We start from the raw sequence: 115,343 nt of genomic DNA on the forward strand, positions 1-115,343 counted from the left end.
TCAGAGCACCATAAGCGGTGCCTGTGCGTCCGCGGCCACTCTTTATATAGGCCACCTCGGACATATAGGACGCAATTCCGAGGCCTCCGTTCGCATCAGACGGCACACAACCGTCCGTGGCAGCCCAGTAGCCGCACAGATCCACTTACCGCAGACGAGCCATCAGCGCGTGCTCCACGAGAGTGATCAGCGCGGACTTGGCGTCGGAACGGTGCCGCGCGTCCGTCGTGATGATCGGGGTGTCGGGGCCGATCTGCAGCGCCTCGCGGACCTCGTCCGGGTTGTACGGCTGGTTGCCGTCGAAGCCGTTGAGGGCGATCACGAAGGGAAGGCCCGAGTTCTCGAAGTAGTCGACCGCGGGGAAGCAGTCGGCGAGACGGCGGGTGTCCACGAGGACGATCGCACCGATGGCGCCGCGCACCAGGTCGTCCCACATGAACCAGAAGCGGTCCTGGCCCGGCGTACCGAAGAGGTACAGGATCAGGTCCTGGTCGAGCGTGATGCGGCCGAAGTCCATGGCGACCGTGGTGGTCGTCTTGTCCCCGGTGTGGGTGAGGTCGTCGATGCCCGCGCTGGCGGACGTCATGACGGCCTCGGTGCGCAGCGGGTTGATCTCCGAGACGGCGCCGACGAACGTGGTCTTGCCCACGCCGAAGCCGCCCGCCACCACGATCTTCGCGGACGTGGTGGAGCGGGAAGGCCCTCCGCTAGAGCTTGCGAAGTCCACTGAGCACCCTTTCGAGCAGTGTCACGTCTGGCTGGCCGCCGGCGTTCTCGTCGCCGCCGGGCTGATGGATGGCGACCAGGCCCGCCTCCGCCAAGTCGGCGACGAGGATCCTGGCCACGCCGAGAGGGATCGTCAGGAGGGCCGAGATCTCGGCCACCGACTTGATCTCACGGCAGAGGTTGCAGATCCGCTGATGCTCGGGCAACTGGCCCTGCATCTGGTGCGGCTGCGCGGTGGTGTGCACCAGTGCCTCGATGGCGAGCTGGTAGCGCGGGCGAGTCCGGCCGCCGGTCATGGCGTACGGACGCACCAGGGGGTTGTTCGACGAGCCGGCGGGCGCGGGCTCAGGGGTGCGTCGATGCGGCTGCACGGGCTGGATGCGCGGGGCCGCCGGCTGGTCGTACGGCGACGGCCCGGGGCCCTGGGGGCTCTGGGGTGCGTACGGCTGCTGACGCCGGTGGCTCGGAGTGGAGGGGAAGTTGTAACGGTTGGGGTTCTGGGAACCGTCGCCCTGACCCTGACCCTGGCCAGGACCGTACGACCAATTGCCCGAAGGTGAACCGCCTGGGGGTGTTGCCACTTTCTCTCCTCCTCCGACTGTGCCGGGCACCCATCACTGTGGAGCCGCGTCCCGAAACCTTATGGCCTCAGGACGCCAAAACGCACCGTCTGTCTGTTAGTTGAGCAGGCTCCCCTGGAGCTCTGCGCGCAGATCGGGCGTCAGGACCGTTCCGGCACGGTCTACCAGGAGCGCCATCTCGTAGCCGATGAGACCGATGTCCGCGTCCGGATGCGCGAGAACTGCGAGCGAGGAACCGTCGGATACGGACATGATGAAGAGGAATCCCCGCTCCATCTCCACAACCGTCTGGTTCACGTGCCCGCCCTCGAAGATGCGGGAGGCGCCTGCCGTCAGGGACGTCAGACCGGACGCGACGGCCGCGAGCTGGTCGGCTCGGTCGCGGGGAAAGCCTTCGGACATCGCCAGAAGGAGTCCGTCGGCGGAGACCACCACCGTGTGAGACACACCGGGGGTGTTGTCCACGAAGTTGGTGATCAACCAGTTCAGGTTCTGTGCCGCCTGGCTCATCGGGCTCACACTAACGCTCCTGGTTGTAGGTGCTGTCAGGACCACTGTGTTCATTCCTAGTGGCCTGGCCGTTCGTTTCGCTGTTTGCGTTGCGTCCGCGCTCGACCCCGCGGCGCAGGTTGCTCAGCCTGCCCCGGACGTCCTCGGGGGCGCGGGAGACCTGTGGGCCCCCCTGCGGGGTGGTTTCGGCGGCTCCCTCGACCAGGTTGGCCTTGGGTACCCGCCGCGGCAGACCGGAGGAGGTCACCCCGCCCGCCTTGGGCTTCCGGAGTTGCGAGGCCTGCTGCCAGCGCGCGTCGTTGGCCGAGCGCCAGGATTCGGTGCCGTTGCTCTCCGGTGTGGGAGTCGCCGGCTCCTTGGGCGCGTGCCGCGCACCGCCCGAGCCGTTCGCGCCACTCGTGGTGGATCCACGGCGGGGAAGCCCGGCATCGGTCATGTCGTGGGCGACGGAAGAGGTCGGTCCCGGACGGTCGAAGCCTACGCGGTCCCGCTCACTCACGTCACCGGCCTGCGTAGATTCCGCTTCCGGAGCGTACTGGTCAGGGTAGCCGTTGCGGTAGCCGTTCGGCTGCGGCCAATCATCCTGGTAGGACGGCTGGTCGAAGGCCGAGAACGTCTCAGGCGCGGCGGCGCGGGAGGGCGCGGGGTCCTCCTGGACCGGCTCCGGATACGAGGGCTCCGGGTAGCCACCGTTCGCGGAGAAGGCGTCGGGCTGCGGCAGACCGCCGTTCGGCGCGTAGTACGACTCGTCGTACGTCGGCTGCTGCTGCTCCTCGTACGGGCGCTGCTGCTCCTCGTACGTCGGCTGCTGCCGCTCGTCGTACGACGGCTGCCGCTGCTCTTCGTACGGGCGCTGCTGCTCCTCGAACGTCGGCTGACGGTCGTACGCGGCAGGCTGCTCGGGGAAGTTACCCGGGGCGTTGTCGTAGCCGGGCGGGGCGTCGAACGCCTCCGGGTACGACGGTGCATCGGGGGCGTCGTCCGGTGACCGGGGCTCCAGGGCCGCGCGGCGCTCCTCACGCATGAGGGAACGGCCCACCGGGTCCAGTTCCCGGATGTCGTCCGGGACCTCGGTGTAGCGGCTGTCGTCGAAGCCGAGCTCCGCGGCCGTGCGCATCGGCAGGCCGTTGTTGAAGTCCTCACCCTGGTAGCCCTGCTCCGGGATGATCTGCGAGACCGTGAACTCGTCGCGCGACTGCTGCTCGCCGCCGCCACCACCGTGGGTGATCGCGTCGGGCAGCATGACCAGCGAGGTCGTGCCGGCCTGCTCGCCGGAGGGGCGCAGCTGGACGCGGATGCCGTGCCGGTCGGACAGCCGGCCGACCACGAACAGGCCCATGCGCTGCGAGATCGCGGCGTCCACGGTCGGCGGGTTGGCCAGCTTGTGGTTGATGTCCGCGAAGTCCTCGGCGGTGAGGCCGATGCCCTTGTCGTGGATCTCGATCATGACGCGGCCGTCGGGGAGACGGGTCGCGGTGACGCGGACCTTGGTCTGCGGCGAGGAGAACGTGGTGGCGTTCTCCAGCAGCTCGGCGAGCAGGTGCACGAGGTCGGTGACCGCGCGGCCGTGGATCTCGGCCTCCGGGACACCGGAGAGCTCGACGCGCTCGTACTGCTCCACCTCGGAGGAGGCGGCACGCAGCACGTCGACCAGCGGGACCGGCTGGTCCCAGCGGCGGCCGGGCTCCTCGCCCGCGAGGACCAGGAGGTTCTCGCCGTTGCGGCGCATACGGGTCGCGAGGTGGTCCAGCTTGAAGAGGTTCTCCAGCTGGTCCGGGTCGGCCTCGTTGTTCTCCAGGTCGGTGATGAGGGTCAACTGGCCCTCGATCAGCGACTGGTTGCGGCGCGAGAGGTTGGTGAAGATCGCGTTGATGTTGCCCCGCAGCAGGGCCTGTTCGGCGGCGAGCCGGACCGCCTCGCGGTGGACCTGGTCGAAGGCCCGGGCGACCTCGCCGATCTCGTCCCTGGTGGTGATCGGGATCGGCTGCACACGGGTGTCGACGCGGCCGGGATCGGTGCGCGAGAGCTGGTCGACCAGCATCGGCAGCCGCTGCTCGGCGATACCGAAGGCGGCGTTGCGCAGCTGGCGCATCGCGCGGCTCATCTGGCGGGCCACCATGCCGGCCAGGATGAACGCGGCGAGCAGGGCGACCACGACCGCGGCACCGGTGATGAAGGCGTCTTGGCGGGCGTCGTCGGAGATGTCGGCGGCCTCGCTCACCGCCGTGTCCGCCAGGTCCGCCTCGATCTGGCGGTAGGCGTTGAACTTGAGGGTGGTGACCGCCCACCAGTTGGGCGCGCTGATGCCCTGTGTGGCGAGCGTCTGACGCGCGACGGGGTCCGTGGTCTGCAGCGCGGACATGGCCGCGACCATGGTGGTCGGGTTTGACGGCGGCGGCACGTAGTCCGGGTTCTTGGCCTTGGCCTCCTTGGCCATCGCCGCGCCGTCGACCTGGATCTGCTTCGAGGCCGCGTCCAGCTTGGCGATGTCCTGCGCGGTACCGCCGCCCTGGTACTCCTGGACGGCGATGCCCTCCAGGTAGGCGTACGAGGTAAGGGCGACGCGCTGCTTGGCCAGGCTGCTGTCGCTGGTACCGGGCTTGATCAGCAGGTGCATGCCGATGGAGCGCTGAAGGGAGAGCGCGCCCTTGGTGAGCGAGATGGCGTAGACCGTACGGCCGTAGCTGGTGATGTTGCCGGTGCCCAGACCGAGCTCGTTGGAGAACTCGAGCAGCTTGTGCTCGACCTCGACGTAGCCCTCTTCGGTCTGCACGCCGGTGAGCTTGCTGGTGTACGCCGCCGCACGGATCTTCTGCAGATCCGGCTCCACCTCGCGGAAGCGCGCCAGGCGACGCTCCAGGTTCGGCCGATTCGGCATGTTCTTGGCCGCCTCGTCGAAGGCGTCCGCGGACTCGTCGGTCTTCTTGCGGGCCGCTACGACCGTCTTGTCGTCCTGGCCCTTGCCCTGGAGCAGGGGCGCCGCGGTGACGTCACGCTCGACGAGCAGCTCGTTGCTGTACGTCAGCGCGGCCCGCACCAGACGCGCGGTGTTCTCCGCGTCCTCGGCCTCCTGCCAGGTGTCGATCGAGCTCTTCACCTGGAAGCCGCCCATGACGAGGCCGACCACCACGGGTATGAGCAGGATCGCGTTCAGCCTGGTCGGCACCCGCCAGTTGCGCGGGGAGAAACGGCCGCCGCTCGACGCGGGAGGCGCCGTTGGTTCCGATCCGGGCACGGGCGCCGCTCCGCGCGGCGGCGGGGTGAAGTTGCCCCGGGCCGACGGCTCGGGACCGTTCTTGCTTCGCCTCACTCGACCAACAACCTTCCGGCGGTCGGCACCAACGCTGTGCCGCAGAGTCTCAGAGCCCGGTACGCCTCGACGGTGAGTACGTCTTTGACTATTGGGCAGTTCAGGCATTCCAGCACGTCGCCCTGCGCACCACCAAACAGTGGAAGGGATCGAATCGACGTGATGTAAGCCCCAGATAAAACGGTCATAAAGAGCGAGCCCCGCCAAAAGACGGGGCCTTCGTGCGCGCAGCGAGACCAGGCGACCGCGACGCGTGGCCGTACCACCCGATTCCTCTGCCGAAACGTTATGAACACCGAGGCCGACCGTGTCAAAGGACACAGTCGGCTCGGTGAACACCTACGGCAACTGCCGTACGGAACTGACGTTTTGGGTGCTACCCGGTGCGCCGCCCCGGTGGCCGGCTCGGCCCGCTACCGCAGACGGGCCATCAGAGCGTGCTCCACCAGCGTGATCAGGGCACCCTTGGCGTCGGAGCGGTGCCTGGCGTCGGTGGTGATGATCGGGGTGTCGGGGCCGATCTGCAGGGCCTCGCGCACCTCCTCGGGCTGGTACGGCTGGTGCCCCTCGAAGCCGTTGAGCGCGACGACGAACGGCAGACCGCTGTTCTCGAAGTAGTCGACCGCGGGGAAGCAGTCGGCGAGACGGCGGGTGTCCACCAGGACGATCGCGCCGATGGCGCCGCGCACCAGGTCGTCCCACATGAACCAGAAGCGGTCCTGGCCCGGCGTACCGAACAGGTACAGGATCAGGTCCTGGTCCAGCGTGATGCGGCCGAAGTCCATGGCCACCGTGGTGGTGGTCTTGCCCCCGGTGTGCGTGAGGTCGTCGATGCCCGCGCTGGCGGACGTCATGACGGCCTCGGTGCGCAGCGGGTTGATCTCGGAGACGGCGCCCACGAACGTGGTCTTCCCCACGCCGAAGCCACCTGCCACCACGATCTTCGCGGAGGTGGTCGCCCGGCCTCCGTCAGAGCTTGCGAAGTCCACTGAGCACCCTTTCGAGCAGTGTCACGTCCGGAGCGCCGGTGGACTCGTCGCCGCCCGGCTGGTGAATGGCGACAAGTCCGGCCTCCGCGAGGTCCGCGACAAGAATCCGAGCCACGCCCAGGGGCATGGCCAGCAGCGCCGAAACCTCGGCTACCGACTTCACCTCTCGGCACAGGTGGCAGATGCGCTGGTGCTCAGGGAGCAGTCCCATGAGCGCCGCCGGGTCGGCCGTCGTGCTGATCAGGGCCTCGATGGCGAGCTGGTAACGCGGCCGGGTCCGGCCGCCGGTCATCGCGTACGGACGTACCAGCGGCTGGTCGCCCTCATCCTCGTACGGCTCCGCGTACGGATCATGAGAGGCGGTGGGCGGGGTCATGAATCCTCCGGGCGGGACAGCAAGTCGGTCAGCAAGCCGTCTGACGTGGCCGTGGGGGGATTGTGGCGGCCGGACGGTGATTTGGTGAGACGGGTGGATCCGGGGTGGGTCAGTGGAGCAGACTGCCTTGAAGCTCGGCGCGCAGGTCGGGCGTGAGTACTGCTCCCGCGCGGTCGACCAGGAGCGCCATCTCGTAGCCGACGAGGCCGATGTCGCAGTCGGGGTGTGCGAGAACGGCCAGCGACGAGCCGTCGGAGACGGACATGAGGAACAGGAACCCCCGCTCCATCTCCACGACCGTCTGTGCCACGTCGCCGCCCTCGAAGATCCGGGAGGCGCCGGCCGTCAGCGACGTGAGTCCGGACGCGACGGCCGCCAGTTGGTCGGCACGGTCGCGCGGGAAGCCCTCGGACATCGCGAGCAGGAGGCCGTCGGCGGACACGACGACGGTGTGGGACACCCCAGGGGTGTTGTCCACGAAGTTGGTGATCAACCAGTTCAGGTTCTGTGCCGCCTGGCTCATCGGGCTCAACTAACGCTCCTGCTGGTGAGTGGGGCTCGGGAAGCTGCCGGTCTGGCCGGTACCGGCCTGTCGACCTTGCGCGATGCCCCGACGGAGATTGGTCAGCCGGCCGCGTACGTCATCAGGCGCACGCGAGACCTGCGGACCGGATTGGTGCTGTGGCTGCTGCTGAGCCGTGCCCGGGACAAGGTTCGCCCGAGGGACCCGGCGCGGCAGGCCGGAGGTGGTGACGCCGCCCGCGGCCGGCTGCCGTATGCGCTCTGCCTGCCGGACGAGATCGTCGTTCGGCGAGCTGCGCCAGGAGCTGGCGACGGGACGTTGGGGGGCTGCCGGGGCCTGCGGCTGCTGCTGCGGGGCCGTCGGGACGGGATCCGCCGAGCCGTTGACCTGCTGGCCGTTCTGTTGGCCGTTCTGCTGCCCGTGGAACCAGTTGGTCTCGAGCGTGTCGTACAGCGGTGTACGGCCGTCACCGGGGCCCGCGGGCGGCAGCGCCTCGGGATCCTGGCGGGCGGGCCGCTGCTGCGGACGCTGCGGGGCCGGCGGGCGCTGAGCACCGAAGTCGACGCCGCGGCCGTTGGTCTGGGGCCGCTCGAACTGGCCCGTCGACGACGAGGTGTTCGACGGGTTCTGGCCGCCCGGCAGGGAGTGCTGCCCCGTGGAGCCGCCCTCGTAGCCGGGCCGCGGGAACTGGCCGCTCGTGCCGTTGTCGTAGCCCTGCGGGGCCGTGAACTGGCCCGTGGCCGACGGGGCCGACGGTGCCGCCGGGGTGTTCCGGCCGCTCGGGTCGCTCGCGGCGCTGAAGATGTCCGAGCGGACGAACGGCCCGTCCGTGATCTGCTCGGGCCGGCTGTTCTGGCCGTTCTGCCCGCCGCCGCTCGTACCCGGTCGGAGGAACTGCCCGGTGCTCTGCGGGGCACCGGGCGGCGGTGCGTCGTAGTCCGGGCGGGCGAACTCGGAGGTGGAGCCGGGACCCTGACGGCCCTCGAGCCGCGGGATCGCCGGCATCTCCGTGGTCGCGCCCGGGCCCTGCCGGTCGTCGATCCGCGGCATCCGGGAGGTCTGCGACGAGTCCTGCTCGTCGTGGCCGCGCGGCACGTCCAGCGAGGCACGCGGCACCGGCGGCTGGGCGTTCTCGTCGCTCCAGCTGGGCGTGCGGGGCTGCTGGTCGCCGCCGGGCAGCTCGGCCCGAGGACCACCACGCCCCGGCAGCTGCGGCCGACGGCGCCGGCCCTGCTGCTCGGAACCCTTGTTCGAGGACGGCGACTGCGGGGGTACGGCACCCCGTGCACCGCCGAACGAGTCCTGGCTGCTTCCGAAGGCATCCTGGCCGCCACCGAAGGCGTCCTGGCCGCCGAAGGGAGACTGGCCCTGCGGTCCACCGGTGCCCGCGGCCTGCAGGCCCTGCGGAGCCCCCGGAGCCTGACCGCCGAAGCCGGAGCCCGCACCGGCCGGAGCCGGCCGGCCCTGCTGGGGCGCGCCCGGACCCTGCGGTCCGCGCGCTCCGCCCGGCGCACCGGGACGGCCGCCCGCGTCACGCCCGGGCAGCGCGGCCCGCGGTCCCTGACCGGCACCGAGCAGACCGCCGCTGGGCGAGCCGGCGCCGAGAGCGCCGCCACCCGGACCGCCGAAGGCGCCGCCAGGCTGGCCGCCACGGCGGGCCGCGGCCACACCGGCGGCCGCCGCGGCGACACCGCCACCCGCACCGGCACCCTGACCGGGCTTCGGCTGGGGCTTCTTGCCGCCCTGGGCGACATCGACGGGGAGCATGACCAGCGCGGTCGTACCACCGGAGTCGGACGGGCGCAGCTGGATGCGGATGCCATGGCGCTGCGACAGCCGGCCGACCACGAACAGACCCATGCGGCGGGAGACGGAGACGTCCACTGTGGGCGGCGAGGCGAGCCGCTCGTTGATCGCGGCGAGGTCCTCGGGGGAGAGGCCGATGCCGGTGTCGTGGATCTCGATCAGGACGCGGCCGTCGGGCAGCGCGTGACCGGTGACCTTGACCTTGGTCTGCGGGGAGGAGAACGAGGTGGCGTTCTCCAGCAGCTCGGCGAGCAGGTGCACGAGGTCGTTGACGACCCGGCCGGCCACTTCGGTGGTCGGCACGGAGGCCAGCTCGATGCGCTCGTACTGCTCCACCTCGGAGGCCGCGGCACGCAGCACGTCGACCAGCGGGACCGGGCGGGTCCAGCGGCGGCCGGGCTCCTCACCCGCGAGGACGAGGAGGTTCTCACCGTTACGCCGCATGCGGGTCGCGAGGTGGTCGAGCTTGAACAGCGAGGACAGCTGGTCCGGGTCGGCCTCGCGGGACTCCAGCTCGGAGATCAGCGAGAGCTGGCGCTGGATCAGACCCTGGGAGCGGCGCGAGAGGTTGGTGAACATCGCGTTGACGTTGCCCCGCAGCAGGGCCTGTTCGGCGGCGAGCCGGACGGCCTCGCGGTGCACGTCGTCGAAGGCCGCGGCCACCTGGCCGATCTCGTCCCGGGAGTGCACACCGACCGACTCCACGGACGTGTCGACGTCCTGCGGGTCGGACTCGGACAGCTGCTTGACCAGCTCGGGCAGCCGGTCCTGGGCGACCTTGGTGGCGGTCTCCTGGAGCCGGCGCAGCGAGCGGATCATGGAGCGGGCGACGACGAAGGCGCCGACCAGCGAGATACCGAGGACGAGCAGGATCAGGACACCGGAGATGATCGCGTCGCGCTCGGACTCGTTGCGCAGCTCGCGAGCCTTCTGCTCCATGTCCTCGAGCAGCGTGTGCTCGATGTTGCCCATCTGCTCGATCTTGATCGAGCTGTCGTCGACCCAGTCCTTGTAGGAGCGCTTGTCCAGGTCGGAGAGACCCGACCGCATGGCGCGGATGCCGTACTGGTCGGTGGCCTGGATGGTCGGGTTGCCCTCTTCGACCGGCTTGAGGAGCTCTACGGCGCTGTCCGTGCCGTAGATGCTGCGGAAGCTGGAGAGGTCGGACGTCTCACTCTCCAGGGCGCCCTCGCCGTACAGGCGGTCGCTCTCGGAGAGCTTGCCGAGCGTGGTGTTGCTGGTGGGCAGCGCCGCCGCGAGGATCGCGCGCTGGACCGACGCGTACTCCTTGGCCGAGGAGAAGGCCGCCAGGGCACGCGTGCGCTGGATCATCTCGGGGTTGCTGGTGGCCTCCGCCATGTCCTGCGAGAGGTCGAGCAGGTGCGTGATGAGGCGGTGGTACCCCTCGACCGTCTGCGAGGCGTTGTTCTCGGTCCCATAGGCCGAGCTGCGGATCTTCCCGAGGCCGCCCAGGTCGCGGACGAGGCCGACGAGGCTCTCGCGGACGCCCGGGAGTCCGGCGGCGTCGATGTCCTCCGCGGCGCCCTTGAAGGTCTCCACGGACCGGTCGGTCTTGGTGCGGAAGCCCTTGACGGTGAAGTCGTTCGACGCCGAGCCGTGGGCCAGCGGGCCGGCCGACTGGTCGCGCTCCTCCTGGAGCGCGGCCGCGAGCTCGGTGGCCTGCTTGGTCATCTCGGTCAGCAGCTTCATGTTGTCCAGCTGCTGGATGTCGTCCATCGAGTCGTTGATGCGCAGCGCGCCCAGCGAGGTGGCCGCGACCACCGGGAGGGTGAGCAGCGCCACCAGACGCGTGGAGATGCGCCAGTTGCGCAGGGCTACTCGCGGGCCCGGGCCGGCCGCGCCGCGTGGCGGCTTCACCGGTGGTGTGGTCGGGGCGGCCGGTCCCGACGACGTGGACGAGCCGAGGCGCCCGGAGCGCTCACCGCCATCGCCGGACAGGCCCGGGTTCTGGGCGTGCTGGGGCGAGGAGCTGCCGGCCGTCGGGCCAGTCCCGCCGCGCGGCTCCGGCTCCGCCGAAGCACTGCCATCCCTCTTGAAACGTCCCTGCACTAGCGTCGCAACCTCTGGACCAGGCGCCCTTCCGCGTGAACGGAGGACGGTGTCGGCGTCGTAGGGGGCGTCCTGAATACGCACCCTGATGGTCGTGAGTGACCGGCGCTGGCTCCCCCATTCCCGCCGCCACTCGGCGCTTCTCTGCGCCCCCTGTGCGCCGGATCGATCCTGCGGCGGTCCGTGGAATTCCAGCACAGTGCCGGATCTCCAACAAGGCCCATGGGTCAGGCCGTGACCTACGTGACAGCACGTGAGTGCGAAGTCACCAGCTGTGTCACATGATCTCCTCCATAACGGACTTATACCCGCGAGTCTCCGGGGGGTCGGAGGTGTCCCAGTCGCCATGATCAGGAGCGGAATGATGCCTTCAGTGACGCAATGTCCGTTTCGCTGGAATGGATTACGGGCCCGCTATGACCGGTTTGCCGGTAGAGCCGTGAGGAAACTCACACGCGGATCCAGGGGTGTTCGCGGCTTCGGCTGGGAATCGCGTGTTTAGCCTGGCGCTTTACATTGATGGCAAATCCGACAACCCGCGCCGATGGCTGAGCCCCTGGGATCGCCTGGCGCACGCACAGAACAGGGCCTCGTAAGAACCGTGAAGACGACGATGATGTTCCACAAGATCGCCAACCCGCGGCGCACAACGCTGGCACACCTGAACGACGCGGACGAACTGCGGACCCTGGAGCAGCCGGACCACTCCGTCGATCTCCCGGAGCAGACCGCGAACCCCAAGCGTACGGTCCTGATGGAGGTCCCCGTGGCCGCCCAGGCTTCCCCTGCCGAGTAGCCGGTGCCGGGTGGCGGGTGAGGCTCTCCGGGTGAACGGGGAGCCTCGTTCGGTTGTCCACTCGTACCGCGTACGGCGCCGGTGTATCTCGGCGAGCTTCCCCGGCGACCGCCGACCCGATGATCACGCCCCCCGACCGGTTAGCCTGGAGCGTCCAGCGTCGGCTCGCGGGCAAGCCGGTCGGCCGACACGCACACCAGTTCAGTGAGGGGCGCAAGGAACCCGTGCGCATCGCCAGATTCTCCATCGACGGGAACGTCGCCTTCGGCGCGGTAGAGGGCGACAAGCCGGACGAGCTCGTCCTCGACATCATCAAGGGCATCCCGTTCGCGGACTTCGAGCTCTCCGGTACGAAGGTCCCGCTGGCACCTTCCGCTTCAAGGACAAGGGTGCGGCTGCTGCCCCCGGTGCTCCCCAACAAGGTCGTGGCCTTCGGCCGCAACTACGCGGACCACGCGAAGGAACTCGGCAACGAGGTCCCCGACACTCCGTTCGCCTTCTTCAAGCCCTCCACCTCGGTGATCGGCCCCGGCGACGAGATCCAGTACCCCTCCTTCTCCGAGGACCTGCACCACGAGGCCGAACTGGCTGTCGTCATCGGCCGGATGTGCCGCGAGGTCCCGCGCGAGCGCGTCAAGGACGTCATCCTCGGCTACACCTGCGCCAACGACATCACCGCCCGCGACGTCCAGAAGCGCGAGAAGCAGTGGGCCAGGGCCAAGGGCTTCGACACCTCCTGCCCGCTCGGCCCCTGGGTGGAGACGGACCTCGACCCGTCCGACCTCACGATCCAGCTCACGGTCAACGGGCATCAACGCCAGCTCGGCCGCACCAGCGAGATGATCAACTCCATCGAGGATCTGATCGTCAACATCACCGAGGCCATGACGCTGCTCCCCGGCGACGTGATCCTCACGGGCACCCCGGCAGGCGTCGGGCCGCTCACCGTCGGCGACGAGGTCGCCGTCACCATCGAAGGCATCGGCACTCTCACCAACAAGGTTGTCAAGCGTGGCTAGCGCACCCGCCCCCGCCGTCCGAGTACGGTTCTGCCCCTCGCCCACCGGTAACCCCCACGTGGGCCTGGTTCGCACCGCCCTGTTCAACTGGGCGTTCGCCAAGCACCACCAGGGCACCCTGGTCTTCCGCATCGAGGACACCGACGCGGCCCGCGACTCCGAGGAGTCGTACGACCAGCTGCTCGACTCGATGCGCTGGCTGGGCTTCGACTGGGACGAGGGCCCCGAAATCGGTGGCCCGCACGCGCCCTACCGCCAGTCGCAGCGCATGGACCTCTACAAGGAGGTCGCGGGCAAGCTCCTTGACGCCGGCCACGCCTACCACTGCTACTGCTCCCAGGAGGAGCTGGACACCCGCCGCGAGGCCGCCCGCGCCGCCGGCAAGCCGTCCGGCTACGACGGCCACTGCCGCGACCTGACCACCGAGCAGGTCGCCGACTACCAGGCCCAGGGCCGTACGCCCATCGTCCGCTTCCGCATGCCCGACGAGACGATCACGTTCACGGACCTGGTCCGCGGCGAGCTGACGTTCACGCCGGAGAACGTGCCCGACTACGGGATCGTACGAGCGAACGGCGCCCCGCTGTACACGCTGGTGAACCCGGTCGACGACGCGCTGATGGAGATCACCCACGTCCTGCGCGGCGAGGACCTGCTCTCCTCGACACCCCGCCAGATCGCCCTGTACAAGGCGCTGATCGAGCTGGGCGTCGCGCAGCGGATCCCGTCCTTCGGGCACCTGCCCTATGTGATGGGCGAGGGCAACAAGAAGCTGTCCAAGCGCGATCCGGAGGCGTCGCTCAACCTGTACCGCGAGCGTGGCTTCCTCCCGGAGGGCCTGCTCAACTACCTTTCCCTGCTGGGCTGGTCGCTCTCCGCGGACCGGGACATCTTCACGACCGACGAGTTGATCGCGGCCTTCGAGATCTCGGACGTGAACCCCAACCCGGCGCGCTTCGACCTCAAGAAGTGCGAGGCGATCAACGCCGACCACATCCGTCTGCTGGATGTGAAGGACTTCACGGAGCGCTGCGCCCCGTGGCTGAAGGCCCCGTTCGCCCCCTGGGCCCCGGAGGACTTCGACGAGGCCAAGTGGCACGCGATCGCCCCGCACGCCCAGACCCGCCTCAAGGTCCTCTCCGAGATCACCGACAACGTCGACTTCCTGTTCCTACCGGAGCCGGTGTCCGACGAGGCGAGCTGGACGAAGGCGATGAAGGAGGGCAGCGACGCCCTGCTCCGCACCGCCCGCGAGAAGCTGGAGTCCGCGGACTGGACGTCCCCGGAGTCCTTGAAGGAGGCCGTCCTGGCCGCCGGCGAGGCCCACGGCCTCAAGCTCGGCAAGGCCCAGGCCCCGGTCCGGGTGGCCGTCACCGGCCGCACGATCGGCCTGCCCCTCTTCGAGTCCCTGGAAATCCTGGGCAAGGAGCGGACGCTGGCCCGCGTCGACGCGGCACTGGCGAAGCTGACGGCGTAGCCCATACGTCCGTGAGGTGCGGCGCCCCGGTGTGGGGTGCCGCACCTTCGTCGTTCCGCCGGACGGGCCGCGGATCCCCGCGTTACCGTCGGACCATGAGCATTCGGGCCGTGGTCTGGGACGTCGACGACACCCTCTTCGACTACACCACCGCCGACCGGGTCGGCATGAGCGGGCATCTCGCGGTTGAGGGCCTGCTCGACGGGTACGACAGCGTCGATCAGGCCATCGGGCGGTGGCGGGAGATCACGGACCGGCAGTGGGCGCGCTTCGCGGCGGGGGAGGCGACCTTCCAGGGGCAGCGCCGGGACCGCGTACGGGTCTTCCTGGACGACTCCACCATGAGCGACGCTGACGCCGACGCGTGGTTCGAGCGGTACATCGGCCACTACGAGACCGCGTGGACCCTCTTCCCGGACGTCCTGCCCGCCCTGGACACGCTCGCCGCCAGTCACCGACACGCCGTGCTCTCCAACTCCAGCATCCATGTCCAGGACCGCAAGCTGCGCGTCCTCGGTGTGCACGACCGCTTCGAGGTCATCCTGTGCGCGGCGGAACTCGGCGTCTCCAAGCCGGCCGCCGGCGCCTTCCTGGCGGCCTGCGACGCCCTGGAACTGGCCCCGCGCCAAGTGGCGTACGTCGGCGACCATCCGGAGATCGACGGACGGGGCGCGGCCGACGCCGGACTGCTGTCGGTCTGGATCGATCGCGGGGGTGTGTACGCGACCGTCGCCCCGCCCGTCGGTCCTCGCCGGATCGCCTCCCTGGCCGAACTCCCCGCGATCCTCGGCGCGGATACCCGTTTTGGAGCCCCGTCCACCTTCGGGTAATGTTCTTCCTGCGCCGCCGGGAGCGGACCGAAAGGTTCGGAGCCGGAGGCGCAAGCTAAACAAGATTCCCGCTGGGGATTGCGTTTCAGTGGCCTATGGTGTAATTGGCAGCACGACGGTTTCTGGTTCCGTTAGTCTAGGTTCGAGTCCTGGTAGGCCAGCTCGCAGAGCTCATCTGCAACCGCGGAGATCAACTCCGCAAAGCCCCCGTTGTGTAGCGGCCTAGCACGCTGCCCTCTCAAGGCAGTAGCGCCGGTTCGAATCCGGTCGGGGGTACAGATCCTTCCCGCGGGAACAATCCGGGTCGCACCCGTTGTTTCTGACGCAGGATCGCTAGGGCCCCCGTTGTGTAGCGGCCTAGCACGCCGCCCTCTCAAGGCGGTAGCGCCGGTTCGAATCCGGTCGGGGGTACGAACTGGTTTGAACCACATTGGTCTATGGTGTAATTGGCAACACTACGGTTTCTGGTACCGTCATTCTAGGTTCGAGTCCTGGTAGACCAGCTCGGGTTCTGCGGAAACGCAGGATCGCTAGGGCCCCCGTTGTGTAGCGGCCTAGCACGCCGCCCTCTCAAGGCGGTAGCGCCGGTTCGAATCCGGTCGGGGGTACGCAAGAAGAAGGCCCTCCACTTCGGTGGAGGGCCTTCGGCGTTCCGGGGTCCGGGTGTCGGACGGCTCACTCGAAGCCGTATCTCCGCGCCGACTCCTCCTCCTGCGCAAGCCGGCGCAACGCCTGGAGCATCGGCTCGGCGAGGACCGCGCCGATCACCGCGACCTCCGCCTTCTCGGCCTCCGAGGGCTGCGTCTCCACGAAGTCCAGGTCGAGAACCGCCGCCCGGTGCATCAACTCCGCGTAGGGCAGCATCCGTTCGGACGTCCAGTCGTAGCCGAGCCGTCGAAACGCCGCCACCGCGACGACCAGTGAGCGGTGCGCGGGCGAAATGGTCACCAGGGCCTGCGCGTTGCCCCAGCCCAGCTTGTCCAGCAGCTCGCCCACCTCGCGGTGCGCGGCCCGCACGTACTCGTCGTCCTCGTCCGGCTCCGGTACGTGCGGCAGCGCCCACAGGGCCGCGCCCATCCGCATCGTCCGGCCCAGCGACTCGTCGTCGACATGTCCCATGACCTCGCGGACCTTCGCCACGGGGAGTCCGCCGACCTGGATCATCGCGCGCACCAGCCGCAGCCGCCGTAGATGCTCCTCGTCGTACTCGGCGGTCGTCGTGTTGACCTGGCGGCCCGCCGCCAACAGGCCCGCGCGCAGGTAGTACTTGATCGTCGCGGTGGACACCCCGCTGCGCTCGCTGAGTTCGGCCAGCCGCATCTCTTGCGTCCCTTCTCGGATAACGGCACTATCCAAGCATGCCGCACTCGGATAGTGCCGCTCACCAACAGGGGGTTCCATGTTCGGGAAGCCAGTCGCCGCGGGCCGTACCACCGCGTCCGCGGAGGGGGACGTGGTCGTTCTGCTGATCGGTATGCGCATCAACCACTTCTGGGCCGTCCATCACTGGATGCCGGTGCTGACCGCGATGCCGCGGATGCTGCGCGAGCTGGGGAAGGCACCGGAGCGGGGGTTGCTCTCGCATGTGCTGCTGACGGCTTCGCCGCGGACGTACTACGTCGTGCAGTACTGGGAGTCGAAGGAGAAGCTGTACGCGTACGCGCACTCCCCGGAGATGCTCCATCGCAAGGCGTGGGCGATCCTCAATAGCAAGGAGAAGGCGGGGAAGGTCCGGCAGCACGTGGGGTTGTGGCACGAGGCGTATGTCGTGCCGGAGGGGGCGTACGAGTCGATCTACGCCGACATGCCCGCGTTCGGGTTGGCGGCCGCGCACGGGCAGGTACCGGTCGCCGCGCGCGGGCGGTACGCGAAGGAGCGGTTCGCTCATCGGTCGGGGAAGTCCGTGGACGCCTAGGGGTGATCCGAACGACAGACCCTGGGCGCCGTGGGGTCCGTCCCATGGCGTGGGCGCGGGTCCGTCGTGGTTGCTCGCGCGGTTCCCCGTGCCCCTTCGAGGTGGGGCATGTCCCCGTTGGTTCAAGATCTGCCGCGGCGTTGAGGCTGGTCCTGAAGCGGTCGGGATACGGCCTTTCCGTGCTGCTCAGCCCGTGCGGCGCAGGGCCTCGGAGAGGCGCGCGGCGGCGTCGATGACCGCCTGGGCGTGCATACGGCCCGGGTGGCGCGTCAGGCGCTCGATCGGGCCGGAGACGGAGACGGCGGCCACCACGCGGTTGGAGGGACCGCGTACGGGTGCGGAGACCGACGCGACACCCGGCTCGCGCTCGCCGATCGACTGGGCCCAGCCGCGGCGCCGTACGCCCGACAGGGCCGTGGCCGTGAACCGGGCGCCCTGCAGGCCCCGGTGCAGGCGCTCCGGCTCCTCCCAGGCCATCAGGATCTGCGCGGAGGAGCCCGCCTTCATCGTGAGCGTCGAGCCGACCGGGACCGTGTCCCGAAGGCCGGACAGGCGCTCCGCCGCGGCGACGCAGATGCGCATGTCGCCCTGGCGGCGGTAGAGCTGCGCGCTCTCGCCCGTGATGTCCCGGACGTGGGTGAGCACCGGGCCCGCGGTGGCGAGGAGGCGGTCCTCGCCGGCGGCCGCGGCCAGCTCGGCCAGCCGAGGGCCGAGAATGAAACGGCCCTGCATATCCCGCGCCACCATGCGGTGGTGTTCCAGAGCCACGGCCAGCCGGTGGGCCGTGGGTCGTGCCAGCCCGGTCGCCGCGACCAGACCCGCGAGGGTGGCCGGACCGGACTCCAGAGCGCTCAGGACAAGGGCTGCCTTGTCCAGAACGCCGACGCCGCTACTGTTGTCCATGAAACGATACTCGCGTCTCACTCTGTGAAACGCAAGTCCAATTTTGCGTGGAACACGCCACCCTGGAAGACACAGCGGCCCATAGAGCAAGGGCCCGGCGGCGGATGCCCGGACACAGGGGCGCGGGCGCCGCTTCCTCAAGATCTCTAGTTGGGCCGGCTCGCCACTTGCCGGCCGGAGGGAAAGCGATGGGTAGGACACTCGCGGAGAAGGTCTGGGACGACCACGTCGTCCGGCGCGCCGAGGGCGAGCCCGACCTCCTCTTCATCGATCTGCACCTGCTGCACGAGGTGACCAGCCCGCAGGCCTTCGACGGCCTCCGCAAGGGCGGTCGCCCGGTCCGCCGGCTCGACCTGACCATCGCCACCGAGGACCACAACACTCCGACCCTCGACATCGACAAGCCCATCGCGGACCCGGTCTCCCGGGCCCAGCTGGAGACGCTGCGCAAGAACTGCGCCGAGTTCGGGGTGCGGCTGCACCCGCTCGGCGACGTCGAGCAGGGTGTCGTGCACGTCGTCGGTCCGCAGCTGGGTCTGACCCAGCCCGGCATGACCGTGGTCTGCGGCGACTCGCACACCTCCACCCACGGCGCCTTCGGCGGTCTGGCGTTCGGCATCGGCACCTCCCAGGTCGAGCACGTACTGGCCACCCAGACGCTGCCGCTGGACCGGCCCAAGACCATGGCCATCACCGTCAACGGCGAACTGCCCGACGGCGTCACCGCCAAGGACATGATCCTCGCGATCATCGCCAGGATCGGTACCGGCGGCGGTCAGGGCTACGTCCTGGAATACCGCGGCTCCGCCATCGAGAAGCTCTCGATGGAGGCCCGGATGACCATCTGCAACATGTCGATCGAGGCCGGCGCCCGCGCGGGCATGATCGCCCCCGACCAGACCACCTTCGACTACCTCGAGGGCCGCCCGCACGCGCCCAAGGGCGAGGACTGGGACGCGGCCGTCGCGTACTGGAAGACGCTGAGGACGGACGAGGGCGCCGAGTTCGACGCCGAGGTCGTCATCGAGGCCGCCGAACTGGCGCCGTTCGTCACCTGGGGCACCAACCCCGGTCAGGGCGCGCCGCTTTCGGCCGACGTCCCCGACCCTGCTTCGTACGAAGACGCTTCGGAGCGCGTCGCCGCCGAAAAGGCCCTGGAATACATGGGGTTGGAGGCCGGACAGCCGCTGCGCACCATCAAGGTGGACACCGTCTTCGTAGGTTCGTGCACCAACGGCCGTATCGAGGACCTGCGCGCCGCCGCCGAGATCGTGAAGGACCGCAAAGTCGCCGACGGCGTACGGATGCTGGTCGTCCCCGGCTCCGCGCGGGTCGGTCTGCAGGCCGTCTCCGAGGGCCTGGACGTCGTCTTCAAGGAGTTCGGCGCCGAGTGGCGGCACGCGGGCTGCTCGATGTGTCTGGGCATGAACCCGGACCAGCTGGCCCCGGGGGAGCGTTCGGCGTCCACCTCCAACCGCAACTTCGAGGGCCGGCAGGGCAAGGGCGGTCGTACGCACCTGGTGTCGCCGCAGGTCGCGGCGGCCACCGCGGTCCTGGGCCACCTGGCCTCCCCGGCCGACCTGTCCGACGCCGAGACCCGTACGCCCGCTGGAGTCTGAGAGTCATGGAAGCATTCACCACGCACACCGGTCGGGCCGTCCCGCTGCGCCGCTCCAACGTCGACACCGACCAGATCATCCCTGCTCACTGGCTCAAGAAGGTCACCCGGGACGGGTTCGAGGACGGGCTGTTCGAGGCCTGGCGCAAGGACCCGCAGTTCATCCTCAACCGCCCCGAGCGGGCGGGCGCGAGCGTCCTGGTGGCAGGCCCCGACTTCGGCACCGGATCCTCCCGTGAGCACGCCGTCTGGGCGCTGCAGAACTACGGTTTCAAGGCCGTCGTCTCGTCCCGCTTCGCCGACATCTTCCGCGGCAATTCGCTGAAGAACGGCCTGCTCACGGTGGTTCTGGAGCAGAAGGTCGTGGACGCGCTGCAGGACCTCGCGGAGAAGGACCCCGAGGCCGAGATCACGGTGGACCTGGAGGCCCGCGAGGTGCGCGCCGAGGGCATCACCGCGGCCTTCGAACTCGACGAGAACGCCCGTTGGCGGCTGCTGAACGGCCTGGACGACATCTCCATCACCCTCCAGAACGAGCCCCACATCGCCGCGTACGAGGCCAAGCGCCCGTCGTACAAGCCGAGGACGCTCCAGATCTGACCGAAGTGGTCGACGGAAGCAACTGAACAGGTCGAGTTTCGGCCACCGTGACACCCTCGCTGTACCCCTGATCAGCCCGATCGGGGGTACAGCCATGTCTGCACCCGAACGGCCCTGCCCACGCGTGGGTGATCTCTCAACTTCCCACGTTAAACGGGTTGTTGACGGGGTACGCGTGATGTGAAGCCGCGGCTTCCCCATGCGCCGGGAAGGCCGTTTGAGGCGGCAGTTGCACCCTGAGCGGGCGACAACTCGCCCCAGATGGCACAATCTGTGCATGGAACACGACGGCCAACTCCAGCTGTATGCGGCAGTCGCGGACCGACTCAAGGAAGCGCACGCAAGGGTGCGCGCACTGCAAGTCCCGGAGGGCGTACGGATGGCGCTGACCCGGAAGCTGCTGGTCATTACGGCCGCGGCCAAGCACGATCTCGCCGATGCGGCAAGGCGTCTGGAGGGGTTCATGGCAGACCTCGACGCGGGTCGATTCCCCGAAGAGGGACGCTGAACAAGTTCAGAACAGCCGAGTTCGTTGCGGCGCACGGGTGATTAGCCCGTTTCGTGTTTGATTTGCGGTATATATCTGCCTAACGTGCGAAAACGCTTGAACATTTCGTTCTGGCAATGTCTCCGAAGGGGAAGACGTGAACAAGGCGCAGCTCGTAGAAGCGATTGCCGACAAGGTGGGCGGCCGCCAGCAGGCCGCCGACGCCGTCGACGCGGTCCTGGACGCCATCGTCCGCGCGACCGTCGCGGGTGACCGGGTCTCGGTCACCGGGTTCGGTTCGTTCGAGAAGGTCGACCGTCCGGCCCGTTACGCCCGCAACCCCCAGACGGGCGAGCGGGTTCGGGTCAAGAAGACCTCGGTGCCGCGCTTCCGCGCGGGGCAGGGCTTCAAGGACCTGGTGAGCGGCTCGAAGAAGCTCCCGAAGAACGATGTCGCCGTCAAGAAGGCGCCCAAGGGCAGCCTGACCGGCGGGGCTTCCGCGACGGTCAAGAAGGCCGCGGCCAAGAGGGCCACGACCAAGGCGGCCGCGGCGAAGAAGACCACCGCGAAGAAGACGACGGCCAGGAAGACCACGGCCGCCGCGAAGAAGACCACTGCGAAGAAGGCGCCCGCCAAGAAGACCACGGCGACCGCCAAGACCACCGCCGCGAAGAAGACGACCGCGAAGAAGGCGACGGCCAAGAAGGCTCCGGCGAAGAAGGCGACGGCCAAGAAGGCCCCCGCCAAGAAGTCGACCTCTCGCACGACCACCGCCAAGAAGGCCACCGCCCGCAAGAGGTAGGGGCACAGGGGCACTCACGCGCCGGGCCGGACTCCGCAGGGAGCCCGGCCCGCGGCGTGTTCAGGGACGCCTGGACGGGGCTTCGCAGGTGTTTTCAGAGCGTCTTCGAGGACGGCATTCAGAACGGCGTTCAGAACGGCTTGGAGGGCGGCGTTCAGAACGTCTGCAGCGTCACCAGCGTGATCCGGCGGCCCTCGCCCTCGCCTTCCGTCTCGATGCGTACCCGCTGCCCGGGCCGCAGCAGCCTCAGTCCGCCCGCGTCGAACGCCGGGGCGTCGAAGGGCACCGGGGTGCCGTCGTCGAGCAGCACCTGTCCGCTGCGGCTTTCGGAGTCGTACGTATATGCGGTGGCCTGCATGACGGCAGCCTACTGCCCGGGGATCAACAGCCGCGCGGCCTGAGCCGTGCGGGGCCCCACCCCCAAGGCCAACGCGGTGCGCAGGTCGGCGCCGGTGTCCACGTCCTGCCGTACGGAATCCACCGCGTCGAGGACGAGTTCGGCGGCTCCGGAGGTGCGATGGCGAGCTCGGGAATCCATGCCGAAGGCGGGCCGCAATTCCCAGCCCTCCCGGGCGGCCAGCAGAGTGGTGCCGATTGCGGCGGCGTCCGGGAGAAAGGCGCGAGGGAATTCCATGGCCGCCTCCAGGACTCGGGCCAATTCCAGGGGACGCAGCGCCGGCAGATCCGCGTTCAGGGCCGCCACGGCGCTTTCGGGGCGTGCGGAGCGTACGACGGCCGCAGCGTGCGCCAGAGCCGCGTTGAGGCCGCCGTGCGGCTCGTCGGAGACGATGTGCGCGCCCAGCGCGCCCAGCTCACGACCGGCCAGGGCGTCGTCCGTGACGACTGCCACATCCTTCACCGCCGGGCAGGCCAGCGCGGCCGCGACGGTGTCCTGGGCGAAGGCGAGGGCCAGCCCCGGGCGCAGCAAGTCGGCGGCGGTGTCCGAGAGCCTGCTCTTGGCCCGCGACAGGGGTTTCACGGGTATGACCAACGTCCACTGCACGAGCGTTCCGTCCCTCTCTTGTAGTGGCCATTGTTACTCAGCCGTCACCGGTCCACCCGGTCGGCGGGGAGTCGGGGCGTACGGTGTTCTCGACAGACCGGCGGCCTGGGGCGACACTTGTGCGGCCCCCAGGCACTAGAGGAAGGTGTCCGCGTGACCCGCCGCAGAATCGGGTTCTGGTACCGCTTCGCAGCGGTCCTCTGCAAACCGCCGCTGGTGGTTCTGATCAAGCGGGACTGGCGCGGAATGGAGCACATTCCGGCTGACGGTGGATTTATCACCGCGGTGAACCACAATTCGCACATCGATCCCTTCGCCTACGCGCACTTTCAGTACAACACGGGCCGTGTTCCGAGATTCCTTGCGAAGAGCGGCCTTTTCCGGAAGGGATTCATGGGGGCCGCGATGCGCGGCACCGGGCAGATCCCCGTCTATCGCGAGAGCACGGACGCGCTCAGCGCCTTCCGGGCCGCCATCGACGCCGTGGAACGCGGTGAGTGCGTCGCCTTCTACCCCGAGGGCACCCTCACCCGCGACCCGAACGGCTGGCCCATGACCGCCAAGACCGGTGCCGCCCGGGTCGCTCTGCAGACCAAGTGCCCGGTGATTCCGGTGGCCCAGTGGGGCGCCAACGAGGTGTTGCCGCCGTATGCCAGGAAACCCGATTTCCTGCCGCGCAAGACCCACCGCGTGCTCGCCGGGCCCCCGGTGGACCTGCGGCCTTTCTACGACCGGGAGATGACCCCGGAGCTCCTCAAGGAGGCGACCGAGGTCATCATGGCCGCCGTCACCCGCCAGCTGGAGGAGATCCGCGGCGAGAAGGCGCCCGCCACGCCCTACGACCCGCGCCACGAGCGGATCGAGCAGCGGCGTCGGACGCGGGCGCAGACGCAGATGCCGGCACAGCGGAAGATCGGACAGGAAGAGGGGCAGGGCACGTGAGCAAGCCGGTCAAGGCGGCCGTCTTCGGCACCGGATCGTGGGGGACCGCCTTCGGTATGGTGCTCGCCGACGCGGGGTGCGAGGTGACCCTGTGGGGTCGGCGCGCCGAAATCGCGGAAGCGGTCAACTCGACGCGTACGAACCCCGACTACCTCCCCGGTGTCGAACTCCCGCAGAATCTGCGGGCGACGTCGGACGCCGCCGAGGCCGCGCGTGACGCCGACCTCACCGTGCTCGCCATCCCCTCCCAGACACTGCGTGCCAACCTCGCCGAGTGGGCACCGCTGCTCGCGCCGGACACGGTCCTCGTGTCGCTGATGAAGGGCATCGAACTCGGTTCCGCCATGCGGATGAGCGAGGTCGTCGAGGACGTCGCCAAGGTGGGCCCGAGCCGCGTCGCGGTGGTCACCGGGCCCAACCTGGCCCGGGAGATCGCCGCCCGGATGCCCGCCGCCGCCGTGGTCGCGTGCACCGACGAGGGCGTCGCCCAGCGGCTCCAGGCCGCCTGCCACACGCCGTACTTCCGCCCGTACACCAACACCGACGTGGTGGGCTGCGAACTCGGCGGCGCGGTCAAGAACGTCATCGGCCTGGCCGTCGGCATCGCGGACGGCATGGGACTCGGTGACAACGCCAAGGGCTCGCTGATCACGCGCGGGCTGGCGGAGACGACCCGTCTGGGGCTGACGATGGGCGCCGACCCGCTGACGTTCTCCGGACTCGCCGGGCTCGGCGACCTGGTCGCGACCTGTTCCTCGCCGCTGTCGCGCAACCACACCTTCGGCACCAACCTCGGCAAGGGCATGACTCTCCAGGAGACCATCGCGGTCACCAGGCAGACCGCCGAGGGCGTCAAGTCCTGTGAGTCCGTGCTGGATCTGGCCCGCCGGCACGGTGTCGACATGCCCATCACCGAGACGGTCGTGGGAATCGTCCACGAGGGCAAGCCTCCCGTGGTCGCTCTCAAGGAGCTGATGTCGCGCAGCGCGAAGCCGGAACGACGCTGAGCCAACCCCCGGGGCGGACGCTGTCTCGGGGCCCTACCACCGGGTACCCTCAACGCGATATGAGCACCGAGAACCTCCCCCAGAACCCTGAGCAGCCGCCTCGCAAGCCGCGCGTGGCCGTCGTGTTCGGCGGGCGCAGCTCCGAACACGGGATCTCCATGGTCACTGCCGGAGCCGTCCTCAAGGCCATCGACCGGACGAAGTACGACGTCCTGCCGATCGGCATCACCCGGGACGGCCGGTGGGCGCTCACCGCCGACGATCCGGAGCGGATGGCGATCACCGAGCGCCGTACGCCCGATGTCGAGGAACTCGCCGAGTCCGGCGAGGGCGGCGTGGTGCTGCCCGTCGACCCCACGAACCGCGAAGTCGTCTACGGCGAGCCCGGATCGGTGCCCAAGGTGCTCGGCGAGATCGACGTGGTCTTCCCGGTGCTGCACGGCCCGTACGGCGAGGACGGCACCCTCCAGGGCATGCTGGAGCTCTCCGGCGTGCCGTACGTGGGCTCGGGTGTGCTCGCCTCGGCCGTCGGCCAGGACAAGGAGTACATGAAGCGGGTGTTCACCTCCTTCGGGCTCCGGGTGGGCCCGTACGTGGTGATCAGGCCGCGCGAGTGGGAGCGGGACGAGTCCGCCGCCCGCAAGAAGATCGTCGACTTCGCCGGCGAGCACGGCTGGCCGCTGTTCGTGAAGCCCGCGCGCGCGGGCTCGTCGATCGGCATCACCAAGGTCGACGACCTGGCGGGCCTCGACGAGGCGATCGCCGAGGCACAGCGGCACGACCCGAAGATTCTGGTGGAGGCGGCGCTGCGGGGCCGCGAGATCGAGTGCGGGGTGCTGGAGTTCGAGGACGGCCCGCGCGCCTCCGTCCCCGCGGAGATCCCGCCGCCGGACACGCACGCCTACTACGACTTCGAGGCGAAGTACATCGACTCGACGCCCGGCCTCGTCCCCGCGCCGCTGACGCCCGAGGAGACGGCCCGGGTGCAGCGGCTCGCGGTGGAGGCCTTCGACGCGGCCTCCTGTGAGGGCCTCGTCCGCGCGGACTTCTTCCTCACGGAGGACGGGGAGTTCGTGATCAACGAGATCAACACGATGCCCGGCTTCACGCCGATCTCGATGTACCCGAAGATGTGGCAGGCCAGTGGGATCGAGTACGGCGAGCTGGTGGACCGGCTGATCCAGGCGGCGCTGCGTCGTTCAACGGGCCTGCGCTGACGCGGTTCCGCGCCCGGTGAAGCACTACCGGAGCACCACCGGTGAGGTACCCCTAGAAGGCGATCCCCTCGGGGATCGCCTTCTTGACGGCCGACGCCAGATCGATCAGTACCCCGGAGCTGTCCGGTCCCTTCGGCACCGTCACCTCGACGTACACGCGTCGGTTGGCCGTGGTGAAGCGGTTCCCCCCGCCGTCCCGCTTCTCCATCAGCCAGTCGACGCCGTCCACACCACCGGCGACCGCGTCCGGGTCGGATCCCTCCGCCACCTTGGGGTCGATCATCTTCGGCGGCTGCAGGACACCGCAGCGCAGTATGATCGCCGGGCCTCCCCAGCCCGCGGTCAGTGCGGAGGCCGGATCGGGGTCGTGGCGGCTCTCACCGTCCACAGTCGACGGCAGTACCTTGTCCAGGTCCCGGCACAGCTTCGTGGCCTTCGCACTCGGACGGGGAACCGCCGCCGAAGCGGTGTCGTCTGCCGAGGAGCAGCCCGCGACCGTGATCAGCACGGCGATCGCGGGCGGCCCGATGAGAACGCGGCACCGGTGAGGGAAGAAGTTCACCGGTCAAGGGTAGACGGGGGCTACAGATGGACGACCGGACAGGTCAGGGTGCGGGTGATGCCGTCCACTTGCTGGACCTTCGCGACCACCATGCGGCCGAGATCGTCCACTGTGTCGGATTGGGCGCGCACGATGACGTCGTACGGTCCCGTCACGTCCTCGGCCTGGATGACTCCAGGGATCTTGCTGATCGTCTCGGCGACGGTCGACGCTTTGCCGACCTCCGTCTGGATCAGGATGTACGCCTGTACCACGGAACCTCCAGGGCGGCCACGAGGATCATGTGGGGAAAAGGAACGCCACGGTATCGCGTCGCCGCTTGTCGCGGGGAGACCTGCGGGGACCAGGACGCTCGCGCCGGGGCATGGGCACGACAGAACTTGACGGTTACCTCGACCGTATCGAGGACACTGGTGACGCGCGAGCGGGCACGGACAGGCACAGAAGGGGCGTAAGGGCAATGAAGGGCACTGTTGGTGAGCTTGGGGAGTTCGGGCTCATCAGGGAGCTCACCTCCCGTCTCACCACCACGCCGGCGGTCCGGGTCGGCCCCGGCGACGACGCCGCGGTGGTCGCCGCGCCCGACCGACGGGTCGTGGCCAGCACCGACATCCTCCTGGAGGGGCGGCACTTCCGCCGCGACTGGTCCACCGCCTACGACGTGGGCCGCAAGGCGGCCGCGCAGAACCTCGCGGACATCGCCGCCATGGGCGCCGTACCGACCGCGCTGCTGCTCGGTCTGGTCGTCCCCGGTGAACTCCCGGTGACCTGGGCGAGCGAGCTGATGGACGGCCTGCGCGACGAATGCCAGGTGGCCGGCGCCTCCGTGGTCGGCGGGGACGTCGTACGCGGCGACACGATCATGGTGTCGATCACCGCGCTCGGCGACCTGCGCAACAACGAGCCGGTCACGCGGGGAGGCGCACAGCCCGGTGACCTCGTCGCGGTGACCGGATGGCTGGGCTGGTCCGCCGCCGGGTACGCGGTGCTGTCCCGGGGGTTCCGTTCGCCGCGTGCCTTCGTGGAGGCGCACCGGCGCCCCGAGCCGCCGTACCACGCGGGTCCTGCCGCGGCCGGGCTCGGAGCGACCGCCATGTGCGACGTGAGCGACGGGCTGATCGCCGACCTCGGGCACATCGCCGAGGCCAGCAAGGTCCGTATCGACATCCGCTCCGGCGCGATCGACATCCCGTCCCAGATGAACGACATCGGGCAGGCTGTCGGCGTCGACCCCATGCAGTGGGTGCTGACCGGGGGAGAGGACCACGCGATCGTGGCCACCTTCCCGCCGGACGTGAAGCTGCCGGCCCGCTGGAAGGTGATCGGCGAGGTGCTCAACCCGTCGGCGCTGCCCCAGGTGACGGTCGACGGGGCGCCGTGGACCAAGAAGGGCGGCTGGGACCACTTCGGGGACATCGAGTCATGAGCGCGCCGCCCAGGGTACTGACCGTCGCGGGTTCCGACTCCGGGGGCGGCGCCGGGATCCAGGCCGACCTGAAGACCATGCTCGCGCTCGGCGTGCACGGCATGAGTGTCGTCACGGCGGTCACCGCGCAGAACTCCCTCGGTGTGCAGGGGGCTTGGGAGCTGCCGGTGGAGGCGGTGCGGGCGCAGTACCGCAGCGTCGTGGACGACATCGGCGTCCAGGCGGTGAAGACGGGCATGCTCGCCTCCGCCGAACTCGTGGAGGCGGTGGCCGAGTTGATCGCGGGCACGGATGCCCCCGTCGTCGTCGACCCGGTCGGGGTCTCCAAGCACGGGGACCCGCTGCTGGCCGCGTCCGCGCTGGACTCCGTACGGACGAGGCTGCTGCCGGTGGCCGCCGTGGCCACCCCGAATCTCGACGAGGTGGCCCAACTCACCGGTGTACGGGTCGAGTCGGAGGACCAGCTGCCGGAGGCGGCGGCGGCCGTGCTGGCCTACGGGCCCCAGTGGGTGCTCATCAAGGGCGGGCATCTGACCGGCGACGCCGTGGACCTGCTCACGGACGGCTCCGAGCAGTACTGGCTGCGCGCGCCGCGACACGACAACCGGCACACACACGGCACGGGCTGCACCCTCGCGTCGGCGATCGCGTCACAGCTGGCGAAGGGGCGTACCGTGCCGGAGGCGGTGGCGGCGGCCAAGGAGTACGTCACCGGGGCGATCGCGGCCGGGTACGCGCTCGGCGGGGGCATCGGGCCGGTGGACCACGGCTGGACCTTCCGGCCTCAGGAAGGGTGAGCAGGGCGGGGTCTCCGGGGCCCCGTGATGCCGTCGGCGGCGCGTACGTCCGGAGTGCCGAAGGAGGCCGAAGCGCATTCGGGGAAGTCTGGCGGGTGGCGGGACATACCGGCGTGGGAGCATGCTAAAAGCCGGTCCACACTCGGTGGACCGGCTCAGAGCAGCGAACCAGCAGTGGCCGCGCGCTTAGCTGTGCGTCAGCGCGAGACCTTGCCGGCCTTGATGCACGAGGTGCAAGCGTTCACGCGCTTCGGCGTCCCGCTCACCACGGTACGCACGCGCTGGATGTTCGGGTTCCAGCGACGGGGCGTACGGCGGTGGGAGTGCGAGATGTTGTTGCCGAAGCCCGGCCCCTTGCCGCAGACGTCGCAGTTGGCAGCCACGGGTCACTCCAAAGACTTCAGATGCACTTACGGTGGATCCCGGCATGCCGGGATCGAGATCGTAGGATCAGAGATCTGAGTGGCGCTGCCAGGGGGATGGCCCGATGTGGATCGGGCAACCGGAGCAGCATACAACGACTGCGCCAGCAGAACGAAACTACCATGGCTGATCAGGGCTCCGCTCCAGGCCCTCTTCCGGCGGACACCGCCCCGAGGTCTACGCTGCGTCCCACGTCAGGCAGCTCAAGGAGGCGTAGGTGGCGCAGGTGCCGCTGACATTCTTCGATGCTCTCGCGGTGCGCACCTGGTGCTCTCTCGCGCTGGCCGCCCTCGGACGGGCGCGCGAGGAGATCGACGCGATCAACGTCTATCCGGTGGCGGACGGGGACACCGGCACGAACCTCTATCTGACCGTGGAGTCCGCGGTCGGGGCCGTCGAGGCGGTGTTCGCGGGGCACGAGGCGGGCCGGGGAGCCGCCGGAGGGCCGACGCTCGCCGATGCCGTCCGGGCGATGGCGCACGGGGCGCTGATAGGCGCGCGGGGCAATTCGGGGACGATCCTCGCGCAGCTGCTGCGGGGTATGGCGCAGGTGCTCGCCACCGACGGTGAGACCGCTCACACCGAGGGGCGGAGCCTCGGGCTCGCCCTGCGCCACGCGGCGGACTCCGCCCGCCAGGCCGTGGCCCACCCCGTCGAGGGAACGGTCCTCACGGTCGCCTCGGCCGCCGCCGACGCCGCCGCGGCGGCCGAGGGCGACTGCGCGACGGTGGCCCGGGCCGCCTACGAGGGAGCGCGCACAGCCCTCGCCGCGACCCCGGGTCAGCTGGCCGTCCTGGAGCGCGCCGGCGTGGTCGACGCGGGCGGGCGGGGCCTGGTCGCGGTCCTCGGGGCCCTGGTGGAGACGTTCACGGGGGAGGCGCCGGTTGGGACGACGGGACCTTCCGCATATGTCGCCCACGCCACCGCGGGGCACGGCGACCCGGCGGGATCCGCTGCCACCGCGCCCGAGTCCGAGTCCGGTGCCGACGCCGTGCACGCGCGCGTGCCGCACCCTGAGCAGGCGGGACCCGGCGGTCGGACGCCTCCCGCGCGCGGGCCCGCGGACCCGGCGGGGGAGCTCGGCGACGCGGGGGAGTGCGCGGACGGGCCGCAGGTCCCCGGGCAGAGCGGGCCGGCCTTCGAGGTGATCTACCTCCTGGAGGCGCGGGACGAGGCGGTCGCGCGGCTGCGGACCCGGCTCGACGCCCTCGGGGACTCGCTCGTCGTGGTCGGCGGCGACGGGCTGTGGAACGTGCATGTGCACGTGGACGACGCGGGCGCCGCCGTGGAGGCGGGCGTCGAGGCCGGGCGGCCGTACCGGATCCGGATCACCCACTTCGGACTCGGCGACGTGCACACCACCGGTGCCGAGCGGCCGGCCAGGGAGCGGGCCCAGCGCGCGGTCGTGGCCGTCGTGCCCGGCGAGGGACTGGCGGGGCTGTACACCGAGGCGGGCGCGACCACCGTCCTCGCGCGCCCCGGGGAGCCGCCCGCGAGCGGGGAGCTGGTGGAGGCCGTACGGCGGGCCCACGCGCGTGAGGTGGTGCTGCTGCCGAACGACGCGGATCTGCGCCACACCGCCGCGGCGGCGGCCGAGCAGGCCCGCACCGAGGGCATCCGCGTGGCACTGATCCCGACCCGCTCCGCGGTCCAGGGCATCGCCGCGCTCGCCGTGCACGAGCCGGAGCGCCGCTTCGACGAGGACGTCGTGACGATGACCTCGGCGGCGGGAGCCACTCGGTACGCCGAAGTCGTCGTCGCGGAGCGGCAGTCCTGGACCATGGCAGGCATCTGCCAGGCCGGTGACGTCCTCGGGCTCATCGACGGCGACGTGGCCGTGATCGGCGCGGACGTCGGGGCGACCGCGGAGACGGTTCTCGACCGCATGCTCTCGGCCGGCGGCGAACTGGTCACCCTGGTCCTCGGCGACGAGGCCCCGGCCTCGGTCGCCGACCACCTGGAAGCCCGCGTACGGGAGTCGTACCTCGCCGTCGACACGGTCGTGTACCAGGGCGGGCGGCAAGGGGCCGTGCTGCTCATCGGCGTCGAATAGCCCCCGGCCCAGCCCAGCCCGCCCGCGTCGACTAGCCCGCCGCCTGTTCCTTCACCACGCCGAGCAGTTGCCGGGCCTCGGACCGGCGGGCCCGCGCGGTCTCGTCGGCGATGTCGTCGGCGGCGTCGGTGTTGTCGTCGGCGGCGTCGGTGTACGCCGACAGCACCGCACGCGCGCGTGCCGCCGCGTCCGCGGGGCGGCCCAGGTCGGACTCCAGCCATCCCGCGGCGAGTTCGGCGCCGGTCCGGCTGGACAGGGCGTCGGTCCCGAGGGCGGCGAAGACGACGATCGCCTCCGCCACCTCGGACAGGGCCTCCTCCAGCACCGCCCGTATCGAATCGTCCTCGGCGTCCTCGGCCACGGAACGGGCGAGCAGGTCACCGAACTGCCGGTGCGTGTGGCCGAGTTCGCCCAGCAGTCGCTGCCTGGCCTCCTCGTCGTCCGCCACCGCGCCCAGTGCCGCCTCGCACTCCCGCACCGCGACCGTCATCAACTCCCGCGCCGCCCGGGCCTCGTCCTCGGTGCGCAGCGCGAGCCACGCACGGGCCCGCAGCGAGCGGACGAGGCCGTGCACGTTGCCGAGCTCGCGCCACAGCTCACCGGCGCGCGTGTAGGCCAGGTCCGCCTCGGCGGGCAGTCCCGCGTGTCCGAGGGACTCGGCGGCGAGGTGGGCGAGCGTCGCGTGGTCGTGCTGCTCCGGCCAGTGCCGGGCGATCTCGGCCGCCTGCAACCGACGTTCGGCGGCCTGGTGGTGTTCGCCGAGTTCGCTCAGACAGTCGCCCAGCCACCACTGCGTCTGCACGATCGCGCCGTCGCCGTGCGTCTCGGCGCCGAGGTCGGTCAGCGCCGACTCCAGCACCTCCGCGGCCTCCGCCCACCGCCCCTGCCGCAGCAGGAACCCGCCGAGCTGGTGCCGGGCCAACGCGCCGAACGTCGGCCCCTCCCCGGCCTCGTCGGCCCAGTGCGCCGCCTCCAGGGCGTGCTCGGCTGCCTCCTCGGACAGTCCCCGGCCGCCGACGACCTCGGCCAGCTGGAGGTGCAGCTGCGCCCGTCCTGTCGGCTCCAGGTACGGTCCACCGTGCTCCAGGGCGCACCGCAGCGCCCGTTCCGTCTCGGCCAGGTCGCCGAGGTGGTGGGCGAGCGCGGCTAGCCTGGCCTCGTACTCCACGGCGAACCACGGCAGTCCCGCGCCGACGAAGTCCTCCGCCGCCCGCGCGAACAGTTCCCGGGCCGCCGCCACGTCCCCGGTCTGCGCGGCCAGCTCCGCGAGCATCGCCAGCGCCTCGGCGGCCCGCGAGGCGAGCCGGACGTCGTCGCCGGTGCGCCCCTCGACCAGCGCCAGCACCTCCCGGGCGGCACCCTCCGCCTCGGCGAGCACCGAGCCGAAGGAAGGGCCACCGGCCGTACTCAGGCCGCCCAGGGCCCGGTCGGCTCTGGCGGGGCCCACCGGGAGACCGTCGGTTCCGGCCGGAGCCTCCACCGGGCTGCCGGCGGCCGCGTCGGCCACCACAGGGTCCTGAAGCGGCCCGTCCGCCTCGTGCACCCGCCGCATCAGGATCCGCGCCCGCCCCATCAGCACGGACGCCGTCTGCCGTACGCCCGTACCGTCCTCGGCGTAGAGCGCGAGGACCTCGTCGTAGGGACCCTCGACCGCCGCGAGCGCCTCGGCCACCTCGCCCGTGAGGGCGTGGACGTAGGCCGCACGCGCGCGTGCCGCCAGTGCCTCGCCGGGGTCGCCCGCCTCCGTGTACAGCTCGGCGGCGCGTTCGAACAGTGCGATGCCCTCCGGGCCCCGATCCATCGCCTGGTGGTCGGCGATCTCGGCCCGGTCACGGGCCTCCAACTCGACGCCCTCCGCGGCGCGCGCGACGGCCGCCCACGCCTCGGTCGCGTGCGGCTGCAAGGTGTCCGAGAGCCGCCGTGCCTCGACGAGCAGCGCGGGCAGATCGGGTACGTCGGGCCGGCCGGGCTCCTCCGGGGAAGCGGCCACCGGCGCCGGGGCCACCACGGCCGTCCGCGCCGAACGCACCCCCAGCGGCAGCCGCTCGGCCAGCGGCCGCTGCGCCATACGCGCGCGTGCCCGCTCACTGACGTGTCGCGTGCCATTGCGTTCGTCGAAGCGGGCGGCCAGCGCGAGCGCCTCCCCGCGCGCGTGGGCGGCGAGGTCCCGCGCGGTCCACGCCCGGTCGCCCGGTCCGGGCACCCGCCGCGCGCCGAGTCCCAGTTCGGTCAGCCGGTCCATGAGCAGGGCGACCACGGCCATGAAGTCCAGCCCGCTGCGCGGATGCCCGCCCTCCGTGAAGTACGTCGGCCGCTCCGCGAGCAGCTCCAGGCCGCGTGCCTCGTTCCCGGTCAGCGCGCAGAACTCGACGTGGTCCGCGTAGGCGCCGCGCATGCTCTCCATGGCCCGCACGAGCCGGAAACCCCGCAGATGGTGGGCCCGGGCCTCGTCGACGCGGCCCAGCCGCAGCAGGGGCGCAAGGGACGACGCGAGGACCGTGTGCGGCTCGTGCGCGCAGGTGAACTCGCCCGCCAGGACCGGGCCCCACAACTCCAGCGCCTCGCCGTCCCGGCCCCGCTCCGCCTGCCACCAGCCCTGCCCGTGCAGCTCGCACGCGTGGCAGTCGGCCATGGTGTCCCGGTCGGCGGCCAGCCAGGCGGTGTACGCCCGCTCGGCCCGCGCCATGTCCCCGATGTGCGCGGCCACACTGAACTCGGCGCCGCGCACGGCCCGTTCGGAATGACCGGCGAGCCGGTAGCGGTGCTCCATCTCGCCGAGCCACTTCTCGATGGACGCCAGCGGAATGTGCGGCTGGTCGAGCATGCCGGCCGACATCCACTTGAAGACCCAGTGCAGCGAGTGCGTCTCGTACTCGTCGAAGTCCTCGGGTCGCTCGTCCCACATGCGCAACAGGCGCGCGAAGGGGACGAACATCTTGTCCTTCTCGGAGCTGTAGTTGTAGACCTTCAGCTGGTGCCCGAGCGCCTCGACCACCGCGAGCGGGATGTTCAGCCGCTCCGCCTCGGCGAGCAGCTGCTCCGCGCGCGTGTTGCGGGCCGGTCCCTCCGGCTGCTCGGAGTTCTCCGCCATCGCCTGGCGGAGGTCGTCGAAGTCCTTGATCCGACTCATGGGTGACCGTCCTCGCTGTGCGTGGCCCACTCCAGGAGGCCGATGAACGCCCGGTTCAGCAGTGCCGAGTCCGCGGGCCTGAGCGGCCGTTGCGCCATCAGCAGCGCCTGCCCGTACAGAGACTCCGTGGCGGTGCCGATCAGTTCCGGGTCGCCGAGTGAACTGATGCGCCGGATCAGCGGGTTGTGATGGTTGAGCACCAGACGCGCGCGCGGGGCGCTGCCGCGCAGCGAGCCGAGGATGCCCGCCCACAGATCGTCGGCCTGCTCCGCCGCCTCTGCCCGGGCCTGCTCGTGCCGGGCCGCCCGGTCGTCCAGGTGCAGCGCGGGCACCGAGAGCGGGTGGAAGGCCCGCAGGACGACGTCACATCCGAGCGGGTCGAGCGTGGCCCGCGCGGCCGACAGGAAGCCGGACAGCGCCAGTTCCTCGGCCGGATCGACCGAGTCCAGGTGCGCGGTCACGGTGTCGGCGTCCAGCTCGGCGACGACCGTCCCCGGCCGCACCGACGGCAGTGCCTCGACCAGTTCGCTGTCGTACGTGTAGCCGCCGTTGATCACCCCGACGCCCTGCGCGGACGCGATCGGCGCGACCTGCCGGTACTCCTCGACGGTCCGCGTGAAGTGCACGACCGGGTGTCGCCGCGCGAACTCCTCCAGGGACAGCTGTCCGTCGGTCGTCTCGAAGGGCAGCCACGGCAGCATCGTGCGCAGCATGTCGCTGTCATGCCGCGCCAGCGACTTCACGCCCAGGTGGTGCACGGCCAGGAAGTCCGCCAGCCGCTCCGGATCGCCGGCCGCCAGGCTCGTCAGCCAGGACCGGATCCGCTCACCCAGCGCCTCCCGTACCGCGGCCAGCGTCTCGTCCTCGTACAGCGACTCGCGTGAGGCCGTGGGCCGCAGGCTGTCGGTGTCCAGGACGCAGCGCACGAAGAACGCCCAGTCGGGCAGCAGCTGTTCGCCCCGCTCGGTCAGCAGCATGCCCTTCAGGTGCACGCGGTGCCCCGCCCGCTGGACCGGGCTGACCGCCGACGGCAGGACGTACGCCACCCCGCGGATCCCGGCGAGCGGCACGGCCAGGTCGATCGCGTCCAGCGGAGTGAACCCGAACAGGTCGTGACAGTGCCGCGCCAGCGCCACCCGGCGGCCCGCGGGACTCGGGTACGCCCGGTCCCAGGGCGCGGGCAGATCGGTGACCGCCTCCTCGCCCACCCGCACGTCGTACGGCAGCAGCGCCCCGAAGTCCCGCGCCAGCGCCAGGACGCGCTCCTCGGTGAGCCACTCGCCGGCACCGGCCCGTGCCGTCAGGTGCACGGTGGTGCCCGGTTCGGGCCGGGCGGCGTCCGGCAGCGTCCGCACGGTGTACGAACCGTCGTCGCTCGCCGTCCACTCCACGGGCGGGGCGCCCGGCGTACGAGCGCTGCGGCTGACCACCCGGATCCGCTCGGCGACCACGAAGCAGGCGAGCAGCCCGATGCCGAACTGCCCGAGGAAGTCGGCGCGGACCTCCTGGAGCCCCTCGGCCCGCTTGGAGCTGCGCCCGATGGTCGCCAGCAGGGTGTGCACGTCAGACTCGCTGAGCCCCACGCCCGTGTCCTCGACACGCAGGGACCCGCCCTCGGCGTACAGCCGCACCCGGGCAGGGGCGTCCGGCTCCTCGGCCCGCCGGGCGGTGATCGCGTCCACCGCGTTCTGCAGCAGTTCGCGCAGATAGACCTTGGGACTGGAGTAGAGGTGATGGGAGAGCAGGTCCACCAGGCCGCGGAGGTCGACCTGGAACGTGTGAGGTGACTGGGGTGCCTGGGATGACTGTGAGGTCTGGGAGTCCATCGTCACGGCGCCGGTGAGGGACGTGCACGGCGCGGGGTCGGGCGGTCCCGGTGAGGCGGTGACCGCGAGGGGCAGGGCCGGGAGCGCGTCATCCTACGGCTCCAACCAGCCGTCTGACCAGGGGTTTCCCGGTACGTATACGGGAATGTCAGTGGTGTGGTGTGCAATGGATCTCGTGCCCGCGCTGAAAGAACCACTGGAACAGCCACTGAAGTCAGTGCTCGGCCCCGCCACCGCGAAGGTGATGGCCGAGCATCTCGGCCTGCACACAGTCGGCGACCTCCTGCACCACTACCCGCGCAGATACGAGGAGCGCGGCCAGCTCACCCACCTCGCCGACCTCCCGATGGACGAGCACGTCACCGTGGTCGCCCAGGTCGCCGACGCCCGTCTGCACACCTTCGCCTCCGCCAAGGCCCCGCGGGGCAAGGGCCAGCGCCTCGAGGTCACGATCACGGACGGCAGTGGCCGGCTCCAACTGGTCTTCTTCGGCAACGGCGTTCACAAGCCGCACAAGGATCTCCTGCCGGGCACCCGCGCGCTGTTCGCGGGCAAGGTCTCGGTCTTCAACCGCCGCCTCCAACTGGCCCATCCGGCGTACGAGTTGCTGCGCGGCGCCGACGGGGAAGCAGCGGAGGCCGTGGACACCTGGGCCGGCGCCCTCATCCCGCTCTACCCCGCCACCGCCAAGCTGGAGTCCTGGAAGATCGGCAAGGCGATCCAGACCGTCCTGCCGAGCGCCCAGGAAGCCCTCGACCCGCTCCCGGACTCCCTGCGCGAGGGCCGCGGCCTGGTCTCCCTGCCGGAGGCCCTCCTCAAGATCCACCGTCCGCACACCAAGGCCGACATCGAGGACGCCCGCGCCCGCCTCAAGTGGGACGAGGCCTTCGTCCTCCAGGTCGCCCTCGCCCGCCGCCGCCACGCCGACGCCCAACTCCCGGCCGTCCCCCGCAGACCGGCCCCCGAGGGCCTCCTCACGGCCTTCGACGCCCGTCTGCCCTTCACCCTCACCGAGGGCCAGCAAAAGGTCTCCAGGGAGATCTTCGACGACCTGGCCACCGACCACCCGATGCACCGGCTGCTCCAGGGGGAGGTCGGTTCCGGCAAGACGCTGGTCGCGCTGCGCGCCATGCTCGCCGTCGTCGACGCCGGAGGGCAGGCCGCGATGCTCGCGCCCACCGAGGTCCTCGCCCAGCAGCATCACCGCTCGGTCGTCGAGATGATGGGGGAGCTGGCCGAGGGCGGGATGCTGGGCGGCGCCGACCAGGCCACCAAGGTGGTGCTGCTGACCGGCTCCATGGGGGTCGCGGCCCGACGGCAGGCACTGCTCGACCTGGTCACCGGCGAGGCCGGGATCGTGATCGGCACACACGCGCTGATCGAGGACAAGGTGCAGTTCCACGACCTCGGGCTGGTCGTCGTCGACGAACAGCACCGCTTCGGCGTGGAACAGCGCGACGCCCTGCGCGGCAAGGGCAAGCAGCCGCCCCACCTGCTCGTCATGACGGCCACGCCCATTCCGCGCACCGTCGCCATGACGGTCTTCGGCGACCTGGAGACGTCCGTCCTCGACCAGCTCCCGGCCGGCCGCTCACCGATCGCCAGCCATGTAGTGCCGGCCGCCGACAAGCCCCACTTCCTGGACCGGACCTGGGAACGGGTGCGCGAAGAGGTCGAGAACGGCCATCAGGGCTATGTCGTCTGCCCCCGCATCGGCGACGAGGAGGACGACCCCAAGAAGGCCGGCAAGAAGAAGTCCCCCGAGGACGAGGCCGAGAAGCGCCCGCCCCTCGCCGTCCTCGACGTCGCCGACCAGCTGGCCAGGGGCCCTCTGGGAGGCCTCAAGGTCGAGGTCCTGCACGGCCGTATGCCTCCCGACGACAAGGACGCGGTCATGCGCCGCTACGCCGCCGGGGAGACCGACGTCCTGGTCGCCACCACGGTCATCGAGGTCGGCGTCAACGTCCCCAACGCCACCGCGATGGTGATCATGGACGCCGACCGTTTCGGTGTCTCCCAGCTGCATCAGCTGCGCGGCCGGGTGGGGCGCGGCTCGGCCGCCGGTCTGTGTCTCCTGGTGACCGAGATGCCCGAGGCGAGCCCGGCCCGCCAGCGGCTGAACTCCGTCGCCGCCACCCTCGACGGCTTCGAGCTCTCCCGCATCGACCTCGAACAGCGCCGCGAGGGCGACGTCCTCGGCCAGGCCCAGTCCGGCGCGCGCACCAGCCTCAGGATGCTCGCCGTCATCGAGGACGAGGAGATCATCACGGAAGCCAGGCAGGAGGCGGCAGCCGTGGTGGCGGCGGACCCGGACCTGGAGCACCTGCCCGGCCTGCGGACGGCACTGGAGGCCCTTTTGGACGAGGAGAGGGAGCAGTACCTGGAAAAGGGGTGAGTGGACCCACTCAGGGGCGCGGGGAACTGCGCGACCAGCCACACTGAACCTACAGATGCCCACAACCAAGGACCACAGATGACCCGCGTGATCGCCGGCACAGCCGGCGGACGTCGCCTGGCCGTCCCGCCAGGGACCGGCACCCGCCCCACCTCCGACCGCGCGCGCGAGGGTCTCTTCTCCACCTGGCAGTCGCTGCTCGGCGGCCCGCTGGACGGCGAGCGGGTCCTCGACCTGTACGCGGGCTCGGGCGCCGTCGGCCTGGAGGCCCTGTCCCGGGGCGCCGGTCACACCCTGCTGGTCGAGGCCGACGCCCGGGCCGCCCGCATCGTCCGGGAGAACGTGCGGAACCTGGGCCTGCCCGGCGCCGAGGTCAGGGCGGGCAAGGCCCAGGTGATCATCCAGGTGCCACCGGAGCAGCCGTACGACCTCGTCTTCCTCGACCCGCCGTACGCTGTCTCGGACGCCGATCTTCGGGAGATTCTGATCACACTCCGCACCGGGGGCTGGCTCGCGCGCGAAGCCCTCGTCACCGTGGAGCGCAGCACCAGAGGCGGCGAATTCCACTGGCCGGACGGCATCGAAGCGCTCCGGTCCCGTCGCTACGGCGAGGGAACGTTTTGGTACGGTCGCGCCGCCTCTACGTGCGAAGACGCACGATGACCGGACCGGAGAGCGAGGGATCTCAAGTGCGCCGCGCCGTCTGTCCCGGGTCATTCGACCCGATCACCAACGGACACCTCGACATCATTTCCCGAGCCTCGCGTCTGTACGACGAGGTCTATGTGGCCGTCATGATCAACAAGTCCAAGAGAGGCCTGTTCGAGATCGACGAGCGGATCGACCTGATCCGCCAGGTCACCGCCGAGTACGGGAACGTCCGGGTGGAGGCCTTCCACGGCCTCCTCGTCGACTTCTGCAAGCAGCGCGACATCCCGGCCATCGTCAAGGGCCTGCGCGCGGTCAGCGACTTCGACTACGAGCTGCAGATGGCCCAGATGAACAACGGCCTCTCCGGCGTGGAGACCCTCTTCGTACCCACCAACCCCACCTACAGCTTCCTGTCCTCCTCTCTGGTCAAGGAGGTCGCGACCTGGGGCGGAGACGTATCCCATCTGGTGCCGCCACTGGTCCTGGAGGCACTCGCCGAGCGGCTCCGGCAGGACTGAGCCGCTGACGGGCCGTCAGCCGGTGTCCGCCGGTCGCCTCCTGGCCTTACAGTCGTTCCGTCCGTCTCCAACACAGCTGTAGAGAGTGGCGAGCACAGGTGGACGTGCAGAAGAAGCTCGACGAGATCGTGTCCGCGGTCTCCGGTGCCCGGTCGATGCCCATGTCGGCCTCGTGCGTGGTCAACCGCGCCGACCTGCTCGCGATGCTCGAAGAGGTGCGCGCGGCCCTGCCCGGCTCCCTGGCGCAGGCCCAGGAGCTGATCGGTGACCGTGAGCAGATGGTCGAGCAGGCCCGCCAGGAGGCCGAGCGGATCATCGGGCAGGCGCACGCCGAGCGCGGCTCCCTGATCTCCGACACGGAGGTCGCCCGCCGCTCCCAGGCCGAGGCCGACCGCATCCTCGCCGAGGCCCGCCAGGAGGCGGAGGAGGTCCGCGCGGAGGCCGACGAGTACGTCGACTCCAAGCTCGCCAACTTCGAGGTGGTCCTCACCAAGACCGTCGGCTCGGTCGGCCGCGGCCGGGAGAAGCTCCTCGGCACCGGCCCGGGCATCGACGAACAGGGCTACGAGGACGAGGACGCCCCCGAGCGCAGCCACGACCCGGAGACCCTGCGCCGCAGTGCCGACGAGTACGTCGACGTCAAGCTCGGCGCCTTCGAGGCGGTCCTCGCCAAGACCCTGGAGGCCGTCGGCCGCGGCCGTCAGAAGCTGCACGGCCGGATCGCCAGCGACGACCTCGGCGCCCTCGCCGACGACCTCTCCACCGTCCAGCACTCCAGCGACGCCGACTACCTCGCCGACCTCGCCGCCCTCACCCAGCGGGAGACCGCGGCGGCCCCGGTCCAGCAGCCCGTACCGCAGCAGTACGACCAGCAGGACATGCAGCCGGCCTACGGCTATCAGCAGCAGCCTGACACCTACGGCAGCGGCTACGAGCAGCAGTACACGGGCCAGCAGGACCCGTACGGCTACCAGCAGGCCGACCCGTACGCCTACCAGGGCTACGACGGCCAACAGGGCGCCTACGACCCGCACCAGGCCCAGCACGCCCACCAGGCGCAGCCGGACCACCAGGGGCAGCCGGAGCACCAGGGCTACGTCCCGCAACAGGCGCACGCCCTCGACGAGACCAGTCTCTTCGACACCGGCATGATCAGCGCGGAGCAGTTGCGGGCCTATGAGCAGGGGCGCGGAAACGGCTGAGCCTCCTCTCGGAGGAGGGGTGCCGACCAGGAGCGCACACCGGATTGGGCCATGAGCGAAAGGTCCAGTATCCTGGCTCTTCGGTCGCGTGTACGTCCGCGATCAACGCTGCCCGGGAACACCGAAGGGCAGCGCCCCCGAGCTCAGCAGATCGAAAGTTGGAATGGCTCTGAACGCCCGCCTCGACCACCGCAACCCCCTCGTGTTCGACACACACGAGCTGGGTCGGCGGCCTGGTGCGCTGCAGCGCCTGACCCGCACGATCGACGCTCCCAAGGATCTCGGTATCCAGGAGGTCATCGGAGTGCCGGAAGGCGCCCCGATGAAGCTCGAACTCCGACTCGAGTCGGTCATGGAAGGTGTGCTTGTCACAGGCACCGTCCGTGCGCAGGCCGAGGGGGAGTGCGTAAGGTGTCTGGAGCCGCTGGAGCTGAAGCTCGAAGCGGACTTCCAGGAGATGTTCTCGTACCCTGACGCCGACGACCGGGGCCGCCCCAAGGCGGAGCCGGCCGACGACGCCGAGGAATCCCCAGAAGACGAGGACAGGCTCTTTATCGAGGACGGTCTGTTCGACCTCGAATCCGTGCTGCGTGACGCGGTGGTGCTCGCACTTCCGATGCAGCCGGTGTGCCAGGAAGACTGTCCCGGCCTGTGCTCCGAGTGCGGAGCGCGGCTGGCGGACGACCCGGACCACCACCATGACGCCGTCGACATTCGTTGGGCGGCACTGCAGGGACTCGCCGGTTCACTCGGAGACGGCGAGAAGGACGACATGAGCGGCGCCGAATCGGGCGTCGACGAGAAGCAGGAGAAGTAGCCGTGGCTGTTCCGAAGCGGAAGATGTCGCGCAGCAACACGCGCCACCGCCGGTCGCAGTGGAAGGCTGCGGTCCCCACCCTGGTTGCGTGCGAGCGCTGCCACGAGCCCAAGCTGCAGCACATCGCGTGCCCGGCTTGCGGCACCTACAACAAGCGCCAGGTCCTCGAGGTCTGAGCGGCCGGTGAGAGGCACAGTGTCCACGCCCAAGAAGAACGGGTCCCGCGTGAGCGGGAGTGCCCCGGCGGACAACACGGCCTCGTCCCACACGCTGTTGGAAGGGCGGCTCGGGTACACACTCGAGTCCGCCCTTCTGGTGCGTGCGCTGACCCACCGTTCGTACGCGTACGAGAACGGCGGTCTGCCGACCAACGAACGCCTGGAGTTCCTCGGGGACTCCGTGCTCGGCCTCGTGGTCACGGACACGCTGTATCGCATCCACCCCGACCTGCCGGAAGGCCAACTGGCCAAACTGCGGGCCGCGGTGGTCAACTCGCGTGCGTTGGCGGAGGTCGGCCGCGGGCTCGACCTGGGTTCCTTCATCCGGCTCGGCCGCGGTGAAGAGGGCACGGGCGGCCGGGACAAGGCATCCATCCTCGCCGACACCCTGGAAGCGGTGATCGGCGCGGTCTATCTCGACCAGGGACTGGACTCGGCGGCGGAGTTGGTGCACCGCCTGTTCGACCCGCTGATCGAGAAGTCCTCGAACCTCGGAGCCGGCCTGGACTGGAAGACCAGTCTCCAGGAGCTCACCGCGACCGAAGGCCTCGGTGTCCCCGAGTACCTGGTCACGGAGACCGGCCCGGACCACGAGAAAACCTTCACTGCTGCCGCCCGCGTCGGAGGCGTCTCGTACGGCACCGGCACCGGCCGCAGCAAGAAGGAGGCGGAGCAGCAGGCCGCGGAATCCGCGTGGCGGTCCATCCGGGCCGCGGCGGACGAGCGCGCCGAGACGGCGGTCGAGCAGGCCGTCGAGGACGACGAAGGACCGTCGTCCGTCTCCGCCTGACCGAACAAGCGCAGCCGAGCGCCCGCCCCTGGGCTTCTGTCCCGGGGTGGGCGCTCGTCTCATACACCGGTTCGTGACGGGAGAGCCCCATGCCCGAGTTGCCCGAGGTCGAGGTCGTCCGGCGTGGCCTGGCACGGTGGGTCGCCCACCGTACGGTCGCCGAGGTCGAGGTGCTGCATCCGCGTGCGGTACGCCGTCATGTGGCCGGCGCGGACGACTTCGCGCACCGTCTCAAGGGCCACCGGATCGGCACGCCCAGCCGCCGCGGCAAGTACCTGTGGCTCCCCCTGGAGGACACCCACCAGGCGATCCTGGCCCACCTCGGCATGAGCGGCCAGCTCCTGGTCCAGCCGCACGCCGCACCCGACGAGAAGCACCTGCGCATCCGGATCCGGTTCGCGGACACGCTGACGCCGGACGCTTCGGCGGCGGAATCCACCGAACTCCGTTTCGTCGACCAACGCACCTTCGGCGGCCTGTCGTTGCACGAGACGAGCCCCGACGGCCTGCCCGACGTGATCGCGCACATCGCCCGCGACCCCCTCGACCCGCTCTTCGACGACGAGGCGTTCCACCAGGCGCTGCGCCGCAAGCGAAGCACCCTCAAACGGGCCCTGCTGGACCAGTCGTTGATCAGCGGTGTCGGCAACATCTATGCGGACGAGGCCCTTTGGCGCGCCCGACTCCACTACGAGCGCCCGACCGCGAACTTCACACGCCCGCGCACCGCCGAACTCCTGGGCCACATCCGGGACGTGATGAACGAGGCCCTCGCCGTCGGGGGCACGAGTTTCGACAGCCTCTATGTCAACGTCAACGGCGAGTCGGGCTACTTCGACCGGTCGCTAGACGCGTACGGGCGCGAGGGTCTGCCCTGCAAGCGCTGTGCCACACCGATGCGCCGACGGCCGTGGATGAACCGGTCCAGCTACTTCTGCCCGCGCTGTCAGCGCGCGCCGCGCGTCTCGTCGTAACGCTCCCGGGCCACGAGGATGTCGTCCATCCTGCCCTCCACGAAGTGGATCAGGGCCAGCAGGCGCTGGGCGACCTCATGGCCGAGGGGGGTCAGCTCGTAGTCCACCCGGGGTGGGTTCGTCGGCTGGGCCTCGCGGTACACCAGGCCGTCGCGCTCCAGGGCCTGCAGTGTCTGGGACAGCATCTTCTCGCTCACGCCGTCGACCCGGCGGCGCAGCTCGTTGAAGCGCAGCGAGCCCTGGTGCAGGGCGCCGAGCGTGAGCCCGCCCCAGCGTCCCGTGATGTGCTCCAGCGTGCCGCGCGAGGGGCAGGCCTTGGCGAACACGTCGTACGAGAGGTCCTGCGCCTCCGTGCGCTCCTGGGTGATGTCCATATTCCAAGCGTACGCGAGCACAGCGCTAACCGACAGGTTGCACTAACCATGGGTTAGTGCAACCTGGTGGTCGCTAGTACCCGAAGTCCTGCGTCCACCACGGACCGCCCGACCCGAGGTGCACACCGACCCCCAGCGTCTTGTAGTCGCAGTTGAGGATGTTGGCCTTGTGGCCGGGGCTGTTCATCCAGGCCTTCATCACCGCGGCCGCGTCGGTCTGACCCCGCGCGATGTTCTCGCCGCCGAGGTCGGTGATCCCGGCCTTCGCCGCACGGTCCCACGGCGTCGCGCCACTCGGGTCCGTGTGGTCGAAGAACCCCTCCTTGGCCATGGCGTCACTGAAGTCCTCGGCGAGCTCGGACAGTGCGCTGTTGGCGGACAACGCGCTGCAGCCCACCTTCGCCCGCTCCTGGTTGACGAGCTTGAGCACCTCGGCCGCGGCCTGGGTCTCGGCGGACACGGTCACCGGGGCGCTGGTTTCCTCCGGCGTCTTCGTGGCCGCGCGCGTAGGGGTGGTCTCCGGCTTCTTGCTGGGCGTGGTCTCCGGCTTCTTCGGTGGCGCCTTGGTGGGCGTCGCCGTCGCGGACGACGTCGAGGGGGAGGGCGTGGGGGAGACGGTGCGGTCGGCGCCGCGGCTGGTCGAGGTGGAGTCCTCGCGGCTCTCGGCGCTGCCGGAGGTGCCGCCCTGCTCGGCCGTGCTGTTGGTCGGTGAGCCGGCGGCCTGCACGTTGCCGCCGCCGTTGTTGGTGTCCCCGCCGATCCGGTAGTTGTCGAGGCCGGGCACGGCACCCGTGGCGACCGCGACCGTCCCGAGCGCGACCGCCGCGGAGACCCCTAGCAGACCGGTCTTGACCGGCGTCGACGTCCTCCTCTTGCGGCGACGGGACCCCCCGGACCGGGAACCTCCGTCAGGCCTGAAGCCGCCGCCACGGGACGACCCGGCGTCCGTGCCGAAGACCGTGGCGTAGTCCTCTTCCGTCGCGAAGAGATACGCGGCACTGCGTGCGGAGGTCTCGGACGTCTCGGACGTCTCGGTGTATGTCTCGGGGTTCAGATAGGGAGCTGTGCCCGTGGGGTGGCCGTTTTCGGCGTACCCGTTCTGCGGGTCCTGGACGTAGGGGTCCTGGACGTAGGGGTCCTGGACGTAAGGGTCCTGGACGTAGGGGTCCTGCGGGTCCTGGGCGTACGAGTGCTGCGGGTCCTGAGCGTAAGAGTTCCGCGGCTCGTAGCCGAAGCTGTACGAGTCCTGCGGGTCGTGGCTACTCCGGTACGAGCCCTGCGATGGTGCGACCCCCGTGGCGCGGCCCGTGGCGGCGCGGCCGGCGGCGGAGCGTCGGTGGCGTCCCATGTCCTTGCCTTCCTGGTCCTGGCGGTCGACGCGTCCCCCCGGTCAACCAAGGTCACAAAACTCACACGATGAAGTGAGTTTCGTATGAGATTCATTGGGTGGGGACGGTACCGCATGGCGCCCGAGGAGGAAGTGTCCGGAGAGACATTGCCCGGTTAGGTTGCACGCATGAGTGACGATGTACGGCTGGTTGCCTGGGTGCGGGGACGCGTCCAAGGTGTGGGTTTCCGCTGGTTCACGCGGGCCAAGGCGCTGGAGATCGGCGGCCTGAGTGGCTTTGCTCTCAATTTGGCCGACGGCCGGGTCCAGGTGGTCGCCGAGGGCCCGCCCACGGGGTGCCAGGGGCTCCTCGACTGGCTCCAGGGTGACGACACGCCCGGACAGGTGGATGGCGTCACAGAGATCTGGGACACACCTCGCGGGGGCTATGACGGGTTCGCCATCCGCTGAGCCGGTTCTGTGAAACAGCCCGGCGGAAGGGGAGGGGCATGCCACTGGCAACTGCCCGGAGCAGAAAGAGCCTGGTGGTCACCAAGAACCCCTTGCGGTGGCAGGCTCCGCGGGTAAGGGTGATCGCCTCACCCCGAGGGCCCCGTGGGGAGTCGCAGCGCCGCCGTTCCAGGCCGCGTGGACCTGGGTTGCCCGCCAATACGGGGCGTGATCGTGTTGACCGTCAAACTTTTTGGTGAGACGCTGAAAGCACCCCGCGCACCTTAGCTGTTTGGCATGGAAGAACGGCAGCACAACTCAACAGTGCCAAGCACCGCGGGTGCGAATCCCTCACGACCCACACCGCTTCGGTCGGTCACTCATTGTGGAGGACCATCCATCATGGCAAAGGCGCTTCTCGGTTACGTCGGCGGCTCCGACCCTCGACTCCTCGCCGAGATGCGACGGCTCCAGCAGCGCGTCCAGGACCTGGAATCCGAGCTTGTACGGATCCAGGCGGAGAACGACGCGCTCGCGGCTGCCGCTTCTCACGACAGGATCATGGAGAGCATCGACGCACACCAGGCGGAGCCCGCGCTCACCTGATCACTGCATCGCTCCACGACAGCTCACGCAGTGGTTGGGCAGCCTGTATCAACCGCTAAGTTGTCAGAGTTGCAAGGGACGCTTCGGCGTCCCTTCTTTCTTTCCCCCGCCTTCTTTGCCCCCGCATCCTTTCACCCTCTTCAACGTCTGATGTGCCCTGCACGTTCATGGGTGAAACCGCGGCTTCATGGAGTGACCGGCTTCATGGAGTGAGACACCCCCGGAAGGTAGAGTCCAGCGGCGTGCACCTCAAGGCCCTGACCCTCCGGGGGTTCAAGTCGTTCGCCTCGGCGACCACGCTCCGGTTCGAACCGGGGATCACATGTGTCGTCGGACCGAACGGCTCGGGCAAGTCCAATGTGGTGGACGCGCTCAGCTGGGTGATGGGCGAGCAGGGTGCCAAGTCACTGCGCGGCGGCAAGATGGAGGACGTCATCTTCGCCGGCACCACCGGCCGCCCCCCGCTGGGCCGCGCCGAGGTGTCCCTGACCATCGACAACTCCGACGGGGCGCTGCCCATCGAGTACGCCGAGGTCACCATCACGCGGATCATGTTCCGCAACGGCGGCAGCGAGTACCAGATCAACGGCGACACCTGCCGGCTCCTCGACATCCAGGAACTGCTGTCCGACTCCGGCATCGGCCGGGAGATGCACGTCATCGTCGGCCAGGGCCAGCTCGACTCCGTTCTGCACGCCGACCCGATGGGCCGCCGCGCCTTTATCGAGGAGGCCGCGGGCGTCCTCAAGCACCGCAAGCGCAAGGAGAAGGCGCTGCGGAAGCTGGACGCGATGAAGGCCAACCTCGCGCGCGTGCAGGACCTGACGGACGAGCTGCGGCGCCAGCTCAAGCCCCTCGGCCGGCAGGCCGCGGTCGCCCGACGGGCCGCCGTCATCCAGGCCGACCTCCGCGACGCCCGCCTCCGTCTCCTCGCCGACGATCTCGTACGACTGCGGAACGCGCTGCGGGCCGAGGTCGCCGACGAGGCCGCGCTGAAGGAGCGCAAGGAGACCGCGGAGCTGGAGCTGAAGAGGGCCCTCCAGCGCGAGGCACTCCTGGAGGACCAGGTACGGCAGCTCGCGCCCCGGCTCCAGCGCGCCCAGCAGACCTGGTACGAGCTGTCCCAGCTGGCCGAGCGGGTGCGCGGCACGATCTCTCTGGCCGACGCGCGCGTGAAGAGCGCCACCTCCGCACCCCCCGAGGAACGGCGCGGGCGCGACCCGGAGGACATGGAGCGCGAGGCCGCCCGGATCCGTGAGCAGGAGGCCGAGCTCGAGGCGGCCCTGGAGGCGGCCGAGCACGCCCTGGAGGACACGGTCGCGCACCGCTCCGAGCTGGAGCGCGAACTCGCCCAGGAAGAACGGCGTCTCAAGGACGTGGCCCGGGCCATCGCGGACCGCCGTGAGGGTCTGGCCCGGCTGAACGGCCAGGTCAACGCGGCCCGTTCGCGGGCGGGCTCCGCCCAGGCCGAGATCGACCGGCTGGCCGCCGCCCGGGACGAGGCACAGGAGCGGGCTGTCGCCGCGCGGGAGGAGTACGAGGCGCTCCAGTCCGAGGTCGACGGACTCGACGCCGGCGACGCCGAACTCGCCGAGCGGCACGAGGTGGCGAAACGTGAGCTCGCCGAGGCCGAGGCCGGGCTCACCGCGGCCCGGGAGTCGGCCACCGCGGCGGAGCGCGGACGGGCCGCGACCCAGGCCCGCCACGAGACGCTTGCCCTGGGACTGCGCCGCAAGGACGGCACCGGCGCGCTGCTCGCGGCGAAGGACCGCCTCGGCGGCCTGCTCGGCCCGGCCGCCGAACTGCTCACCGTGACCCCTGGACACGAGGTCGCCCTGGCCGCGGCCCTCGGCGCCGCCGCCGACGCCCTCGCGGTGACCACCCCGGCCGCCGCGGCCGACGCTATCCGTCTGCTGCGCAAGCAGGACGCGGGGCGGGCGGCGCTGTTGCTGAGCGGCGCCGCCGACGACGTACCGCGGGAGGACCGGACCGACGGGCCGCCGTACGCGGCCGACCTCGTCCGTGCCCCCGCCGACCTCATGCCCGCCGTACGACGCCTGCTGCGGGGGATCGTCGTCGTCGGCACCCTCGAGGACGCCGAGGACCTCGTCTACGCGCGCCCCGACCTCACCGCTGTGACCGCCGAGGGTGATCTGCTCGGCGCGCACTTCGCGCAGGGTGGGTCCGCCGGGGCGCCGAGCCTGCTCGAGGTGCAGGCGTCCGTGGACGAGGCAGCCGCCGAGCTGGAAGAGCTGGCCGTGCGGTGCGAGGAGCTGACCGGTGCGCAGCACGCGGCCGTGGAGCTGCGCCGGGAATGCGTCGCGCGGGTCGAGGAGCTGGGAGAGCGGCGCCGGGCCGCCGACCGGGAGAAGTCGACGGTGGCCCAGCAGCTGGGGCGGCTGTCCGGGCAGGCGCGCGGTGCCGCCGGAGAGGCCGAGCGGTCCGTAGCCGCCGCCGCTCGGGCACAGGAGGCACTCGACAAGGCCCTCCAGGACGTCGAGGAACTGGCCGAACGGCTCGCCGTGGCCGAGGAGATGCCGGTCGAGGAGGAACCCGACACGTCGGTACGCGACCGGCTCGCAGCCGACGGGGCCAACGCCCGGCAGACCGAGATGGAGGCCCGCCTCCAGGTCCGTACGCACGAGGAACGGGTCAAAGGGCTTGGCGGGCGGGCCGATTCGCTCGACCGGGCCGCCCGCGCGGAACGCGAGGCACGCGCGCGTGCGGAGCAACGGCGGGCGCGTCTCAGACACGAGGCCGCCGTCGCCCAGGCCGTGGCCTCCGGTGCCCGGCAGCTGCTCGCGCACGTCGAGGTCTCCCTCACGCGCGCCGATGAGGAGCGCACCGCCGCCGAGGCCGCCAAGGCCCGACGGGAGCAGGAGCTGACCGCCGCCCGTAACGCGGGACGGGACCTCAAGGCAGAGCTCGACAAGTTGACGGATTCAGTCCATCGGGGTGAGGTACTCGGCGCCGAGAAGCGGCTGCGGATCGAGCAGCTGGAGACCAAGGCGCTGGAGGAGTTCGGTGTGGAACCGGAGGGGCTCACGGCCGAGTACGGACCGCACCAGCTGGTGCCGCCCTCGCCCCCCGCCGAGGGCGAGGAGCTGCCGGAGGACCCGGAGCATCCGCGCAACCGGCCGAGGCAGTTCCACCGGGCGGAGCAGGAGAGGCGGCTCAAGGCGGCCGAGCGGGCGTACCAGCAGCTCGGCAAGGTCAACCCGCTCGCCCTGGAGGAGTTCGCGGCACTGGAGGAACGCCACCAGTTCCTCAGTGAGCAGCTGGAGGACCTGAAGAAGACCCGCGCCGACCTGCTCCAGGTGGTGAGGGAGGTCGACGAGCGCGTCGAGCAGGTCTTCACCGAGGCCTACCGGGACACTGCCCGCGAGTTCGAGGGTGTGTTCAGCCGCCTGTTCCCGGGCGGTGACGGGCGCCTGATCCTGACCGACCCCGACAACATGCTCACCACGGGCGTGGACGTCGAGGCGCGTCCGCCGGGCAAGAAGGTCAAACGGCTCTCGCTGCTCTCCGGCGGTGAGCGGTCGCTGACGGCCGTGGCGCTGCTCGTGTCGATCTTCAAGGCCCGGCCCAGCCCGTTCTATGTGATGGACGAGGTCGAGGCGGCGCTCGACGACACCAACCTTCAGCGGCTGATCCGCATCATGCAGGAGCTGCAAGAAGCCTCCCAGCTGATCGTGATCACGCACCAGAAGCGGACGATGGAGGTCGCCGACGCGCTCTACGGCGTCTCCATGCAGGGCGACGGTGTGTCGAAGGTCATCTCGCAGCGCCTGCGGTAACTCTGTGCGCTTTTGCAGCTATCGCCACCTGCACCTCTTGATGGCTTCACTTATTGAACACATGGCCGCAGGTGGGCCGTCTCACAATCCACAGCAAACCCCCCGTTGACTTCGAAACTTGAAGGCATAGTCTCTGCAACGTTGCTTTTACCTTCAAGTGGTGGGCAGCATCACGCTGTGCGCCACTGGAGGGCCGTCCCCACGCCGGCAGCGTTGCCGCCCGAGGAGTACACGTGACCAGCACAGCGCAGGCACACAATTCAGGAGCCGCTTCGGCTCACCCCGATCATCTCGGGCACGTCATCTTCATCGCGGCGGCGGCCGCGATGGGCGGTTTCCTCTTCGGCTACGACAGCTCCGTGATCAACGGTGCCGTCGAGGGCATCCGGGGCCGCTACGACATCGGGTCGGCGGGCCTGGCACAGGTCATCGCCATCGCCCTGATCGGCTGCGCCATCGGCGCCGCGACCGCCGGCCGCATAGCCGACCGCATCGGCCGCATCCGGTGCATGCAGATCTCCGCCGTGCTCTTCACGGCCAGCGCCGTCGGTTCCGCACTGCCCTTCGCCCTGTACGACCTCGCCTTCTGGCGTGTCGTCGGCGGCTTCGCCATCGGTATGGCCTCCGTGATCGGCCCCGCCTACATCGCCGAGGTCGCCCCACCGGCCTACCGCGGCCGTCTCGGTTCCTTCCAGCAGGCCGCGATCGTCGTCGGCATCGCCATCTCCCAGCTGGTCAACTGGGGCCTGCTGAACGCGGCCGACGGCGACCAGCGCGGTGAGCTCATGGGCCTGGAGGCCTGGCAGGTCATGCTGGGCGTCATGGTGATCCCGGCCGTCCTCTACGGTCTGCTCTCCTTCGCGATCCCCGAGTCCCCGCGCTTCCTCATCTCCGTGGGCAAGCACGAGCGCGCCCGCGGCATCCTCGAAGAGGTCGAGGGCGACAAGATCGACCTGGACGCGCGCGTCACCGAGATCGAGCACGCGATGAAGAGCGAGCACAAGTCGGCCTTCAAGGACCTGCTGGGCGGCGGCTTCTTCTTCAAGCCGATCGTCTGGGTCGGCATCGGCCTCTCGGTCTTCCAGCAGTTCGTCGGCATCAACGTCGCGTTCTACTACTCCTCGACGCTGTGGCAGTCGGTCGGCGTCGACCCGACGGACTCGTTCTTCTACTCGTTCACGACGTCGATCATCAACATCGTCGGCACCGTGATCGCGATGATCTTCGTGGACCGCGTCGGCCGCAGGCCGCTGGCCCTCGTCGGCTCCGTCGGCATGGTGATCGGCCTCGGACTGGAGGCGTGGGCGTTCTCCTTCGACCTGGTCGGCGGCAAGCTGCCGGCCGCCCAGGGCTGGGTCGCCCTGATCGCCGCCCATGTGTTCGTGCTGTTCTTCGCCCTGTCCTGGGGTGTGGTCGTCTGGGTCTTCCTCGGCGAGATGTTCCCGAACCGGCTGCGCGCCGCCGCCCTGGGCGTGGCCGCCTCCGCGCAGTGGATCGCCAACTGGGCCATCACCGCGAGCTTCCCGTCGCTGGCCGACTGGAACCTCTCCCTGACCTACGTGATCTACACGGTCTTCGCCGCGCTCTCCATCCCGTTCGTCCTCAAGTACGTCAAGGAGACGAAGGGCAAGACCCTGGAGGAGATGGGCTGAGCCTCCTGCCGAGGCCCCGTGAACTCGGGGAGAAGGGCCAAGTCCCCGCTGCCCCTCTCCCCGTACCGTCCGCCGCCCCGGCTCGGCCACCGACCGAGCCGGGGCGGCGGTCTTCCCATGTCATGTCACCCGATGACGCGTCGGGAGGCGGTCAGCCCGCCAGCCCCGGCAGTACCCGCTCCGCGAACAGCCGCAGACTGCGCCACCCCTCGTCCAGTGGCATCCCGCCCGCCAGCGGATGCAGCACGAGGCTGTCCAGGCCCTGGGTCACGCACTCGTCGGGCGTGAGGATCCGGTAGACGCCTTCCGCACGGAGTTCGTCCACCGTCGTGGCCGCGGATCGCACGGCCGAGCGGATGTCGCCGGACTGCCAGGAGGCGTACGTCCGCGCCTCGTGCAGGAAGTGTTCGCCGTACGCCGCCCACGCCTGGTCCGGGTCCTCGGCGAGGTGCAGCAGGGGCGTCTCGGCGGCGGGCATCATCGTCCAGCCCTCGGTGCCGTACTCGACCAGTCGCTCCTTGTAGTACGCCTCCAGCTCCGGCAGATGCGCGCTGGGGAAGAAGGGCAGGCCGAGCCGGGCGGCCCGGCGGGCGGCGGCCTTCGAGGAGCCGCCGACCAGGAGCAGCGGGTGCGGGTCGGAGTACGGGCGCGGGGTGACCCGTACCGTACGGCCCCGGTACGTGAACTCCTCGCCGGTCCACGCCCTCAGTAGGGTCTCCAGGACCTCGTCCTGGATCCGGCCCCGGCGCTTCCACTCCACGTCGAACAGGGCGTACTCCTCGGGCCGGTACCCGATCCCGGCGACGGTGACCAGCCGTCCGCCGCTCAGCAGATCCAGTACGGCGATGTCCTCGGCCAGGCGCAGCGGGTCGTGCAGCGGGCCGATGATCGCGGAGACCGTCACCGCGATCCGCCGCGTGGCCCCGAACACCGCGCCCGCGAAGGCGAACGGCGAGGGCAGCCAGTTGTTGCCGGCGCCATGGTGTTCCTCGGTCTGCACGGTGGTGATCCCGTGTTCGTCGGCGTAGGCGGCCATCTCCAGCGCGGCCCGGTACCGGGCGCTGAGCGAGGCGGGGGTGGCGCCGGGCTCGACCAGGTTGAAGCGGACGACCGTGACGGGCATGGGGAGTCCCCCTTCACGCGGTGGACGGGCGGCGGATGGGAAGGGGACGGTAGCTGACGGTGCGTCAGACAGCCAGAGGTGCGGGCATCTCTGCGGGGGCCGGTTCCGGGACCGGCCCACCGGCCCCCGCCGGGCCGCTGGAGTCGATCGCCTTTCTTTGGAGGAAGGCACAAGCTGGGTTCGATCGGGCCCATGGCTGATACTGGGTGGGTTATGGAAATCGTCATCCTTGCTGTAGTCATCGCCGTGGTCGTGCTCGGTGCGCTCGGCGGGCTGGTCGTCGGCAGCCGGCGCAAGAAGTCGCTGCCCCCGCCGCCCCCCTCAGCGCCCGACATCACCGCCCCTCCGGCCGAGCCGCACGTCGGCGACGAGGCCGAGACACCGCGCGACGAACCGCGCCGGACCATAGAGGAGGTGGATCTCCCGGACGGCTCGGCCCCGGTCGTCGTCGAGGAGCCCCCTGCCGCAGAAGCCCCCGAGATCGAGGTTCCGGAGCCCACGGCCGGCCGTCTGGTCCGCCTGCGCTCCCGGCTCTCCCGCTCGCAGAACGCGCTCGGTCAGGGGCTGCTCACGCTCCTGTCGCGCGAGCACCTCGACGAGGACACCTGGGAGGAGATGGAGGACATCCTCCTCACCGCCGACGTCGGTGTGCAGCCCACCCAGGAGCTGGTCGACGGGCTGCGGGAGCGGGTGAAGGTGCTCGGTACCCGTACCCCGGACGAGCTGCGCGCCCTGCTGCGCGAGGAGCTGCTCAAGCTGGTCGGCACCGACTTCGACCGCACGGTCAGGACCGAGCCGGAGACCAGCAAGCCCGGCATCGTGATGGTCGTCGGCGTCAACGGCACCGGCAAGACCACCACCACCGGCAAGCTCGCCCGGGTGCTCGTCGCCGACGGCCGCAGTGTCGTCCTCGGTGCCGCCGACACCTTCCGTGCCGCCGCCGCCGACCAGTTGCAGACCTGGGGCGACCGGGTCGGCGCGCACACCGTGCGCGGGCCCGAGGGTGGTGACCCGGCCTCCGTCGCGTTCGACGCGGTCAAGGAGGGCAAGGAGATGGGCGCGGACGTCGTGCTCATCGACACCGCGGGGCGGCTGCACACCAAGACCGGTCTCATGGACGAGCTCGGCAAGGTCAAGCGGGTCGTCGAGAAGCACGCCCCGCTGGACGAGGTGCTGCTCGTCCTCGACGCGACGACCGGCCAGAACGGTCTGGTCCAGGCCCGGGTGTTCGCCGAGGTCGTCGACATCACCGGCATCGTGCTGACCAAGCTGGACGGCACGGCCAAGGGCGGCATCGTGGTCGCTGTGCAGCGCGAGCTGAAGGTGCCGGTGAAGCTGGTGGGTCTGGGCGAGGGCGCGGACGACCTGGCGCCCTTCGAGCCGGAGGCGTTCGTTGACGCCCTTATCGGAGAGTGAGCACCGCTCCTCCGGCTGTCCGTGTGCGCCACCCGCGCATACGTCCAAGGCGCCCGCCCCGACCGCACCTCGGGGGCGGGCGCCGCGTTGTGTACGGCTCGGTGCTCGACGTGTACGGCCAGGGGGTGTCGGTCGGATCACCCCGGATCAGGCCGCGGCGAGGTGCCGTGCCAGGTGTCGCGGACCCGAGGGGATCCGAACGACACCCCCTACGCGCGCGACCGGTGGGCCACGTAGGCCAGCGTCCCCAGCAGCAGCCTGGCCGCCGGTGGCTTCGTCGCTGTGTCCAGGGCCGGCGGGCGCAGCCAGCGCACCGGGCCCAGGCCGGCGCGGTCGGACGGCGGGGCCGTGATGTGCGTGCCGGGGCCGAGGCCACGTAGGGCCAAGGAGGTCGGGTCGTCCCAGCCCATGCGGTAGAGAAGCTCGGGAAGGTCGACCGCGGTGCCGGGCGCCACGAAGAAGTGGACGCGGCCTTCGGGGGTCGCGGTCACCGGGCCGAGGGGCAGGCCCATGCGTTCCAGGCGGACCAGGGCGCGGCGCCCCGCGGACTCGGCCACCTCGATCACGTCGAACGCCCGGCCCACCGGCAGCATCACCGCGGCGCCGGGGAACTCCGCCCAGGTCCGGGTCACCTCGTCGAGCGTGGCGCCGGCCGGGACCGGGGGAGCGAAGCCGAGGGGGTGGGCGCCGGGGGTGACGCAGTCGGCGCGACCGCACGAGCAGGCGCCCGCCGCGGCGCGCGCGCCCGGTACGACATCCCAGCCCCAGAGTCCGGTGAACTCGGCCACGGAAGTGCAATCCGACGAGCGGCCGCGCCGACGCGAGCCGGTGCGGATCTCCCGAATGCCGCCGATCGTGAAGCCCATGCCACCTCCAACGTGTCCCGCGCCCCCGTGGTTACGCGACGAACGCGAGACGTGACTCTCCGTCGCCACTTTCGGGTTCATGCCGCGTGCGGAGGTGCCCTGGGTGGTGCGCTCGGCCGCGTGCGCCGCTGAGTGCATCGCCCCGCCCACTCGCGCTCGTTCACTGTCAAGTGAATCGTCTGGCGGTCACCGGGAGTTCATTCGAAGGGGTGGCGAATGGTGGCGTTTCCGGGATCGCCGTGGCTGGACGCGTGATCGTAGGATTACTTTGAGTGCACGAGTCCTGGGGGCACATGCCCTTCCGGGTATGCCGGAGGCAACCTGGCTTCCCGTTCGAAGGATGACAACCGCCGGACGGGAGGCCGTATTTACCGGCATTCTGATAAGGCTTGGCGCACTCAGTGACAAGTGGTCTCAGGGATGGGGGCGTTCCAGTGAGCGGCAACGGCGGTAGCGGGACGGGCGCGATGACCGCGACGAACACGGACAAGCGCCCCAACGAGCTGCTCACCTCGTGGTTCGTGCGCAGCGGCTGGTCCAAGGGCGAGCTGGCGCGCCAAGTCAACCGCCGGGCCCGCCAGTTGGGGGCCAACCACATCTCCACCGACACCTCGCGCGTGCGGCGCTGGCTGGACGGCGAGAACCCCCGCGAACCCATCCCCCGCATCCTGTCCGAGCTGTTCTCCGAGCGGTTCGGATGTGTCGTCTCCGTCGAGGACCTCGGACTGCGCACTGCCCGGCAGTCACCCTCCGCGACCGGCGTCGACCTGCCCTGGACGGGCCCGCAGACCGTGGCCCTGCTCAGCGAGTTCTCGCGCAGCGACCTGATGCTGGCGCGGCGCGGCTTCCTCGGAACCTCGCTGGTCCTGTCCGCGGGCCCGTCCCTCATCGAGCCCATGCAGCGCTGGCTGGTGCCCGCGCCCTCCGCCTCGCGCCAGGAGCCCGAACCGGTCCCGGCCCCGGCCCGCCGCGGCCGGCTGTCCAGGCCCGAGCTGGAGCTCCTGGAGTCGACCACGGTGATGTTCCGCCAGTGGGACGCCCAGTGCGGCGGCGGCCTGCGCCGCAAGGCGGTCGTCGGCCAGCTGCACGAGGTGACCGACCTCCTCCAGGAGCCCCAGCCCGAGACCACCACCCGGAAGCTGTTCAAGGTGGCCGCCGAGCTCGCGGAACTGGCCGGCTGGATGTCGTACGACGTCGGACTGCAGCCCACCGCGCAGAAGTACTTCGTCCTCGCCCTGCACGCCGCCAAGGAGGCGGGCGACAAGCCGCTGGGCTCGTACGTGCTGTCCAGCATGAGCCGCCAGATGATCCACCTCGGACGCCCCGAGGACGCCCTGGAGCTGATCCACCTCGCGCAGTACGGCAGCCGGGACTGCGCGAGCCCGCGCACCCAGTCCATGCTGTATGCGATGGAGGCCCGCGCCTACGCCAACATGGGGCAGCCCGGCAAGTGCAAGCGGGCCGTCCGGATGGCCGAGGACACCTTCGGCGACGTCGGCGAATGGGACGAGCCGGACCCCGACTGGATCCGCTTCTTCTCCGAGGCCGAGCTGTACGGCGAGAACAGCCACTCCTACCGCGACCTCGCCTATGTCGCCGGCCGCAGCCCCGCCTACGCCTCCCTCGCCGAGCCCCTGATGCAGCGGGCCGTCGACCTGTTCGCCAAGGACGACGAGCACCAGCGGTCGTACGCACTGAACCTGATCGGGATGGCCACCGTGCACCTCCTCCAGCGGGAGCCCGAGCAGGGCACCGTGTCGGCCGCGCAGGCCATGCAGATCGCCAAGAAGGTCCGCTCCGAGCGCGTGAACACTCGTATCCGAAAGACCGTCGACACGGCCGTACGCGATTTCGGCGATCTCGCCGAGGTCGTGGACCTCACCGACCAGCTCGCCGTGGAGCTGCCCGAGACCGCCGAGGCGGTCTGACGGGGTGGCGCCACCCCATAGCCCCGGCCGCGGCCGGCCCTCCCGAACTGCCCGACTCGGCTCCCCCATGCCAGGTCATCGGAAGGCCGACCGCGGCCGGCCTGCTTCCTTCACCGAAGGTTGCGCCACGATAACGATCGACTCGGCCGACATCCGCCAGTTCATCGACGCGTAACACACACGGCACCTTCGTCACGGCGGCGAAACAACGAGGGGCTTCCATCGAAACCGCGCTGCGCCAATCTCATGGCGCATAACCGGCCCACCCCTCAATACCGCTCAGGCTTCGCCCGCACGGGGCCGTACCAATGACGAGGAGACGCCGATGGCATCAGCCGCCATCACGCTTGCGGCGGACGCACCCACGCTGTCGTCCGCCAACACAGGCTTCATGCTTATCTGTTCCGCCCTGGTGCTGATCATGACACCGGGCCTGGCCTTCTTCTACGGAGGCATGGTCCGGGTCAAGAGCACCCTGAACATGCTGATGATGAGCTTCATCAGCATCGGGATCGTCACCATCCTGTGGGTGCTGTACGGCTTCTCCATGGCCTTTGGTACTGACTCCGGCAGCGTCATCGGCTGGACCTCCGACTGGGTCGGCCTCAGCAACGTCGGCCTGACCGACCTGTGGCCCGGGTACACCATCCCGATCTTCGTCTTCATGGTCTTCCAGATGATGTTCGCCATCATCACGCCCGCCCTGATCAGCGGCGCTCTGGCGGACCGCGTCAAGTTCACGGCCTGGGCGCTGTTCGTCGCCCTGTGGGCCACGGTCGTCTACTTCCCGGTCGCGCACTGGGTCTGGGGCGCCGGCGGCTGGGCCTTCGAGCTGGGCGTGATCGACTTCGCCGGTGGTACGGCGGTCCACATCAACGCCGGTGCCGCCGCGCTCGGCGTGATCCTCGTCATCGGCAAGCGCGTCGGCTTCAAGAAGGACCCGATGCGTCCGCACAGCCTGCCGCTGGTGATGCTCGGCGCCGGTCTGCTGTGGTTCGGCTGGTTCGGCTTCAACGCCGGTTCGTGGCTCGGCAACGACGACGGCGTCGGCGCGCTGATGTTCGTCAACACGCAGGTCGCCACCGCCGCCGCCATGCTGGCCTGGCTCATCTACGAGAAGATCCGCCACGGCGCGTTCACCACCCTGGGCGCGGCCTCCGGCGCGGTCGCCGGTCTGGTCGCCATCACCCCGTCCGGTGGCGCGGTCTCCCCGCTCGGCGCGATCGCGGTCGGCGCCATCGCCGGACTGCTGTGCGCCATGGCCGTCGGCCTGAAGTACAAGTTCGGCTACGACGACTCGCTCGACGTCGTCGGTGTCCACCTCGTCGGCGGTGTCGTCGGCTCCCTGCTGATCGGCTTCTTCGCCAGCGGCCACGGCCAGTCCGATGTCGAGGGTCTCTTCTACGGCGGCGGCCTGACCCAGTTCTGGAAGCAGTGCGCCGGTGTCTTCGCGGTCCTCGCCTACTCGCTGATCGTCTCCGCGATCCTCGCCTTCCTGATCGACAAGACGATCGGGATGCGGGTCACCGAGGACGAAGAGGTCGCCGGCATCGACCAGGCCGAGCACGCCGAGACCGCATACGACTTCAGCGGCGCCGGCGGCGGCGCCGCCCGGACCGCCGTCCCGGCTGCGGCCCCCGGCACCTCGAGCAAGAAGGTGGACGCATGAAGCTCATCACCGCCGTCGTCAAGCCCCACCGGCTCGACGAGATCAAGGAAGCCCTCCAGGCCTTCGGGGTCCACGGCCTGACGGTCACCGAGGCGAGCGGCTACGGTCGTCAGCGGGGCCACACCGAGGTCTACCGCGGTGCCGAGTACACCGTCGACCTGGTCCCCAAGATCCGCATCGAGGTGCTGGCCGAGGACGACGACGCCGAGCAGCTGATCGAGGTCATCGTCAAGGCGGCCCGCACCGGCAAGATCGGTGACGGCAAGGTCTGGTCCCTGCCGGTCGAGACGGCCGTACGGGTCCGGACCGGCGAGCGCGGCCCGGACGCGCTCTAAGCGAAGAAACGACAGGAGCCCCTGGGTGACGAGTACCGACGTGCGCAAGGAAGCAGAGAACTCGGGACCCAGCGGCTACGCGGCGGCCCGGCTGCGCCTCCTCACCGAGGGGGCGCAGTCCGGGCCGCCGCGCCGTACGGCGCTGTCCGCACTGACGGACGACTGGCTGTCGGGGCTGTTCGGCGCGGGAGCCGAGGGCCTGCGCGGGGTCTCCCTGGTCGCGGTCGGCGGCTACGGCCGTGGGGAGCTGTCCCCACGCAGCGACCTGGACCTGCTCCTGCTGCACGACGGCAGCGACTCCGGCGTGGTCGCCGCGCTGGCCGACCGCATCTGGTACCCCGTCTGGGACCTGGGCCTGGCCCTCGACCACTCGGTCCGCACTCCCGCCGAGGCCCGCAAGACGGCGGCCGAGGACCTCAAGGCGCAGCTGGGTCTGCTGGACGCCCGTCACCTCGCGGGTGACCTGGGACTGACGGCCGGCCTGCGGACCGCCGTCCTCGCCGACTGGCGCAACCAGGCACCGAAACGTCTCCCCGAGCTCCAGGAGCTGTGCGCGGAGCGCGCCGAACGGCAGGGGGAGCTGCAGTACCTGCTGGAGCCCGACCTGAAAGAGGCGCAGGGCGGCCTGAGGGACGCCACGGCACTGCGCGCGGTCGCCGCCTCCTGGCTGGCCGACGCCCCGCGCGAGGGCCTCGACGACGCCCGGCGCCGGCTGCTCGACGTGCGGGACGCCCTGCACCTGACGACAGGCCGCGCGACCGACCGGCTCGCGCTCCAGGAACAGGACCAGGTCGCGGCCGAGCTCGGCCTGCTCGACGCCGACACGCTGCTGCGGCAGGTGTACGAGGCGGCGCGGGTCATCTCGTACGCCAGTGATGTCACCTGGCGCGAAGTGGGCCGCGTGCTCAGGTCCCGCGCGGTCAGGCCGCGCCTGCGCGCCATGCTGGGCGGCGGCAAGCCGGTCGCCGAACGCTCGCCCCTCGCGGAGGGTGTGGTGGAGCAGGACGGCGAGGTGGTGCTCGCCCGTGCCGCGCGCCCCGAGCGCGATCCCGTCCTCCCGCTGCGTGCCGCGGCCGCTGCCGCCCAGGCCGGCCTCCCGCTCTCCCTGCACGCCGTACGGCGTCTGGCCGCCGCCGTGCGCCCCCTGCCCACGCCCTGGCCCGCGGAGGCGCGCGAACAGCTGGTGACCCTGCTCGGGTCCGGCCCGTCCACCATCGACGTCTGGGAGGCGCTGGAGGCCGAAGGCCTGATCACCCGGCTGCTGCCCGACTGGGAGCGGGTGCGCTGCCGCCCGCAGCGCAACGCCGTGCACATCTGGACCGTCGACCGGCACCTCATCGAGACCGCCGTGCGCGCCTCCGAGTTCACCCGGCGCGTCCACCGCCCCGACCTCCTCCTGGTCGCCGCGCTGCTGCACGACATCGGCAAGGGCTGGCCCGGCGACCACTCCGTGGCCGGCGAAATCATCGCCAAGGACGTGGCCGCCCGCATCGGGTTCGACCGCGCGGACGTGACCGTTCTCTCCACCCTCGTACGCCATCACCTGCTGCTCGTCGACACGGCCACCCGGCGTGACCTGGAGGACCCGGCCACCGTGCGCTCGGTCGCCGAGGCGGTCCGCTCGCAGAGCACGCTGGAGCTGCTGCACGCGCTCACCGAGGCGGACGCGCTGGCCACCGGCCCGGCCGCCTGGTCGTCCTGGCGGGGCTCGCTCGTCGCCGACCTGGTCAAGCGCGTCTCCGCGGTCCTGTCCGGCGACACACCGGAGGACCCCGAGGCCGCCGCGCCCACCGCCGAGCAGGAACGGCTCGCCATCGAGGCGGTCGCGACCGGCGGCCCCGTGCTGGCGCTGCGCGCGCAGACCGAACCGCCCACCGAGGAGCAGTCGTCCGGCGATCCGGAGCCGCTCGGCGTCGAACTGCTCATCGCCGTACCGGACAGGGGAGGTGTGCTGCCCGCCGTGGCCGGTGTGCTCGCCATGCACCGCCTCACCGTCCGCACCGCCGAACTGCGCGCCCTGGACCTGCCGGACGGTGTCGACGGCTCCGTGCTGCTGCTGAACTGGCGGGTCGCCGCCGAGTACGGCTCCCTGCCGCAGGCCGCGAGGCTGCGCGCCGACCTCGTACGGGCCCTCGAAGGGTCGCTGGACATCGCGGGCCGCCTCGCCGAACGGGACGCCGCGTATCCGCGCCGCAGGGGTGTTGTCGCGCCCCCCGCGCGCGTGAAGGTCGCCCCGGCCGCGTCCCGGCTGGCGACAGTGATCGAGGTCCGTGCCCATGACGCCCCCGGTCTGCTGCACCGGATCGGGCGGGCGCTGGACGAGGCGAAGGTACGGGTGCGCAGCATGCACGTCTCGACGCTCGGTGCCAACGCCGTGGACGCCTTCTATGTCACCGGCCCCGAAGGGGCGCCGCTGCCCGGCGCGGAGGCGGCCGGGGTGGTGCGGAGACTGGAGGAGACACTGCGCGGCTGACCGGCCGGGACCCGGTCTTCGACCGACCGTGACCCGGTCCGGTGGAGGCGGGATACCCTGGAGGGCGATTCGAAGCCTGCCACCGACGACCCCGAGGACCGCGAGCGCCGTGTTCGATACTCTTTCCGATCGCCTCTCAGCGACCTTCAAGAACCTGCGCGGCAAGGGACGGCTCTCCGAGGCGGATATCGACGCCACCGCGCGCGAGATCCGCATCGCGCTCCTTGAGGCGGATGTGGCCCTGCCGGTCGTCCGGACGTTCATCAAGAACGTCAAGGAGCGTGCCCTCGGCTCCGATGTCTCCAAGGCGCTGAACCCGGCCCAGCAGGTCCTGAAGATCGTCAACGAGGAACTCGTCACGATCCTCGGCGGCGAGACCCGGCGCCTGCGCTTCGCCAAGCAGCCGCCGACCGTGATCATGCTGGCGGGTCTGCAGGGTGCCGGTAAGACCACCCTCGCGGGCAAGCTCGGCCACTGGCTGAAGGAGCAGGGCCACTCGCCCCTCCTGGTCGCCGCCGACCTCCAGCGCCCGAACGCCGTGAACCAGCTCAGCGTGGTCGCCGAGCGCGCGAGCGTCGCCGTGTACGCGCCCGAGCCGGGCAACGGCGTGGGTGACCCGGTGAAGGTCGCCAAGGACTCCATCGCGTTCGCCAAGTCCAAGGTCCACGACATCGTGATCGTGGACACCGCCGGCCGCCTCGGCATCGACGCCGAGATGATGCAGCAGGCCGCGGACATCCGGGACGCGGTCTCGCCGGACGAGATCCTGTTCGTCGTGGACGCGATGATCGGTCAGGACGCGGTCAATACCGCCGAGTCCTTCCGGGACGGCGTCGGCTTCGACGGCGTGGTGCTCTCCAAGCTCGACGGTGACGCCCGCGGTGGTGCCGCCCTGTCGATCGCCTCGGTCACCGGCAAGCCGATCATGTTCGCGTCGAACGGCGAGAACCTCGGGGACTTCGACGCGTTCCACCCGGACCGGATGGCCTCCCGCATTCTCGACATGGGTGACCTGCTCACCCTGATCGAGCAGGCGGAGAAGACGTTCAGCCAAGAAGAGGCCCAGAAGATGGCCTCCAAGCTGGCGTCCAAGAAGGGCCAGGAGTTCACGCTCGACGACTTCCTGGCGCAGATGGAGCAGGTCCGCAAGATGGGCTCCATCTCCAAGCTGCTCGGCATGCTCCCGGGCATGGGCCAGATCAAGGACCAGATCAACAACCTGGACGAGCGCGATGTCGACCGCACGGCCGCGATCATCAAGTCGATGACCTCGGCCGAGCGCCAGGAGCCGACGATCATCAACGGCTCGCGCCGCGCTCGTATCGCCAAGGGTTCCGGTGTCGACGTCAGCGCCGTCAAGAACCTGGTCGAGCGGTTCTTCGAGGCTCGCAAGATGATGTCCCGTATGGCCCAGGGCGGCGGCATGCCCGGTATGCCGGGGGTTCCGGGCATGGGCGGCGGCCCCGGCCGGTCCAAGAAGCAGCCGAAGCAGGCCAAGGGCAAGCAGCGCTCCGGCAACCCGATGAAGCGCAAGCAGCAGGAGCAGGAGGAGGCCGCGCGCCGTGCCGCCGCGGCTGAGGGTGGCGCCTTCGGCGTGCCGGGCCAGCAGGCCCCGCAGGACTTCGAACTGCCGGACGAGTTCAAGAAGTTCATGGGCTGACGGCTGTTGTACGCGGCTCAGTACTGAGCCCGTCCGTACGTCGCCGGGGGTGCCCCTCCTTTCCCGGAGGGGCACCCCCCGTGCGTTCCCGCACACCGGGGGAGCAGGGCGACCCCGCAGGTCGGCACCGCACCCGGAGCCGGTCGTCCGGCATCGTGACTTTCCGGCCAATCTGCTCCTGAGGGACACCGACGCCGAGGTCAAGATCCGACAAGGTCCGACAAGGTCTGCCAAGGTTTAAGGGACCCGCGCGATCAGGTACCGGAACACGTTCGGCATCCACACCGTGCCGTCCCGGCGTTGATGCGGATGCAGCGCCTCCGTCAGTTCCTTGTCCACCTGAGCCTGGTCCGTCGCGGAGATCGCCGCATCGAAGAGCCCCGTCGACAGCAGCCCCCGTACGGCGCTTTCGGTGTCGGCGTACCCGAACGGGCAGGCGACCCGGCCGGAACCGTCCGGCTCGAGGCCGGCCCGGTGGGCGACCTCCTCCAGGTCGTCACGGAGAGCGGGGCGCCAACTGGCCGTGCCACTGGCCGTGCCACTCGCCGATCCGCGCAGAGGATCCGCCAGCTTGGTGGCCACCCGCAGCACGGACGTCGTGGCGCAGCGCTCCGGCGGGCCCCAGCCGGCCAGCACCACGGGCGCCCCCCGCTCGGCCAGCGGTGTCGCCGAGGCGAGCAGCTCACCGAGTCCCTCCGAGTCGCCCGCGAGACATCCGATGGGCTCGAAGGCCGTCACCAGGTTGTACGCGGGCGACCGCGCGTCGGCCGCGTCCTCGGGCGTTCCTCCGACGAGCCGGGTGTCTCCACGCGCGTGCGTGCCCCTCGCCTCCGGCAGCAGCCGCTCACGCGCGAGGGCGAGCCGTTCGCAGGAGTCGTCGACACCGGTGACCGCGGAGCCTCTGGAGGCCGCCATCAGCAGGGCCAGCCCGGAACCGCAGCCGAGCCCCAACACCCGTGTGCGCGGACCCACTTCGAGTCGCTCATGGACGGCCTCGTAGAGCGGCACCAGCATCCGCTCCTGGATCTCGGACCAGTCACGCGCGCGTGCACCGAGGTCCGGACGGAAGGCCTTTCCCGTATCGGGCCGGTGCTGCCGCACGAGCGTAGGTGTCATAGGTAAGCGCCCCAATCCGCCGAGAGTTTCTCCTGTGCCCGTTTCCTTGGCCCCCGTGCAGTGCGCTCGCACTTCCCCCGTATGCCAGGTAACTCCGCACTCGACCGTGCGTCCAGGGTTTGTCGACCCCGGCTTGAGGGTGGACTGTGCCAGTGGCGAGATTTCACATTCCGGCAACCTGGACCCGTACCATCGCGCCATGGCAAAGGCACCCGTTCTCACCCCGCGGGCGGAAGATTTCCCGCGCTGGTACCAGGATCTGATCGCCAAGGCCGAGCTGGCCGACAACGGGCCGGTGCGCGGCACCATGGTGATCCGACCGTACGGGTACGGACTGTGGGAGCGGATGCAGGCCGAGATGGACGCCCGGATCAAGGCGACGGGCACGCAGAACGCGTACTTCCCGCTGCTGATCCCGCAGTCCTACCTCACCCGCGAGGCGGACCACGTCGAGGGCTTCGCGCCGGAACTCGCGGTCGTCACCCACGGCGGCGGCAAGGAGCTGGAGGAGCCGGCGGTGGTCCGCCCCACCTCCGAGATGATCGTCAACGACTACTTCTCGAAGTGGGTGCAGAGCTACCGCGACCTGCCTCTCCTGATCAACCAGTGGGCGAACGTGGTGCGTTGGGAGCTGCGTCCCCGTCTGTTCCTGCGGACGACCGAGTTCCTCTGGCAGGAGGGCCACACCGCACACGCCACCTACGAGGACGCCCGCGACTTCGCCTCCCACATCCACCGCGAGGTCTACGAGGACTTCATGGTGAACGTCCTCGCGATGGACGTCGTACCCGGCCGTAAGACGGTCAGGGAGCGGTTCGCCGGCGCCGTCAACACCCTCACGCTCGAAGGCATGATGGGTGACGGCAAGGCCCTGCAGATGGGCACCAGTCACGAGTTGGGCCAGAACTTCGCCAAGGCCTTCAACACCCGGTACCTGTCGAAGGAGGGCACGCAGGAACTGGTGTGGCAGACGTCCTGGGGATCGACCACCCGCATGATCGGCGCCCTGGTGATGATGCACGGCGACGACAACGGCCTGCGTGTCCCGCCGCGGCTCGCCCAGACCCAGGTCGTCGTCCTCGCCATCAAGGGCGACGACACGGTTCTGGCCAAGGTCCGCGAGATCGGCGATCAGTTGCGGGCGGCGGGTCTGCGCGTCCACGTCGACGACCGCACCGACACGCCGTTCGGGCGCCGCGCCGTCGACTGGGAGCTCAAGGGCGTGCCCGTACGCGTCGAGGTCGGGCCCCGTGACCTGGAGAACGGCACCGCGATGCTGGCGCGGCGGATCCCGGGCGGCAAGGAGGCGGTGTCCCTGGACGCGTTGCCGGGACTGCTTCCCACCGTCCTGGAGGAGGACCAGGCGCTGCTGCTGAAGCAGTCCCGCGAGCGCCGGGAGTCCCGTACCTCCGACGTGTCCACGATCGAGGAGGCCGTCGAGGTGGCCGGCGCCGGCGGCTGGGCGCGCATCCCGTGGGCGGTGCTCGGCGAGGAAGGCGAGGCCAGGCTGGGCGAGCACGCCGCGACCGTACGGTGTCTGGTCGCCGAGGACGGGTCGGTGCCTGAGGCCGACGAGACGCCCGGTAACGTCGCGATCGTCGCGCGCGCTTACTGAGGTAGCGCCCTCCGGCGGCAGAGCGACCGAAACGTCCCTTGCGCAACGGCTGACCACAGGTACCCCGGCGCGTGGGAGCGATCTACGCGCCGGGTCGTACGTCAGCTACGCACCAGCTTGCTATGAGCTGTGAGGCTTCTCCGTAGATCGGCGCACCCGCCCTCGTCAGGACGCATCAGTGCCAACTGACGGGTACGTGCAAATTATTTGGGATGGCCCGGAATAGGAACACAGCGGCACCCTGGCTCGTTGTCATTACGTGAGCACGACACAGACACCACCTGTTCTCGCCGCAGAGCTGGCACAGGCGTGGGCCGACATTCAGCGGTACCACCCCGAGCTGCCAGATCTTGCCGCGCCAGAGTCCCTGATCGGGGAGTCGTCGTCCGCGTGCGGTCACGAGCTCTCCTTCGAGCGACTGCTTCACGAGGCAGTCCATGGCATCGCCGCCTCGCGCGGTATCCGCGACACCTCCCGCGCCGGCCGCTACCACAACCGCAGATTCCTCGCGATCGCCGAGGAGATGGGCCTGGACCACCCCGAGGAGCCGCACCCCAGCAGCGGTTTCTCCCTGGTCACGCTCACCCCCGAGGCGAAGCGTCGTTACCGCCCGACCATCGAGCGCCTCCAGCGGGCCCTCAAGGCCCACACGGCCGCGACCACCGAGGACACGGCCCGCTCCTTCCGCGGTCCGGCCGCCCGCCACGGCTCCTCCGGTGGCGGCGTCCGCGTCAAGGCCGTCTGCGACTGCGGTCGCAACGTCCGGGTCGTCCCGTCGGTCCTGGCCCAGGCCCCGATCGTCTGCGGCGGCTGCGGGAAGCCGTTCAGAATCCCGGAGGTCGTGGGCGCGGCGGCGAGCTGACGCGTCCGCCCGCGCGAACCGACGCCCCCGCGCGATCGAGTACCGGCATCTCGTGGCTGCCGGTCGAGCCTGAGGCGTGGGCGTGGGGGGGGGGGGGGGGGGGCGGGCGCCCCCCCCCCCCCCCCCCCCACGGCGCCGGCCTCGCGACTTCGCGACTTCGCGACGGCACCCGAAGCGCCGGGTGCCTCTCGGACGTGCCCGGCTCCACCCATCCCCGGTCCAGTGCGGCCCGCGGGGTGTGGCACAATGGCTAGCTGTACTCGACAGCCGCACAGGACCCCTCTCTCCTCCGGCTGACGCGTCCGTCGGGCACTCGGGTACCGCAACCCCACGCGGCCATCTCGCCGTGCCCAACCACGTCAAAATCAGGAGAACCCACTCCCGTGGCAGTCAAGATCAAGCTGAAGCGTCTGGGCAAGATCCGTTCGCCTCACTACCGCATCGTCGTCGCCAACTCGCGCACCCGTCGTGACGGTCGTGCGATCGAGGAGATCGGCCTGTACCACCCGGTGCAGAACCCCTCGCGCATGGAGGTCGACGCCGAGCGCGTCGCCTACTGGCTCTCCGTCGGCGCCCAGCCGACCGAGCCCGTGCTCGCCATCCTGAAGAAGACCGGCGACTGGCAGAAGTTCAAGGGCGAGCCCGCCCCGGCTCCGCTGCTGCAGCCGGCCGAGAAGGCCGCGCGTCCGTTGTTCGAGGCTCTCGGTGGCGACGACGAGGGCAAGGGTGAAGCGATCACCCAGAAGAAGAAGGCTGAGAAGAAGGACGAGGCTCCTGCCGAGTCCCAGTCGACCGAGGCCTGAGCACCATGCTCGAAGAGGCGCTTGAGCACCTCGTGAAGGGCATCGTCGACAACCCTGACGACGTGCAGGTCGCCTCGCGTGACCTGCGTCGTGGGCGCGTGCTGGAGGTCCGGGTCCACCCGGACGACCTCGGCAAGGTGATCGGCCGCAACGGCCGCACCGCGCGCGCCCTGCGTACCGTCGTGGGCGCCATCGGCGGCCGCGGTGTCCGTGTCGACCTCGTCGACGTGGACCACGTCCGCTGACGCATCGCAGCACCGGCTCGGGCCGGGGAGGGCCACTGGGCCGTCCCCGGCCCGTAGTCGTAGATCAGGAGAGACAAGCACAGTGCAGCTGGTAGTAGCTCGGATCGGCCGTGCCCACGGCATCAAGGGCGAGGTCACCGTCGAGGTCCGCACCGACGAGCCGGAGCTGAGGCTCGGGCCCGGCGCGGTACTGCTCACGGACCCCGCCTCGACGGGCCCGCTCACCATCGAGACCGGCCGCGTCCACAGCGGCCGCCTCATTCTGCGTTTCGAGGGCGTGAAGGACCGCACCGCCGCCGAGGCGCTGCGCAACACCACCCTCATCGCGGAGGTGGATCCGGAGGCGCTCCCCGAAGAGGAGGACGAGTACTACGACCACCAGCTGATGGACCTGGACGTGGTGACGAAGGAAGGCGTCGAGGTCGGCCGTATCACCGAGATCTCGCACCTGCCCTCGCAGGACCTGTTCATCGTGGAGCGCCCGGACGGCAGCGAGGTCCTGATCCCCTTCGTCGAGAAGATCGTCACGGAGATCGACCTGGAGGAACAGAAGGCCGTCATCGACCCCCCGCCCGGCCTGATCGACGACCAGGCCGACGACGACGAAGCCGCCGACGGAGACAGCGCGGCCTCGCAGGAAGAGTCCTGATGCGCCTCGACGTCGTCACGATCTTCCCCGAGTACCTGGAGCCCCTGAACGTCTCCCTCGTCGGCAAGGCACGCGCGCGTGGACAGCTGAACGTGCACGTGCACGACCTGCGGTCCTGGACGTACGACCGCCACAACACGGTCGACGACACCCCGTACGGCGGCGGCCCGGGCATGGTCATGAAGACCGACCCCTGGGGCGACGCGCTGGACTCCGTCCTGGCGGACGGCTACGAGACGGGTTCCCACGCGCCCGCCCTGATCGTCCCCACGCCCAGCGGCCGTCCCTTCACCCAGGAACTCGCCGTCGAGCTCTCCGAGCGCCCCTGGCTGGTCTTCACGCCCGCCCGTTACGAGGGCATCGACCGCCGGGTGATCGACGAGTACGCGACCCGGATGCCGGTGTACGAGGTGTCCATCGGCGACTACGTCCTCGCCGGCGGCGAGGCGGCCGTACTCGTCATCACGGAGGCCGTGGCGCGGCTGCTGCCCGGCGTTCTCGGCAACGCCGAGTCCCACCGCGACGACTCCTTCGCGCCCGGCGCCATGGCCAACCTCCTGGAGGGCGCCGTCTACACCAAGCCGCCCGAGTGGCGCGGGAGAGGGATCCCCGACGTGCTGCTCAGCGGTCACCACGGCAAGATCGCCCGCTGGCGCCGCGACGAGGCCCTTAGGCGTACGGCGGCCCACCGGCCCGATCTCATCGAGCGCTGCGACCCCAAGGCCTTCGACAAGAAGGACCGCGAGATGCTCTCCATCCTGGGCTGGGCACCCGACCCGGCGGGGGAGCCGTACGGCCGATTTTGGCGCAGACCAGAGGGCATGGAACAATAGGGCGCTGTTGTGCGCCGTCCGGCGTGCGCCCCTGCCGCAGGGGGACACGACGCTCGCCCCGACGTGGACAGCATCCTTCCGAAACCTATGTGCCGTTGATGACCTGTGGCATCAGCGAAGAAAGCAGACGAAATGTCTCACCTGCTCGACACCGTCGACAACGCGTCGCTGCGCAGCGACGTCCCGGCCTTCCGCCCGGGTGACACCGTCAACGTCCACGTCCGCGTCATCGAGGGCAACCGCTCCCGTGTGCAGCAGTTCAAGGGCGTAGTCATCCGTCGCCAGGGCGCCGGTGTCCGCGAGACCTTCACGGTCCGCAAGGTCTCCTTCTCCGTCGGCGTGGAGCGCACCTTCCCGGTGCACACCCCGATCGTCGAGAAGATCGAGCTCGTCAGCCGCGGTGACGTGCGTCGCGCCAAGCTCTACTACCTGCGCGAGCTGCGCGGCAAGGCCGCGAAGATCAAGGAGAAGCGCGACAACTGATCTGGCGCGGGAGTCCACAGAAGGGCCGGATAGCATCTGGCCCCGATGGACACCGAAGCACAGCAGACGGAGCGCGACCGCTCCTCCCGCCTTTCCGATGCCGAGGAGATCTCGGACACCGGAGGGCCGGAGGGTCGGTCGCGTTTCGCGTTGGTGTCGCGGACCGCCGCATGGCTGCCCGGCGGGCGGATCACCCTGACCCTGCTGCTCTGTCTGCTGTTCCTGCTCGTGCTCGGCAAGTTCGTCGTGCAGCCCTTCCAGATTCCCAGCGGATCCATGGAAAACGGATTGAGGATCGGGGACCGCGTTCTCGTAAATAAGTTGGCGTACCGTTTCGGTGCCGAGCCGCGGCGCGGCGATGTTGTCGTGTTCGACGGAACCGGGTACTTCGGGGACGCCGACTACGTCAAACGCGTTGTGGGTGTGGGGGGAGACCACGTGGTCTGCTGCGACAAGGAGGGGTGGATCGAGGTGAACGGTCGGTCCGTCGACGAGTCGACGTTCCTGTACCCGGGTGACAGTCCGTCCACGGTGGCCTTCGACGTGGTGGTGCCCCAAAGCACTCTCTTCGTCCTCGGTGACCATCGCAGCCACTCCAGCGACTCCCGTGACCACCTGGGCTCCCCGGGCGGAGGGATGATCCCCGTCGACGGCGTCATCGGCCGGGCCGACTGGATCGTGTGGCCCGCCGGCCACCGCTCCCGACTGCACCGGCCCGCCTCCTACGCGCGCGTGCCCGCCGTCGAAGAAGGCGCGAGCGAGCCGACCACCGTGGCGGGCGCCCATGGGTAACCGCGGCAGACCGCGCGGCGTGTCGACCAGCGCGGCCGACAACCTGCTGCCCACCGGCTCCCGGCGCTCGTCCGCCGGTGCCGGGGGCGGCGGACGCAGCCGTGCCGATCGGCGCAAGCTCCAGCAAAAGGTCAAGCGGCGCCGCAGGCGCTCCGCCGTCAAGGAGATTCCGCTCCTCGTAGGCGTCGCCGTCCTCATAGCGCTCGTCCTGAAGACCTTCCTCCTCCAGGCGTTCGTGATCCCGTCGGGCTCCATGGAGCAGACGATCCAGATCGGCGACCGGGTCCTGGTCGACAAGTTCACTCCGTGGTTCGGCTCCAAGCCCGAGCGCGGGGACGTCGTCGTGTTCAAGGACCCCGGCGGCTGGCTCCAGGACGAGCAGTCGGCCACCAAGAAGGACGACCCCATCGTCGTCAAGCAGGTCAAGGAGGGGCTCACCTTCATCGGCCTGCTGCCGTCCGACGACGAGAAGGACCTGATCAAGCGAGTCGTCGGCGTGGGTGGCGACCGCGTCAAGTGCTGTGACGCGCAAGGACGGGTCACCGTCAACGGCGTCCCCCTGGCCGAGGACTATCTGTACCCCGGCAACGCCCCGTCCTCGACCCAGTTCGAGATCACCGTCCCGCAGGGACGACTGTGGGTGATGGGCGATCACCGGGCCAACTCCGCGGACTCCCGCGCGCACCAGGACACCGACTACGGCGGCACCGTCTCCGAGAACTCGGTGGTGGGGCGGGCCATGGTCATCGCCTGGCCCTTCGGTCACATGACCAAGCTGAAGGAGCCGAAAACCTACGCTTCCGTGTCCGACTCGGTATCCGGGTCGACCGCGGCCGCTCCGCCGTCGCTTAGGGTTGCACCCGACGATCCGAACGGATCGGTTCGACTCCCGAGCCCTGCGGAACTCCCGCTCGTTATGGGAGTGGTGGGCCTGCGCCGTGTATGGGGCAGGCGGCAGCGGCACAGAGTAAGGAGTTGGCGTGGGGGATGTGGCGGTTGGCGCACGGTCCGGGCACGACGGCGAGGAGCACCGCGGACGCCCCGCGGAGACAGCCGCCCCGGCCGCGGACAGCGCCGTGACCCCCGGGAGTGACTCCGGGGCGGCCGAGGACGGCCCGGTCACCGAACAGAGCGGAACGGGCGGACGGGGGCCCGGTGACTCGGCTCCCGCGGCGAAGAAGCCGCGCTCCTTCTGGAAGGAGCTGCCCATCCTGATCGGTATCGCGCTCGTGCTCGCGTTGCTGATCAAGACGTTCCTGGTGCAGGCGTTCTCGATCCCGTCGGACTCGATGCAGAACACCCTCCAGGAGGGTGACCGGGTTCTGGTCGACAAGCTCACCCCGTGGTTCGGCTCCGAGCCCGAGCGCGGCGAGGTCGTGGTGTTCCACGACCCCGACAACTGGCTGGCCGGCGAGCCGACGACCGACCCGAACGCGGTGCAGACGTTCCTCAGCTGGATCGGCCTGATGCCGTCCGCCGAGGAGAAGGACCTGATCAAGCGCGTCATCGGCGTCGGCGGCGACACCATCTCCTGTGATGGCTCCGGCCCGTTGACGGTCAACGGCAAGGCGCTGAACGAGACGGCGTACGTCTACCCCGGCAACACGCCGTGCAGCGTCGACGACCAGGGCGGCCAGTTCACGGTGAAGGTGCCCAAGGGCTACATCTGGGTGATGGGCGACCACCGGCAGAACTCGCGTGACTCGCGCTACAACCAGAGCGACGAGCACAAGGGCATGGTGCCGGTGAACGAGGTCGTCGGACGGGCCGTCGTGAAGGCCTGGCCGATCAACCGCTGGGGCACCCTGCCGGTCCCGGACACCTTCGACCAGAGCGGCCTGAACACGCAGTCGGCGGCCTCTGCCGCGCTCACGGTCGCCCCGACCGGGATCGCCCTCGTCGGGGTCGTACCCGTGGCCCTGTGGCGGCGCAGGAAGACCGAGGCCGCCGACGAGACCCGCTGAGGCACCGCTGAAGCAGCGGTGGATCTGGGTCGTACGACATGACTTTCCCGTCGTACGGTCAAGTCTCTTCAAACCCTCGGGCCGTGGTGACCTTGGTCGGGCCGCAGGGCTGACCGGGTCAGGTACCGCCGGGTAGGGTGCGGACCCATGGGTGGCGAGAGCACGACACGTACGGCCCCGCGCCGCGGCGGCACAGGAACGGGCCCGGTGGGCAGCCGGACCGGACAGCGACTGTCCGGAGTGGCCGTCGCACTGGGCCTTGTGCTGTTCCTGCTGGGATTCGGCTGGGGAGTGGTGGTCTACCGGCCGTACACCGTGCCCACCAGCTCGATGACCCCGACGATCGACGCCGGGAACCGGGTCCTGGCCGAGCGGACCGACGGTGGAGACATACGCCGTGGCGATGTCGTGGTCTTCAAGGACACGTCCTGGGTGACCAACGCCCTGGTGGTCAAGCGAGTGGTCGCCGTCGGCGGGGACACGGTGTCCTGCTGCACCAAGGGCAGGCTGACCGTCAACGGCAAGCAGATCGAGGAACCGTATCTCCCGGCGGGCAGCGTCGCCGAGAGCACGAACTTCCCGGAAGTGACCGTGCCGAAGGGCCGGCTTTTCCTCCTCGGTGACGAGCGCGAGGGCTCCCTGGACTCCACGGCCCACCTCACGGACGCCGCCCAGGGCACGGTGTCGCAGAACGCCGTGACGGCTCGTGTGGACGCTGTCGTGTGGCCGCTGGACGGCATGCTGGAGCGGCCCACCGGCTTCGAGACACTCGGCGCGCTCTCCACACCGGGGCCGCTTCGTACGATCCTCGTCCTGATCGTCGTCGGCGGGGTGCTCGTCCTCGGCGGTGGCGCGTACGGCCCGATCGCCAAGCGGATGGGCGGCCGCTCCCGGACCCGGACGGAGCCGGCCGGTGCCCGCTGAGGCGGCGGACGACGGTTTCCACGAGGTCGCGTACACGGGCGGACTCCGCAAGGTCGCCCGGGTGGTGCTGCTTGATCCGCGCGACCGCATCCTGCTCCTGCACGGCCACGAGCCGGACGACCCGGCGAACGACTGGTGGTTCACGCCGGGCGGCGGTCTGGAGGGCGACGAGACTCGTGAGGAGGCCGCGCTCAGGGAACTCGTCGAGGAGACCGGCATCACCGAGGTCGAGCTCGGCCCGGTGCTGTGGCGGCGGATGTGCTCCTTCCCGTTCGCCGGCCGCCGCTGGGACCAGGACGAGTGGTACTACCTGGCCCGCACCACCCAGACCGCCACCCGGGCGACGGGCCTGACCGAGCTGGAGCGCCGCAGTGTCGCCGGAGCGCGCTGGTGGACGTGTCGGGAACTGAGCCAGGCACATGAGACGGTGTATCCGACCAGACTCGCCGAGCTGCTCCGGAGGCTGCTCGACGAAGGTCCCCCGGCCGGGCCCGTGACCCTGGACACCGAAATCGCCTAGGGGCTCGCGGGGCTGGCGCACAATGGTGGGATCGCACGGCTGAAGGGGAACATGCCATGAGCGCCGAGGACCTCGAGAAGTACGAGACCGAGATGGAGCTCAAGCTCTACCGGGAGTACCGCGATGTCGTCGGTCTGTTCAAATACGTGATCGAGACCGAGCGGCGCTTCTACCTCACCAACGACTACGAGATGCAGGTGCACTCAGTTCAGGGCGAGGTGTTCTTCGAGGTGTCCATGGCGGACGCCTGGGTGTGGGACATGTATCGGCCGGCGCGTTTCGTGAAGCAGGTCCGGGTCCTCACGTTCAAGGACGTGAACATCGAGGAGCTGAACAAGAGCGATCTGGAGCTGCCGAGCGGGTGAGCTTCCCCGTGGGGGTGGCGGAGTTTTCCACAACCGGCGGGTAGCCCACCAAGATCAACTCGGTCGGTCTGTTTGCGTGACGGTTGGTGCCGGAGGTGGTGCCGACATGAACACGCATCAGGCGCGCGGTAACACGCATCAGGCACGCAGTGCACTCGGCAGGTACGGCGAGACGCTGGCCGCGCGGCGGCTGGTGGAGGCCGGGATGACGGTCCTGGAGCGCAACTGGCGCTGCGGCAGGACCGGCGAGATCGACATCGTGGCGCGGGACGGTGACGTCCTGGTCGTCTGCGAGGTCAAGACGCGGCGGGCAGGGCTCTTCGAGCATCCGATGGCCGCGGTGACCTCCGACAAGGCGGAGCGGCTGCGCGGTCTCGCGGAGCGCTGGATCCACGCCCACGGAGGAGCGCCACCCGGCGGCGTCCGTATCGACCTGGTGGGCGTCGTCCTGCCCAGCCGTGGCGCGCCCGTCGTCGAGCACGTCCGGGGGGTGGCCTGAGATGGGGTTCGCACGGACCTGCTCGGTGGCGCTGGTGGGCGTCGATGGCGTGGTGGTCGAGGTCCAGGCCGACCTCGAACCGGGAGTCGCGGCGTTCACGCTGGTGGGGCTGCCGGACAAGAGCCTGACCGAGAGCCGGGACCGGGTGCGGGCCGCGGTGGTGAATTCCGGCGGCGAATGGCCACAGAAGAAACTGACGGTGGGGCTCAGCCCCGCATCGGTACCGAAGGCGGGATCCGGGTTCGATCTCGCCGTCGCCTGTGCCGTTCTCGCCGCCGCGGAGCGGATCGATCCGCGGGTGCTCACCGACATCGTGATGATCGGCGAGCTGGGTCTCGACGGACGGGTGCGGCCGGTCCGGGGCATTCTCCCGGCGGTGTTGGCCGCGGCCGACGCCGGTTACGAGCAGGTCGTCGTGCCCGAGTGCGCCGCCGCCGAGGCATCCCTGGTGCCGGGCGTCTCCGTACTCGGGGTGCGCAGCCTGCGGCAGCTGATCGCGGTCCTCGCGGACGAGCCCGTGCCCGAGGAGGAACCGGACGAGACAGGCCGCCCGGACCCGCTGCTCGCCGGACTGCGGATGCCGGGCACCGGTGCGGCCACGGGCATGCACGGCATGGGTGCCGCCCAGCTCGACCACGGCCACGACCTCGCCGACGTGGTGGGCCAGATGTCGGCACGCACGGCGGTGGAGGTCGCCGCGGCGGGCGGACACCACCTCTTCCTGTCGGGCCCGCCAGGGGCCGGCAAGACGATGCTCGCGGAGCGGCTGCCCGCGATCCTGCCCCGGCTCAGCCGGGAGGAGTCCCTGGAGGTCACGGCGGTGCACTCGGTGGCAGGGCTGCTGCCTCCGGGCAAGCCCCTGGTCGACGTCGCCCCCTACTGCGCCCCGCACCACTCGGCCACGATGCAGGCGCTGGTTGGCGGCGGTCAGGGCATCGCGCGGCCCGGGGCGGTCTCACTGTCTCACCGAGGTGTCCTGTTTTTGGATGAAACGCCAGAATTCACCAGTCGGGCCCTGGACGCTTTGCGGCAGCCCCTGGAGGCGGGGCACGTGGTAATCGCGCGCAGTGCGGGGGTGGTGCGCTTCCCGGCGAAGTTCCTGATGGTGCTCGCGGCCAACCCCTGCCCGTGCGGACGCTTCTCCCAGACGGACGACATGTGCGAGTGCCCGCCCTCGGTGATCCGGCGCTATCAGGCCCGGCTGTCCGGCCCACTGCTCGACCGGGTCGACCTCCGTGTCGAGGTGGACCGGGTCACCCGCGCCGAGCTGACCGGGCGCGGCGCCCGAGGGGAGTCGACGGCGACCGTGGCCGACCGGGTCCGGGAGGCCAGGGCGCGGGCACTGGCCCGCCTGGCCGGTACCCCCTGGCGCACCAACAGCGAGGTGCCCGGGCGTGAGCTGCGCGGCCGCTGGTATGCCGCGGCCGGAGCCATGGACGAGGCGGAGCGGAATTTGGAGCGGGGCGTGCTGACCGCGCGCGGGCTCGACCGAGTCCTGCGGGTGGCCTGGACCGTCGCGGACCTGGTGGGACACGACCGACCCGACGCGACGGACGTCGCCCTGGCCCTGCAACTGCGTACCGGTGTGCCACGCGGTGTGCCCATGGCCATCGGGGCACTGACGTGAGCGTCGACGGCGATCCGGGCGATGGGCTGCTCGACCGTGTGTTCCTCACCCGAGTCTTCGAGCCCGGCGACGAGGTCGCCGGGCGGTGGGTGCGGGAGTTCGGGGTGGACGATGTGGCGAGAAGGCTGCGGGCGGGCGAGGAGGCGCTGCCCGGGGTGAGCGATAAGCGGTGGGCCGGGCTGCTGGCCCGGGCCGGGCGGGCCGAACCCCGGCAGGACCTCGCCGCCGCTCGGGAATGCGGGGTGCGGTTCGTCGGCCCGGGTGACGCCGAGTGGCCGGGGCAGCTCCACGACCTCGGGGACGCGCGGCCCCTCGGGCTGTGGGTGCGCGGGCTGCCCAACCTCAGGATGTGGGCGCTCAGATCGGTGGCAGTGGTCGGCGCCCGCGCCTGCACCGAGTACGGCGCCCACATGGCCGCCACGCTCGCCGCCGGCCTCGCCGAGCGCGGCTGGGTCGTGGTGTCCGGCGGTGCCTACGGGATCGACGGAGCCGCCCACCGGGGTGCCCTCGGCGCCGGCGGCGCCACCGTCGCCGTGCTGGCCTGCGGGGTCGACCGGCCCTACCCGCGCGGACACGCCCAGTTGATCACCCGGATCGCGGAACAGGGGCTGGTGGTGGGGGAGTTGCCGCCCGGGGAGCATCCGACGCCGAGCAGGTTCGTGCTGCGGAACCGGGTGATCGCCGCGCTCACCCGGGGCACCGTGGTCGTCGAGGCCGCCTATCGGAGCGGTTCCCTGGTCACCGCGCGGGCGGCGCAGCGGTTGGGCCGACACACCATGGGTGTGCCGGGGCCGGCGACCAGTGGTCGGTCCGCCGGTGTGCACGAGCTCCTGCGGCAGGACGCGGTGCTGGTCACCGACGCCGCGGAAGTCGTCGAACTGGTCGGCGACATGGGGGAACTGGCCCCGGACCGGCGCGGGCCCGTGCTGCCGCGTGATCTCCTCGACGCCGCCGCCCGGAGAGTCCTGGCCGCGCTGCCGGGGCGCGGCGCGGCGACGGCCGACGAGATCGCACGCGGCGCGCAGACCACCCCCGACGACGCGATCGCGAGACTGTACGAACTCCGAGCACTTGGTTACGTCGAACGACACGGCGACGGCTGGAAGTTGACACGCCAGTCGATGATCTCCGTACGCGGCGGTCGACATGGGTGCTGACCGAGTGTGTTCGGCCGTCCGGGGGAACCCGGAAGCCCTTGCAGATTCCCGCAGTTGGCCCGATGCCGCCATCACGCAGAGCGATGGATGTGACGTGGCGGAGTGTCCAGCGGAACGTATCCGCGCACGGCCCGGGCGATGTCCTTCGCGCACCGCGACACTTCAGTCACGCTACGCTCACCAGGATTCCGACGCAGACAGGCAACTCGGCATCAGACCGACAGCTCACCCAGGCAGCACCACTTCACTGCAGAACGGCACAAGGCGACGAATGCCCCAGCACACCTCCGGGTCCGACCGGGCGGCGATCCCCCCAGCCGCCCGCGAGGGTGGCAGCGTGCGGCCGCCCGCTCCCTCGACGCTCGACGAGCTGTGGCGGTCGTACAAGGCGACGGGCGACGAGCGCTTACGCGAGCAGCTGATCCTGCACTACTCGCCGCTCGTGAAGTACGTGGCGGGGCGGGTGAGCGTAGGCCTGCCGCCCAACGTGGAGCAGGCGGACTTCGTGTCCTCCGGCGTCTTCGGGCTGATCGACGCGATCGAGAAGTTCGACATCGACCGGGAGATCAAGTTCGAGACGTACGCGATCACCCGGATCCGGGGCGCGATGATCGACGAGCTGCGGGCGCTGGACTGGATCCCGCGGTCGGTGCGGCAGAAGGCGCGGAACGTCGAGCGGGCGTACGCGACGCTGGAGGCGCGGCTCAGACGGACGCCGAACGAGGGTGAGGTGGCCGCCGAGATGGGGATCGCGGTGGACGATCTCCATGCCGTCTTCAGCCAGTTGTCACTGGCGAACGTGGTGGCCCTGGAGGAACTGCTGCACGTCGGCGGCGAGGGCGGTGACCGGCTCAGCCTCATGGACACGCTGGAGGACACCGCCGCCGACAACCCGGTCGAGGTGGCCGAGGACCGGGAGCTGCGGCGGTTTCTGGCGCGGGCGATCAACACCCTGCCCGAGCGGGAGAAGACCGTGGTGACGCTGTACTACTACGAGGGGCTCACGCTCGCGGAGATCGGGAACGTGCTGGGGGTGACCGAGAGCCGGGTGAGTCAGATCCACACCAAGTCGGTGCTTCAGTTGCGGGCGAAACTGGCCAGCTTTGGTCGTTGACCTGGCCGAACGTCGACCGGTCGGGGCAGAGACTCCCGTCGGGGGTGGTCCGTCCGTAAAGTGGTTGACGTGCCAAGGATTCGAGCGGCCTCCGTGGCCGAGCACCGGTCGATGCAGCGAGCCGCCCTGCTGGACGCGGCTCGTTCCCTGTTGTCCGAGGGCGGGACGGAGGCGCTGACCTTCCCCGCTCTCGCCGAGCGGACGGGCCTCGCGCGGTCGTCCGTCTACGAGTACTTCCGGTCGCGGGCCGCCGTGGTCGAGGAACTGTGCGAGGTCGACTTTCCCGTCTGGGCGGCGGAGGTGTCGGCGGCGATGGCCGCGGCGGACGAGCCGGAGGCCAAGGTCGAGGAGTATGTGCGCCGGCAACTGGCGCTGGTCGGTGACCGGCGGCACCGGGCCGTGGTGGCGATCTCCGCGAGCGAGCTGGACGCGGGAGCCCGGGAGAAGATCCGGGCCGCGCACGGGGGACTGGTCGCGATGATCGTCGAGGCGTTGGCGGAGATGGGGCACGAGCAGCCCCGGATGGCCGCGATGTTGCTGCAGGGGGTCGTGGACGCGGCTGTGCGGCGGATCGAGCTGGGCGCCGCGGAAGAACCTGCGGTGATCACTGAGGCCGCGGTGGGAATGGCTTTGCGGGGGGTACGGGGCTGACCTCGGCCCCGGTCACGCCGACGATCCAAGCGCCGTCCGCGGGTGCGCCCTGCGAACATGCGGCCTGCTGCGCCGGCGGAGTGTATCCACGGACCGCGGCTTGCGCACCCGCGCGACGGCGGCGAGCCCCGCCCCACCGGGCCTGCGGCCAATGCGCCCGCCCCGCCCCACCCGGCCTGCGGCCAATCCACCCGCCCCGCCTCCTCGGCAGCCGAAGCACCCGCCCCGCCCCGCCCGCCCCGCAGTCAGCGCACCCCCGGCAGCCAACGCCCCCCCGCCGCCTACGAAGGCACCGGCACGCCGAGCACCGGCAGTAGGCGTGATGGGCCCCGGCTCAGTAGCCATGGTGGGAGCAGGGACAGTGGGTCCAGGTAGGTCTTGGCTCTCAGCAGGCCCCAGTGGACGCAAGGGGTCGTGCAGTGGGAGCCCGTCGGCTCCACTGTGCCCAGGATCGCGCCCGCGGCCACCTCCTCGCCCTTCCTCACCGAGGCCCGGACCGGCTCGTACGTTGTCCGGAGCGGAGGATCGCCGGTCCCGGTCAGCTCCACCGAGACCACGCCCTTGCCCGCCACCCGGCCCGCGAAGGACACCCGGCCCGCCGCCACCGCCCGTACCGGAGCGCCGGGCATGGCGGACAGGTCGACGCCTCGGTGGCCGCGACCGTATGTCGTCGCCGGGGGTTCCCAGGCACGCAGGACGGCCGGACGGTCGCCCACGGGCCAGGCGCGGCCGATGGCCGGTACCGACGTGTCCGTGGCCGCCGGGGCGAGGGTGATCGGACGGTCGCCGGGCCGGGTCGGGCAGGTCAGCAGTGTCGCCGTGAGCAGCGACAGGGACCCCAGTAATGCCAGAAACCTCAGCCACGTATCCGTCCGTGTGCCCGCACATCGTTTCGCTCGCATGCCCGAACCGTCTCGTATGCGCCCTGTTCGTGGCCGGGGCCTGTGGACCACTCCCCGGTTGTGGACAGTGGCGTCACCCGGGGGTCCGCGGGTCCCGTACACTTCCTTTGGCGATCCGGGTCACCGGGTCGACTTCGCACGCCCCGACATCCAGCCGGTTTCCGGCCGGTGTCAGCGCTCCTCGGTCCTTTGCGGCACGGCGCACGCGGGCGTCAGGCGCGGGTGCTATCCGGCATCCGCGGCACAACCGAGAAACACAAGGAGAACGGCTATGGCCGTCGTAACGATGCGGGAGCTGCTGGAAAGCGGCGTCCACTTCGGTCACCAGACCCGTCGTTGGAACCCGAAGATGAAGCGCTTCATCTTCACGGAGCGCAACGGCATCTACATCATCGACCTGCTCCAGTCGCTGTCGTACATCGACCGCGCCTACGAGTTCGTCAAGGAGACCGTCGCCCACGGCGGCACGGTCATGTTCGTCGGCACGAAGAAGCAGGCGCAGGAGGCCATCGCCGAGCAGGCCACCCGCGTCGGCATGCCCTACGTCAACCAGCGCTGGCTGGGCGGCATGCTCACCAACTTCTCGACCGTCTACAAGCGTCTGCAGCGCCTCAAGGAGCTCGAGCAGATCGACTTCGAGGACGTCGCCGCGTCGGGTCTCACCAAGAAGGAGCTTCTCGTGCTCTCGCGCGAGAAGGCCAAGCTGGAGAAGACCCTCGGTGGTATCCGCGAGATGCAGAAGGTGCCCAGCGCCGTCTGGATCGTGGACACCAAGAAGGAGCACATCGCGGTCGGCGAGGCCCGGAAGCTCAACATCCCGGTCGTCGCCATCCTCGACACCAACTGCGACCCCGACGAGGTCGACTACAAGATCCCGGGCAACGACGACGCGATCCGCTCCGTCACCCTGCTCACCCGTGTGATCGCGGACGCGGTCGCCGAGGGCCTCATCTCCCGCTCCGGTGTCGCCACCGAGGGCAAGGGCGACAAGGCCGCGGGCGAACCGCTGGCCGCGTGGGAGCGCGACCTGCTCGAGGGCGAGAAGAAGGCCGACGACGCTGAGGCCCCGGCCGCCGCCGAGGCGGAGAAGCCGGCTGAGGTCCCTGCCGACGCCGAGGCCGAGAAGCCGGCCGAGGCCGCCGCTGAGGCTCCGGCCACCGAGGCTCCGGCCGCCGAGGCCCCCGCTGCCGAGGCCCCCGCCGCCGAGGCCGAGAAGCCCGCCGAGGCCCCTGCCGCGGACGCCGAGCAGGCCTGACCCTCACCACCTTCGGGTACTGGACGGCGGGGGCCCACAAAGCCCCCGCCGTCCGGCACCGGTAGATCTTCAGACTTCGAGAGAGATTCCAGAATCATGGCGAACTACACCGCCGCCGACGTCAAGAAGCTCCGTGAGCTCACCGGCGCCGGCATGATGGACTGCAAGAAGGCGCTGGACGAGGCCGAGGGCAGCGTCGACAAGGCCGTCGAGGCGCTCCGCATCAAGGGCCAGAAGGGCGTCGCCAAGCGCGAGGGCCGCTCCGCCGAGAACGGCGCTGTGGTCTCGATCATCGCCGACGACAACTCCTCCGGTGTGCTCGTCGAGCTGAAGTGCGAGACGGACTTCGTCGCCAAGGGTGACAAGTTCCAGGCCGTCGCCACCGCGATCGCCGAGCACGTCGCCAAGTCCTCCCCGGCCGACCTGGAGGCGCTGCTCGCCTCCGAGATCGAGGCCGGCAAGACCGTCCAGGCGTTCGTGGACGAGGCCAACGCCAACCTGGGCGAGAAGATCGTCCTGGACCGCTTCGCGCAGTTCGCGGGCGGCTTCGTGACGGCGTACATGCACCGCACGATGCCCGACCTGCCCCCGCAGATCGGTGTCCTGGTCGAGCTCGACAAGCCCAACGCCGAGATCGCCAAGGGTGTCGCCCAGCACATCGCCGCCTTCGCGCCGAAGTACCTCTCCAAGGAGGACGTGCCGGCCGAGGTCGTCGAGTCGGAGCGTCGTGTCGCCGAGGAGACCACCCGCGCCGAGGGCAAGCCCGAGGCCGCCCTGCCGAAGATCGTCGAGGGTCGCGTCAACGGCTTCTTCAAGGACGCCACGCTGCTCGGTCAGCCGTACGCGCTCGACAACAAGAAGTCCGTCCAGAAGGTCCTGGACGAGGCCGGTGTCACCCTGAAGCGCTTCACGCGCATCAAGGTCGGCATCTGAGTCCGTACCGCGCTCGACGCGCGACCCCGATAAGGTCGTAGCAAGTCGTCCGCGTACGCTCCCACGGACGCGTGCGTGGGGGACGACAGCAGATCTGACGAGGAGGCCATTGCCGAGAATGGGATGCGAACGACACCCCACCGGCAATGGCCTTCTTCGCATGTGCACCACGTGAAAGAGGCGGGATCTCCATGACCACCAAGGCCCAGAAGAGCGACGACGGCAAAGTGAGCGGCCGGTTTCTGCTGAAGCTGTCCGGAGAGGCCTTCGCCGGCGGCGGCGGCCTGGGTGTCGACCCGGACGTGGTGCACAAGATCGCCCGAGAGATCTCGGCGGTCGTGCGGGACGGCGCGGAGATCGCGGTCGTGATCGGCGGCGGCAACTTCTTCCGCGGCGCCGAGCTCCAGCAGCGCGGCATGGACCGGGCCCGCTCCGACTACATGGGCATGCTCGGCACCGTCATGAACTGCCTCGCCCTCCAGGACTTCCTGGAGAAGGAGGGCATCGACAGCCGCGTGCAGACCGCCATCACCATGGGCCAGGTCGCCGAGCCGTACATCCCGCTGCGTGCCGTGCGCCACCTGGAGAAGGGCCGCGTGGTCATCTTCGGCGCCGGTATGGGCATGCCGTACTTCTCCACCGACACCACCGCCGCCCAGCGTGCCCTGGAGATCAACGCCGAGGCGCTGCTGATGGGTAAGAACGGTGTGGACGGGGTCTACGACTCCGACCCGAAGACCAACCCCGACGCGGTCAAGTTCGACGCCCTCGGCTACGGCGAGGTCATCACCCGTGACCTCAAGGTCGCCGACGCCACCGCCGTCACACTGTGCCGCGACAACAAGCTCCCGATCCTCGTGTTCGAGCTTCTGGCGGAGGGCAATATCGCCCGCGCCGTCAAGGGTGAGAAGATCGGCACGCTCGTGGGTGACCAGGGCAGCCGGGACTGACAACCCGTTGAACCACCCCGTCCGGGGGACGGACGGGACGGACCCTCGCCGGGGGATGGACAATGTCCTGCCGGTCGGGAACCGTGCAGAAGGAAGACGCGACGCAGCCGGCCGCCGCCCTCACCAAGGAACCGCAGCCGGGCCTACTCAAGACACGCAGGAGCAAGTGGTGATCGAAGAGACCCTCCTCGAGGCCGAGGAGAAGATGGAGAAGGCCGTCGTGGTCGCCAAGGAGGACTTCGCCGCGATCCGCACCGGCCGTGCGCACCCGGCGATGTTCAACAAGATCGTGGCCGACTACTACGGCGCGCCGACGCCGATCAACCAGCTGGCTTCGTTCTCCGTGCCGGAGCCGCGCATGGCGGTCGTGACCCCGTTCGACAAGACCGCGCTGCGCAACATCGAGCAGGCGATCCGCGACTCCGACCTGGGCGTCAACCCGAGCAACGACGGCAACATCATCCGAGTGGTGTTCCCCGAACTCACCGAGGAGCGCCGCCGCGACTACATCAAGGTCGCCAAGAGCAAGGGCGAGGACGCCAAGGTGTCCATCCGCGCCGTACGCCGCAAGGCCAAGGACGCCATCGACAAGCTGATCAAGGACGGCGAGGTCGGCGAGGACGAGGGCCGTCGTGCGGAGAAGGAGCTCGACGACACCACCGCGAAGTACGTCGCTCAGGTGGACGAGCTCCTCAAGCACAAGGAAGCGGAGCTGCTCGAGGTCTGATGAACGACTCTTCCTGGGGAGCGCCGCCACACACCGGGTACTGGGGGCCGTCCGACCAGGGGCCTGTCCAGGGGGCTGCCCCGGCGGGTCCCACGTACGATGCGCATGACGCGCAGCACACTCGCCCCATGCCCATCGTGCCTGACGTACCCGCGTATGGCGGTGACCAGGATGACGACCGGGGGGCCGCTCCGTCGGGCGGCTCCTTGTTCCGCGACGACATGCCGCAGACGTCGCCCTACGGGGCGGCGCCGCAGAATCCGGAGCCCATGCCCGACGCCCCGCAGCCGGCGTCCGCGCCGCAGAAGAAGAGCGCGGGCCGTGATCTGGGTGCGGCCATAGGGGTCGGTGTCGGACTGGGTGTGGTGATCGTCGCCTCGCTCTTCGTCGTCAAGGCCGTGTTCGTCGGCGTGATAGCGGTCGCCGTAGTGGTGGGCCTGTGGGAACTGACCAGGCGGCTGGAGGAGCGCAAGGGCATCAGGGCGCCCCTCGTGCCCCTGGCGGTCGGCGGCGCTGCCATGGTCGTCTCCGGTTACGTCCGTGGGGCGGAGGGCGCCTGGGTCGCGATGGCGCTCACCGCGCTGGCTGTCCTGGTCTGGCGGATGACGGAACCGCCGGAGGGCTACCTCAAGGACGTCACCGCGGGCGTCTTCGCGGCCTTCTACGTCCCGTTCCTGGCCACCTTCGTCGCCATGATGCTCACGGCCGACGACGGTCCGCGTCGCGTCCTGACGTTCCTGCTCCTGACCGTCGTCAGCGACACCGGCGCGTACGCCGTCGGCTGGCGCTTCGGCAAGCACAAGCTCGCCCCGCGCATCAGCCCCGGCAAGACCCGCGAGGGCCTGCTGGGCGCGTTGTCGTTCGCGATGGTGGCGGGCGCGCTGTGCATGCAGTTCCTGATCGACGACGGCACCTGGTGGCAGGGTCTGCTGCTCGGCTTCGCGGTCGCGGCCAGCGCCACGCTCGGCGACCTCGGCGAGTCCATGATCAAGCGGGACCTGGGCATCAAGGACATGGGCACGCTGCTGCCGGGCCACGGCGGCATCATGGACCGGCTGGACTCACTGCTGCCGACGGCTCCTGTGGTGTGGCTGCTGCTGGTGATCTTTGTCGGGTCGGGTTGATCGTCGTGGACCGTCGGCGTACGGCGTCGTAGTACCTGCTTGTCGTAGTACCTGTTTGTCGTACGGCGTTTTCGTGGGCCCCCGCTTCGGCGGGGGCCCTGCGCGTTCCGGGGAACCGGATTCGCGCGAGCGGCGAAGTACGGGTGAAAGCCCAATTCTTCGGAGCGTGTGAATCGACGAAAGGAGCCCCGATGACCGTCGAACCAGGCGTCAGAGTGGGGCAGGACAGTGACGCCTCGGTGGTCGAACGGTCGTGGGATGAGCCCGAGGCATTCGCCGCGCTCTTCGACCGCCATGCCGACTCGGTGCACAGATACGCGGTGCGCCGACTCGGTGCGGAGGCGGCCGAGGACGTGATGGCAGAGACGTTCACCACCGCGTTCCAGCAGCGATTCCGGTACAACACGGAGCTGGCCGACGCCCGCCCGTGGCTGTTCGGTATCGCGACCAACCTCATCAGCCGTCACCGGCGCGCAGAGGCCCGGCGTCTGAAGGCGATCGGTCGGCTGCCATCGGGCGCCCTGGGCGACCAGGCCGAGGAGACGGTCGCGGACCGGGTGGCGGCGCGGGTCAGCGCGCAGGCGGTAGGCCGCGAACTCGCCGGCGCGCTGGCCCGGTTACCCGCCCGCCACCGGGACGTGCTGCTGCTGGTCGCCTGGGCCGACCTCGGCTACGGGGAGGTCGCACGCGCCCTGGTGGTGCCGGTGGGGACGGTCCGGTCGCGGCTGCACAGGGCTCGCAGGAAGGTTCGTGAGGCATTGGGCGGATCCGATCCGACTGCTTTTCGAGAGGAATCCGACGATGAATGAACTCAAGCTCCTTAGGGAGTGGGACGAGGACGCGCCGCCTCTCGCGGACTCCGCCCGGGCCCGGGCCCGCTTCCGTCTGTATCAGGCGATGCAGGCTCCCGCCGCCTCCCCGGCCGTTTCCCGCCGTCCGCTGCTGCGGATCGCGGTGGCCGCCGTCGCCGCGGCGGCGGTGACCACGGGCGTGGTGGTCGCCGAGAACTCGGGGACCTCGCCTCGCACGCGGACGGTGAGTGCGACCACCGTGCTGCGGGGCGCGGCGGCCGAGGAACGCAGGCTCGAAAAGTCGATCGCACCGCGCGACGACCAGTTCATCTACACCAAGGAGATCATCAAGGAGAGCCCGGTCGGAGGCGGCCGGAGCAAGACGTACGTCGACGAGAGCTGGAACTCGGTCGACGGCTCCAAGAGGTCGTACGTCAGCGAGCTGGAGCACACCCAGTGGGTCCCGCCGTACCAGCCGGGTCAGGGCAACTGGCCGCCGCGCCGGTGGTCCCAGCTGAAGCAGCTGCCCACCGATCCGGACAAGCTGCCGATCGCACTGCGTGACGGGCGCGGAAAGCCGGACTACGGCCGGCCGACGAAGGCCGACGAGTGGCCGATCGTCCAGTTCCTCCTCTCCGGCCTGCTCCGCGACCCGGTTCTGCCGAAGGGGTTGCGGCCTGCGGCGTTCGAGGCGCTCGCCACCGTCCCCGGGGTCAAGGTGCTGCCGGGCCAGACGGACGCGGGCGGCCGCGCGGGCATCGGCATCCAGTACGTGGGCCCGCCCAACACTCCCTGGGCGGACGGGGAACGGGTGCTGGTCTTCGACGCGAAGACGTACCAGTACCTCGGCACTCGTGACCAGCGCAAAGTCGGAGCAGTGACCTACGAGCAGTGGTCATATACGGCCGCCCACGGGGTGGTGGACCGGGTGAAGCAACGCCCCTGAGCGGCCGTTCCGCGATCGCCCTCCGGAACCGCTCGGCGCCCCGGGTACCTCACCGGGGCGCCGAGCGGTCGCGACGGACCCGATCACGTCGACGACGCCCTGGCGATGATCCTTGAGGCTGAGTCCTGGGCACCGGAGCATGGCAGATCTGGCCGATCGGCAGCCAACGGCCTTGCCCGGTCGCCCGGTTGCCCGGACAGGGGCGGCCCTGAAATCACTTCGACCGTGCTCGCCTCGTCCGGTACGGTCGCGGGATTGTGTTCACTGCTGGGAGCCCATGGATTTCGCGTGTGGCCTTGCCGGCAATTCCCAGGCTGAAAGCGGGTTTCGTCATGGCATGTCGTATCAGTGAGCTCGTGCTCGGTTGCCGCGACCCTGAGGTGCTGGCGCGGTTCTGGTGTGAGGTCCTGGCCTACGTCGTGCTCGATCGCGAGGACGACGGCACGCTGGAGATCGGGCCGCGTGAAGGGTTCGGTGGTCCGCAGCCGACGATCATCCTCAGTCGCAGGGATGAGCCGGAGCAGGGGAAATCCCGGCTGCACATCGATGTCAACGCGACTGACCGCGATCAGGACGCCGAGCTCGAACGCCTTCTGAAGCTCGGTGCGCGCCCGGCCGACATCGGCCAGACAGGCGAGGAGCAGTGGCATGTCCTGACCGACCCCGAAGGCAATGAGTTCTGCCTGCTCAAGGCCCGCCTCAGCCCCCTCTGATGTACATCGGCCACGCCTCGGCACCAGATGCCTGAGGTGGGCTCGGCTGCGAGGCAGACTTCACTGGACGGGCCGCGTACTTGCAGATCGCGGACGACTTCAAGCGCCGGATCCGCGACGGAGTGCTCACACCGGGGGACAAGCTCCCCTCAGAGTCGGACCTGATGGCGCAGCACTCCGTATCTCGCACCGTCGCCCGACAGGCGATCTCGCGTCTCCGCGAGGACGGTTACGCCATCTCCCACCAGGGCAAGGGAAGCTTTGCCGCGTTGCCGGGCGAAGGTGGTCCCGCCAAGCGCAGCCCAGAGTTCGAACAGATCACTGAGTTCCTGTCTGAGGTCCGCCAGGATGTGCGCCGCCTTGCGGAGCGGATGGACCAGCTGGAGGACCTGGTTCGCCAGCAGGCTCAAGGGCGATGACCAAGGCGTCAGCTCGACGTGCAACTTCTGCCAGCTCCTCACCAAGTCCCCTTACCTGGTCGATTAGTTCTCGCTTCTCTGCCGCGCTCAACACGGTCGCAGCCCCTTCGTTGCCCTTTCGATCTGACAGCCTCTCGGCTTGTAAGCAACGCTAGGACCGGACGCACTCACCACCCTGGAAAAACTCTCCGGGCCGTAGAGAGAGACGGGTGGACGCTCTTCCCATGCGAGGAATGACGACGAACCTGACGATCGGTGAGCGAGTTGCTTGGTACCGCCGTAGGCGCGGCATGTCCCAGGAGGTCCTGGCCGGGTTCGTCGGCCGGACGGTTGACTGGCTGAGCAAGGCGGAGAACAACCGGCTGGAGCTGGACCGGCTCTCGGTCATCAAGACTCTGGCCGACGCTCTCGACGTGTCCCTTGGCGACCTGCTCGCCGAGCCGACGCTCATGGAGTGGACCTCCGACAGCGGCAACCTCACAGTGCCGGCACTCCGGTCGGCGCTGATGAACTACAGGCAACTCACGCCCTTGTTGGGAGTGCCGATCGAGGGCGAGCCCACGCCCCTGGATGAGCTTCGTACCAGCGTCGTCGAGATCATGGACGCCTACCAATCCTCCCGCTGCGGCTTCGCGACCCGCCGCCTGCCTCTGGTGCTCGCCGACGCTCTCATCGCAGCGCAGTCCTACGACGGCCGCGACCGTGAGCAGGCCAACGAGCTGTTGTCGCTGACGTACCAGAGCGCTGCCATGGTCCTCGGGAAGGTGGGCGAGGTGGATCTCGCCTGGATCGCCGCCGACCGAGGATTGAGCGCGGCGCAGCAGTCCGCCAACCCGGCGGTCATCGGGTCCCTCTTCCGCTCTGTCGCTCACTGCCTTCTGTCGACCGGGCGTTTCGATGCTGCCGTACAACTCATCGGCGACGCCTCCGACTACCTTCGCCCCGGCCTCTCCGGAGCCAGCCCGGAGTTCCTGTCGATCTACGGGACGCTCTTCCTCGCCGGTTCCATGGCCGCAGCCAGGGCTGACGAGCGCTCGACCGTACGCGAGTTCCTCACCGAGGCCGACCAGGCCGCCCGCCAGCTCGGTCGGGACGCGAACCACATGTGGACCGCCTTCGGCCCGACCAACGTAGCCATCCAGCGGGTAGCCACCGCGGCCGAGCTGGGTGACATGCAGGTAGCCGCAGACCTGGGGCCGCGTATCGACACCAGCAGCCTCCCGACGGAGCGACGCACACGACACAACATTGAGGTAGCCCGCGCTCTCAGCGCCCACAACCGCGTCGACGACGCCCTGGCGATGATCCTGGAGGCGGAATCCTGGGCACCGGAGCAGGTACGGAGCCACTACCTGGCCCGCGAACTCGTACTGACATGGGTGCGCAACCAGCGAGGCCGACCGAGCCGGGGCATGGCAGATCTCGCCGATCGGCTACACGTGGTCTAGGTGGGTTCGCTCGGCTGCATGGCAGCGAACGAGCACGAAGCGAAGATGGCGCATCCGCGTATGGCAGCGGGTGCGCTTTTCTTTGATGCCGGCGGGCGCGTCCTCATGGTGGAGCCCACGTACAAGGACTACTGGGACATCCCCGGGGGCTACGTCGAGACCGGTGAATCTCCACTCCAGGCTGCCAGCCGCGAGGTACAGGAGGAACTCGGGATCACGCCGACACTCGGCCGTCTCCTGGCTGTCGACTGGGCGCCCAACGCCACCGAGGGCGACAAGGTGTTGTACCTGTTCGACGGCGGCGAGCTTGCCCCGGAGGCCGTTGAGGACGTCCGCCTGCAAGCCGAGGAACTGAAGAGCGTCGTGTTCGTGGCCCCGGGCGAGATCACGGATCGGACGATCCCCCGGTTGGCCCGACGGATCCTTGCGGCGATCGAGGCCCGAGCGGCAAGCGCCCCGGTGTACCTGGAGCATGGCCAGGCGCCGGACGACGTAGCGGCGTAGCCGAAACGAAAGCCCCAGATCCCTGTCGAGTCTCAGTTGATGGTTGACGGGTTGGCGTCGGGTGATGCTTGACGTCTGCCCTAGACGATCTTCCGGCGGTTGTGTTCGCCGGATTTGCGGACGACCACCTTCTTGGTGACGCGGGGGACGGTGGTGATCAGTTCGGTTCCCTGGAAGATGCGGATGGTGTCCTCGCTCAGGTGGGCGGTGACGATCTGGCGGGCATGGCCGCGGCCGAGCTGGATGCGTTGTCCTGCGACCACGAAGCCGCCGGTGCTGCTGGCGGTGCGCTCGGCGATCTGCTCGCCGGGCGGAGGCAGCAGTGGTGGTCCGGCCGGACGGCCGCCTTGCAGACGGCTGCAGGCCGACGGCGGCAGCGGGCTGGGCAGGGTGGCTTGCAGGGTGCGCTGTTCGTCGAGGACCTGTAGTACTCGCCCGTCGAGGCGCAGGGTGACCCGTTGTCCGGCGAACGGCCAGCCGATCAGGACCTTGTCGCCGCCCAGGCCGACGTAGCCGACCGCGTTGACGGTCCGGTCCACCTCCACCACCTTGGCGGAGTCGGCGGCCGGGCCGGGGTCATCTGGCCAGGGCCCGGCTGGTCGGGCCCTGGCCAGCAGGGCTTTGAGGTCCCGGCCGGACAGCTTCGAGGGCAGCGTCTTGTGCCGTGCCCCGCCGATGAGCACGTGCCGCCGGTTCACGTCGATGCGCAAGGTGACCGGGGTGCCGGCCAGGGCCGGGCCGAACCAGACCTGCTGCCCGCGCAGGCTCAGGTTTCCCGAGGCGGGAACCTGCCGCTTCACCTCGATCGCACCGATCTCCCCCTCGGCCAACGGCCAGGCCACCGGCGCCGTTTCAGGCGGCGAGGGATCCGGCGGAGCCGCACGGGTAACCAGGTCGAGGCGGGCAGGCAGGACCACCGGCAATACAACGGGCTCGGACCGCGGCTGTGGGACGAACCTGCTCGCCGGGACGGCCATGTCCAGTGATTGATGCGGCCGCATCCGCTTGTAGTCCTCGAGCCACACGTCCACCGCCGCCTGCGCCGACACCAGATCGGTGAACGGCGCGGAGTCGTCGAGGAGTTCGCGTCTGAGTGTCTGGTGGAACCGCTCGATCCTCCCGGTGGTGGTCGGGGACTGCGGCTTGGTGAGGCGGTGGGTGATGCCGTTCTCCCGGCAGATCCGGTCGAACACGTCTCCCCGGGCCGTCCGGAGCCGAACCGGGCGGTGAACTGCTTGCCGTTGTCCGTCAGCACCTCCTCGGGCACTCCGAACCGCAGCAGGGCCTCGCCGAAGGCCCGGCAGACCGCGCGGGCGGTGGCCCGTTCGACCACCTTGGCGATCACCATGAACCGTGAGTGGTCGTCGATCCCGGTGACCATCTTGCACTCGCCGCCGCCCGCGAGCAGGATGTCGCCGACGATGTCCATCTGCCACAGTTCCATCGCCGCAGACCGTTCCCACCTGCGGTAATCCGAGCGGCGCCGCCTGCGGACCCCGGGTTCGATCAGAGCGTTGCGCACCAGGACCCGATAGACCGTCGCCGGGGAGGGCACTGGCGTGACGCCTCTGCGTTCCAGCTCGTGCACCAGGCGGCGCGGACCCCAGCCGGGATGCCGGCGCCGCAGCTCACACACCACCGCCTCCACCGCCCCGGGATCCGGTACGGACACGAGACCGGACGATGAGACCGGTCCGCCAATCCCGGCAGGCCCGACTGCACGTACTTGCGCACCCACCCGTGCACCGACTGCCTCGACACCCCATACCGGGCCGCGACTTGACTGACCGGAACCCCCGCGGCGACCTCCATCACCGCGTGATACCGCTGCTCGACCACGCTCACTCCACCAGCACGGCCCGGCCCTCCCTATGCGCCACATCCAGGCGCACAGCCAAGCCGAGGCAAGCGGTGTCAAACATCAAGTGAGGCCACAGCGTCAAGCATCTATCGAGACAAGACAAAGCCCCAGATCCCAGCGGGATACAACTTTCCCTACTTCATCAAGGCCCGCGCACAGCGCGGGCGCGCGCCGCCTCTGCGGCGCGGCCTGCCTCTGTCTTCGCCCCGGCTGGCCGCGCCCGGCGGCGCGCTAGCGAGCTGCGGGCATGAAGCGGGAGACACTCTCTGTGGCTGGGGCGGTCGGCTCCACGGCTTTAGGCAGCCACTTTGGGGCGAGCCTCTAAGATCATGGCCCCAACGTCGTGCTTTAACGGGCAGGTCCACAGACTGCCCGACGCGCCGGAAGCTTACGGGGCCATGATCACTCGCCCCAAGGCAGCTCCAGCCCAAAGCCGCTCCGCCGACCTCCTTTATCGACTTACTGACTGAATTCGCTAGTAAACCCTCTTCTCGATTTCCCGTACGAGAGATTCCACCTCTGCGTGATTGGCAGGGTCACGATGCCAAATTGAGAAGGCTACGCGCAAGCAATATTGCCAATCATTGCCAGTCCTTCGGGCCAAGACCTCAAGCCATCTATGATGATCCAACCCAGCCAGTTCAGCCAAGTAGACGTTAATAGATGTCTGTGTGCATCCCAGCGCCTCTGCCAGTTCTCGCGGCTGCATAACCGCCTTCTTCATTATCACTTGCTCCGGCGGCTCCGTGCCAGGGAGGAACAAGGCGTAGCGCCCAGCTCCCTTTCCTTCCAGTTTCCCCCTCTGGTCGCCGTCGATAACCGCAACAGCGCGAAGTCTTCGCGAATTAGAGGTAGCATTCGCCGCGATCAATACATCATTCCATGAACCGACGTCGATCAACTCCACTTCATTTCCGCCGATGAAGCCGTGTGTCGAGAGCATTAGCTTAAGGAGCTCACGCGCCGCTTCGTCTTCCACGAAGACAATCCCGCGCAGTGGGCTTTCAACCCCCAGCGTGTCGCGTAAATCTGAGATGCGTGAAGGCTGAAGAAGTAGAGGGGTTTCATTACCGCGAACGCATATGCGGACGAAATCGAGCGGCACTCTAATGATGAAGACCGGAGAATGTGTCACGGCGATGACTTGTACCTGGGAAGCGCGAGCAAGGCGAGCCAGGTCATCCACCAGTGGTGCATGTCCACGAGGGGCAATGCTTGCCTCGGGCTCATCCAGGATCACCAAAGAGTTATCGTATGGGTGCCTTACAAACCAGCGCATCCTGTGCACTGAGAGTTCTCCGTAGCTCATGGAAAACGAGTCAATCCATCGATCCCCTCTCCGGGCGCGTACGTAGGGAAAGATTGGCGCCCCATTCTCAACTCGAACTGGATGATAAACGACTTCCTCATACGTAACGCCAAGGATATCTCTGAGGGCGTCCAGGTCTTTCCGCGATTGAATCCAGTCATCCCCTTCGCGGAATTCCATGATGTCCTGCCTTCGGGATTCCTGAAAGAACATCGAAATCTCGGAGGGCACCTCGAATGTATTGTGAATGTCAGGGTACACCTCTGGCGTGCTTTCCCCCCTTATTGTGGGAGTCCCTAGGTTGACCGCGTATGAGATTCGATCCTCTCTTTTTCGTAGTGTGACTTGCACGAATCCGCCAAGTTCGAATCCCTCTCTTTTTGTACCGAAAAAGGGGGGGGTGGCCATTGCCCCATGACCCGGATTGAAGTGACTCGGAAATGCACTTCAGTAGTGTGCTCTTCCCGGATCCATGCAATCCTGAGATTACCGTGAAAGGGGCGAGGGTGACGAGCTGTCCCGGGAATGGTGAATCGGCGTCGAATTGCAACGACTCAACTTGAACCAGTGGGAGGAATTTCCTCATGCTCTCCCAGAGTTTGAATGATGCGTGCGACATCTCGCCCATTAACCCCCGCCTAAAGATGGTCCGGCCGACCCTGAGGGTCCATGTTAATCAATCCTGTTGTCGCTGCGGCCGAATAAAGAAGGCTTGAGGGGTGACGATGAGGAAGACCGCCACTGGCAGCTCCCTGGGCCGACCCTGGGCCGCCCGAGGCCGACCACCGCCGACAACCGGCACCCACAGGTGACCACCCCCACCCCGCTCCGGCCTGGGCCCCCGGAGTTGATCTGCGACACTGGACGGGTTATGCCTGCACCCGGAGAACTCACATTCGTCGCCCCCCGCGGAGCCAAGAAGCCGCCGCGGCATCTCGCCGACCTCACGCCCGCCGAGCGGAAAGAAGCGGTGGCCGCGGTCGGGGAGAAGCCGTTTCGTGCCAAGCAGCTGTCGCAGCACTACTTCGCGCGGTACGCGCACGACCCGCAGGAGTGGACGGACATCCCGGCCGGTTCCCGTGGTCGGCTCCAGGAGGCGCTGCTTCCGGAGCTGATGTCGGTGGTGCGGCATCTGTCGACCGACCAGGACACCACCCGCAAGACGCTGTGGCGGATGGTCGACGGGACGCTCGTCGAGTCGGTGCTGATGCGCTACCCGGACCGGGTGACCATGTGCATCAGCTCGCAGGCGGGGTGCGGGATGAACTGCCCGTTCTGCGCGACCGGGCAGGCGGGTCTTGACCGGAACCTGTCCACCGCCGAGATCGTGCACCAGATCGTGGACGGCATGCGGGCGCTCAGGGACGGCGAGATCCCCGGGGGCCCGGCACGGCTCAGCAACATCGTGTTCATGGGCATGGGCGAGCCCCTCGCCAACTACAACCGGGTCGTCGGCGCCATCCGGCGGCTCACCGACCCCGAGCCGGACGGTCTCGGGCTCTCGCAGCGTGGGATCACCGTCTCGACGGTCGGACTCGTCCCGGCGATCAACCGCTTCACCGACGAGGGCTTCAAGTGCCGGCTCGCCATCTCGCTGCACGCCCCCGACGACGAGCTGCGCGACACCCTCGTCCCCGTGAACACGCGGTGGAAGGTGCGTGAGGTCCTGGACGCCGGCTTCGCGTACACGGAGCGGTCCGGGCGCCGGCTGTCCATCGAGTACGCGCTGATTCGGGACATCAACGACCAGGCGTGGCGGGGCGACCGACTCGGGCGGCTGCTCAGGGGCAAGCCTGTGCACGTCAATCTCATCCCGCTGAACCCGACGCCCGGGTCGAAGTGGACGGCCTCCCGCCCCGAGGACGAGAAGGCGTTCGTCGAGGCCATCGCCGCCCATGGTGTGCCGGTCACCGTACGGGACACCCGTGGGCAGGAGATCGACGGGGCGTGTGGTCAGCTCGCCGCGACCGAGCGGTAGTGTGGCGTTCGTAGGTACATCTTCATATTCCGACAGGGGAGCGCCACAGCGCTGAGAGTGCGGCACCGGCCGCAGACCCTCTGAACCTCGCCCAGGTCATTCTGGGTAGGAAGTTCGGTCACTACTCGAGCTGTTGCGCCCTGCCCGGGAATCCTCGGTCTGCCCGAGGGCCCGGGCAGGGCCGCGTCTCTTCCTGGTCACCCCAGGAGGATCCAGTGAGCATCACCCAGAAGGCCACGGCCCTGGTCGTGGGACTCGGACTCGTCACGCTCTCCGCGTGCGGGTCGGGATCGTCCGACGACGGTAGCGGCGGCGACTCCAAGACCGTGACCCTCGTCAGCCACGATTCATGGGCCGTGTCGAAGAACGTCCTCGCGGACTTCGAGAAGCGGTCCGGCTACAAGGTCAAGGTCCTCAAGGACGGCGACGCCGGCCAGGCCGTCAACAAGGCCATCCTGACCAAGGACAACCCGCAGGGCGACGTCTTCTTCGGCGTCGACAACACCCTCCTGTCCCGGGCGCTCGACAACGGGCTCTTCCAGCCGTACGAGGCGAAGGGCTCCGACCTGATCCAGCCCGAGTACCGGGCCGACCAGGACAAGCACCGCGTCACGCCCATCGACACCGGCGACATCTGCGTCAACTACGACAAGGCGTACTTCAGCGAGCACAAGCTGGCCCCGCCCAACTCCTTCGACGACCTGGTCAAGCCGGCGTACAAGAACCTCCTCGTCACCGAGAACGCCTCCACCTCCTCCCCGGGGCTGGCGTTCCTCCTCGGGTCCGCGGCGAAGTACGGCGATGGGGGCACCTCCCGCTCGAGCGAAGCCGAGAGTGGGGGAGGCTGGACGGGCTACTGGAAGAAGCTCAAGGCCAACGGCGTGAAGGTGGTCGACGGCTGGGAGCAGGCCTACAACGAGGAGTTCTCCGGCTCCGCCGGCGGCAAGAAGGCCAAGGCCGACAGGCCGCTGGTCGTCTCCTACGCCTCCTCACCGCCCGCCGAGGTGATCTACGCCGACCCGAAGCCGAAGACCGCGCCCACGGGCGTCGCCGCCGGCACCTGCTTCCGCCAGGTCGAGTACGCGGGCCTGCTGAGCAACGCGTCGAACACCAAGGGCGGCAAGGCGCTCCTCGACTTCCTGCTCACCAAGGAGTTCCAGGACGACATGCCGCTGAACATGTTCGTCTACCCGGTGCGCAAGGGCGCCCAGGTGCCGGCCGAGTTCACCGAGTACGGGCCGCAGGCCAAGGATCCCGAGACGCTGGACCCGGCCCGGATCGCCGAGAACCGTGACCAGTGGGTCAAGTCGTGGACCTCGCTCGTACTGAAGTGACCCGGCGTTCCAAGGGGAACGCGGCGCGGCTCGGGCTGGTCGCCGTGCCCGTCGCGTTCTTCGCGGTGTTCTTCGCCTATCCCGTGGCCGCGATCGTCACGCGAGGCCTGAAGGTCGACGGGGTGTGGCGGCTGGGGCGGATCGCCGACGTGCTCGGGCAGTCTGACGTCCGGCACGTGCTGTGGTTCACCGCCTGGCAGGCGCTCGCCTCCACCGCGCTCACCCTGTTGGTCGCGCTGCCCGGCGCGTATGTCTTCGCCCGGTTCGACTTCCCCGGCAAGCAGGTTCTGCGGGCCGTCGTCACGGTCCCCTTCGTGCTGCCGACGGTCGTGGTCGGTACGGCGTTCCTGGCGCTGGTGGGGCGCGGCGGGCTGCTGGACGAGCTGTGGGGCGTACGCCTTGACACCACCGTGTGGGCGATCCTGCTCGCGCATGTCTTCTTCAACTACGCGGTCGTCGTACGGACCGTCGGCGGGCTCTGGGCGCAACTCGACCCGCGCCAGGAGGAGGCCGCGCGGATGCTCGGCGCGTCCCGGCTCGCGGCCTGGCGGCGGATCACCCTCCCGGCGCTCGCGCCCGCCGTGGCGGCGGCGGCGCTGATGGTCTTCCTGTTCACCTTCACGTCCTTCGGCGTGGTGCAGATCCTGGGCGGGCCGACCTTCTCGACCCTCGAAGTGGAGATCTACCGGCAGACCTCGGAGATCTTCGACCTGTCCACGGCCGCCGTGCTGACGATCATCCAGTTCGCGGCGGTGGGCGCGGTTCTCACGCTGCACGCGTGGACCGTACGGCGCCGGGAGGCGACCCTGCGGCTGGTGGACGCGTCCGTCACCGCGCGCCGGCCGCGCGGGGCGGGTCAGTGGGCGCTGCTGGCCGGCGTCCTCGGCTCGATCGTCGTACTGCTCCTGCTGCCGCTCGCGGTGCTGGTGCAACGGTCCCTGGACGCAGCCGACTTCGGCTCCTACCGGGCGCTGACCCGTGACGACGGCGGGCTCTTCCTGGTCCCGCCGATCGAGGCGATCGGCAACTCGCTGCGGTACGCCGTCGCCGCGACCGCCATCGCCGTGCTGATCGGTGGGCTGGCCGCGGCCGCGCTGACACGACGGGACGCGGGTCGTTTCGTACGGGGATTCGACGCGCTGCTGATGCTGCCGCTCGGGGTGTCCGCGGTGACCGTCGGGTTCGGGTTCCTGATCGCGCTGGACGAGCCGCCGCTGGACCTGCGGTCCTCGTGGATCCTGGTGCCGCTCGCCCAGGCGCTGGTCGGCGTCCCGTTCGTCGTGCGGACCATGCTGCCCGTGCTGCGGGCGGTGGACGTACGGCTGCGGGAGGCGGCGGCGGTGCTCGGGGCCTCTCCGTGGCGGGCGTGGCGCGAGGTGGATCTGCCGATGGTGCGGCGGGCGTTGCTGATCGCCGCGGGGTTCGCCTTCGCGGTGTCGCTGGGGGAGTTCGGGGCGACGGTGTTCATCGCGCGGCCGGACAACCCGACGCTGCCGGTCGCCGTGGCGCGGCTGCTGGGCCGGGCGGGCGAGGTCAACTACGGCCAGGCGATGGCCCTTTCGACGATTCTGATGATCGTGTGCGCGGTGGCGCTGCTGGTCCTCGAACGGCTGCGCACCGACCGGACCGGGGAGTTCTAGATGCTGTTGAGCCTTGAGGACGCGACCGTACGGTTCGGTGGGCGGGCCGTGCTGGACGAGGTCGGCCTCGGTGTCGCCGAGCACGAGATCGTGTGTGTGCTCGGGCCCAGCGGCAGCGGCAAGTCGACGCTGCTGCGGGTGGTGGCCGGGCTGCAACCCCTGGACGGCGGGCGGGTGTCGCTCGACGGCCGCGACCAGGCGGGCGTTCCCGCGCACAAGCGGGGCGTCGGGCTGATGTTCCAGGACCACCAGCTGTTCCCGCAGCGGGACGTGGGCGGGAACGTGGCGTTCGGGCTGCGGATGCATGGCGTGGCGAAGGGTCAACAGGACGAGCGGGTACGGGAGTTGCTGGAGCTGGTCGGGCTGCCGAGGGCCGGGCGGCGGGCCGTCGCCTCGCTCTCCGGCGGCGAGCAGCAGCGGGTGGCGCTGGCCCGGGCGCTCGCGCCGCGACCCCGGCTGCTGATGCTGGACGAGCCGCTCGGCCAGCTGGACCGGTCGCTGCGGGAGCGGCTGGTCGTCGAACTGCGGGAGTTGTTCGGGCGGTTGGGGACGACCGTGCTGGCCGTGACGCACGACCAGGGTGAGGCCTTCGCGCTCGCCGACCGGGTGGTGGTGATGCGGGACGGGCGGATCGCGCAGTCCGGTACGCCACTGGAGGTGTGGGAGCGGCCGGTGGACGAGTTCGTGGCGCGGTTCCTGGGCTTCGAGAACGTCGTCGAGGCCGTGGTGGGCGGGGAGGCCGCGGACACGCCGTGGGGGAAGGTGCCGGTGCCCGCCGGGGCCTCGCCGGGGGAGCGCCGTGTGCTGGTGCGACCGGCCGGGGTGCGGCTCGTGGCCGCGGACGCGGGGCTGCGGTGCGTGGTGGCCGCGCGGACCTTCAAGGGCACGCATGTCGCCGTGCGGTTGCGCCCGGAGGACGGCGGGCCGGGCCTGGAGGCGGCATGCGGGCTGCGGGGGGCGCCGGGAGTGGGGGACGTGGTGGGAGTGGAGTTCGACGTGGCCGAGGTTGTCGTGCTGGGTTGACCGGCGGTGCGGTTGTACGGCTGTACGGCGTTGCGGCGGTGCGGCGTTGAGGTGGCCGGCGTCGCGGCGACCGGCGATACCGCGTTGCGGGCCTTCGCCCCGGGCCGGTCAGGTCGCGGCACCCGGACTGGTACCCGGACCGGCACCTGACCGCTACCGAGGCACAGAGCTGTGGCCCGCCCCGGACGGGACGGGCCACAACGGTGTCGGTACGACGCGGGCGTCAGCGGCCGCTGTTCGCCCCACGACGACGGAAGCCGAAGAAGACGGCGCCGCCGCCGATGGCGACCAGGGCGGCCGCGACACCGGCGATGACGCCAGTGTTGGAGTTCGCACCGGTCTCGGCGAGGTTGGAGTCACCGGCCGCGGGGGACGGGGCGTTGCTCACGGTGCCCGCCGGGGTGGTGCTCTCGCCCTCCGAGGGCGTCGCGCTCGGGGTCGGGCTGTCGGTCTCCTCGGCCGGGGTCGAGGCGGAGTCCGACGGCGTCGGGGTGGGCTTCGGGGTCGGGGTGTCCTCGGTCTTGCAGGCCGTGGACGGGGTGGTCAGGTTGGGCTTGATGTCCTCGTCGACCTGGTTGCCGGCCTTGACGTGGACGCGGTAGACAGCGTTCGGCTGCCAGTCTTCGGCGAAGGTGATGGTGACACCCTCGCGCGAGCCCTTGACCTCCTGCTCGCCGACCTTCTTCGCGTCGGCGCCGTTCTCCTCCAGGAAGACGGAGATGACGGCCGGGACACCGGAGGGGTCCACGTCGGTGACCGTGATGACACCCTTCGTGCCGTCACATTTGGCCTCGGCGGAGAACTCGCTGATGTTGCAGGCCAGCGCGCTGCCGGCGGCGCTGAGCGCGAGCGCGGCCGAGGCGGAGGCGACACCGAGGATGCGCGCGGTGCGTACGGCGGTACGACGGGATATGGACAGGACTGCCACGTTTGTCCTTCACGGGAAGCGCAAATGCGGGGGGTGGAGGGGGTGGTGAGGTGATGTCACCATCACATCAGCGCCCCCAGGAGACTCACAGGTTTATAAGTGCTGCATAAGTAGTGTCAATGCATATGCAGGTTACAGGCGTTGGCTTTGCCGTCTTATTAACCACCGAGACGTTTCAGCGCCTCCGCGGCCTCCTCGATCCGGTCAACCAGGGCTATTCGGGCCTCCATCGACCGATCCCGCGCGAGCGCCCGCAACAGCGGCCACGTGGGCAGCTTCTCCGTCCAGTGGACCCGGTCCACGAGGACCATCGGCGTGGGCTCGCCCCGCGACTCGTAGTAGTTCGGCGTCGCGTTGTCGAAGATCTCCTGTACGGTCCCGGCGGCGCCCGGCAGGAACACCACGCCGGCGGTGGAGCGGGCCAGCAGGCCGTCCTCGCGGGTGGCGTTGGCGAAGTACTTGGCGATGTGGCCGGCGAAGGCGTTCGGCGGCTCGTGGCCGTAGAACCAGGTCGGGATGCCGACGGAGGGCCCGCCCTTCGGCCAGCGGCCACGCACCTCGAAGGCGGCCCTCGCCCACTCGGTGATCGAGGGCGTGAAGGTGGGCGCCTTGCCGAGCAGGCGGAGTGCGTCGGTCAGCATCTCGTCGTCGTACGGGGCGGCGTACGCGCCGAGGTTCGCCGCCTCCATCGCTCCCGGGCCGCCGCCGGTGGCGACCGTGAATCCGGCGCGGGCCAGCTCCCGGCCGAGCCGCGCGGCACCGGCGTACTCCTCCGTCCCGCGTGCCATCGCGTGGCCGCCCATCACCCCCACCACCCGCGCCCCGCACAGGAGTTCGTCGAGGGCGTCCGAGACGGCGTCGTCGTGGATCGCGCGCAGCATCGAGGCGAATATGTCGCCGTCGGCCTTGGTCTGCTGGAACCAGGCGTACGCGCGGGCGTCCGGTGTGGCCTCGTAGCCGTCCGACAGGGAGGCGAAGAGGTCGTCGGGGGAGTAGACCAGGCCCCGGTACGGATCGAAGGGCAGGTCGGGCACGGGCGGGAAGACCATCGCCCCGTCCGCGCGGACCTTGACGGCGGCGTCCTCGCGCATCCGGCAGCCGAGGAAGACCGCGCCTGCCGTGTCCGTGCCGAGCAGTTCGCGCGTACGGTCCGTCAGGTCGACGGCCTGGACGCGGAATCCGGCGAGCGTGCCGCGCGCCGAGACGGTCGCGTCGAACTCCTCGAGCGTCTCGATCTCGCGGTCGTTGTGGTGGGCCGCATGGGCGGGCATCATCTGCACCCGCCCATGCTAGGCGGCGGGGTTTCAGCCCTCGACGGCCGCCGGATCCATCCAGACGACCTCCCAGGTGTGGCCGTCGGGGTCGTCGAAGGAACGGCCGTACATGAAGCCGTGGTCCTGCGTCTCGCCCGCCGGGGAGCCGCCGGCCGTGAGCGCCTTCTCGACCAGCTCGTCGACCTTCTCGCGGCTCTCGGCGCTCAGCGCGATCAGCACCTCGCTGGTTCTGGTCGCGTCGGCGATCTCCTTCTTGGTGAAGGTCGCGTAGAAGGACTTGGTGAGCAGCATGGCGACGATGCTGTCGCTGATCACGACGGAGGCCGCGTTCTCGTCGCTGAACTGCGGGTTGATCGTGTAGCCCAGCTCGGTGAAGAACTTCTTCGAGGCGTCGAGGTCGTTCACGGCCAGGTTGACGAAGATCATCTGCTGGTACGTCGAGGTCATCGGTCTCTCCCATCGGGTGCGAGCTGTTCGGTGGGTAGACGGCGCGTCCCACCGGAACTCATCGGCCGTCGGGGATTTTCCTCGTACGGGATTCGCGTGCGGGCTCGGCAGGGGGCCCTGTGGGCCTACGTGCGGCCTACGTGCGGTCTTCGTGCGGCCTTGGTGCGTGCGGTCAGCGAAGCAGGGGGAGCGCCGCCAGTTCGGCCACGACGAGGGTGAGCGGGCCGAACAGGGCCAGCAGCGCGCCGACGCGCAGGGCGGCGGCACTGCGCAGCGTCGTGCTGGGTGCGCCGAGCCGTAGCAGGGCGGCCGTGGTGTCGGCGCGGGCGTGCTTGGCCTCCACGGCGGCGGTCAGGAGGGTCGCCACGGTGCAGCCGGTCACCAGGAGCAGGCCGAGGATGGTCAGCGGGCCGAAGGAGGGGTCCGCCGTGTCGTACAGCGCGCTCATGGCGTACGCCCCCGAGGTGACCGCGCAGACGAGGCCGAGGGGGCGGCCGATGCGGGCGGCCTCCGTCATGAGGACGCGACCGGCGAGGAGGCGGAGGGCGCCGGGGCGGGCGGCCTGGAGGAGCCGTCCGCAGAGGTGGGTGAGGCCGGGGCCGGCCAGGGCCAGACCGAGTGCGGTGAGGGTCCAGCCGACGAGGATTCCGGCGGGGCCGGCTGTGGTGAGGCCGCCGGGGATGGTGAGGGTGGGGACAGGGGCGGAGGTGGGCGCGGTGCGGTTGGCGTAGGCCTCCACGGCCAGGCCCGCGGCGAGGATCGCGATGCCCCAGGGAAGGCCTCGGGGGGCGTCCTGGGGAGCCGGGGGGAGGCTGCCGCGGTCCAGGTCCGCGGTGTCGGTGTCGGGGGTGGAGCTCACCGCCGTGGCGGGTTCGCCCGCCCGGGTCGGCGAGGTGGTGCCGTCTTCCCTCGGGTCGGGAGCCGCACCGGCGACCGGCCTGCCCGCGTCGCCCGCGTCGCCCGCGTCGCCCGTGTCCTGAGAGCGCCGGCTGTCCGGTTCCGGACGAGCCCGGAGGCGGGTGCCGAAGCGGCCGTACGCTCCGAAGCTGTCCCGTGTCGCGGGATCGCCGAACGACCCGAAGCGGCGGAAGGCCCGGATCGCCGCCGGGGCCGCCGCCGGCCGGTCGTCCCGTGGTCGCGACACCAGGCCCACCGCCAGCGACGCGAACACCGGGACCAGGGCCAGCAGGGTCAGAGCGGCGGGGAGCGGCAACGGCTCGCCCGCCGCCAGGAACTCCGCTGCCGCCCCGTCGAACGGCATGCCCGTCAGGTCGCCCCGGAGGTGGAGGAAGACCAGCAGGGCGAGCATGGAGCCCAGCGTGCAGGAGAGGGCCGTCGTGGTGGCCGAGACGGCCATCAGGCGGGCCGGGCCCAGACCGATCGCCGAGAGGCCGGTACGCGGTCTGGCGGCCGGGTCGGTACGGGCCACGGCGACCGCGAAGTACACCGTCGTGGCCAGCGGGGTCACGCACCAGGCCAGCCGGAGGAGCGAGCCCGCCGGGTCGTCCGGGTGGCTCATCGCGTGGCCGAGGGTGCAGAGCAGGAGGAAGCCCGTGCCGGCCGATGCCGCCGCCACCAGCAGCCGGCGGAGCTGGACGGCCGGGTGGGCGCCGCGGGTCAGACGGAGAGCGAGCACGTGGCCCGGCCTTCCGTCTCCGGGACCGGGGGCAGGTGCACGGTGTTCACGCGCCGCCCGTCCAGCAGCGACACCGTGCGGTCGGCGAGGGCGGCCGTCTCCGCGTCCTGGGTGGCGAGTACCACCGTGATGCCGTGCGAGCGTGCCGCCGTGGTGAGCGTGCGCAGGACGTGGGCGCGGTCCACGCGGTACAGGGGAGCCGTCGGTTCGTCGGCGAACAGCACCGTGGGGGCCGGGGCCAGGGCCCGCGCGATGCATACCCGCTGGCGCTCGGACTGGCGCAGTTCGTGCGGGCGCTTGCGGGTGCTGTCGCCGACGTCCAGGCGCTCCAGCCACTCCAGCGCGGCCGTCTTGGCACGGCGACGGCTGGTGCCGCGCAGCATCAGGGGAAGGGCGGCGTTCTCCCAGACGGTGAGCTCCGGGACCAGCACCGGGAACGGGTCGATCCAGCCGAAGCGGTCGCGACGCAGCCGCTCGCGGGCCATCGGGCCCATGGTGTGGACGGGCGCGCTGTTGAACCAGACCTCACCGCGCTGCGCCGGGACCAGTCCGGACAGGCACCCGAGCAGGGTCGTCTTGCCGCTGCCGCGCGGGCCGCTGACGGCGAGGATCTCGCTCTCGCGGACGCCGAGCGAGACGCCGGCCAGCGCGGGTGAGCCGTCGTGGTGCGTGAAGTGCAGGGACCGTGCCCAGAGCACGTCGTTGTCCGGCGGGGCCTCCATGGGCGTACACCTCGTTCAGATCAGAAATGCCGTGCGCGGTTGGCGAAATCCCCCGTGCGGGGGAACGAAGGCAGGGCCGATCGGTCACTCGCACGGTAGGCAGTCCCCAAGGGCAGGCCGCACAGCATGCGGCCCCGGGCGCCCGTTTCTCACTCGAACGGGCGGCACCGGGGCCGTGATTGATCTTCCTTAACGAAGATCCCTTCGGAAGATCAGACCTTCGTCCACGCCTCCGTCAGCGTCGCGCGCAGGATCTGCTCGATCTCGTCGAAGGTCTCCTGATTCGAGATCAGCGGCGGGGCGAGCTGGACGACCGGGTCGCCGCGGTCGTCGGCCCGGCAGTACAGGCCGTTCTCGAAGAGGGCCTTGGAGAGGAAGCCGTACAGGACGCGCTCCGTCTCCTCGTCGTTGAACGACTCCTTGGTGTGCTTGTCCTTGACCAGTTCGATGCCGTAGAAGAAGCCGTTGCCGCGGACGTCGCCGACGATCGGCAGGTCGTGCAGCTTCTCCAGGGTCGAGCGGAAGGCGCCCTCGTTGTCGAGGACGTGCTGGTTGAGGTTCTCGCGCTCGAACAGGTCGAGGTTGGCCAGGCCCACCGCGGCCGACACCGGGTGGCCGCCGAAGGTGTAGCCGTGCAGGAAGGTGTTGTCGCCCTTGTAGAACGGCTCGGCCAGGCGGTCCGAGATGACGCAGGCGCCGATCGGGGAGTAGCCCGAGGTCATGCCCTTGGCGCAGGTGATCATGTCCGGGACGTAGTCGAACTTGTCGCAGGCGAACGTCGTGCCCAGGCGGCCGAAGGCGCAGATGACCTCGTCGGACACGAGCAGGACGTCGTACTGGTCGCAGATCTCGCGCACCCGCTGGAAGTAGCCGGGCGGCGGCGGGAAGCAGCCGCCGGCGTTCTGCACCGGCTCCAGGAAGACCGCGGCGACCGTGTCCGGGCCCTCCATGAGGATCTGCTGCTCGATCTGGTCGGCGGCCCAGCGGCCGAAGGCCACGGGGTCGTCGCCGAACAGCGGGGCGCGGTAGATGTTGGTGTTGGGGACCTTGTGCGCGCCCGGGACGAGGGGCTCGAACGGTGCCTTCAGGGCCGGCAGGCCGGTGATGGACAGGGCGCCCTGCGGGGTGCCGTGGTAGGCGACCGCGCGCGAGATGACCTTGTACTTGGTGGGCTTGCCGGTCAGCTTGAAGTACTGCTTGGCGAGCTTCCAGGCGGTCTCGACGGCCTCGCCGCCACCGGTGGTGAAGAAGACCTTGTTGAGATCGCCCGGCGCCTGGTCCGCGAGACGCTCCGCGAGCTCCACGGCCTTGGGGTGGGCGTACGACCACACCGGGAAGAACGCCAGCTCCTGCGCCTGCTTGAAGGCAGCCTCGGCGAGCTCCACGCGGCCGTGTCCGGCCTGGACCACGAACAGACCCGCGAGACCGTCGAGGTAGCGCCTGCCCTTGTCGTCGTAGATGTAGGTGCCCTCACCCCGGACGATCGTCGGGACGGGGGAGTTCTCGTACGAGGACATGCGGGTGAAGTGCATCCACAGGTGGTCGTACGCGGTCCTGCTGAGGTCCTTGGAGCTGTCGGTGCTCACGATTATCGGGTTCCCCACATGTAGGTCTGCTTCTTGAGCTTGAGGTAGACGAAGCTCTCGGTGGAGCGCACTCCGGGGATGGCTCGCATGTGCTTGTTGATGACCTCAAGGAGGTGGTCGTCGTCCTCGCAGACGATCTCCACCATCAGGTCGAAGGAGCCCGCGGTCATCACCACGTACTCGCATTCCGACATGGCGCTCAGGGCGTCGGCCACGGACTCCACGTCACCCTCGACGTGAACGCCGACCATCGCCTGTCTGCGGAAGCCCACGGTGAGCGGGTCCGTGACGGCGACGATCTGCATCACGCCCTGGTCGAGCAGCTTCTGGACGCGCTGGCGCACGGCCGCCTCGGAGAGGCCGACGGCCTTGCCGATGGCGGCGTACGGCCGGCGGCCGTCCTCCTGGAGCTGTTCGATGATGCCGAGGGAGACGGCATCCAGATGCGGGGTGCCGCCGTTCCTGGACTCGCGGCTCTCCCGTGAGTCCCTGGGGTCTGCGCTTCGACTGGCCACGAGCTCACTGTGCACGACGTCTCGACAGTTCCGCAAGGTCGAGGCGATGAAATTCGTTGTTTACGTGACTGAGACCTGCGGATTTCGCAGTGATGGCGGGATCGGGGGTGTTGAAAACGTGGCTCTGCCGATTAGGGTGGGTATCTCAGTGAGTGGACAGTTCAACCTTGACAGGAGGCCGGCAGTGAGCACCGAGCTGCGTCGTCTGCGCAACCACATCGACGGTGAGTTCAAAGACGCCGCCGACGGACGGACCACCGACGTGGTCAACCCCGTGACGGGCGAGGCCTACGCGACCGCACCGCTGTCCGGTAAGGCGGACGTGGACGCCGCGATGGCGGCCGCCGCCGCGGCCTTCCCGGCCTGGCGCGACACGACCCCCGCCGCGCGCCAGAAGGCCCTCCTGAAGATCGCGGACGCGTTCGAGGAGCGGGCCGAGGAACTCATCGCGGCCGAGGTGGAGAACACGGGCAAGCCGATCGGGCTCACCCGCTCCGAGGAGATCCCGCCGATGGTCGACCAGATCCGCTTCTTCGCGGGTGCGGCCCGGATGCTGGAGGGGCGCAGCGCCGGCGAGTACATGGAGGGGCTGACCTCGATCGTCCGACGTGAGCCGGTCGGCGTCTGCGCGCAGGTCGCGCCGTGGAACTACCCGATGATGATGGCCGTGTGGAAGTTCGCGCCGGCGATCGCGGCGGGCAACACGGTCGTGCTCAAGCCGTCGGACACCACCCCGGCGTCGACGGTCCTGATCGCCGACATCATCGGATCGATCCTGCCCAAGGGTGTCTTCAACGTCATCTGCGGCGACCGTGACACCGGCCGGCTGATGGTGGAGCACCCGACCCCGGCGATGGCCTCCATCACCGGGTCCGTGCGCGCGGGCATGTCGGTGGCCGAGTCGGCGTCCAAGGACCTCAAGCGCGTCCACCTGGAGCTGGGCGGCAAGGCGCCCGTCGTCGTCTTCGAGGACACCGACGTCGCCAAGGCCGTCGAGGAGATCTCCGTCGCCGGCTTCTTCAACGCCGGCCAGGACTGTACGGCCGCCACCCGCGTCCTGGTCCACGAGGGCGTCCACGACGAGTTCGTGGCCGCGCTGGCGAAGACGGCGTCGGAGACCAAGACCGGTCAGCCCGACGACGAGGACGTGCTGTTCGGCCCGCTCAACAACCCGAACCAGCTCAAGCAGGTCGTCGGCTTCATCGAGCGGCTGCCCGCGCACGCCAAGGTCGAGGCGGGCGGTCACCAGGTCGGCGACAAGGGCTACTTCTACGCCCCGACCGTCGTCTCGGGCCTCAAGCAGGACGACGAGATCATCCAGCGGGAGGTCTTCGGCCCGGTCATCACCGTCCAGTCCTTCTCCGACGAGGACCAGGCCGTGGAGTGGGCCAACGGCGTCGAGTACGCCCTCGCCTCCTCCGTGTGGACCAAGGACCACGGTCGCGCGATGCGGATGTCCAAGAAGCTCGACTTCGGCTGCGTGTGGATCAACACCCACATCGCGCTGGTCGCGGAGATGCCGCACGGCGGCTTCAAGAAGTCCGGCTACGGCAAGGACCTCTCGGGTTACGGCTTCGACGACTACACGCGGATCAAGCACGTGATGACGTCGCTGGAGGCGTAGTCCGTACGGCGTGACGCGCGGCCCCGGACGGGAGTTGACCGTCCGGGGCCGCGGTGTTCCGCCCGCAGAAGGGCCCTAGGACTTCGCCCGGACCAGCCCCGCGTCGTACGCCGTGATCACGGCCTGGATGCGGTCGCGGGCGCCGATCTTGGCGAGGACGCGGCCGACGTGCTTCTTGACGGTGGACTCGGTGAGGACGAGGCGTTCGGCGATCTCGGTGTTGGTCCAGCCCTGGCCGATGGCGACCAGGACCTCACGTTCGCGGTCGCTGAGGGTGCGCAGCCGGGGGTCTTCGGCCGCGGGGGCGTCCGCGGGTGCGAGGACCTGGTGGGCGTAGGCGTCCAGCAGGCGTCGGGTCAGGCGGGGGGCCACGACGGCGTCGCCGGTGGCGACGGCGTGGATGCCGGCGACGAGTTCCTCGGGGCGGGCGTCCTTGAGCAGGAAGCCGCTGGCGCCGGCCCGCAGACCTTCGTAGGCGTACTCGTCGAGGTCGAAGGTGGTCACGATGAGGACGCGGGAGCGGCCGCCGGCGGCGATGATGCGGCGGGTGGCCTCGAGGCCGTCCATGCCGGGCATGCGGATGTCCATGAGGACGACGTCGGGGCGCAGGCGCGCGGCCAGCCGGACCGCCTCGGCGCCGTGCTCGGCCTCGCCGACCGGTTCCAGACCGGGCGTTCCTTCGAGGAGCATGCGGACGCCCATGCGCTGCAGTGGCTGGTCGTCCGCGATCAGCACGGTGGTCATGGCAGAGGGTCTCCTGGTGCCGGCGGGTTGGGTGCGGCGGGTACGTCGAGCACGACGTCCACCATCCAGCCATGGCCGGCCTCACGGGGCCCGGCGATGACGGTGCCGCCGTACATGGCGGCCCGCTGGCGGATGCCGACCAGGCCGTGCCCGGGGTCGTCGGCACGCGATTGCGACACCGCTCGTGCCGGCGCGCCGGGAGGCGTGCCGGTGTCGGTGACCTTGATCCGTACGGTGCCGGCCTCGGCGGTGACGGTGACGTCGGCGGTGGTGCCCGGGCCGGCGTGCTTGAGCGTGTTGGTGAGGGCTTCCTGGACGACGCGGTACACGGTGAGCTGTACGCCGCCGCTGAGGGAGTCAAGATCACCCACGGTCCGGTAGGTCACCGCCGGTCCCGCCGCGCGCACCCGCGTCAGCAGCGGGTCCAGATCCCCGATGCCGGGCTGCGGACTGAGTATCCGTACGTCGTCCCGCTCCTCGCGCAGGACGCCCAGCACGCGGCGCAGTTCGCTCATGGCCTGGCGGCCGGTGTCGCCGAGGATGCGCAGGGCCTCGGTCGACTGCTCGTTCCGGTTGGCGGCGAGGGTGGCGGCGCCGTCGGCGAGGCTGACCATGACGGAGAGGTTGTGGCCGACGATGTCGTGCATCTCGCGGGCGACCCGGGAGCGTTCGGCGGCGGCGGTGAGCCGGAGGCGCTGGTCCTGCTCGATCTCCAGGCGGCGGGCGCGGTCTTCCAGTGTCGCCAGGTACATCTGGCGGATCCGCAGGGTCAGGCCGATGGCGACGGCCGCGGTCGTCGTGCCCAGCAGGAAGAAGCTGCCGAGCAGCGGATGTTCGATCGGTACCAGGACGAAGGCGGCCAGCAGCAGTTCGACGGCGGTGAGTCCGACGGCCCAGCCCAGTACGCGCAGGGAGCTGTTCCGGGCCAGGGTGTAGAGGGCGATGAGTGCGCTGATGCCGGTCGGCAGCCAGATCCCCAGTGACCACTGGACGAGGGACACCGACGCGATCACGAAGTAGGTGACGGCGGGAGCCTTGCGGCGCCACCACAGGGGGATGACGAGCGCGGCGACCAGGACGAACAGGACCGCGGCCGGCAACTGGTCGCGGGTGTCCTTGTCCCCGAAGGGGGAGTCGCCGTTGCCCCGGAGCAGGTTGGGCAGCGTGATGGCCAGGACGATCAGCACCACCGCGGTGTCGAGCAGCCACGGAAGCCGGCGGTCGAGCCGTCGCCTGCGGCTCTGGTCGCGCAGCAGCCGCCCCAGGAGCGGATGCGCCCAGACGGCGTCGAAGCCGGAGGACGACGGGGCCGCCTCCCGGGCGGTGTCCGCGGGGGCTGCCGCGCGGTGCGGGCTCATGGACACCATTGTCCTCGTGCCCGGCTCAGGCGTCGGTCTTGACGAGTCGGTAGGCCGCCCCGGCGAGCGCCAGGGCCACCCAGCCGGCGAAGACCGCGAGTCCCGTGCCGGGTGAGAGGGCGTCCGAGGACTGGTGCAGGGCGTAGACGGCCGAGCCGGCGTTGCTGGGGAAGTAGGGGCTGAGGGTGTCGTACCAGGAGTCGGGCAGCAGGGACGCCAGGCCGGGCAGGATCAGCAGGATGCCGGCCAGGGCGGCGATGGCTCCTGCGGACGAGCGCAGCAGCACGCCCAGGGCCACGCCGAACACGGCGACCAGGCCGAGGTAGAGGCCGGCGCCGGCCAGGCTGCGCAGCACACCGTCGTCGCCCAGGGACAGCGCGATCTTCTCGCCGTCCAGGCCGGGGACGCCCAGCTGGAACGCGGCGAGTGCGCCGAGGGTGGTGAGAACCAGGGCGATGGGGCCGATCACGGCGGCCTTCGACCACAGGACGGGCAGCCGTCGCGGAACCGCCGCGAGGGTGGCGCGGATCATGCCGGTGCTGTACTCGCCCGCGGCCAGCAGCACCCCCAGCACGCCCACGGCCAGCTGCGCGAAGGACACGCCGGTCAGGGCCAGGCTGACCGCGTCGCTGTCACCGGAGCCCGATCCAGGCCCAGGGGGCCCGCCGGTCCCCACGGCGTCGGGGCTGTAGGTGTAGCTGGAGATCGCCCCGAAGAGGACCAGCAGGAACACGGCGACGCCCAGGGTGATCCAACTGGAGCGCAGTGACCAGAACTTGGCCCATTCCGAGCGCAGCACCCGCGGTCCGGTCACCTTGTACCGCGTGGGGGAGACGGGTGTCCTGGGCTCGGGTGCCGCGGAAAGGTTCGGGCGCTCGCCCGAGCCCCGGCTGCGGCCGCGACTGCGGCGGTGTGCGGTGGTAGGCATCAGGCGGCCTTTCGTTCGGTGTCGGCCGGACCGCTCTGGTACTCGACGACATCGCGGGTGAGGTCCATGAACGCCGCCTCCAGGGAGACGGACTGCGGGGTGAGCTCGTACAAGGCCACCCCGTGCTCGGCGGCGATCGCCCCGATCTCCCGGGCGTCGCGTCCGGTGACGATCAGTTCCTCGGCGGAGGAGGAGCTGATCGTGACGTCCGGGCCGGCCAGCAGCGAGCGCAGCCGCACGGCGTCGGCGGTGGCCACCTTCACACCACCGCCTCCGGCCTCCCGGGTGAAGTCGTCGACCGTGGTGTCGGCGAGCAGCCGCCCGCGCCCGATGATCACCAGGTGGTCGGCGATCAGCGCGGTCTCGCTCATCAGATGCGAGGAGAGCATCACGGCCCGGCCCTCGTCGGCCAGAGAGCGCAGCAGGTTGCGCACCCACAGCACGCCCTCGGGGTCGAGGCCGTTGACCGGTTCGTCGAGCATGACGATCGCCGGGTCGGCCAGGAGCGCCGAGGCGATGCCGAGCCGCTGGCCCATACCGAGCGAGAAGGCGCCCACCCGCTTGCCGGCCACGCTGGTCAGCCCGGCCAGCTCGATGACCTCGTCCACCCGTCGGCGCGAAATGCCGTGGGTGTAGGCGAGCGCCATCAGGTGGTTGAAGGCGCTACGCCCGGGGTGGACGGACTTGGCCTCCAGCAGGGAGCCGATCTCGTGCAGCGGCGCGGCGTGCCGGGCGTAGGAGCGGCTGTTGACGGTGACCGAGCCCCTGGTCGGGGAGTCCAGGCCGATGATCATGCGCATGGTGGTGGACTTGCCCGCGCCGTTGGGGCCGAGGAAGCCGGTCACCTCGCCGGGCTTCACGGTGAAGCTCAGGTTGTCGACCACCGTCTTGTCGCCGTACCGCTTCGTCAGTTCGCGCGTTTCGATCATGGGAGTGGGCCTTTCCTGCCTGAACTCGGCCGCGGATGCACCGCGGTGTCTGCGTTCGAACCTAGGAGCGCGGCAGGCCCGATCTCTGGGACCCCGGGGGAATCTTCGGGCGGTGAGTGGTACCGGGGTACTACTCACCCCGGCGCAGGGATCGCGACCCTCCGCTGACTTCGGGGTGAGGAACGCCGTACCCCGATCCCGGCGCGCCCGCCGCGCGACGGCGTAGCCGGGGCACAGCGTCCTCTCGGCTGGTTCCCCGGCGGCTGACCTCGGCCTCCCAGGTCGTGCGGCAAGGATCGGCGGCGTCCTCCACCTTCCGTCGACGACCGGCGGTGTCCTCCGCCTTCCGTCGACGGGAGGACTGACAGCGGACTCCCCGTCAGTTCCCAGCTTTCTCCCCGCGTTTCCCCTGCCGCGCCGGTCAGAGTCGACCGCGCCTGCCGACAGAGAGCGGGCGCGCACGGGAGCCGCCCCACCGCCCCCCATCGCCTGAGGAACCCATGACGCATACAAGCAGTGGCCTGCGTACGGCTCGGCGTTTTCAGCTGCCGGTACCGGCCGGCGCCCATGGACCGACCGCCACGCGCACACCGACCGTGGAGATCGTCGTCCCCGTCTACAACGAGGAACGCGCCCTGCCCGGCTGTGTCCGCACGCTGCACGCCCGGCTGCGCGACGAGTTGCCCTATCCCTGGCGGATCACCGTCGCGGACAACGCCAGCGTCGACCGCACCCTCGCCGTGGCCGAGGAGCTCGCCGACGCGCTGCCCGGTGTCGGCGTCGTCCATATGGAGCGCAAGGGCCGCGGTCTGGCGCTGCGCACCGTGTGGGGTGCGAGCGACGCCGACATCGTCGTCTACATGGACGTCGACCTCTCCACGGGCCTGGACGGGCTGCTGCCGCTGATCGCCCCGCTGGCCAGCGGCCATTCCGACCTCGCCATCGGCAGCCGCCTCGCGCCCGGCGCCCGTACGGTGCGCGGCCCGCGCCGCGAGCTGATCTCCCGCTGCTACAACGCGTTGATCCGCCACACCCACGGCGCCCGGTTCAGCGACGCCCAGTGCGGATTCAAGGCCGCCCGCACCGACGTGCTGCGTCCGCTGTTGGCCAAGACCCAGGACGACGCCTGGTTCTTCGACACCGAACTGTTGCTGCTCGCCGAGCACAACGGACTGCGCATCCACGAGGTCCCCGTCGACTGGGTGGAGGACGTCGACACCCGGGTGGACGTCGTCACGCTCAGCCCGCTCGACGAGCAGGCCAAGGGCGCCGAACTCGACGTCGTGGAAACCGTGGGAGATCCCGACCGCCTGCTCCAGGTCGTCACCAACCTCCTGTCCAACGCACTCGTCCACACGCCTCCCGGAACGCCTGTGGACGCACGCGTGGGCACGGCCCGCGCGGGGGCGGAGACGGGCGGCACCGACCGCCCCGGCCGGACTAGCGCCTCCCCGCCCCTGCCCGAGGGCACGCCGGTCTGTGTCATCGCCGTCGTCGACCGGGGGCCCGGCCTGCCACCGCAGGAGGCCGAGCGAGTCTTCGAGCGCTTCTACCGCGTCGACCCCTCCCGCTCCCGTGACCACGGCGGCAGCGGCCTCGGCCTCGCCATCGCCACGGCGATCGCCCAGGGGCACGGCGGCCGACTCGAGTTGGACACCGGACCAGGTGAGGGATGCACGTTCCGTCTGGTCCTCCCGCTGGGCGACGCCGCCCGGCCGGCCTGACGGCAGGGTGTTCTCGGCGCTCACGGGAACGCCCGGCTCGCCCCCGCTACTTGAGCGCCGCCCGGGCTATCCGCTCCGTCACGGGGTTCATGTCCTCGCTCTTCGCGTCCGTCGCGCCGACGGACACGACCAGCGTCCGCGAGAGGTCACGGGTCGCGGCGATCACCGTGCCGTAGCCGTACCGGGCGCCCGACTTGAGCCAGTAGACCCGGCCCTCGAACTCGAGGCGCTGCAGACCGGCGCTCATGTCGGCGCCCTCGATGCCCCTCGGGACGGTGAACATCTCCTTCAGCTGCGGCCGCGGCACCAGGTCGCCGCCGAAGAGGCGGTTCACCAGCCGCTCCAGGTCGGCGGTGGTGGAGATCATGTCCCCGGCCGCCCACCGGTCGGCATGGTTCCAGTCGGTCACGTCGACGAAGTCCGTCGTGCCGTCGGCCCGCTTCACGAGCTGGTAGCCGAGGTTGTGCGGGCCGCGGATCGCCGGGTCGGTGCCGGGGAAGTACGTGTCCCGCATCCCGGCGGGCAGCAGTACGCGCCGAGTGGCCTCCGAGGCGTACGAGTGGTGGGTCACCTTCTCGATCAGCAGGCCGAGGACCGTGTAGTTGATGTTCAGGTAGTGCTGCTGCTTCCCCGGACGGAACTCGGGTCCTTTCGCCACCGCCGATGCCACGACCTGGCGGGGCATCAGTGTGTCGAAGCGGTGCGCGTACACCTCGTCGAAGGTGTCCCCGAGTGCGTCTCCGGGCTGGATGCCACTGGTGTGGTTCAGCAGCTGCCGTACGGTGATCGGCTTGAACTTCCGGGTGAGCAGGCCCGGGAGGTAGTGCTGAACGGGCGCGTCCAGGCGGATTCTTCCCTCCGCCGCGAGCTGCAGGACGACCGCCGCCGTCACCACCTTCGTCGTCGAGCCGGCCCGGAACCGGGCGTCCGGGTCCGCCGCCCCGCCGCTCTCCAGGTCGTGCACGCCCGCGCTGCCCCGCCAGGTGCCGTCGGTGCCGCCGACCCGGACGAGGGCGAAGGTCGCGTCCTTGTCCGGGAGGCCGCCGAGCGCGGCGCGCAGGGCGGCGGTGTCCAGGTCGCCGGTCGTCGTGGCGTGCGCGGCGGCCGGGGCGGGCGAGGTCGCGGCGAAGGCTGGGACCGCCAGCGGGCCCGCGCCGAGGGCGAGAACGAGGGACGCGGCGAGGAGGGTCGTGCGACGGGAGGTGCGCATGCGGCTGCTCCAGAGGTCTGGCGGGCAGGTGGTTGTGATCATCCTCCGGGCGTACGGCGTCCACCGGATCGTCGGCGAGGAGGGTTCCCGCCCCTGACCCGACCCCGACCAAGTGCCGTACAGAACAAGGGAGTTGTCAGGGGAGACCCCTAAGGGCGGGAAAAACTGTTATCCCGGCGGCCTTCACGCCGTCTCCGCACTGTGATGCCGGACATACGACAGTCCCGGCCCGCCTGAGAGGGTGCGTGCACAAGAAATCCGACCTCGACCGTCACACCGGTCACCGAAAGGGCATCGTGGACACGCGGCACTGGAGCTCCACCATCGCGGCGGCGCAGGACGGTGACCGGCAGGCGCTGGACGAGCTGGTCGCGGGCTGGCTGCCGCTGGTCTACAACATCGTCGGCCGGGCCCTGAACGGCCACGCCGACGTGGACGACGTCGTGCAGGAGACCATGCTGCGGGCCGTCGGCAACCTCGGTTCGCTGCGCGACCCGGACAGCTTCCGGTCCTGGCTGGTGGCGATCGCCATGCGGCAGATCCGGGACCGGGCCCGCCGCCGGACGCCCGCCCCGCTGGACGAGTCGACACCGCACGAGGCCGCCGACTTCGCCGAACTCACCGTGCTGCGCCTCCAGTTGGAGGGGGAGCGGCGCGAGGTCGCGGAGGCGGTGCGC

Annotated in this window: 105 protein-coding genes, 5 tRNA genes, 1 pseudogene and 1 riboswitch (1 of these 112 running past the window's edge); of the genes and pseudogenes, 74 read left to right on the top strand and 37 right to left on the bottom strand. The window is 70.0% G+C overall.

Annotation, left to right across the window (positions count from 1 at the left end; all coding sequences use genetic code 11):
* Positions 1-145 precede the first annotated feature (145 nt).
* The 8 genes from AB0H86_RS34740 to AB0H86_RS34775 all read right to left on the bottom strand — a co-directional run bounded on the left by AB0H86_RS34740 (position 146) and on the right by AB0H86_RS34775 (position 10,891).
* On the bottom strand, positions 146-727 hold the full coding sequence (locus tag AB0H86_RS34740) for an ATP/GTP-binding protein (protein WP_269642923.1): 582 nt from the start codon (positions 725-727) through the stop codon (positions 146-148).
* Positions 708-1,307: a DUF742 domain-containing protein gene (locus AB0H86_RS34745; RefSeq protein ID WP_362448167.1), complete on the bottom strand. Its 600-nt coding sequence runs from the start codon at positions 1,305-1,307 to the stop codon at positions 708-710. Before AB0H86_RS34745 ends, AB0H86_RS34740 begins: the two co-directional genes overlap by 20 nt.
* Before the next feature lie 96 nt (positions 1,308-1,403).
* On the bottom strand, positions 1,404-1,817 hold the full coding sequence (locus AB0H86_RS34750; protein ID WP_152888434.1) for a roadblock/LC7 domain-containing protein: 414 nt from the start codon (positions 1,815-1,817) through the stop codon (positions 1,404-1,406).
* 10 nt (positions 1,818-1,827) lie between these two features.
* A complete protein-coding gene (locus AB0H86_RS34755) occupies positions 1,828-5,127 on the bottom strand; it encodes a nitrate- and nitrite sensing domain-containing protein (protein WP_362448170.1) in 3,300 nt (1,099 codons plus the stop codon).
* A gap of 413 nt (positions 5,128-5,540) precedes the next feature.
* Positions 5,541-6,116, bottom strand: coding sequence for an ATP/GTP-binding protein (locus tag AB0H86_RS34760; RefSeq protein WP_362448173.1), 576 nt, complete (start codon positions 6,114-6,116; stop codon positions 5,541-5,543).
* Positions 6,097-6,492, bottom strand: coding sequence for a DUF742 domain-containing protein (locus AB0H86_RS34765; protein ID WP_030611532.1), 396 nt, complete (start codon positions 6,490-6,492; stop codon positions 6,097-6,099). The genes AB0H86_RS34760 and AB0H86_RS34765 overlap by 20 nt, the downstream gene beginning before the upstream one ends.
* 109 nt (positions 6,493-6,601) lie before the next feature.
* Positions 6,602-7,015, bottom strand: a complete 414-nt coding sequence (locus tag AB0H86_RS34770) for a roadblock/LC7 domain-containing protein (RefSeq protein ID WP_030667329.1) — start codon at positions 7,013-7,015, stop codon at positions 6,602-6,604.
* A 9-nt stretch (positions 7,016-7,024) separates the two neighbouring features.
* Positions 7,025-10,891 carry a nitrate- and nitrite sensing domain-containing protein gene (locus AB0H86_RS34775; RefSeq protein ID WP_362448176.1) on the bottom strand — a complete coding sequence of 1,289 codons (3,867 nt, stop codon included), beginning with the start codon at positions 10,889-10,891 and terminating at the stop codon, positions 7,025-7,027.
* A 601-nt stretch (positions 10,892-11,492) separates the two neighbouring features.
* Between AB0H86_RS34775 and AB0H86_RS34780 the strand changes: the two genes are divergently transcribed.
* From AB0H86_RS34780 to AB0H86_RS34820, 9 genes are all read left to right on the top strand, one after another.
* On the top strand, positions 11,493-11,687 hold the full coding sequence (locus AB0H86_RS34780) for a hypothetical protein (protein WP_362448179.1): 195 nt from the start codon (positions 11,493-11,495) through the stop codon (positions 11,685-11,687).
* Between the two features lie 224 nt (positions 11,688-11,911).
* Positions 11,912-12,706, top strand: a complete 795-nt coding sequence (locus AB0H86_RS34785) for a fumarylacetoacetate hydrolase family protein (protein ID WP_362448182.1) — start codon at positions 11,912-11,914, stop codon at positions 12,704-12,706.
* Entirely contained in the window at positions 12,699-14,183 is a 1,485-nt protein-coding gene (gltX, locus tag AB0H86_RS34790) for a glutamate--tRNA ligase (protein ID WP_362448185.1), read from the top strand. The genes AB0H86_RS34785 and gltX overlap by 8 nt, the downstream gene beginning before the upstream one ends.
* 95 nt (positions 14,184-14,278) lie before the next feature.
* Positions 14,279-15,013 carry an HAD family hydrolase gene (locus AB0H86_RS34795; protein ID WP_362448188.1) on the top strand — a complete coding sequence of 245 codons (735 nt, stop codon included), beginning with the start codon at positions 14,279-14,281 and terminating at the stop codon, positions 15,011-15,013.
* Between the two features lie 89 nt (positions 15,014-15,102).
* Positions 15,103-15,174: transfer RNA gene (locus AB0H86_RS34800), tRNA-Gln, on the top strand.
* 42 nt (positions 15,175-15,216) lie between these two features.
* Positions 15,217-15,289 (top strand) — tRNA-Glu (locus tag AB0H86_RS34805).
* A 62-nt stretch (positions 15,290-15,351) separates the two neighbouring features.
* Positions 15,352-15,424, top strand: a tRNA-Glu gene (locus AB0H86_RS34810).
* A gap of 20 nt (positions 15,425-15,444) precedes the next feature.
* Positions 15,445-15,516: transfer RNA gene (locus tag AB0H86_RS34815), tRNA-Gln, on the top strand.
* 32 nt (positions 15,517-15,548) lie between these two features.
* Positions 15,549-15,621: transfer RNA gene (locus tag AB0H86_RS34820), tRNA-Glu, on the top strand.
* A gap of 67 nt (positions 15,622-15,688) precedes the next feature.
* On the opposite strand, the gene AB0H86_RS34825 is transcribed toward AB0H86_RS34820, so the two are convergent.
* Entirely contained in the window at positions 15,689-16,333 is a 645-nt protein-coding gene (locus AB0H86_RS34825) for a MerR family transcriptional regulator (protein ID WP_362448191.1), read from the bottom strand.
* A gap of 79 nt (positions 16,334-16,412) precedes the next feature.
* On the opposite strand from AB0H86_RS34825, the gene AB0H86_RS34830 reads away from it, so the two are divergent.
* Complete coding sequence (locus AB0H86_RS34830; protein ID WP_362448194.1) at positions 16,413-16,928, top strand: DUF4188 domain-containing protein; 516 nt, start codon at positions 16,413-16,415, stop codon at positions 16,926-16,928.
* Between the two features lie 186 nt (positions 16,929-17,114).
* Here the strand turns inward: AB0H86_RS34830 and ndgR are convergent, their stop codons facing one another.
* Positions 17,115-17,831 carry an IclR family transcriptional regulator NdgR gene (gene ndgR, locus AB0H86_RS34835; protein WP_362448197.1) on the bottom strand — a complete coding sequence of 239 codons (717 nt, stop codon included), beginning with the start codon at positions 17,829-17,831 and terminating at the stop codon, positions 17,115-17,117.
* 188 nt (positions 17,832-18,019) lie between these two features.
* Here ndgR and leuC point away from each other — a divergent pair, with 188 nt between their 5' ends.
* From leuC to AB0H86_RS34855, 4 genes are all read left to right on the top strand, one after another.
* Positions 18,020-19,450, top strand: coding sequence for a 3-isopropylmalate dehydratase large subunit (gene leuC, locus AB0H86_RS34840; RefSeq protein ID WP_362448200.1), 1,431 nt, complete (start codon positions 18,020-18,022; stop codon positions 19,448-19,450).
* Positions 19,451-19,455: 5 nt separating this feature from the next.
* A complete protein-coding gene (gene leuD, locus AB0H86_RS34845) occupies positions 19,456-20,049 on the top strand; it encodes a 3-isopropylmalate dehydratase small subunit (RefSeq protein WP_362448203.1) in 594 nt (197 codons plus the stop codon).
* A gap of 277 nt (positions 20,050-20,326) precedes the next feature.
* Positions 20,327-20,557 carry a hypothetical protein gene (locus tag AB0H86_RS34850; protein ID WP_362448206.1) on the top strand — a complete coding sequence of 77 codons (231 nt, stop codon included), beginning with the start codon at positions 20,327-20,329 and terminating at the stop codon, positions 20,555-20,557.
* 136 nt (positions 20,558-20,693) lie between these two features.
* On the top strand, positions 20,694-21,338 hold the full coding sequence (locus AB0H86_RS34855) for an HU family DNA-binding protein (protein ID WP_362448209.1): 645 nt from the start codon (positions 20,694-20,696) through the stop codon (positions 21,336-21,338).
* Positions 21,339-21,492: 154 nt separating this feature from the next.
* Here AB0H86_RS34855 and AB0H86_RS34860 read toward each other — a convergent pair whose 3' ends face one another.
* Both AB0H86_RS34860 and cofC read right to left on the bottom strand, forming a co-directional pair.
* On the bottom strand, positions 21,493-21,696 hold the full coding sequence (locus AB0H86_RS34860) for a hypothetical protein (protein WP_362448212.1): 204 nt from the start codon (positions 21,694-21,696) through the stop codon (positions 21,493-21,495).
* Positions 21,697-21,705: 9 nt separating this feature from the next.
* The gene (cofC, locus tag AB0H86_RS34865) at positions 21,706-22,341 is read right to left on the bottom strand and encodes a 2-phospho-L-lactate guanylyltransferase (protein ID WP_362448215.1); all 636 of its coding nucleotides are present in this window, start codon (positions 22,339-22,341) and stop codon (positions 21,706-21,708) included.
* Between the two features lie 153 nt (positions 22,342-22,494).
* On the opposite strand from cofC, the gene AB0H86_RS34870 reads away from it, so the two are divergent.
* The 3 genes from AB0H86_RS34870 to AB0H86_RS34880 are packed head-to-tail and all read left to right on the top strand — an operon-like array spanning position 22,495 to position 25,507.
* Positions 22,495-23,283, top strand: a complete 789-nt coding sequence (locus tag AB0H86_RS34870; RefSeq protein ID WP_362448218.1) for a lysophospholipid acyltransferase family protein — start codon at positions 22,495-22,497, stop codon at positions 23,281-23,283.
* A complete protein-coding gene (locus AB0H86_RS34875) occupies positions 23,280-24,290 on the top strand; it encodes an NAD(P)H-dependent glycerol-3-phosphate dehydrogenase (protein ID WP_362448221.1) in 1,011 nt (336 codons plus the stop codon). Before AB0H86_RS34870 ends, AB0H86_RS34875 begins: the two co-directional genes overlap by 4 nt.
* Positions 24,291-24,349: 59 nt before the next feature.
* Complete coding sequence (locus AB0H86_RS34880) at positions 24,350-25,507, top strand: D-alanine--D-alanine ligase family protein (protein ID WP_362448223.1); 1,158 nt, start codon at positions 24,350-24,352, stop codon at positions 25,505-25,507.
* A gap of 52 nt (positions 25,508-25,559) precedes the next feature.
* On the opposite strand, the gene AB0H86_RS34885 is transcribed toward AB0H86_RS34880, so the two are convergent.
* Complete coding sequence (locus AB0H86_RS34885; RefSeq protein ID WP_362448226.1) at positions 25,560-26,069, bottom strand: DUF3515 domain-containing protein; 510 nt, start codon at positions 26,067-26,069, stop codon at positions 25,560-25,562.
* A gap of 20 nt (positions 26,070-26,089) precedes the next feature.
* A complete protein-coding gene (locus AB0H86_RS34890; RefSeq protein WP_053137604.1) occupies positions 26,090-26,323 on the bottom strand; it encodes an Lrp/AsnC ligand binding domain-containing protein in 234 nt (77 codons plus the stop codon).
* Between the two features lie 206 nt (positions 26,324-26,529).
* On the opposite strand from AB0H86_RS34890, the gene AB0H86_RS34895 reads away from it, so the two are divergent.
* On the top strand, positions 26,530-27,495 hold the full coding sequence (locus AB0H86_RS34895; protein ID WP_030667297.1) for a thiamine-phosphate kinase: 966 nt from the start codon (positions 26,530-26,532) through the stop codon (positions 27,493-27,495).
* Complete coding sequence (gene thiD / locus AB0H86_RS34900; RefSeq protein ID WP_362448229.1) at positions 27,492-28,292, top strand: bifunctional hydroxymethylpyrimidine kinase/phosphomethylpyrimidine kinase; 801 nt, start codon at positions 27,492-27,494, stop codon at positions 28,290-28,292. Before AB0H86_RS34895 ends, thiD begins: the two co-directional genes overlap by 4 nt.
* A gap of 197 nt (positions 28,293-28,489) precedes the next feature.
* Here thiD and rpmB read toward each other — a convergent pair whose 3' ends face one another.
* Positions 28,490-28,675 carry a 50S ribosomal protein L28 gene (gene rpmB, locus AB0H86_RS34905; RefSeq protein WP_033282681.1) on the bottom strand — a complete coding sequence of 62 codons (186 nt, stop codon included), beginning with the start codon at positions 28,673-28,675 and terminating at the stop codon, positions 28,490-28,492.
* A 257-nt stretch (positions 28,676-28,932) separates the two neighbouring features.
* Here rpmB and AB0H86_RS34910 point away from each other — a divergent pair, with 257 nt between their 5' ends.
* Positions 28,933-30,768, top strand: a complete 1,836-nt coding sequence (locus tag AB0H86_RS34910; protein WP_362448232.1) for a DAK2 domain-containing protein — start codon at positions 28,933-28,935, stop codon at positions 30,766-30,768.
* 31 nt (positions 30,769-30,799) lie between these two features.
* On the opposite strand, the gene AB0H86_RS34915 is transcribed toward AB0H86_RS34910, so the two are convergent.
* Complete coding sequence (locus AB0H86_RS34915; protein ID WP_362448235.1) at positions 30,800-33,898, bottom strand: tetratricopeptide repeat protein; 3,099 nt, start codon at positions 33,896-33,898, stop codon at positions 30,800-30,802.
* Entirely contained in the window at positions 33,895-35,724 is a 1,830-nt protein-coding gene (locus tag AB0H86_RS34920; protein ID WP_362448537.1) for an HSP90 family protein, read from the bottom strand. Before AB0H86_RS34920 ends, AB0H86_RS34915 begins: the two co-directional genes overlap by 4 nt.
* A gap of 166 nt (positions 35,725-35,890) precedes the next feature.
* Here AB0H86_RS34920 and recG point away from each other — a divergent pair, with 166 nt between their 5' ends.
* The 8 genes from recG to mutM all read left to right on the top strand — a co-directional run bounded on the left by recG (position 35,891) and on the right by mutM (position 43,289).
* Positions 35,891-38,119, top strand: coding sequence for an ATP-dependent DNA helicase RecG (recG, locus tag AB0H86_RS34925; protein ID WP_362448238.1), 2,229 nt, complete (start codon positions 35,891-35,893; stop codon positions 38,117-38,119).
* Between the two features lie 78 nt (positions 38,120-38,197).
* Entirely contained in the window at positions 38,198-38,782 is a 585-nt protein-coding gene (rsmD, locus tag AB0H86_RS34930) for a 16S rRNA (guanine(966)-N(2))-methyltransferase RsmD (protein WP_362448241.1), read from the top strand.
* 26 nt (positions 38,783-38,808) lie between these two features.
* A complete protein-coding gene (coaD, locus tag AB0H86_RS34935) occupies positions 38,809-39,288 on the top strand; it encodes a pantetheine-phosphate adenylyltransferase (protein WP_362448540.1) in 480 nt (159 codons plus the stop codon).
* A 98-nt stretch (positions 39,289-39,386) separates the two neighbouring features.
* Entirely contained in the window at positions 39,387-40,490 is a 1,104-nt protein-coding gene (locus AB0H86_RS34940) for a cell division initiation protein (RefSeq protein WP_362448244.1), read from the top strand.
* A 163-nt stretch (positions 40,491-40,653) separates the two neighbouring features.
* Positions 40,654-41,307: a YceD family protein gene (locus AB0H86_RS34945; RefSeq protein WP_362448247.1), complete on the top strand. Its 654-nt coding sequence runs from the start codon at positions 40,654-40,656 to the stop codon at positions 41,305-41,307.
* A gap of 2 nt (positions 41,308-41,309) precedes the next feature.
* Positions 41,310-41,483 carry a 50S ribosomal protein L32 gene (gene rpmF / locus AB0H86_RS34950; RefSeq protein ID WP_006139588.1) on the top strand — a complete coding sequence of 58 codons (174 nt, stop codon included), beginning with the start codon at positions 41,310-41,312 and terminating at the stop codon, positions 41,481-41,483.
* Between the two features lie 49 nt (positions 41,484-41,532).
* Positions 41,533-42,315, top strand: coding sequence for a ribonuclease III (gene rnc / locus AB0H86_RS34955; RefSeq protein ID WP_362448250.1), 783 nt, complete (start codon positions 41,533-41,535; stop codon positions 42,313-42,315).
* A gap of 89 nt (positions 42,316-42,404) precedes the next feature.
* On the top strand, positions 42,405-43,289 hold the full coding sequence (gene mutM, locus AB0H86_RS34960; protein WP_362448253.1) for a bifunctional DNA-formamidopyrimidine glycosylase/DNA-(apurinic or apyrimidinic site) lyase: 885 nt from the start codon (positions 42,405-42,407) through the stop codon (positions 43,287-43,289).
* Here mutM and AB0H86_RS34965 read toward each other — a convergent pair.
* Positions 43,262-43,663 (bottom strand): helix-turn-helix domain-containing protein, encoded by a 402-nt coding sequence (locus AB0H86_RS34965; RefSeq protein ID WP_362448256.1) that lies wholly within the window; start codon positions 43,661-43,663, stop codon positions 43,262-43,264. The two genes, mutM and AB0H86_RS34965, sit on opposite strands and share 28 nt — an antisense overlap.
* Before the next feature lie 73 nt (positions 43,664-43,736).
* Positions 43,737-45,011 carry a CAP domain-containing protein gene (locus tag AB0H86_RS34970; protein WP_362448259.1) on the bottom strand — a complete coding sequence of 425 codons (1,275 nt, stop codon included), beginning with the start codon at positions 45,009-45,011 and terminating at the stop codon, positions 43,737-43,739.
* 168 nt (positions 45,012-45,179) lie between these two features.
* Here AB0H86_RS34970 and AB0H86_RS34975 point away from each other — a divergent pair, with 168 nt between their 5' ends.
* From AB0H86_RS34975 to AB0H86_RS34990, 4 genes are all read left to right on the top strand, one after another.
* Positions 45,180-45,461, top strand: coding sequence for an acylphosphatase (locus AB0H86_RS34975; RefSeq protein ID WP_362448262.1), 282 nt, complete (start codon positions 45,180-45,182; stop codon positions 45,459-45,461).
* A gap of 381 nt (positions 45,462-45,842) precedes the next feature.
* On the top strand, positions 45,843-46,046 hold the full coding sequence (locus AB0H86_RS34980; protein ID WP_016432419.1) for a hypothetical protein: 204 nt from the start codon (positions 45,843-45,845) through the stop codon (positions 46,044-46,046).
* A gap of 242 nt (positions 46,047-46,288) precedes the next feature.
* On the top strand, positions 46,289-49,843 hold the full coding sequence (smc, locus tag AB0H86_RS34985; RefSeq protein WP_362448265.1) for a chromosome segregation protein SMC: 3,555 nt from the start codon (positions 46,289-46,291) through the stop codon (positions 49,841-49,843).
* 233 nt (positions 49,844-50,076) lie between these two features.
* Entirely contained in the window at positions 50,077-51,495 is a 1,419-nt protein-coding gene (locus AB0H86_RS34990; RefSeq protein WP_362448268.1) for a sugar porter family MFS transporter, read from the top strand.
* A 151-nt stretch (positions 51,496-51,646) separates the two neighbouring features.
* Here AB0H86_RS34990 and AB0H86_RS34995 read toward each other — a convergent pair whose 3' ends face one another.
* A complete protein-coding gene (locus AB0H86_RS34995; protein ID WP_362448271.1) occupies positions 51,647-52,618 on the bottom strand; it encodes an LLM class flavin-dependent oxidoreductase in 972 nt (323 codons plus the stop codon).
* Positions 52,619-52,831: 213 nt separating this feature from the next.
* On the opposite strand from AB0H86_RS34995, the gene ftsY reads away from it, so the two are divergent.
* Entirely contained in the window at positions 52,832-54,034 is a 1,203-nt protein-coding gene (ftsY, locus tag AB0H86_RS35000; protein WP_362448273.1) for a signal recognition particle-docking protein FtsY, read from the top strand.
* A 209-nt stretch (positions 54,035-54,243) separates the two neighbouring features.
* On the opposite strand, the gene AB0H86_RS35005 is transcribed toward ftsY, so the two are convergent.
* Positions 54,244-54,900, bottom strand: coding sequence for a bifunctional DNA primase/polymerase (locus AB0H86_RS35005; protein ID WP_362448275.1), 657 nt, complete (start codon positions 54,898-54,900; stop codon positions 54,244-54,246).
* A 434-nt stretch (positions 54,901-55,334) separates the two neighbouring features.
* On the opposite strand from AB0H86_RS35005, the gene AB0H86_RS35010 reads away from it, so the two are divergent.
* The 5 genes from AB0H86_RS35010 to ffh all read left to right on the top strand — a co-directional run bounded on the left by AB0H86_RS35010 (position 55,335) and on the right by ffh (position 62,965).
* Positions 55,335-56,828, top strand: coding sequence for a hypothetical protein (locus AB0H86_RS35010; RefSeq protein ID WP_362448278.1), 1,494 nt, complete (start codon positions 55,335-55,337; stop codon positions 56,826-56,828).
* A gap of 325 nt (positions 56,829-57,153) precedes the next feature.
* The gene (locus AB0H86_RS35015) at positions 57,154-58,497 is read left to right on the top strand and encodes an ammonium transporter (protein ID WP_362448281.1); all 1,344 of its coding nucleotides are present in this window, start codon (positions 57,154-57,156) and stop codon (positions 58,495-58,497) included.
* Positions 58,494-58,832: a P-II family nitrogen regulator gene (locus AB0H86_RS35020; protein WP_030990174.1), complete on the top strand. Its 339-nt coding sequence runs from the start codon at positions 58,494-58,496 to the stop codon at positions 58,830-58,832. Before AB0H86_RS35015 ends, AB0H86_RS35020 begins: the two co-directional genes overlap by 4 nt.
* A 25-nt stretch (positions 58,833-58,857) precedes the next feature.
* Positions 58,858-61,305, top strand: coding sequence for a [protein-PII] uridylyltransferase (locus AB0H86_RS35025; protein WP_362448284.1), 2,448 nt, complete (start codon positions 58,858-58,860; stop codon positions 61,303-61,305).
* Between the two features lie 109 nt (positions 61,306-61,414).
* Positions 61,415-62,965: a signal recognition particle protein gene (gene ffh, locus AB0H86_RS35030; protein ID WP_362448287.1), complete on the top strand. Its 1,551-nt coding sequence runs from the start codon at positions 61,415-61,417 to the stop codon at positions 62,963-62,965.
* Between the two features lie 237 nt (positions 62,966-63,202).
* Here the strand turns inward: ffh and AB0H86_RS35035 are convergent, their stop codons facing one another.
* Positions 63,203-64,081: an SAM-dependent methyltransferase gene (locus tag AB0H86_RS35035; protein WP_362448290.1), complete on the bottom strand. Its 879-nt coding sequence runs from the start codon at positions 64,079-64,081 to the stop codon at positions 63,203-63,205.
* Positions 64,082-64,280: 199 nt separating this feature from the next.
* Here AB0H86_RS35035 and proS point away from each other — a divergent pair, with 199 nt between their 5' ends.
* From proS to AB0H86_RS35125, 18 genes are all read left to right on the top strand, one after another.
* Positions 64,281-65,696: a proline--tRNA ligase gene (proS, locus tag AB0H86_RS35040; RefSeq protein WP_362448293.1), complete on the top strand. Its 1,416-nt coding sequence runs from the start codon at positions 64,281-64,283 to the stop codon at positions 65,694-65,696.
* A gap of 259 nt (positions 65,697-65,955) precedes the next feature.
* Positions 65,956-66,558: a hypothetical protein gene (locus AB0H86_RS35045; RefSeq protein WP_362448296.1), complete on the top strand. Its 603-nt coding sequence runs from the start codon at positions 65,956-65,958 to the stop codon at positions 66,556-66,558.
* A gap of 383 nt (positions 66,559-66,941) precedes the next feature.
* On the top strand, positions 66,942-67,361 hold the full coding sequence (gene rpsP, locus AB0H86_RS35050) for a 30S ribosomal protein S16 (protein WP_362448299.1): 420 nt from the start codon (positions 66,942-66,944) through the stop codon (positions 67,359-67,361).
* 5 nt (positions 67,362-67,366) lie between these two features.
* The gene (locus AB0H86_RS35055; protein WP_005479813.1) at positions 67,367-67,606 is read left to right on the top strand and encodes an RNA-binding protein; all 240 of its coding nucleotides are present in this window, start codon (positions 67,367-67,369) and stop codon (positions 67,604-67,606) included.
* Between the two features lie 82 nt (positions 67,607-67,688).
* Positions 67,689-68,255: a ribosome maturation factor RimM gene (gene rimM, locus AB0H86_RS35060; protein WP_362448302.1), complete on the top strand. Its 567-nt coding sequence runs from the start codon at positions 67,689-67,691 to the stop codon at positions 68,253-68,255.
* The gene (gene trmD, locus AB0H86_RS35065; protein ID WP_362448305.1) at positions 68,255-69,088 is read left to right on the top strand and encodes a tRNA (guanosine(37)-N1)-methyltransferase TrmD; all 834 of its coding nucleotides are present in this window, start codon (positions 68,255-68,257) and stop codon (positions 69,086-69,088) included. The genes rimM and trmD overlap by 1 nt, the downstream gene beginning before the upstream one ends.
* 132 nt (positions 69,089-69,220) lie before the next feature.
* Entirely contained in the window at positions 69,221-69,571 is a 351-nt protein-coding gene (rplS, locus tag AB0H86_RS35070) for a 50S ribosomal protein L19 (RefSeq protein ID WP_362448308.1), read from the top strand.
* Positions 69,572-69,616: 45 nt separating this feature from the next.
* A complete protein-coding gene (gene lepB, locus AB0H86_RS35075) occupies positions 69,617-70,363 on the top strand; it encodes a signal peptidase I (RefSeq protein ID WP_362448311.1) in 747 nt (248 codons plus the stop codon).
* A complete protein-coding gene (gene lepB, locus AB0H86_RS35080; RefSeq protein ID WP_362448314.1) occupies positions 70,356-71,456 on the top strand; it encodes a signal peptidase I in 1,101 nt (366 codons plus the stop codon). Before lepB (AB0H86_RS35075) ends, lepB (AB0H86_RS35080) begins: the two co-directional genes overlap by 8 nt.
* Positions 71,344-72,327, top strand: a complete 984-nt coding sequence (gene lepB / locus AB0H86_RS35085; protein ID WP_362448317.1) for a signal peptidase I — start codon at positions 71,344-71,346, stop codon at positions 72,325-72,327. Before lepB (AB0H86_RS35080) ends, lepB (AB0H86_RS35085) begins: the two co-directional genes overlap by 113 nt.
* 147 nt (positions 72,328-72,474) lie before the next feature.
* On the top strand, positions 72,475-73,251 hold the full coding sequence (gene lepB / locus AB0H86_RS35090) for a signal peptidase I (RefSeq protein ID WP_362448320.1): 777 nt from the start codon (positions 72,475-72,477) through the stop codon (positions 73,249-73,251).
* Positions 73,241-73,771 (top strand): NUDIX hydrolase, encoded by a 531-nt coding sequence (locus AB0H86_RS35095; RefSeq protein ID WP_362448323.1) that lies wholly within the window; start codon positions 73,241-73,243, stop codon positions 73,769-73,771. Before lepB (AB0H86_RS35090) ends, AB0H86_RS35095 begins: the two co-directional genes overlap by 11 nt.
* A 56-nt stretch (positions 73,772-73,827) precedes the next feature.
* Positions 73,828-74,136 carry a DUF2469 domain-containing protein gene (locus tag AB0H86_RS35100; RefSeq protein ID WP_003993268.1) on the top strand — a complete coding sequence of 103 codons (309 nt, stop codon included), beginning with the start codon at positions 73,828-73,830 and terminating at the stop codon, positions 74,134-74,136.
* Positions 74,137-74,242: 106 nt separating this feature from the next.
* A complete protein-coding gene (locus AB0H86_RS35105; protein WP_362448326.1) occupies positions 74,243-74,635 on the top strand; it encodes a YraN family protein in 393 nt (130 codons plus the stop codon).
* 1 nt (position 74,636) lies between these two features.
* Positions 74,637-76,262: a YifB family Mg chelatase-like AAA ATPase gene (locus tag AB0H86_RS35110; protein ID WP_362448329.1), complete on the top strand. Its 1,626-nt coding sequence runs from the start codon at positions 74,637-74,639 to the stop codon at positions 76,260-76,262.
* Entirely contained in the window at positions 76,259-77,419 is a 1,161-nt protein-coding gene (gene dprA, locus AB0H86_RS35115) for a DNA-processing protein DprA (RefSeq protein WP_362448332.1), read from the top strand. Before AB0H86_RS35110 ends, dprA begins: the two co-directional genes overlap by 4 nt.
* A gap of 271 nt (positions 77,420-77,690) precedes the next feature.
* Positions 77,691-78,533: an RNA polymerase sigma factor WhiG gene (whiG, locus tag AB0H86_RS35120; RefSeq protein WP_362448335.1), complete on the top strand. Its 843-nt coding sequence runs from the start codon at positions 77,691-77,693 to the stop codon at positions 78,531-78,533.
* Positions 78,534-78,626: 93 nt separating this feature from the next.
* Positions 78,627-79,184, top strand: a complete 558-nt coding sequence (locus tag AB0H86_RS35125) for a helix-turn-helix domain-containing protein (protein ID WP_362448543.1) — start codon at positions 78,627-78,629, stop codon at positions 79,182-79,184.
* Between the two features lie 281 nt (positions 79,185-79,465).
* Here AB0H86_RS35125 and AB0H86_RS35130 read toward each other — a convergent pair whose 3' ends face one another.
* A complete protein-coding gene (locus AB0H86_RS35130; protein ID WP_362448338.1) occupies positions 79,466-80,086 on the bottom strand; it encodes a M23 family metallopeptidase in 621 nt (206 codons plus the stop codon).
* A 271-nt stretch (positions 80,087-80,357) separates the two neighbouring features.
* Between AB0H86_RS35130 and rpsB the strand changes: the two genes are divergently transcribed.
* From rpsB to AB0H86_RS35185, 11 genes are all read left to right on the top strand, one after another.
* Complete coding sequence (gene rpsB / locus AB0H86_RS35135; RefSeq protein WP_362448341.1) at positions 80,358-81,341, top strand: 30S ribosomal protein S2; 984 nt, start codon at positions 80,358-80,360, stop codon at positions 81,339-81,341.
* A gap of 96 nt (positions 81,342-81,437) precedes the next feature.
* Positions 81,438-82,274 carry a translation elongation factor Ts gene (tsf, locus tag AB0H86_RS35140; protein WP_362448344.1) on the top strand — a complete coding sequence of 279 codons (837 nt, stop codon included), beginning with the start codon at positions 81,438-81,440 and terminating at the stop codon, positions 82,272-82,274.
* 191 nt (positions 82,275-82,465) lie between these two features.
* Positions 82,466-83,224 carry a UMP kinase gene (pyrH, locus tag AB0H86_RS35145; RefSeq protein WP_362448347.1) on the top strand — a complete coding sequence of 253 codons (759 nt, stop codon included), beginning with the start codon at positions 82,466-82,468 and terminating at the stop codon, positions 83,222-83,224.
* A gap of 169 nt (positions 83,225-83,393) precedes the next feature.
* A complete protein-coding gene (frr, locus tag AB0H86_RS35150) occupies positions 83,394-83,951 on the top strand; it encodes a ribosome recycling factor (RefSeq protein WP_362448350.1) in 558 nt (185 codons plus the stop codon).
* Positions 83,951-85,075 (top strand): phosphatidate cytidylyltransferase, encoded by a 1,125-nt coding sequence (locus AB0H86_RS35155; RefSeq protein ID WP_362448353.1) that lies wholly within the window; start codon positions 83,951-83,953, stop codon positions 85,073-85,075. The genes frr and AB0H86_RS35155 overlap by 1 nt, the downstream gene beginning before the upstream one ends.
* A 191-nt stretch (positions 85,076-85,266) precedes the next feature.
* Positions 85,267-85,884: an RNA polymerase sigma factor gene (locus tag AB0H86_RS35160; protein WP_362448356.1), complete on the top strand. Its 618-nt coding sequence runs from the start codon at positions 85,267-85,269 to the stop codon at positions 85,882-85,884.
* The gene (locus AB0H86_RS35165) at positions 85,877-86,812 is read left to right on the top strand and encodes a CU044_5270 family protein (RefSeq protein WP_362448359.1); all 936 of its coding nucleotides are present in this window, start codon (positions 85,877-85,879) and stop codon (positions 86,810-86,812) included. Before AB0H86_RS35160 ends, AB0H86_RS35165 begins: the two co-directional genes overlap by 8 nt.
* A 332-nt stretch (positions 86,813-87,144) precedes the next feature.
* Positions 87,145-87,525 (top strand): VOC family protein, encoded by a 381-nt coding sequence (locus AB0H86_RS35170; protein ID WP_362448546.1) that lies wholly within the window; start codon positions 87,145-87,147, stop codon positions 87,523-87,525.
* 80 nt (positions 87,526-87,605) lie between these two features.
* Entirely contained in the window at positions 87,606-87,944 is a 339-nt protein-coding gene (locus AB0H86_RS35175; RefSeq protein ID WP_362448362.1) for a winged helix-turn-helix domain-containing protein, read from the top strand.
* A 233-nt stretch (positions 87,945-88,177) separates the two neighbouring features.
* Positions 88,178-89,392 carry a helix-turn-helix transcriptional regulator gene (locus AB0H86_RS35180; protein ID WP_362448365.1) on the top strand — a complete coding sequence of 405 codons (1,215 nt, stop codon included), beginning with the start codon at positions 88,178-88,180 and terminating at the stop codon, positions 89,390-89,392.
* Between the two features lie 18 nt (positions 89,393-89,410).
* Positions 89,411-89,896: an NUDIX hydrolase gene (locus AB0H86_RS35185; RefSeq protein WP_362448368.1), complete on the top strand. Its 486-nt coding sequence runs from the start codon at positions 89,411-89,413 to the stop codon at positions 89,894-89,896.
* 80 nt (positions 89,897-89,976) lie between these two features.
* Here AB0H86_RS35185 and AB0H86_RS35190 read toward each other — a convergent pair.
* Positions 89,977-91,741 (bottom strand): annotated as a pseudogene (locus AB0H86_RS35190) (IS481 family transposase).
* A gap of 491 nt (positions 91,742-92,232) precedes the next feature.
* The gene (locus AB0H86_RS35195; RefSeq protein ID WP_362448370.1) at positions 92,233-93,474 is read right to left on the bottom strand and encodes an AAA family ATPase; all 1,242 of its coding nucleotides are present in this window, start codon (positions 93,472-93,474) and stop codon (positions 92,233-92,235) included.
* 463 nt (positions 93,475-93,937) lie between these two features.
* Here AB0H86_RS35195 and rlmN point away from each other — a divergent pair, with 463 nt between their 5' ends.
* From rlmN to AB0H86_RS35215, 4 genes are all read left to right on the top strand, one after another.
* Positions 93,938-95,044, top strand: coding sequence for a 23S rRNA (adenine(2503)-C(2))-methyltransferase RlmN (gene rlmN / locus AB0H86_RS35200; RefSeq protein ID WP_362448373.1), 1,107 nt, complete (start codon positions 93,938-93,940; stop codon positions 95,042-95,044).
* Between the two features lie 24 nt (positions 95,045-95,068).
* A riboswitch (TPP riboswitch) is annotated at positions 95,069-95,174 on the top strand.
* Positions 95,175-95,259: 85 nt separating this feature from the next.
* Positions 95,260-96,378 (top strand): thiamine ABC transporter substrate-binding protein, encoded by a 1,119-nt coding sequence (locus tag AB0H86_RS35205; protein WP_362448376.1) that lies wholly within the window; start codon positions 95,260-95,262, stop codon positions 96,376-96,378.
* Positions 96,354-98,018: an iron ABC transporter permease gene (locus AB0H86_RS35210; protein ID WP_362448379.1), complete on the top strand. Its 1,665-nt coding sequence runs from the start codon at positions 96,354-96,356 to the stop codon at positions 98,016-98,018. The genes AB0H86_RS35205 and AB0H86_RS35210 overlap by 25 nt, the downstream gene beginning before the upstream one ends.
* Positions 98,019-99,041, top strand: a complete 1,023-nt coding sequence (locus tag AB0H86_RS35215; RefSeq protein WP_362448382.1) for an ABC transporter ATP-binding protein — start codon at positions 98,019-98,021, stop codon at positions 99,039-99,041.
* A gap of 223 nt (positions 99,042-99,264) precedes the next feature.
* On the opposite strand, the gene AB0H86_RS35220 is transcribed toward AB0H86_RS35215, so the two are convergent.
* The 7 genes from AB0H86_RS35220 to AB0H86_RS35250 all read right to left on the bottom strand — a co-directional run bounded on the left by AB0H86_RS35220 (position 99,265) and on the right by AB0H86_RS35250 (position 106,164).
* Positions 99,265-99,969 (bottom strand): LAETG motif-containing sortase-dependent surface protein, encoded by a 705-nt coding sequence (locus tag AB0H86_RS35220; protein WP_362448385.1) that lies wholly within the window; start codon positions 99,967-99,969, stop codon positions 99,265-99,267.
* A 158-nt stretch (positions 99,970-100,127) separates the two neighbouring features.
* Positions 100,128-101,249, bottom strand: coding sequence for an LOG family protein (locus AB0H86_RS35225; protein ID WP_362448388.1), 1,122 nt, complete (start codon positions 101,247-101,249; stop codon positions 100,128-100,130).
* Positions 101,250-101,273: 24 nt separating this feature from the next.
* Positions 101,274-101,690, bottom strand: a complete 417-nt coding sequence (locus AB0H86_RS35230) for a VOC family protein (RefSeq protein WP_362448391.1) — start codon at positions 101,688-101,690, stop codon at positions 101,274-101,276.
* Positions 101,691-101,862: 172 nt separating this feature from the next.
* Entirely contained in the window at positions 101,863-103,326 is a 1,464-nt protein-coding gene (locus tag AB0H86_RS35235; RefSeq protein WP_362448394.1) for a hypothetical protein, read from the bottom strand.
* Positions 103,308-104,048 (bottom strand): ATP-binding cassette domain-containing protein, encoded by a 741-nt coding sequence (locus tag AB0H86_RS35240; RefSeq protein WP_362448397.1) that lies wholly within the window; start codon positions 104,046-104,048, stop codon positions 103,308-103,310. Before AB0H86_RS35240 ends, AB0H86_RS35235 begins: the two co-directional genes overlap by 19 nt.
* A 212-nt stretch (positions 104,049-104,260) precedes the next feature.
* A complete protein-coding gene (locus tag AB0H86_RS35245; protein WP_362448400.1) occupies positions 104,261-105,634 on the bottom strand; it encodes an aspartate aminotransferase family protein in 1,374 nt (457 codons plus the stop codon).
* 2 nt (positions 105,635-105,636) lie between these two features.
* On the bottom strand, positions 105,637-106,164 hold the full coding sequence (locus AB0H86_RS35250; RefSeq protein ID WP_362448403.1) for an Lrp/AsnC family transcriptional regulator: 528 nt from the start codon (positions 106,162-106,164) through the stop codon (positions 105,637-105,639).
* 169 nt (positions 106,165-106,333) lie between these two features.
* Here AB0H86_RS35250 and AB0H86_RS35255 point away from each other — a divergent pair, with 169 nt between their 5' ends.
* Positions 106,334-107,773: a gamma-aminobutyraldehyde dehydrogenase gene (locus tag AB0H86_RS35255; RefSeq protein ID WP_362448406.1), complete on the top strand. Its 1,440-nt coding sequence runs from the start codon at positions 106,334-106,336 to the stop codon at positions 107,771-107,773.
* A 75-nt stretch (positions 107,774-107,848) separates the two neighbouring features.
* Here AB0H86_RS35255 and AB0H86_RS35260 read toward each other — a convergent pair whose 3' ends face one another.
* From AB0H86_RS35260 to AB0H86_RS35275, 4 genes are read right to left on the bottom strand one after another with little or no spacing between them, the layout of a single operon-like run.
* A complete protein-coding gene (locus AB0H86_RS35260) occupies positions 107,849-108,517 on the bottom strand; it encodes a response regulator transcription factor (RefSeq protein ID WP_362448409.1) in 669 nt (222 codons plus the stop codon).
* Complete coding sequence (locus AB0H86_RS35265; protein WP_362448412.1) at positions 108,514-109,875, bottom strand: histidine kinase; 1,362 nt, start codon at positions 109,873-109,875, stop codon at positions 108,514-108,516. Before AB0H86_RS35265 ends, AB0H86_RS35260 begins: the two co-directional genes overlap by 4 nt.
* Positions 109,876-109,900: 25 nt before the next feature.
* Positions 109,901-110,803 carry an ABC transporter permease gene (locus tag AB0H86_RS35270; protein WP_362448415.1) on the bottom strand — a complete coding sequence of 301 codons (903 nt, stop codon included), beginning with the start codon at positions 110,801-110,803 and terminating at the stop codon, positions 109,901-109,903.
* Positions 110,803-111,732, bottom strand: a complete 930-nt coding sequence (locus AB0H86_RS35275; protein WP_362448418.1) for an ATP-binding cassette domain-containing protein — start codon at positions 111,730-111,732, stop codon at positions 110,803-110,805. The genes AB0H86_RS35270 and AB0H86_RS35275 overlap by 1 nt, the downstream gene beginning before the upstream one ends.
* 500 nt (positions 111,733-112,232) lie before the next feature.
* On the opposite strand from AB0H86_RS35275, the gene AB0H86_RS35280 reads away from it, so the two are divergent.
* Positions 112,233-113,456, top strand: a complete 1,224-nt coding sequence (locus AB0H86_RS35280; RefSeq protein ID WP_362448421.1) for an ATP-binding protein — start codon at positions 112,233-112,235, stop codon at positions 113,454-113,456.
* 46 nt (positions 113,457-113,502) lie between these two features.
* Here the strand turns inward: AB0H86_RS35280 and AB0H86_RS35285 are convergent, their stop codons facing one another.
* A complete protein-coding gene (locus tag AB0H86_RS35285; RefSeq protein WP_362448425.1) occupies positions 113,503-114,666 on the bottom strand; it encodes a serine hydrolase domain-containing protein in 1,164 nt (387 codons plus the stop codon).
* A 296-nt stretch (positions 114,667-114,962) separates the two neighbouring features.
* Between AB0H86_RS35285 and AB0H86_RS35290 the strand changes: the two genes are divergently transcribed.
* A protein-coding gene (locus tag AB0H86_RS35290) for a sigma-70 family RNA polymerase sigma factor (RefSeq protein WP_362448549.1) crosses the window boundary here: on the top strand, positions 114,963-115,343 show its start. The gene runs 1,284 nt beyond the window's last position; 381 of the gene's 1,665 nt are visible here — the first part of the coding sequence; it begins with the start codon at positions 114,963-114,965; the stop codon falls past the right edge of the window.

This window comes from Streptomyces sp. NPDC050997, from assembly GCF_040660135.1.
In the GTDB taxonomy this organism is placed as follows: Bacteria; Actinomycetota; Actinomycetes; order Streptomycetales; family Streptomycetaceae; genus Streptomyces.

Coding starts and splice junctions, on each gene's coding strand:
- AB0H86_RS34750 (WP_152888434.1), bottom strand. CDS start 1,817: ATGAGCCAGGCGGCACAGAACCTGAACTGGTTGATCACCAACTTCGTG.
- AB0H86_RS34765 (WP_030611532.1), bottom strand. CDS start 6,492: ATGACCCCGCCCACCGCCTCTCATGATCCGTACGCGGAGCCGTACGAG.
- AB0H86_RS34770 (WP_030667329.1), bottom strand. CDS start 7,015: ATGAGCCAGGCGGCACAGAACCTGAACTGGTTGATCACCAACTTCGTG.
- AB0H86_RS34795 (WP_362448188.1), top strand. CDS start 14,279: ATGAGCATTCGGGCCGTGGTCTGGGACGTCGACGACACCCTCTTCGAC.
- AB0H86_RS34825 (WP_362448191.1), bottom strand. CDS start 16,333: ATGCGGCTGGCCGAACTCAGCGAGCGCAGCGGGGTGTCCACCGCGACG.
- AB0H86_RS34830 (WP_362448194.1), top strand. CDS start 16,413: ATGTTCGGGAAGCCAGTCGCCGCGGGCCGTACCACCGCGTCCGCGGAG.
- ndgR (WP_362448197.1), bottom strand. CDS start 17,831: ATGGACAACAGTAGCGGCGTCGGCGTTCTGGACAAGGCAGCCCTTGTC.
- leuC (WP_362448200.1), top strand. CDS start 18,020: ATGGGTAGGACACTCGCGGAGAAGGTCTGGGACGACCACGTCGTCCGG.
- leuD (WP_362448203.1), top strand. CDS start 19,456: ATGGAAGCATTCACCACGCACACCGGTCGGGCCGTCCCGCTGCGCCGC.
- AB0H86_RS34850 (WP_362448206.1), top strand. CDS start 20,327: ATGGAACACGACGGCCAACTCCAGCTGTATGCGGCAGTCGCGGACCGA.
- AB0H86_RS34860 (WP_362448212.1), bottom strand. CDS start 21,696: ATGCAGGCCACCGCATATACGTACGACTCCGAAAGCCGCAGCGGACAG.
- AB0H86_RS34880 (WP_362448223.1), top strand. CDS start 24,350: ATGAGCACCGAGAACCTCCCCCAGAACCCTGAGCAGCCGCCTCGCAAG.
- AB0H86_RS34895 (WP_030667297.1), top strand. CDS start 26,530: ATGAAGGGCACTGTTGGTGAGCTTGGGGAGTTCGGGCTCATCAGGGAG.
- thiD (WP_362448229.1), top strand. CDS start 27,492: ATGAGCGCGCCGCCCAGGGTACTGACCGTCGCGGGTTCCGACTCCGGG.
- AB0H86_RS34915 (WP_362448235.1), bottom strand. CDS start 33,898: ATGAGTCGGATCAAGGACTTCGACGACCTCCGCCAGGCGATGGCGGAG.
- AB0H86_RS34920 (WP_362448537.1), bottom strand. CDS start 35,724: ATGGACTCCCAGACCTCACAGTCATCCCAGGCACCCCAGTCACCTCAC.
- recG (WP_362448238.1), top strand. CDS start 35,891: ATGGATCTCGTGCCCGCGCTGAAAGAACCACTGGAACAGCCACTGAAG.
- rsmD (WP_362448241.1), top strand. CDS start 38,198: ATGACCCGCGTGATCGCCGGCACAGCCGGCGGACGTCGCCTGGCCGTC.
- AB0H86_RS34945 (WP_362448247.1), top strand. CDS start 40,654: ATGGCTCTGAACGCCCGCCTCGACCACCGCAACCCCCTCGTGTTCGAC.
- mutM (WP_362448253.1), top strand. CDS start 42,405: ATGCCCGAGTTGCCCGAGGTCGAGGTCGTCCGGCGTGGCCTGGCACGG.
- AB0H86_RS34965 (WP_362448256.1), bottom strand. CDS start 43,663: ATGGACATCACCCAGGAGCGCACGGAGGCGCAGGACCTCTCGTACGAC.
- AB0H86_RS34970 (WP_362448259.1), bottom strand. CDS start 45,011: ATGGGACGCCACCGACGCTCCGCCGCCGGCCGCGCCGCCACGGGCCGC.
- AB0H86_RS34975 (WP_362448262.1), top strand. CDS start 45,180: ATGAGTGACGATGTACGGCTGGTTGCCTGGGTGCGGGGACGCGTCCAA.
- AB0H86_RS34980 (WP_016432419.1), top strand. CDS start 45,843: ATGGCAAAGGCGCTTCTCGGTTACGTCGGCGGCTCCGACCCTCGACTC.
- AB0H86_RS34995 (WP_362448271.1), bottom strand. CDS start 52,618: ATGCCCGTCACGGTCGTCCGCTTCAACCTGGTCGAGCCCGGCGCCACC.
- ftsY (WP_362448273.1), top strand. CDS start 52,832: ATGGAAATCGTCATCCTTGCTGTAGTCATCGCCGTGGTCGTGCTCGGT.
- AB0H86_RS35005 (WP_362448275.1), bottom strand. CDS start 54,900: ATGGGCTTCACGATCGGCGGCATTCGGGAGATCCGCACCGGCTCGCGT.
- AB0H86_RS35015 (WP_362448281.1), top strand. CDS start 57,154: ATGGCATCAGCCGCCATCACGCTTGCGGCGGACGCACCCACGCTGTCG.
- AB0H86_RS35020 (WP_030990174.1), top strand. CDS start 58,494: ATGAAGCTCATCACCGCCGTCGTCAAGCCCCACCGGCTCGACGAGATC.
- AB0H86_RS35035 (WP_362448290.1), bottom strand. CDS start 64,081: ATGACACCTACGCTCGTGCGGCAGCACCGGCCCGATACGGGAAAGGCC.
- proS (WP_362448293.1), top strand. CDS start 64,281: ATGGCAAAGGCACCCGTTCTCACCCCGCGGGCGGAAGATTTCCCGCGC.
- AB0H86_RS35055 (WP_005479813.1), top strand. CDS start 67,367: ATGCTCGAAGAGGCGCTTGAGCACCTCGTGAAGGGCATCGTCGACAAC.
- trmD (WP_362448305.1), top strand. CDS start 68,255: ATGCGCCTCGACGTCGTCACGATCTTCCCCGAGTACCTGGAGCCCCTG.
- rplS (WP_362448308.1), top strand. CDS start 69,221: ATGTCTCACCTGCTCGACACCGTCGACAACGCGTCGCTGCGCAGCGAC.
- lepB (WP_362448311.1), top strand. CDS start 69,617: ATGGACACCGAAGCACAGCAGACGGAGCGCGACCGCTCCTCCCGCCTT.
- lepB (WP_362448314.1), top strand. CDS start 70,356: ATGGGTAACCGCGGCAGACCGCGCGGCGTGTCGACCAGCGCGGCCGAC.
- lepB (WP_362448320.1), top strand. CDS start 72,475: ATGGGTGGCGAGAGCACGACACGTACGGCCCCGCGCCGCGGCGGCACA.
- AB0H86_RS35100 (WP_003993268.1), top strand. CDS start 73,828: ATGAGCGCCGAGGACCTCGAGAAGTACGAGACCGAGATGGAGCTCAAG.
- AB0H86_RS35105 (WP_362448326.1), top strand. CDS start 74,243: ATGAACACGCATCAGGCGCGCGGTAACACGCATCAGGCACGCAGTGCA.
- AB0H86_RS35110 (WP_362448329.1), top strand. CDS start 74,637: ATGGGGTTCGCACGGACCTGCTCGGTGGCGCTGGTGGGCGTCGATGGC.
- whiG (WP_362448335.1), top strand. CDS start 77,691: ATGCCCCAGCACACCTCCGGGTCCGACCGGGCGGCGATCCCCCCAGCC.
- AB0H86_RS35130 (WP_362448338.1), bottom strand. CDS start 80,086: ATGCGAGCGAAACGATGTGCGGGCACACGGACGGATACGTGGCTGAGG.
- rpsB (WP_362448341.1), top strand. CDS start 80,358: ATGGCCGTCGTAACGATGCGGGAGCTGCTGGAAAGCGGCGTCCACTTC.
- tsf (WP_362448344.1), top strand. CDS start 81,438: ATGGCGAACTACACCGCCGCCGACGTCAAGAAGCTCCGTGAGCTCACC.
- pyrH (WP_362448347.1), top strand. CDS start 82,466: ATGACCACCAAGGCCCAGAAGAGCGACGACGGCAAAGTGAGCGGCCGG.
- AB0H86_RS35155 (WP_362448353.1), top strand. CDS start 83,951: ATGAACGACTCTTCCTGGGGAGCGCCGCCACACACCGGGTACTGGGGG.
- AB0H86_RS35160 (WP_362448356.1), top strand. CDS start 85,267: ATGACCGTCGAACCAGGCGTCAGAGTGGGGCAGGACAGTGACGCCTCG.
- AB0H86_RS35165 (WP_362448359.1), top strand. CDS start 85,877: ATGAATGAACTCAAGCTCCTTAGGGAGTGGGACGAGGACGCGCCGCCT.
- AB0H86_RS35170 (WP_362448546.1), top strand. CDS start 87,145: ATGGCATGTCGTATCAGTGAGCTCGTGCTCGGTTGCCGCGACCCTGAG.
- AB0H86_RS35180 (WP_362448365.1), top strand. CDS start 88,178: ATGACGACGAACCTGACGATCGGTGAGCGAGTTGCTTGGTACCGCCGT.
- AB0H86_RS35185 (WP_362448368.1), top strand. CDS start 89,411: ATGGCAGCGAACGAGCACGAAGCGAAGATGGCGCATCCGCGTATGGCA.
- AB0H86_RS35195 (WP_362448370.1), bottom strand. CDS start 93,474: ATGGCCACCCCCCCCTTTTTCGGTACAAAAAGAGAGGGATTCGAACTT.
- rlmN (WP_362448373.1), top strand. CDS start 93,938: ATGCCTGCACCCGGAGAACTCACATTCGTCGCCCCCCGCGGAGCCAAG.
- AB0H86_RS35215 (WP_362448382.1), top strand. CDS start 98,019: ATGCTGTTGAGCCTTGAGGACGCGACCGTACGGTTCGGTGGGCGGGCC.
- AB0H86_RS35230 (WP_362448391.1), bottom strand. CDS start 101,690: ATGACCTCGACGTACCAGCAGATGATCTTCGTCAACCTGGCCGTGAAC.
- AB0H86_RS35240 (WP_362448397.1), bottom strand. CDS start 104,048: ATGGAGGCCCCGCCGGACAACGACGTGCTCTGGGCACGGTCCCTGCAC.
- AB0H86_RS35260 (WP_362448409.1), bottom strand. CDS start 108,517: ATGACCACCGTGCTGATCGCGGACGACCAGCCACTGCAGCGCATGGGC.
- AB0H86_RS35265 (WP_362448412.1), bottom strand. CDS start 109,875: ATGAGCCCGCACCGCGCGGCAGCCCCCGCGGACACCGCCCGGGAGGCG.
- AB0H86_RS35270 (WP_362448415.1), bottom strand. CDS start 110,803: ATGCCTACCACCGCACACCGCCGCAGTCGCGGCCGCAGCCGGGGCTCG.
- AB0H86_RS35275 (WP_362448418.1), bottom strand. CDS start 111,732: ATGATCGAAACGCGCGAACTGACGAAGCGGTACGGCGACAAGACGGTG.
- AB0H86_RS35280 (WP_362448421.1), top strand. CDS start 112,233: ATGACGCATACAAGCAGTGGCCTGCGTACGGCTCGGCGTTTTCAGCTG.
- AB0H86_RS35285 (WP_362448425.1), bottom strand. CDS start 114,666: ATGCGCACCTCCCGTCGCACGACCCTCCTCGCCGCGTCCCTCGTTCTC.